A 91,593-nucleotide genomic window follows, 5' to 3' on the forward strand; every position below is an offset into this window, starting at 1 on the left:
GTACTGCAGGGGCGACCCTGTGGGAGAGTAGGACACCGCCGGACTTCCATTACCGAAATGGCCACCCAACGCAGGGTGGCCATTTCGCGTTAACGGCCATGCATTGCCCACGAGGCGGCCACGGGGAAGGATCGAAGAATGGCAGAACGACAGCCAGGCGACGACGAGCGCGCGCAGCGGCCGCGCACCGATCGCCGATCCCCCGAAGGCTCGCACTCGAAGGCCGCGGGCAAGAAGCCCTACGTGAAGGCCGACGGCCCGCGCAAGCCGTATCCCCAGCGCGACGGCGACGCGAAGCCGTATGCGAAGCGCGACGGAGAGCGCAAGCCCTATCCGAAGCGCGATGGCGAGCGGAAGCCTTACGCACCCCGCGACGGCGAGCGCAAGCCCTATCCGAAGCGCGACGGCGAGCGCAAGCCCTATCCGAAGCGCGACGGGGAGCGGAAGCCGTACGCAGCGCGTGACGGCGAGCGGAAGCCTTACGCACCGCGCGATGGTGAGCGGAAGCCGTACGCACCGCGTGACGGAGAGCGCAAGCCCTATCCGAAGCGTGATGGCGAGCGGAAGCCTTACGCAGCGCGTGATGGCGAGCGGAAGCCTTACGCAGCGCGTGATGGCGAGCGGAAGCCTTACGCAGCGCGTGATGGCGAGCGGAAGCCGTACGCGAAGCGCGACGGCGACGCCCGCCCCTACGGGCGACGCGACGGCGACGCCCCTCGTCCCTACGGCAGGCCCGACGGCGGAAAGAAGCCGTACGGGCGCTCGGGCGGTTCACCTCGTCCGACCCGCGGCGGTGCAGACCGTCCCGATCGCGCGATGCGTCCGGGGGAGATCCGTCCCGTCCGCGAGCGGCACGAAGAGCCCTTCATTCCTGAAGAGGTCACCGCGAAGGATCTGCACCCGAGCGCTCGCAACGAGCTCAAGACGCTGAGCAAGGAGAACGCAGACCAGGTCGCGCGTCACCTCGCGATGGCGTCGCAGCTCATCGATGAAGACCCGGAGCTCGCGCACCAGCACGCCCTGGCGGCATCCCGTCGCGCCGGCCGCATCGCCGTCGTCCGCGAATCGCTTGCCATCACGGCATATGCGACGGGCGACTACGCGCTCGCCCTCCGCGAGCTGCGCACCTACCGCCGCATCTCGGGGAGCGAAGACCAGATCGCGCTCATGGTCGACAGCGAGCGCGGCGTGGGCCGACCCGATCGAGCGCTCGAGGTCGGGCGCGCCGTCGACCGCGCGGCGCTGCCGGTTCCCGTGCGCGTCGAGCTCGCGATCGCGATGTCGGGCGCACGCCTCGATCTCGGTGAGCCCGAGCGGGCCCTCTCCGAGCTCGACATCCCGGAGTTCGATCCGGATCGGGCGTTCGACTGGAGCCCGGCCCTGTTCGCCGCGCGGGCCACTGTGCTCGAGGAGCTCGGTCGCGAAGACGAGGCGAACGAGTGGTATCGCCGCGCCGTCATCGCGGCGGAGGCTCTCGACGAGGCGTCCGGAATCGGCGACACCGAGACGATCATCGTCGAGGAGGTCTTCGAGGAGCACGGCGACGACGACAACGAGCAGGACGGCGACGACGAGCCTGACGAAGACGAGCAGGCCGGAGACGTCGCCGAGGCGGCGCAGGCAGAGCCTGAGGCCACGCCGGCGGAGCCCGAAGCGGAGCCCGACGAGGAAGACGACCTCACGGTCGAGGAGGAGGTCCGCGAGCTGCTCGAGGAAGCCGGGGTCGACGAGCATTCCGACGGGGACCGCGCCTGATGGCGCTGTTCGGCCGCCGCACGCCTGAGGCTGCGCCGCTCGACGGCGTCGACGTCGTGCTCGCCGACCTCGACGGGGTCGTCTACGCGGGCGCCGGGGCGCTGCCGCACGCCGTCGACAGCCTCAATCGGGCCCGCGAGGGCCGACGCCTCGGGTACATCACGAACAACGCGTCGCGGACGGATGCCTCCGTCGCGGCGCATCTCAGCGAGCTGGGGCTTCCGACCGCGCCGAACGACGTCGTGACGAGCCCGCAGGCCGCGATGCGGCTGCTCGCCGACCTCATCCCCGCCGGCGCGACCGTTCTCGTGGTCGGCGGCGAGGGTCTCGTCAGCGAGGTCGAAAAGGCCGGCTTCATCGTCACGCGCAGCGCCGACGACGCGCCCGCCGCCGTCGTACAGGGATTCGCGCCCGAAGTCGGCTGGCTGCAGCTCGCCGAGGCGGCGTACGCACTCAAGGTTCCCGAGGACGAGGGCGGCATCCCGTGGATCGCCACCAACACCGACTGGACGATCCCCCAGGCTCGCGGCATCGCGCCGGGCAACGGCACGCTCGTGTCCGCTGTGCACACGGCGGTCGGCCGTCTCGCGACGGTCGCAGGCAAGCCGGAGACGCCCATCTTCGATGAGGCCGTCGCCCGATTCGGCGCGGAGAGCCCGTTGTTCCTCGGCGACCGGCTCGACACCGACATCGTCGGGGCCAATCGGGCGGGGGTGCCTTCGGCGCTCGTCCTGACGGGGATCGATCGTCCGAAGCATGTGCTGGCGGCGGCATCCGATTCGCAGCCGACGTTCCTGCTCTCCGACCTGCGTGAGCTGCACGAGCCCTACCCTGAAGCGCGCGTGCGCGACGGCGCCGTGACGGTGCGCGGGGCGACCGTGCGGATCGAGGGCGCGGACATCCGGATCCTGTCCGAAGGCGACCGGCCGATCGACCTGCTGCGCGCCGGTGCGAAGGCGATCTGGGACTCGGGTCGCGCCATCTACGGCTTCCGCGTGCCCGAGCGGCTCTACGCGGATCCGTTCCACCGGCCGTGAGCGCTCCCCGGGGTTCGCCCCGGGGGACCGTATCCTGGGACCTATGGACCACCCGGAGCCGCAGTCCGACGCGCGCGCGGACCTCGTCTCGGCGCTCGAAGTCATCGAAGCCCAGCCGCTGCATACCCGCGCGGCCGCCTACGAGGCGCTGAACGAGTCGCTGGCCCGACAGCTCGACTCGGGGCCGACCCTCCCGCGGGCATGAGCCCTCGCCTCGACGCCGCCCTCGCCGGGCGCGGACTCGCTCGGTCGCGCACGCATGCGGCATCCCTCATCGCCGACGGCCTCGTGACGGTCGACGGACGGGTCGTCGTGAAGCCGTCGACGCCCGTCGGAGACGATGCTGCGCTCGAGGTCGCGGGTGCCGACCACTATGTGAGCCGCGCCGCGCACAAGCTCATCGCTGGGCTCGACGCGTTCGCCGTCGACCCGAGCGGTCGCGTCGCGCTCGACATGGGCGCGTCGACCGGCGGCTTCACGCAGGTGCTGCGCGAACGCGGTGCCGAACGCGTGATCGCCGTCGACGTGGGCCACGGCCAGCTTGCCGCCGACATCGCGGCGGATGCGGGCGTCGTCTCGGTCGAAGGCTTCAACGTGCGCCACATGACGCCCGCCTCGCTCGCCGAGGCGAGCGGCGTCGCGGAGGCCCCCTCGATCCTGACGGGCGACCTCTCGTTCATCTCACTCGGACTCGTGCTGCCAGCGGCTGCGGCGGTCGCCGCGCCCGACGCCGACCTGATCCTCCTCATCAAGCCACAGTTCGAGGTGGGCCGCACCGCCGTCAAGGGCGGACTCGTGACCGATCCACACCTCCGGGCCGACGCCGTCGCGGGCGTGCTGTGGTCGGCGTGGGACATCGGGCTGGGCACCCTCGGCGTCGTCTCCTCCCCGATCGCCGGCACGCACGGGAACTCCGAGTACGTCGCGCATCTCGCGCCGGGCCGCGGAACCAATCCGACAGAATGGTTGAGCACCGTGAACCGACTGGCGGGAGCCCGATGATCGACGCAGAGCGCAGCATCCTCGTCGTCGCGCATGCCCATCGCGACGAGACCGTCGATGCGGCGCGCCGTGTCATCACCGCCCTGCGCAGCGCCGGCGCGCGCGCCGTGCTCGCGCCCGAAGATCTCGATGAGCTGCGGCCCTCGATCGCCGACCTCGGCGACGTCGCGACGCTGGGCGTCGACGTGCCGGTCGACGACATCGAGCTCGCGATCGTGCTCGGCGGCGACGGCACGATCCTGCGCGCGGCCGAGCTCGTGCGCGAGGGCATGGCCCCCGTCCTCGGCATCAATATGGGCCACGTCGGATTCCTCGCCGAGATCGAGCGCGACGACATGGACGACGCGGTGCGGCGGGTCATCGATCGCGACTATCGCGTCGAGGAGCGCATGGCGCTGCACGTGCGGGTGAAGGACGACACCGACCACGTCGTCTACGAGACGTGGGCCCTCAACGAGGCGACCGTCGAGAAGGCGAGTCGCGAGCGGCTGCTCGAGGTCGTCATCGAGATCGACGGCCGCCCCCTGTCGTCGTTCGGCTGCGACGGCATGGTCGTGTCGACGCCGACGGGCTCGACGGCCTACAACTTCTCCGCCGGCGGCCCCGTCATCTGGCCCACGGTCGAGGCCATCGCGGTCGTGCCGCTGTCGGCGCACGCCCTCTTCGCCAAGCCTCTCGTCGTCGGCCCCGAGCACACGGTCGCGATCGAGGTGCTGCGGCGCAACCAGGGCACCGGCGTCCTGTGGTGCGACGGCCGGCGCTCGCACGATCTGCCCCCCGGCGCCCGCGTCGTCGTCCGCCGCTCGGAGCGACCCGTGCGCCTCGCCCGCCTGCATCCGGCCGCGTTCACGGACCGCCTCGTACGCAAGTTCCGCCTGCCCGTCGAGGGATGGCGCGGGCCCTCGGCGCTCACGGCGCCCGTGCGCACCGCGCCCGCGGGGGAGCACGCTCTGTGATCGAGGAGATGCGCCTGCGCGACCTCGGAGTCATCGCGGAGGCGACGCTGCCCATCGGTCCCGGCTTCACGGCCATCACGGGCGAGACAGGCGCCGGCAAGACGATGGTCGTGACGGGCCTCGGGCTGCTGCTCGGCCAGCGCGCCGACTCCGGCGCCGTCCGCGCCGGCGCTCCCCAGGCTTCCGTCGACGGCGTGTGGCTCGTGCCCGAGAACGGGCCGGTCGCGGAGCGCGTGCGCGAGGCAGGCGGCGACCTCGAGCCGCTCGGCGACGAGCGGGCAGAGCTGTTCCTCGGACGCACGATCTCCAGCGAAGGGCGAAGCCGCGCGACCGTCGGCGGGCGCGCGGCGCCGGCAGGCGTCCTGTCCGACCTCGCCGATGAGCTCGTCGTCGTGCACGGCCAGTCCGACCAGCTGCGGCTGCGCTCGACCGCCGCGCAACGCGACGCGCTCGACCGCTTCGGCGGCGCTCCCGTGCAGTCGGCGCTCGAGGCGTACGCCACTGCCTTCGAGCACTGGCGCGACGTCGATCGCGAGCTGCACTCGATCACGACGGACCGCGACGCACGGGCGCGCGAAGCCGCGGAGCTGCGTGCCGCGATCGACGAGATCGAGCAGGCCGCGCCCGTCGCGGGCGAGGACGCCGAGCTCGCCGTCCGCGCCGAACGGCTCGCCAACGCCGAGGAGCTGCGACTGGCGGCCGCGACGGCGCACGACGCGCTGTCGGGCGAGGGCGAGGCCCCCGACGTCGGTGCGCTCCTCGCCGAGGCGCGGCGCGCGCTCGAGCGTGCCTCCGGCCGCGACCCGCAGCTCGAGGACTTCGCGGGACAGGCGGCCGAGCTCGGCTATCGTGTCGCGGATCTCGCGGCGTCGCTCGCGGCCTACCTCGCCGACCTCGACGAGTCGGGGCCCCACGAGCTCGCCGCCGTCGAAGAGCGCCGCGCGGTGATCAACGGCCTCGCGCGGGCGCACGGATCGCTCGACGAGGCACTCGCGCTGCTCGAGACGGGCTCGGCGCGGCTCGCCGAGCTCGACGACGACGGCGACCGCATCGAACGGCTCACGGCGGAACGGGATGCCGCGGCATCCGCCCTCGACGAGACCGCGGCCCGGCTCACCGCCGCCCGCACGGCGGCCGCCGAGCGGCTCGGCGAGAAGGTGACGGCCGAGATGCGCGCGCTGGCGATGCCCGATGCGCGGGTCGTCGTCGCCGTCACGCCCGGTGCCGAATCCAGCCATGGACGCGACGAGGTGGCGATCCTCCTCGCGCCGCACCCGGGCTCGGAGCCGCGGCCTGTCTCGCGCAGCGCGTCGGGAGGTGAGCTCAGCCGTGTCATGCTCGCGATCGAGGTCGTCATCGCGAGCGTCGATCCCGTGCCGACGTTCGTGTTCGATGAGGTCGACGCGGGCATCGGCGGGGCCGCCGCGATCGAGGTGGGGCGACGGCTCGCGCGCCTGGCCGAGGCATCCCAGGTCATCGCCGTGACGCACCTCGCGCAGGTCGCCGCGTTCGCGACCAACCACCTGACGGTCGTGAAGGCGAGCGACGGTTCGGTGACGGCGTCGGATGTGCGGCGCCTCGAGGGCGCAGATCGCGAGGCCGAGATGGCGCGTCTGCTGTCGGGCATGCCCGACTCCGACGCGGCCCTCACCCATGCCCGCGAGTTGCTCAGCCTTCGCACGGCCGCGCGCTGATAGGGTAAAAGCCCGTGATGCAGACTTCAGGCGCTCCGGGATCCACGACTTCGAACGACACCACCAAGCACATCTTCGTGACCGGTGGTGTCGTTTCCTCGTTGGGCAAGGGTCTGACCGCCGCGAGCCTCGGCAATCTGCTCACGGCGCGCGGACTCCGGGTCGTCATGCAGAAGCTCGACCCCTACCTCAACGTCGACCCGGGCACGATGAACCCGTTCCAGCACGGCGAGGTCTTCGTGACCGACGACGGCGCCGAGACCGACCTCGACATCGGGCATTACGAGCGCTTCCTCGACATCGAGCTGAGCCAGGCGGCCAACGTCACGACGGGGCAGATCTACTCGGAGGTCATCGCGAAGGAGCGGCGCGGCGAGTACCTCGGCGACACGGTGCAGGTCATCCCGCACATCACCGACGAGATCAAGCGCCGCATGCGCCTGCAGGCCGACGAGACGCCCAAGCCCGACGTCATCATCACCGAGATCGGCGGCACGGTCGGCGACATCGAGTCGCAGCCGTTCATCGAGTCGGCCCGACAGATCCGCCACGAGCTCGGCCGCGCCAACGTGTTCTTCGTGCATGTCTCGCTCGTGCCGTTCATGGGCGCGTCGGGCGAGCAGAAGACGAAGCCGACGCAGCACTCCGTCGCAGCGCTCCGCTCGATCGGCATCCAGCCCGACGCGCTCGTGCTGCGCAGCGACCGCCCGGTGACCGAGGCCAACAAGCGCAAGATCGCGCTCATGTGCGACGTCGACGAGGATGCGGTCGTCAACGCCGTCGACGTGCCGAGCATCTACGACATCCCGACGATGCTCAACGAGCAGGGCCTCGACGAGTACATCGTGCGCACGCTCGGCCTCGCGAAGGCGGCCGACGTCGACTGGTCGCGCTGGCAGCGCGTGCTGAACGCCGTGCACAACCCGAAGCACGAGGTCACGATCGGCCTCGTCGGCAAATACATCGACCTGCCGGATGCCTACCTCAGCGTCACCGAGGCGCTCAAGGCGGGCGGGTTCGCCCAGGAGACGCACGTCAACGTCCGCTGGATCCCGTCCGACGAGTGCGAGACGCCGGAGGGCGCGGAGCGCGCGCTCGGTCCGCTCGACGGCATCGTGATCCCCGGCGGGTTCGGCATCCGCGGCATCGAGGGCAAGATCGGCGCGCTCAAGTTCGCGCGCGAACAGGGCATCCCGACGCTCGGCATCTGCCTCGGGCTGCAGTGCATCGTGATCGAGTACGCGCGCCACGTCGCCGGCATCGAGGGCGCCTCGTCGAGCGAGTTCGACCCCGACACGGAGCACCCCGTGATCGCGACGATGGAGGAGCAGATCGACATCCTCGAGGCGGGCGACATGGGCGGCACGATGCGGCTCGGGCTCTACCCGGCCGAGCTCGCCGAGGGCTCGATCGCGGCCGAGGTCTACGGCGCGGGCCGTGCCTCCGAGCGTCACCGCCACCGCTACGAGGTCAACAACCGCTACCGCGACCAGATCGCCGACGCGGGACTCCTCTTCTCGGGCATCAACCCCGACCTGAACCTCGTCGAGTACGTCGAGCTGCCGCGCGACGTGCACCCGTACTACATCGCCACGCAGGCGCACCCCGAGCTGCGCTCACGCCCGACGAACGCCAATCCGCTCTTCCGCGGGCTCGTGGGCGCCGCCCTCGAGCGCCACCGCTCGAGCGAGCTGTTCGAGGTCGAGAGTGACTGACGCGCTGCGCGACGAGCCGGTGCAGGTCGAGGTCACCGCGAGCGATCTCGTGTACGAGGGCCGCGTGTGGGACCTTCGCAGCGACACCTTCCGCTACAACGGCGACGAGCTCGTCCGCCAGTACGTCGACCATCCGGGGGCCGCGGCGATCGTGGCCGTCGACGACGAGGAACGTGTGCTGCTCATCCAGCAGTACCGGCATCCCGTGCGTCACCGCGATTGGGAGGTCCCCGCGGGTCTGCTCGACATCGCGGGGGAGACGCCGCTCGAGACGGCGCGGCGCGAGCTCGCCGAAGAAGCCGACCTCGAAGCGGCCGAATGGCAGCCCCTCGTCAGCATCTTCACGACGCCCGGCGGCAACGACGAGGTCGTGCACCTCTTCCTCGCCCGGGGGCTGACGCCACTCGCCGAAGCGCATGCGCGCGAGGCGGAGGAAGCCGACATCCGCGTCGAGTGGGTGCCCCTGGCCGACGCCGTGACCGCGGTGCTCGAGGGGCGCATGCGCAACGGCATCCTGTCGGTCGGCGTGCTGGCGGCGGCGGAGAAGCTCCGGCGAGGCTGAGGCGATGCGGCTGGATCGCGCGATCGACGCCTACCTGCGGCACATCTCGATCGAGCGCGGCCTGTCCGGCAACACCGTCGCGGCCTATCGTCGCGACCTCGCGGGCTACGCCCTGTGGCTGGGCGAGCGCGGCACGACGGAGTCGGATGCCGTGACCCCGGCCCTCGTCGCCGAGTTCATCGCCGATCGGTCGTCCGCGCAGCCGCAGCCGGCGGCATCCAGTCTCACCCGGCTCCAGTCCTCGGTACGCGGGCTGCATCGCTTCCTCGCGCGGGAGGGGATCGAGACCGCCGATCCGTCGGCGCGGCTGCGTCCGCCGAAGCTTCCGCAGCGGCTCCCGAAGGCGCTCACGATCGATCAGGTGGAGCGACTCCTGGATGCCTCGGGCCCGGCGCCCGGAGTCGACACCTCGACAGGCTCGGGGACCGGTGGTGCGGAACTTACCGGCATCCGGGATCGCGCTCTGCTCGAGCTGCTCTACGCGACAGGTGCGCGCGTCTCGGAGGCCGTGGACCTCGACGTCGACGACGTGTCGCACGGCGACGTGCTGCGCGTGCGCGGCAAGGGGGCGAAGGAGCGGATCGTGCCGGTGGGGTCGTACGCGCGCGCGGCGATCGACGCCTATCTCACGCGCGCGCGGCCGGAGCTCTCGAGGCGCGGGAAAGCGACGCCTCGGCTGTTCCTCGGGGCGCGCGGCGCGCCGCTGTCGCGGCAGAGCGCGTGGCTCGTCATCCAGCAGGCGGCAGAGCGGGCACAGCTCACGGTGCACGTGTCGCCGCACACGCTCCGGCATTCGTTCGCGACGCATCTGCTGCAGGGCGGCGCCGACGTGCGGGTCGTTCAGGAGCTTCTCGGACACGCGTCGGTCGCGACGACCCAGATCTACACCCACGTGTCGGTCGATGCGCTGCGCGATGTCTACGCGACGTCGCACCCCCGGGCGCGCTGATCGATTTTCCACGGCCGAACGTCCCGGCCCGCGCGGGGTCCGCCGTCGAGAATGAAGGCATGAGCGAAGTCGAAGGCGGTGGGACCCTTCGCCCTCCCGTCGGGTTGGCGGTCTTCTGGATCGTCGCGGGAGCGGCGGCGTGGATCGTGTCGTTCCTGCTGTATCTCGAGTACATCGGCCAGCTGACCGATGCCGCACCTCTCATCACGTGCTCGTTCAGCGCGATCGTGACGTGCGGTCCGAATCTGCTGTCGCCCGCGGGCAACCTGCTCGGGTTCACGAACGCGATCCTCGGGATCGTGCTGTTCCTCGGGCCCGCGTACGCCGGCATCAGCGCGCTCGCGGCGCCCGCGGGGCTGCGGCGCTGGTACTGGCGCGTCTTCGCGATCTTCGTGTTCGGCGGCTTCCTGCTCGTGCATTTCTTCGCGTACCGCAGCATCTTCGAGTTCGGCTCGCTCTGTCCGTGGTGCATGGTCGTCTGGCTCGTCACGATCCCGCTGTTCTGGTTCACGCTGTCGTGGACGATCCGCGACGGGGTGTGGGGACGCCCCTCGCGTGTCGGCGCCGTCATGCTCCGGTGGGCGCCGCTCATCACGGTGCTCGACTACGCCCTCATCGCAATCGCCGCGCAGGTGCGCCTCGACGTGCTGGGAAGCCTCTGAGCCCTCTGTCCGGGCAGCGCGTCGCGAGACTTCACGAGTGTCACGCGCCGCGAGCGATTCGCGGACATTCGTGAAGTCTCGCGGGCGGTGCGCGGCCGCGTGGATAGAATCGACCGGATAACCGTGAGAGCAGGAGATTCGGTGGCGGGCACAAAGACGGGCGCAGCGAAGGCCTCGGCAGAGGACACGCCCATCGGCCCCACCGGGCGTCCCTATCAGGGCTTCCCGACGCCTCCCAAGCTCGAGGGCCACGGACCCGCGCGCATCATCGCGCTCTGCAACCAGAAGGGCGGCGTCGGAAAGACGACGACGACCATCAACCTCGCGGCGGCGCTGGCCGGCTACGACCGCAAGGTGCTCGCCGTGGACTTCGACCCGCAGGGCGCGCTGTCGGCGGGGCTCGGCATCCAGCCGCACGACATCCCGACCGTCTACGACTTGCTGGTCGACGGCAAGCGCGACCCGCATGATGCGGTCGTGCGCTCGCACGTGCCGAACCTCGACGTCATCCCCGCGAACATCGACCTGTCGGCCGCGGAGGTGCAGCTGGTCAACGAGGTCGCACGCGAGACGATCCTGTCGCGCGTGCTGCGCAAGCTCGCGCCCGAGTACGACGTCATCCTGATCGACTGCCAGCCGTCGCTCGGCCTGCTCACCGTCAACGCCCTCACAGCCAGCCACGGCGTGCTCATCCCTCTCGAGTGCGAGTTCTTCGCCCTCCGTGGCGTCGCGCTGCTCATCGAGACGATCGACAAGGTGCGCGACCGCCTCAACCCCTCGATCGAGCTCGACGGCCTGCTCGCGACGATGTACGACCCGCGCACGCTGCACTCGCGCGAAGTGCTCGAGCGGGTCGTCGAGGCGTTCGGCGACGATGTGCTCGAGACCGTCATCGGGCGCACGGTGAAGTTCCCGGACGCCTCGGTCTCGGGCGTCCCCATCACGGAGTTCGCGCCCGAGCACGCTGCCGCCCAGGCCTACCTGCGGCTGGCGCGGGAGCTGGTCGCCCGTGGCGCCGTCGCCTGAGGACGCCACAGCGCCCGACCCCCAGCAGCCCGCTGTTCCCGAGTCGGGGTTCCGCGTATCGCTCGGCGTGTTCGACGGGCCGTTCGACCTGCTCCTGACGCTCATCTCGAAGCACGAGCTCGACATCACCGAAGTCGCCCTGTCGACGGTGACGGACGAGTTCATCTCGTACCTGCGCGAACTCGATCCCGAGGAAGAACTGGAGCAGGCATCCGAGTTCCTCGTCGTGGCGGCGACGCTCCTGGACATGAAGGTCGCGGGCCTGCTTCCGCAGGGCGAGCTCGTCGACGCCGAATCGGTCGCATTGCTCGAGGCGCGCGACCTGCTGTTCGCCCGCCTGCTGCAGTACCGGGCCTTCAAGGAGGTCTCGGCGTGGTTCGAACGGTGCATCCGCCGCGAGGACCGGCGGCATTCGCGGTCGGTGCGCCTCGATGCGAAGTACCGCAACGCCGTGCCCGAGCTCGTGTGGACGCTCAGCGTCGACGATTTCGCCGCCCTCGCGGTGCTCGCGATGACGCCGAAGGAGATTCCGCACGTCGGCCTCGACCATCTGCATGCGCCGCTCGTGAGCATCCGGGAACAGGCGGCCGTCGTCGTGACGCTGCTGCGGGCAGCGGGCAGCCTGAGCTTTCGCGAGCTCGTGTCGGGCGTCACGCAGCCCGGCATCGTCGTCGCGCGCTTCCTGTCCGTGCTGGAGCTCTACCGTCACGCCGCACTGTCGTTCGAACAGCTCGAACCGCTCGGCGAACTCACCCTGCGCTGGACCGCCGAGCGGTGGTCCGACGAGAATCTCGCGACCCTGGGGGCCGACTATGACCGATGATGTTTCGACCGGGGCGTCGCCCGGGATGGATGCCGCGGCGAGCGTCGCGCGCCGGCTGGAGGCGATCCTGCTCATCGTGGAGGAGCCGCAGAGCCTCGTGAGCCTCGCGGCGGCCGTCGGCTCGCCCGTGCCGGCCGTGCGGCAGGCGATCGAGTCGCTCGTCGAGGACTACGACGGCCTGGCCGGCGGCCCGCGCCGGGGCTTCGAGCTGCGCGAGGTCGGCGGCGGCTGGCGGCTCTACGCGCGCGAGGAGCACGACGACCTCGTCTCGGAGTTCGTAGGCGCGCAGGCGCCGTCCCGCCTTTCGCAGGCGGCGCTCGAGACGCTCGCCGTCATCGCCTACAAGCAGCCCGTGACGCGCGGGCAGGTGGCATCCATCCGCGCGGTGAATGTCGACTCCGTCGTGCGCACGCTTCTCGCGCGCGGTCTCATCACGGAGGTCTTCGCCGACGCCGAGACGGGCGCGATCCATTACGGCACGACCGACGCGCTTCTGGTGAATCTGGGCATCAACTCGCTCGACGAGCTGCCGCACATCTCGCCCCTCCTCGACGACGGGGCGAACGGCTTCGAGGAGGTCGTCCGATGACCGAGCCTGTCGAGGGGCCGGACGGCGTCCGGCTGCAGAAGGTGCTGGCGAACGCCGGCGTCGCCTCGCGACGGGTGGCCGAGCAGCTCATCGTCGAGGGACGGGTGCGGGTCAACGGGAAGGTCGTCACCGAGCTCGGCTCGCGCATCGACCCCGAGAACGACCTCGTCGACGTCGACGGCACGGCCGTGCAGCTCGATCAGTCGAAGCGATACGTGCTGCTCAACAAGCCGCGCGGCGTCGTGAGCTCGATGAAGGACGAGCGTGGCCGTCCCGACCTGCGACAGTTCACGAAGGAGTGGCCCGAGCGCCTGTACAACGTCGGGCGACTGGATGCCGACACCAGCGGCCTGCTCGTGCTCACGAACGACGGCGAGCTCGCCCACGTGCTTGCCCACCCATCGTTCGGTGTGACGAAGGTCTACATCGCCAAGGTCGAGGGCCGCGTGACGCCGCAGACGATCGCGCGCCTCACGAAGGGCGTCGACCTCGAGGATGGCCCGATCGCCGCCGACAAGGCGCGGCTGCTGTCGAGCTCGAAAGCAGAGGGGGCGTCGCTCGTCGAGTTGACGCTGCACTCGGGCCGCAACCGCATCGTGCGGCGCATGATGGCCGAGGTGGGGCATCCCGTCGTCGAACTCGTGCGCCGGCAGTTCGGGCCGCTGCACCTGGGAACCCTCCCAGTCGGGCGCGCACGCGAGTTGACTAAGGTGGAACGCGGCGCGCTGCTTACTCTCGCGCGCCGTGACAGCGGCGCGGTCGACCCATCCTCGCGCCAGGCGGCCGACGAGTCGCCGGAGGATCAGGAGACACGGTGAGCGATTCCACGAGCGCGCTCTCTGCCCGCGTGCAGGGGACGGTGCGCATCGTCGGCGCGGGCCTCCTCGGATCGAGCATCGGGCACGCCCTGTCGGCGAACGGCGTCGACGTGGCCCTCGACGACACCTCTCCCGCACAGCTCCGCCTCGCGATCGACTACGGCGCGGGGCGCGCGGCGCGCGACAACGACGAGCCGGCGCTCGTCGTCGTGGCAGTGCCGCCCGACGTCACAGCAGACGTCATCGAGCGTGAGCTGGCACGCTTCCCGCGCGCGGTCGTGACCGACGTCGCGAGCGTCAAGCTCGAGCCGCTCATGACCCTGCGCGAGCGCGGCGTCGATCTGCATCGGTACATCGGGTCGCACCCGCTCGCGGGGCGCGAGCGCGGTGGTGCGATCGCGGCGCGTGCCGACATCTTCATCGGGCGGCCCTGGGTCGTCTGCCGCGACGGCGAGACGTCGGCCTCCGATCTCGCCCTCGTGGAGGGCCTCGCGCTCGACCTCGGGGCGACGCCGATCGAGATGAGCCCCGAAGACCACGACCGCGCCGTCGCGCTCGTCTCGCACGTGCCGCAGCTCGTGGCGAGCCTGCTCGCGGGTCGCTTCGTCGGCGCGCCCGACGGGTCGCTGCGCCTCGCGGGGCAGGGCGTGCGCGACACGACACGCATCGCGGCATCCGCTCCCGAACTCTGGGTGCAGATCCTCGGCGCCAACTCGGCGCCCGTCGTCGACGTGCTCGACGCGCTCGCCGCGGACCTCTCCGCGGTCGCAGACGCACTGCGCGACCCCGACGTGCCTGGGGCACGACGGGCCGTGGCCGACACGATCCGCCGTGGCAACGACGGCGTCGAGCGTCTGCCGGGCAAGCACGGCCAGAACCGTCGTTTCGAGAGCCTCGTCGTCATGGTCGACGACCGGCCGGGCCAGCTCGGCCGCCTGTTCGGGGAGCTCGGCGAGCTGGGCGTCAACGTGGAGGACCTGCGCCTGGAGCATTCACCGGGTGCGCAGTTCGGCCTTGCCGAGATCTCGGTCGAGCCGAGCGCCGTGCGCGGCGCCATCGAAGGGCTCGAGGCCCGCGGCTGGAGGATTGCGAGTGTCAATGACTGAGATCTTCCGGCCGGCAGCCGACGCTCCCCCGGCGGAGCCCGTTGTCGTCGCGATCGACGGCCCCGCGGGCAGCGGCAAGTCGAGCGTCGCGAAGCAGGCCGCGCGCGAGCTCGGCTACGGCTACCTCGACACCGGTGCGGCGTACCGCGCCCTCGCCTGGCACGCGCTCGCCCACGGGGCGGACACATCCGACTCGACGGCGGTGCTCGATGTCTCGGGCGACTTCGACTACGCCATCTCGCTCGACCCCGACGCTTACTGGGTGCGGGTCGGCACGACGGACGTCACCGAGGCGATCCGGGAGCCGCGGGTGACGGATGCCGTCAGCGGCGTCGCACGCGTGCCTCCCGTGCGGGAGTCGGTCAACGCTCTGTTCCGCTCGCTCGTCGCGCACTCCGGCCGACCGGGAGTCGTCGTCGAGGGCCGCGACATCACCACCGTCGTCGCCCCTGAGGCGCCCGTGCGCATCCTGCTCACGGCCGCGCCCGAGGTACGGGCGGCGCGCCGGAGCGCCGAACTGACGTCGCACGACGCCGCCGCCATCGCGGAAGCGCTGCACCGGCGCGACGCCTCCGACTCGAAGGTCGTCGACTTTCTGACGGCCGCTCCCGGGGTGGCGGTCGTCGACTCGACCGACCTCGACTTCGACCAGACCGTGGCCGCCGTGCTCGACGTCGTGCGCGCGACCCTTCGGCAGGCTCAGCGACCGGTCGGAGCACGATCAGAGACCGATGGGGATGGAGGCGCCCGATGAGCGCTGACGAAGAGTACGAGGGCGCGCCCGACCACCTGGCCGCGAAGCTCGCGGACCTCGACGAGGAGCTCGCCGAACAGCGGGCCGAGACGCTGCGCGCGTCGCTGGGCGACTACGAGCTCGACGACGAGGATGCCGCGCTCCTCGCCGGCGTCACGCTCGGCGCGGACGGCATCGAGTTCCTGCCGGCGCTTCCGGTCGTCGCGATCGTCGGCCGCCCGAACGTCGGCAAGTCCGCGCTCGTCAACCGCATCCTCGGTCGCCGTGAGGCCGTCGTCGAGGACACCCCCGGCGTCACGCGCGACCGCGTAACCTACAAGGCCGAGTGGCTCGGACGCCGGTTCACGATCGTCGACACCGGCGGATGGGAGCCCGACGCACGCGGCATCGACCGCTCCGTCGCGGCGCAGGCCGAGGTCGCGATCGACCTCTCCGACGTCGTGCTGTTCGTCGTCGATGCGATGGTCGGCGCGACCTCGACCGACGAGCACGTCGTGAAGCTCCTCCGCAAGAGCGGCAAGCCGGTCTTCCTCGTCGCGAACAAGATCGACGACGCCCGCCAGGAGCCCGAGGCGGCCGCCCTGTGGAACCTCGGTCTCGACCAGCCGTGGCCCGTCTCGGCGATCCACGGCCGCGGCGTCGCGGATCTCCTCGACGAGATCATGAAGGTGCTTCCCGAGATCTCGGCCGTCGCGAAGCAGGAGATCGGCGGACCGCGCCGCGTCGCGATCCTCGGTCGCCCCAACGTCGGCAAGTCGTCGCTGCTCAACAAGGCCGCGGGCGAGGAGCGCGTCGTCGTCAACGAGCTCGCCGGCACGACCCGCGACCCCGTCGACGAGATCGTCGAGCTCGGCGGAAAGCTGTGGCGCTTCGTCGACACGGCCGGCATCCGCCGTCGCGTCCACCTGTCGCAGGGTGCCGACTTCTACGCGTCGCTGCGCACGTCGGCCGCGCTCGAAAAGGCCGAGGTCGCCGTCGTCGTGCTCGACGTGAGCGAGCCGGTGAGCGAGCAGGACGTGCGCATCATCGACCTCGTGCTCGAGTCGGGCCGCGCGCTCGTGCTCGCCTACAACAAGTGGGATCGCCTGGGCGACGACGACATGGAGAACATCGACCGTCGCCGCTACCTCGAGCGTGAGATCGAGCAGGACCTCGCGCACGTAGCGTGGGCGCCGCGCGTCAACATCTCCGCGCGCACCGGGCGTCACCTCGACAAGCTCGTTCCGGCGCTCGAGACGGCACTCGAGTCGTGGGACCAGCGGATCCCGACGGGCAAGTTCAACGCGTTCCTCGCCGAGCTCGTCGCCGAGCACCCGCATCCTGTGCGGGGCGGCAAGCAGCCGCGCATTCTGTTCGGCACGCAGGCATCCACGCGTCCGCCGACCTTCGTGCTGTTCACGACGGGGTTCCTCGACCCCGGCTACCGCCGGTTCATCCAGCGCCGCCTGCGCGAGCTGTACGGCTTCGAGGGTTCGCCGATCGTCATCAACATGCGGGTGCGCGAGCGCAAGCAGCGCTGAGTCGCGGGCTGACGGCCGCGGCGCGGCATCCGGTCGGGCGATTCAGGATGCCGCGGGCCGCACCATCGCGGTGCTGTCGGGCGCCTCGAAGCCGAACCGCTCGTAGAGCGTGTGCGCGTCGCGCGTGAACAGCACCCAGCGGAAGGCGGCTCCCGGGCCCTCGTCGATCATGAGCGAGAGCAGGTGCTGGGCGACTCCGCGTCCGTTGTGCTCGACGCGCACGTAGACGTCGGCGAGATACGCGAACGTCACGCCGTCGGAGACGGCGCGCGCGAACCCGATCTGCTCGCCGGTGTCGGTGCGGTAGACGCCCACCATGCGCCACGCCGAGTCGAACTGCGCCTCGACGTCGGCGCGAGTGCGCGTCGTGCCCCAGTACGCCTCGGTCGACAGCCACTGCCACACGACGTCGCGCTGGATGCGGGAAGGGTCGTCGTCGAACTCGTAGTCCATCCGACGATTCTCGCCGCCGGAGCGACGATGCGTCGTCGGGTGTCGCTCGGCGCGGCCTGCGCGAGCCTCGTATGACAGGCTGGACGGGTGACGATCGAGCCCCCCGCACCCGGTGAGCCTCGGCGCCCGTTCGGACCGCGCGACCCGGGTGACGCGTGGGTCGTCGCGCCCGACGGTGCGCGATACTGGGGCCGGTTCGGCGCCGCAGGTCTGCTCGCGCTCGACGCCGAGAAGGGCGTGCTGCTGCAGCATCGCGTCTCGTGGAGCCACTTCGGCGACACGTGGGCGCTGCCGGGCGGCGCCCGCCACGAGGGCGAGTCGGCGTGCGATGGCGCGCTGCGCGAAGCGCAGGAAGAGGCGGGCGTTCCGGATGCCGCGATCCGGCCTCGGCTGCTGAGCGTCTTCGACCTCGGTTACTGGAGCTATACGACGCTCGTCGGCGACGTGGTCGTGCCGTTCGACCCTGAGATCACCGATCCCGAGAGCCGCGAGCTCGCATGGGTCGCGCCCGAGGCCATCGTCGAGCGCCCGTTGCACCCCGGGTTCGCATCGTCGTGGCAGGCGCTCGAGCCTCTGCTCGGGCTGCGCCCCGCGGTCGTCGTGGATGCCGCGAACGTCGTCGGCTCGGTGCCCGACGGCTGGTGGCGCGATCGCGCAGGCGCCGCGTCGCGGCTGCTCGACCGGATCGCCGTGCTGGTGGCGACCGGCATACCTTCTGAAGCTGTCGAACTCCCGGCTCACACATGGTTTCCGGAGTGGGTCGTGGCCGTCGAGGGGCAGGCGCGGGGTGTCGAGGCGCCCGACGGGGTCGAGGTCGTCGAGGCGGAGGGCTCAGGCGACGACGCGATCGTGGCCGCGACGTCGCGGCTCGTCGCCGCGGGGCGCACCGTGACGGTTGTGACGAGCGACCGCGGATTGGCTGAACGGGTGACGGGTGCGGGCGCCGCCGTGCGCGGCACGCGCTGGCTGCTCGACCTGCTGCCCTAAGCTCCTCGCAGGTCCGACCTCGACAAGGTCGGGGACCGGGTTCGGGGTGGACCTCAGTCGTCGGTGTCGCGGCCGCGCAGGCGGTCGATCTCGCGGCGTTCGCGCTTGGTCGGCCGGCCGGCGCCGCGGTCGCGCATGGGGACGAACGCCGTGAGCTCGCGAGGCGGCGGGGGAGGCGTCTTGTCCTCGACGGCTTCGGCTGCTGCGGCGGCGCCGACGCGTTTCGTGATCGGCTGCTTCACGACGAGGATCCGGTCGAAGCCTGCGATCCGGACCCGAAGCTCGTCGCCGGGCCGCACGGGCTGAGCCGCCTTCGCGCGGTCGCCGTTGACGCGGACGTGACCGGCGCGGCACGCAGTGGTCGCCGCCGAGCGTGTCTTGTACACGCGGACAGCCCAGAGCCAGGCATCCACTCGTGCCGTGCCTGTCATCCCTGCGAGACCGTTTCCGTGCGGGCTCCGGTCGTGCGCAGGCGCGCGGCGACGACGACCCCGGCGGCGATGAGTCCCTGGCCCAGGCAGTACGTCGTCATGACGACCGGGTCGGTGAACGCCGGCACGACGTCGGGCATGAAGAGCTGGAACGCCAGCACCGAGTCGGAGGCGAGGAAGAACGCACCGCCCCATGCGATGAGCGGGTGGCAGCGGGATGCCGCGGCCGCGGTGCCGCCGAGGACGAGCCCGTACACCGCCACCGGGATGAGCAGCGCACCGAGGCTCGGCCAGAGGACGGCGAGGAGCACGATCCACCAGAGTGCGTAGACGGCCGCCCACGCGGGCGGGCGGCGCACCGAGAGGACGCGCCAGAACAGCCAGATATAGCAGAGGTGCGCGAGGCCGAACCAGAGGAGCATCATCGGCACTTCGGGTGCGAAGGGGAAGAACGTGCCGGCGCCGTCGCCGAGCCACGACAGGGCGAGCGCCAGGAACAGGAGCGTGTAGGGGAGACCCCACGAGGATCCGCGACCGGCGACGAAGACGGCGAGGACGAGGGCCGGCATGAGCAGGAGCTTCGTCGGGGCAGCGACAGCATCGGCGCCGAGCGCGAGGGCGGAGATGTGGACGAGCGCGACGGCGGCGTACAGCGCGAAGCCCCACCACCGCGAGCGGGGAAGGTGTGACACGGCCTCCATCGTAGGCGCGTGCGCGACGACGTCAGGCGACGGTGAGCGCGACGATGGGCCGGTCGGGTTTGGGACGCGCGACCTCGCGGAACCCCGCCGCCTGGAACGTGGAGAACACTCCGTGGTACAGGTCGTTCGGCGACTTCGCTCCCTCGGCGAGGTCGATCGGATATCCCTCGATGACCCGCGCGCCGCTGCTCTTGGCGTAGTCGACGGCCACCTCCAGCAGCTTCGCGTTCAAGCCCGTGTTGCGGTGCTCGCGTCGCACGACGAAGCAGCTCACGACCCAGACCGAATCGTCGTCGAAGGGTTCCTGGGTGCCCGCCTTGATGATGCGCGTGCGCCCGAGCCGCGGCTGCAGCGTGCGGGGCCCCACGCGCACCCAGCCCGCAGCCTCGCCGTCGACGTAGGCGACGAAGCCGGGCGGCGGCCCGGCTGCGATCTCCTTCTCGAACATCGCCGCCCGCTCGGGCTGACTGGTCTGGTTCCACTGCGCGTTCGTGAGCATGAACCACTGGCACTGGCATCCGCGTCCATCGCCGCCGCCGTCGAAGGCGTGCTGCACATCGCCGAAGCGGTCTGACGTCGCGGGTTCTATCGTGATCGTCGGCATGGGCGCGACGCTACGCGGGGCCACCGACACGGGCAAGAGCCGCACGCACGAGGGCCGGCCTCGCGGCCGGCCCTCTCCGATCGGTCAGACTCCGATCGGCAGGAGCAGCATCAGGAGGATGTCGACGCTGCTTCCGCGACGGGCGACCACGGCCGCGCGTCCCCCGCCTGTGCGACCTCGCCGCGGTGCGTGCGCACCTCGTCGAACGACGTGCCGTAATAGGCGGCCTCCATGATCGTGCGCATATCTGCGAGCATCGGCATCCGGGGGTTCGCGGGGGCGCACTGATCCTCGTAGGCCGCCATCGCGAGTTCGTCGAGCCGGCCGATGAACGATGTCTCCGACACACCCTGTGCGTGGAACGAGCGCTCGATCCCGACCCGATCGCGCAGCTGCTCGACCGCGCGGGCGTAGCTCTCGACGCCCTCCTCGGGAGTCGCAGGTGCCAGACCCAGATGCCTCGCGATCTCCTGGTAGCGCTCGGGCGCGATGTAGCGCTCGTACTTGGGCCAGCTCGTGAGCTTCGTGGGGATGCGGCCGTTGTAGCGGATGACGTGCGGCAGGTAGATCGCGTTGGTGCGGCCGTGCACGAGGTGGAACTTCGATCCGGTCACGTGGGCCATCGCGTGGACGATCCCGAGGAACGCGTTGCCGAACGCCATGCCCGAGATGGATGCCGCGTTGTGCATCTTCTCGCGGGCGAGGAGGTCCGCGGGGTCGGTGCTGCCCACAGGAGCCGTCGCGCTGCGCTCGATGTTCTCGAAGATGAGCTTGATGGCGTGGAGGGCGAGGCCGTCGGTGTAGTCGTTGGCGTAGACCGAGACGTAGGCCTCGGTCGCGTGCGTGAGCGCATCGAATCCGGCGTCGGCGACGAGGAACGAAGGCAGCGCCGCCGTGAGCACGGGGTCGATGATCGCGACCGACGGCGTCAAGGCGTAGTCGGCGAGCGGATACTTCATCCCCGTCTCGTCATCCGTGATCACCGCGAACGGTGTCATCTCGGAGCCCGTGCCCGAGGTCGTCGGAATGCAGACGAGCTTCGCCTGCTTGCCGAGCTCGGGGAACTTGAACGCGCGCTTGCGCACGTCGAAGAACTTCTCGCGCATGTCGGAGAACTGCACGTCGGGGTTCTCGTAGAGCAGCCACATGACCTTCGCGGCATCCATCGGCGAACCGCCGCCGAGCGCGATGATGGTGTCCGGCTTGAACTCGCGCATCTCGGCAGCGCCCTGTTGCACGCTCGAGACGGTCGGCTCCGGCTGCACCCGGTCGATGATCTGCAGGTGCACGCGTCCGGGACGACGGTTCAGGACGTCGATGACCTTGTCGACGAAGCCGAGCTTGGTCATCGTGGCATCCGTCACGATCGTGACCCGATCGACGTCCTTCATGTCGATGAGGTAGCGGATGGCGTTCGGCTCGAAGTAGGTCTTGGCCGGCACCTTGAACCACTGCAGGTTGTTGTTGCGCCGGCCGACGCGCTTGATGTTCAGGAGGTTCACCGCCGAGACGTTGTTGGAGACGGAGTTGCGGCCGTACGAGCCGCAGCCGAGCGTGAGCGACGGCATGAACGCGTTGTAGATGTCGCCGATGCCGCCGAGCGCCGAGGGCGCGTTCTCGATGATGCGGACCGCCTGCACGACCTCGGCGAAACGGGCGGCGACGGCCGGATCGGTGGTGTGAACGGCGCCCGAGTGTCCGAGGCCGTCGAAGGCGACCATCTGCCGCGAGAGCTCGATGCCCTCCTCGGCGTCTTCGGCCAGCAGCACCGCGAGGACGGGGGCGAGCTTCTCGCGCGTCAGGGGCTCGTGCGGTCCGACACCGGACACCTCCGCGAGGATGAGCGACGTGTCGTCGGGCACCGTGAAGCCGGCCTGCTCCGCGATCCAGACCGGGGACTGGCCGACGACCTTCGCGTTGAGCTTCGCGCCGCTGCAGCTGTCGCCGTCGGCGCAGACGCCGAAGATGAACTCCTCCAGCATGCGCTTCTCGTCGGGGGTGGCGATGTGGGCGTGCAGCCGCTGGAACTCGCGGAGCGCCTCGCCCGCGATCGGGTCTTCGAGGATGACGGCCTGCTCGGACGCGCACACCATGCCGTTGTCGAACGCCTTCGAGAGCACGATGTCGTTGACGGCGCGGCCGACCTTCGCCGTCTTCTCGATGAAGGCAGGCACGTTGCCCGCGCCGACGCCCAGCGCGGGCTTGCCGCACGAGTAGGCGGCGCGGACCATCGCGTTGCCGCCCGTCGCGAGGATGAGTGCGACGCCGGGGTGGTTCATGAGGGCACCGGATGCCTCGAGCGAGGGCTCCTCGATCCACTGGATGCAGTTCGCCGGGGCGCCCGCCGCGACGGCGGCCTCGCGCACGATCTTCGCGGCCTCGACCGAGCAGCGCTGGGCCGAGGGGTGGAAGGCGAAGACGATCGGGTTGCGCGTCTTGAGCGCGATGAGCGACTTGAAGATCGTCGTCGAGGTCGGGTTCGTGACGGGCGTGATGCCGCAGATCACCCCGACGGGATCGGCGATCTCGGTGATGCCCGTGATCTCGTCGGTGGAGATGACTCCTACCGTGCGCTGCTTGATGATCGAGTGGGTCACGTGCTCGCACGCGAACATGTTCTTGACGGCCTTGTCTTCGAACAGGCCGCGGCCTGTCTCTTCGACGGCCATGACGGCGAGGTCGCCGTGGCGGCTGAGCGCTGCGACCGACGCCTTGCGGACGATGCGGTCGACATGCTCCTGCGTGAACGATCCGTACTCGGCGAGCGCGGCCTGCGCCCTGGCGACGAGCGAATCGATCGAGGTGGACATCCTGTCTCCTACCCGGACGCGGACGCGGCGTCCGCGTCCTTGCTCCCGGGCCGGATCCTGTCGTCCGCGCCCTCTTTCTGTCATCTTCCTCCATGTGGTCTGACCACACAAGAGGCAGATTCGAACCGGGCTCGGTTCGCGAGCACGCCGGCGACCCGGTAGGATAGGGGAGTTGTCCGCGCGCGAGCGGGGGCACCGGGATGTGGCGCAGCTTGGTAGCGCACCTGACTGGGGGTCAGGGGGTCGCAGGTTCAAATCCTGTCATCCCGACAGAAAAAAGCCCCGGTGAGATGAGAAATCAACTCACCGGGGCTTTGTCGTGTGCCCCCTGCGTGTCTCCCAGGACTGGGAGTCGAGCCTCCGAGGCCCCGTTTCGGGCGGCGAGGACGGCGGCGATTCGGTCGGCGGCGCGGGCAACCTGGGCCGCGTCTCGGGCTCGTTCTCGGCACGGCTGGCACGTGTTCATGACGGGTGTGGCGCTGTCGGGCTCATCCGACGTTTCTCCGCCACCAGGACCGCAGACCGTCGGTCCGCTTCCGCCAGGACAGCACAGCGGACACCGTGAGCGGCAGGCGTGCGCCACAGACCGGGCATGCCTTCACCGCGTCGCACGCCGCGCACGCCGCGAGTGGGGAGCGGGTGCCGCCCTGGCCGCTGGCGTCGACGGCGATGCCGCACCGGGTGATGATCAACTCGCGACCGTCGTCCTGACAGCCGCTGAAGTGAACGCCGTGCAGGACGTCGTCGATGTCGTTGGGATTGCCGAGCCATGCCGGTGCGTTGAAGTACTCCTCGATCGCCTCGGCCTCATCCAGGTCCTGATGAGCCCAGCCGGGTGTGCCGAACAGCCGCTCGACGACGTCCTCAGCGGTTTCGGTTGACGCTCGGGCGGCGCTCCGGCGGGCCTCGGCCTGCTCCGACCAGGGCCGGTCGTCGTACAGCGACACGCCGTCCTCATCGAGCAGGTCGTCGAGTGCATACGGGTTCCCCATCATCCCGATCACCTCCACCCCATTTTACCGTGCGGGCATGTGCGCGGCCTGAGGTGGGGTGTCCATGCCGTAGCGTCAGGTTCGATGGACAACGCAGAGTTCGAACGCCTGTTAGCGGCTCGCTTGGGAGTCGTTCAGGAACTCTGCCTGACGGCCGAGGCGATCGTCGCGCTGCCGTCAGTCATGACCGACGTCTCGCAACCCTTGCTCGTGCGATACGCGAGCCTGCAGGCCTTCCTGATCGACGTTCGAGCCCTCACCGTGTTCCTCCTCGGGCCAGGGACGGGCCGAGTGTTCGCGGGGGACCTGTATGCGACCCACTTCGTCCCGGGCTGGCAAGCGGGTGAACCGCAGGCTGGTCGCCTCAACGAACTCGTGCCGCAGGTGAACAAGCAACTCGCCCACTTCACAATCACCCGGATGGGTGACGGCGAGACTCAACTCCCGGTTGATCTGCATTTCACCGACCAGCAGTTGCGTGACATTGCCGAGGATGTGCGCACCCTGTGGGACGATTTCGCCTCACGCCGCAACGATCTGTATCAGATCGGCGAACTGCCACCCTGGCACGTCCCAGGCACCGACCGCCTGAGGACCGAGGCTGACGGGCTGTCTGGTACGGCGTAGGCGCGACGGCGAGCCCGCTACCAGGCGCCCGTCTCGACGTCGTGCCGGATCGCCGTGAGGTCGACGTGTCCCCAAGGTGCGCGGGACGGTGCGCGGCCGGTGTCGGCCCACAGCCTCACGCCGGTGAACCGGGGCGCGTACGGGCGCTTGCGCCTCAGACTATGGTCGGCGTCGAGGAGGTCGAGCAGGCAGGCGTCGATGAGGGTCTGGCCGAGGACCTGGCCGCCGTAGTGCCGGTGACAGGTGGCGCAGAGGTACTGGCCGCGGTGCTTCCCGCTGTCGATCCGGTGCCAGGCTTCCCGCTCCCGGCGGCCGAGGTGTGCGCCGACGCCGCAGGCGACACAGCCGCCCTGACGGGGGTGGTCGATTGGGTGCGGCGGGCGCTGGTCGAGCAACCATTCGGCGTACCCGCGCCGGGCGTCGGCGAGGGTGTCGGTGTCGACGTACAGCCACCGCTCACTGGCGGCGGTGTCCTCGCGGGCGTCGGCCTGCCAGACCGGTGAGAACCGCGCCGCCCAGGTGAACCGGTGCCCGATCACCTCCAGCCTGTCGAGGGCGGATCGGAGCGTCGCGGGGGTCCAGTCATCGATCGTGGGGATGGGCCGGCCGAGGGCGGCGAACGTGACCAGCACGTAGTGGAACCGGGGCGCGATGATGATCATCGAGCCGTACGACAGTCGAGTCTTGGGGAATCGCTCCAGCACGGCGGTCGCGAGCCGCTGGCGGGTCGCGCAGTCGTCGCAGGTGCCGAACTCGATGATCATCACCGAGGGGATGTCGTCGAGGCCGCTGGGGCGCTGGCGGGCGTACACGTGGGCCGGTTCGGTGGGGCCGTCGACGGGCAGACCGCAGGTGCGGCAGGCGTGCAGGCCGGGCGGCAGGTCGCGGACGCCGATCGGGTGGGCGACGGTTTGGGGCATGGCTTCTCCGGCTTCAGAATCGGGTGAAGAACATCGGGTTGGCGTGGATGCGCTCGGCGAGCGGGGCCAGTAGGGGCGGCGGCGGTGTGGCGGCGGCCACCAGAACGGCGCGTGCTGAGCGCCGCTCAGCGGCGAGGGCGTCGACGCGCGCCCGCACCCGTTCGCGGCGTCGGCGGCGCGCGGCGGCGTGTGAGAGTCCCATCAGGTCCTCCGCTTCTTGCGGGCGCGGGGCTGGGGGCGGTCGTCCGGCTTCCCCGCTCGCTTGCGGGTGATCGGCAGGCCGGGCTTGCGCTTCTTGGTCATCGTGACATCTCCAGGTTGGTCAGGCGGTGGGTGGCCAGGGCGGCCTCAGCGCGGCGCACGCGCGGACCGCACATTCCGCCGCACGACGGGTAGCAGTACCGGCCCGCGACGGCGCTGCATAGCGGGCATGGCTCGGCGATGACGGCCGCGCCGATCCGGGAGCGCGCCAGCGCGTCGGCGATCGCCGCGGGGGTGTTGCGCTCCCACACCTCGCCGTCGGGGCGGGCGGGGTCGATCCTGTCCCTCTTGAAGTCGCCGCGGGTGATCGCCGCGAACGCGCGGACGGACTGGTCGATCCGGGCGTCGCCGATGTACTGGCGGGCCATTCTCAGTCGGTCCCGCTGGTCCTCGTCGGTTCTCTCGTGTCTGACCATCAGGTGCTCCAGATCATGTAGGCGTCGCCGTACTCATCGGCGCTGGCCATCGCGGTGTCGAGCCAGCCCGGCCAGGCGCGCATCGGCAGGCGGCGTGGGGTGTGCAGGACGGCCTGTACGGCCGCCTCGCGATGTTTCCGGGCGTCGACGACGGCCTGGGCGGCCTGGAGCCGGCGACTGGCGTCCTCGGCGCTCTGGGTGACACGCTGGGCGTGTTCTCGGGAGCGGCGGCGGCGGATCGCGGCACGTGCGACCGCCTCCGCTTCCGCGAGCGTGCGCATCACGACACCTCAAGCCCGCGCGCCCTCATTGCGTCGACGACGACGGGCCGGTACACCGCCCGGTCGCGGCGCAGTCCGAGCATGACGGCCAGCAGGGCGCGCAGATCGGGGTCGAGGCGCTGGGTGTGCTCCCAGAACTCAGGCGCCTCCTCGGGCTCGTCGCACAGCCAGGGTCGGTCGTGCATCAGGTTCGCGATGCCGTCGACCGCGCGGGCGGCGCGGCGGGCGTCGGTGTGCTCGGCGTCGATCGCGATGTCGACCAGCCGCCGCGTCGCCGAGGTGGGTTCGGGGTAGGCGCCGGGGCCGGACGGCGGGTACGAGCCGTAGCGCATCCAGTTCGCTACGAAGTCATCACCGTCGACAGGGTGACGCCGCAGGCCGAGGGCGTCCAGGATGCCGTCACGGTTCAGGCGGTTGTCGTCGCTCATCGGGTGCCGTCCTCCATCCCGAGCAGTAGGCGCCGCTCGTCAGGGCTCAGCGCGCTCTCACCGGCGGAGCGCAGCAGGGCAGCGATCTTCGCCGACCCGGCGGGCGACAGGCCGAGTTCGTCGCGGCCGCGGGCGGCGACCCGCTCACTGGCGGCGAGCATCACCAGCAGGCTGGTGCGCGGCGTGCCGCGGTTGTTGATGATCCCGTGCTGGGCGAGGTGCCGATGGATCAGCTCGGCGCGGGCTTCAGCGCGTGCCCAGGTGCGGAGCGACCAGGCGAACCGGTCCAGGGCGAGCACCGGCGAGGCGGTGATCACCTGGTCGGCGTACTCGGCGGCCAGGGCGTCGATGACAGCGTCGGAGTATGCGCCGTGAGTCACGGCGGCCGCGTTCCCGGGCGCGTAGGGCGCGTTCATCGGATCGGCCGGTTCATCGCCAGGACCAGATCGAGCCGGTTGACGCGCAGTTCCCGCGGGCCGACCCGATGCGCGGGCAGGATGCCGGACTTGATCCAGCGGCGGATCGTGGAGTGGTGCCGGTGGGCCTCCTCGGCGCACTCGACGATGTTTAGTTCGTCCCGGGTGGTGGGCATGGGCGTGCCTGATCCTCTCCGGCACGTCACCCACCCGGCGTCCCGGGGGATATCACTCGGGACGGTACCAGCGGCCCGCCGATCGCACCAGAGCGCGGATGCGCAGATGCGCGCATTAACTCCAGGCAGGCCGCAGGCGCCGCCCTCCCGCAGGATCATCGGCTAGACGGCGCCCTCGGGTCTCGGCGGCTTCCTGACGGCGCACAGCGGCCGCCATGCGCAGATGTGCCGAGGAGCGCCTGGGTTTCCGTGAAACGGGCTCAGCGACCCCGACGGAGGCAGACCGCGGCGATGTTCAGGTCACGGTTCAGCCTCCGCTAGAAGGGGCGTGCGTTACTGGGCAGGCTGAAGAATGCGAGATGCACGGTCGCCACGCGCTTGCGGAACGTATCCAGATCGGCGGCGGTCATCTCCTCTCCGCCGTACACGGCGGTCCCTGCCTGGCGATCGAGCCGGACGGCGAGCCGCCCGGCCCTCCACTCCGGGTCGTCGGCCGTTTGAAAATCAGCCATCGGGCTGTGCAGCAGGCGGTTGCGTTCCTTGCGCAGTTCACCAACCGAGCCGAGCCAGTGCCGGACTTGATCGCGATCGGATGTACTCAACCGCGCCGCCAGATCTTTGCAGGTCTGGTCGAGGTTGCCGTCGCGGATCTTGCGAACCAGCACCTCACGTACGAAATCGTCTTCGATGCCTGCCAGGTGTGCGAAGAGCGATTCGAGCAGCCAGGAGATGCGCGACCAAGCCACGACGACGCCTCCGATGCGCTCTGCGAGGGCGTCCATCTGAGGAGTGCTGAAGTAATCGTCGGCGGGGCGTGGGTCGGTCATAGCGTCACGGTAGGTGCGCGCATCCGCTCGCGCGCTATGCCACCCCGGGTGATCCGGTTCTCAGTCCTGGGAGGGCCCGGGCAATGGGCGCCCGCGCGTACTGGACTCACCTGTCGGGGTTAAGTTGGGCATGAGTGGGCTGGGAGTTCGGTAGATCGGCCACGGGCAACCGGAGCGAAGCGGAGGGCGGCAGTCGGCGCGAACAGCGCCACGCGCGCTTGCGCGCGTTCTTCACTCGGTGAGGCGACGCGCGTGCTGGAGAGTGGCTGATTGGCCCACGTGTGTACGTACGTAGGTACTTAACCGTGTCGGAACTCATTTCCGGGGTGGACCACAGAACTCACTGCCGGGGTATCCCGGAACTCACTTCCGGGGTCTAGCGGCTCTGACCCCGGAACTCACTTCCGGGGTGGGGGAGTGACCGTGAGACTGTAGACGACCGGGTAGCCCACCGGCTTGTCGACGACGGTGATGAGGTCGAGGCCGATGAGGATCAGCAGGGCGTCACGTACGCCGCGATCAGTGCACCCGACCTCAGCGGCAATCTGGGGTTGCGACCAGTTGGAGGTGCCGTTCCTCTCGACGTGATCCCACAGGCACAGCAGGACAGCGCGCGTGACGGGGCTCAGGTTGTAGCGCTGTGCAACGGTGCGACGAACCCAGGCGGGAGTCGGAATGCTGGGACGGGCCGACTGTCGTTTCATCGCGTCGCCCTGACGCAAGATAGGGCGCTGTCGCCAGGGCGGTGTAGCCTAACCCCAGGAAGCATTGGTTTGCGATTCCGACATGTCAGTCCCCCTGGTTGCCGCCGGGGGGCTGAGTCGTTTCTAGGCGGTGGCACCGCGACGGCCTGCCTCGAGATCGCGGCGACGCGGTGTCGCCCGGGTGACGGTGGGGACCCTCTGGGCGAGGGCGTCAAGGTCCTCCCGTCGGACCAGCAGCAGTCGGCGGCCGAACCGGTACGCGGGCAGGTCGCCGTCGGCGATGCGGCGGCGGATAGTTTTGACGCTGACCTTGCGGTCGGCGGCCGCATCAACAAGACTCAGCCACTCATCGGCGGGCGATCGGTGTCCAGATATGCTCACCTACTCAACAGTGAGCACTAACCGAAGTTAACTTCAAGCCCGGCGCCCGAGATTGTCACCCGGCGCGGCTGTTCACCCGATCCGCGAGGGCGGCGGCGAGAGCGGCATCCTCGCCGACGGGGTGCGAGTAGCGGCCGATCATCGACGACGTGTTCTGCCCCAGGCGAGCCAACTGTGCCGCGGGGGAGGCGCCGACCTCGTGGAGCCAGGACGCGTGGAAGTGCCGGAGCGAGTGTAGGGACACGTCGGGGCGGCCCGCCTTCTCGCGTGCAGGCTTCAGGACTTTCTGCACCGACGGCTGGCGGAGGTGTCCGCCTGTCGTGTTCGCGAACACCAGTGCGTCGGGGTTGATCGCGACGAACTCGGCGAGGTGTGCGACGACGGCCGTGTACAAGCCCTCCACGGGCGGCAGGGTGACGGTGCGCACGCCGCTGGAGGTCTTGGGCGGGCCGACGTGCGGGCCGGTCTCGGTCCAGGTGACGCCCTTGTCGACGTTGAGGGTGATCGCGGTGACGGCGCCCGCCTTCTTGGTGACGGTGATGTCGGCGCGGGTGAGCGCGGTCAGTTCGCCGATGCGGAGCCCGGACCAGGCCGCCATCAGGAAGAGGGCGCGGTACTTGTGCGGCAGGTTCGCGACGATGACGTCCAGTTCGCCGATCGTGGGCGGGGTGACCTTCTTGCCGGTGCGGGTGGTGGCGCCGTGCTCGATCGTGGCGGGGTTCTCCGGGATCATCTTGTGCACGGTGGCGGTCGCGAGGATCGAGCGCAGGAGGGCGTACGCGTGGCCGGTCGTGGTGAGGTGACCGGTGCGCAGTTGCGCCGCGCGCCACTCGTCGACGGTGGCGCGGTCGATGCTGGCTAGGGGGAGCGGACCGAGAGGGCCGAGGGGACCGGCGACCAGGCGGCGGTACTCGGATGCCGTGCGAGGGCGGAGCGGGTGCCCGTGCTTGTTGAAGCGGCCACTGATCCAGGTCTCGGCGTACGTCGCGAACGTGACGTTGCGGCGGCTCCGGTCCTTCGCGGCGACGGCCCGGTCGGCGGCGGACTGCCAGTCGCCCAGGGCGATCTTGGCGTGCTCGGCGCGGAGCCAGGCGCGGGCGTCGGTCTTGGTGCTGAAGGTGAGCGCGCGGGTGACCCCGTCGGCGTCGGGCTCGGTGCGGGCGGTGTGCCGGGCGCCGTCGGGGCCGACGTAGGACGCCTGCCAGCGCTTCGACGCCAGTTGCCGGACCTTGCCCCAGGATTCCCGTCGTGTCGCCATCGTGTTCGTGCCCCCTACGTGCCCTTGCGGTTGTCACCCTGTGTCCATCTGTGACCACTTACAAGTCTATCGTGATCGACTGTGGAGCCCCTGAAATACTGGAGTTAACGCCTATTAGGACGGTTCCCGGGCAGGCGGTCTCTGGGGTTGCTCGGAAGGGTGGTTGACTGGTTCAAATCCTGTCATCCCGACCAGCTGAAGGGACCGGCGAGAGCGCCGGTCCCTTCTTCGTCTGCGCGATGGCGCAAGGCAGCAAGGGATGTCGGTAGCTCCGTCTACGCTCGCCGCATGGCGAAGCAGCGAATCTACAGCGATGAGCAGCTTCGCGACGCCGTGGCTCGATCGAACTCGTGGCGCGGAGCCTTGCGCGCGCTCGGGCTCGTCGCCACATCGGCGGGTGCCATGCGATCGGTTCGTGCGCGTGCCGACCGCCTCGGCATCGCCTATGAACACTTCTCGACCCCTCGGGGATACAGCGACGACCGGCTTCGCTCAGCCGTGGCGGCCGCCAATGATTGGGACGGTGTCGCCGAGGAACTGCATTTGGAAGGCGCCTCTGCGCTTGTGACCGCGCGAGGTCACGCTTCACGGCTCCGTTTCGACGCGACGCACCTGAGCAACGCGCCTCCTGCCGAGGAGCAAGAGGCGACGCCGCGCCTGGTCAACCTCGCTCGTGCTGGATCGCTCCTCGCAGCGGGTTGGTACACCATGTGCGGCTGGGAGGTTTCATGGCCCCTCGAGCCATGTCGGTATGACCTCATTGCCTCGGGCGCCGCGGGAATACGCCGCGTACAGGTCAAGACGACCACCACGCGCGAGGGCCAGTCGTGGAAAGTGTATCTGTCGTCCGCCGGCCATGACCGAAGAACCTATGGCGCTGACGAGGTCGACGACTTCTTCGTCATCGATGGGGCGTTGCACTATTACTTGATCCCTCTCATCGATGTCGGCGGGCTTCATGCGATACATCTCTCCGCATATGAGAGATATCGTCTCAACACTCACGCTGACGAGTAGGTGGCCACATCATCCCTGGGTGGCCCGGAGGAAGGCGAGCACCGCGAGCACTCGACGGTCCGAGCGCTCCTCCGATTCGACGAGGAGTTCGAGCCGGAGGAAGATCTGGCGGACGTGCGACTCCACGGTGCGGACGGTGATCGACAAGCGGTGCGCGATCGCGGCGTTCGTGTGCCCCTCCGCGACGAGAGCGAGCACCTCGAGTTCGCGCGGACTGAGGCCGCTCAATGCGGCGCTGGGCCGCCGATGATCGACGAGCGCGCGAACGACTGCAGGATCGACCACGCATTCGCCCGCTGCCACGCGCTCGAGTGCGTCCACGAGCACGGTCCCCGTTGCGAGGTGGTCCTTGAGCAGATAGCCGGCGTGGCCCGGTGCCTCCCCGAGAAGCCGGACGGCGTACTCGGCGTCGAGGTACTGAGACAGCACGAGGATGCCGAGCGTCGGCATCTCCTGGCGAAGCAGGCCCGCGGCCTCGAGCCCCTCGGTCGTGCGAGTCGGAGGCATCCGGATGTCCATCACGACGGCGTCGGGGAGCGACAGGCGAACCTCCCGGAGGACCGTGCGGTAATCGTCCGCCGTCCCGACCACGTCATGTCCGGCCGAGGCCAGGAGGCGCACGAGTCCCTCCTTCACGAGAAGGGAGTCATCGGCCACGACGATCCTCACGGCTGATCACCCGTCGGCAGCCGGGCCGTGAGCACCGTGCCGCGGCCATCGATGCTGTGGACGCCGAACGATCCGCCGAGCGCCTCGATGCGATCCTGCAGCCCGCGCAGGCCCGTGCCGGCCTCAGGATCCGCACCGCCCCGACCATCGTCGCTCACGGTCGCAATGAGGCGCCCGTCTGCCGCGGTCACGGTCACGTCGGCATGGGATGCTGCGGCATGGCGCGCGATGTTCGTGAGGGCCTCCGCGCAGAAGAAGTACACGGCTGCCTCGACGCTGGCCGCATACCGATCGGCTGGCGCGTCGACGGTGACGTCGACCGGACAGCGCCCCGCGAGAAGCGCGAGGGCACCACCGAGCCCGCTCGCGGAGAGCTCCTGCGGGCTGAGTCCGTGGGCGAGCTCGAGAAGCGAGCTGCGCGCGGCATCCACCTCCCCGATCGCCTGCTCGATCGCGATAGAGACGTCAGCGGAACCGCTCGACTGCTCGACGAGGTCGAGCTGGGCACGGACATCGTCCAGCTTCTCGCCGATCGTCACGTCGAGCTCGCGAGCGAACCGGCTCCGGACGGCGTCCGATGCCTCGACGAGCGTCCGCCGCGCCGCGTCCACCTCGACCATCCGTGCACGCACCTCGGCGTCGAGACGCGCATTCGCCACTGCCAGCCGCACAACTGCCCGCACCCCGTCCACCAGCCGCGGGTCCTCGGCCGCGGCATTCCGGTCGTGGACGATGATCGCGACGGCGACGCCGTCCTCCTCGATCGGCGTCGTCCTGAGACTCGCGGGGAGATGTTCCGGGTCGACGGGGTCGCCGTGTCCGTCGCGGAAAGCGGACGACCTGGGATCCCATACGGCCAGGCGCGCCGTCGGGTCGCCGAGCGCTCGCCGCAGCTCTGCGTCCAGGGCGGTCGGCTCGCGCGCGTCGCCCGCGCGCGCAACGAGAAGGGCGAGGGTGTCGTCGGTCCAGGCGCCGCGCAGGAGGTCGGCGAGAAGCACGCCGACGAGGGAGGCGATCGCGACGTCGTACGTGATCGCGAGCGCGAGATCGGCCTGCCAGTGCAGGAACTGGTTCGCGGCGCTCGCAACGAGGACCGTCGCGAACCCGAGCGCCGCCCAGAGCGCAGGAAGCGCGGCGCGACGTGCCGGACCCGTCGTGTGCAGGTACTGATCGATGGCAGCTCCCGCGACGACAAAGGCGATCACGAGGAGGAACCACCGTCCGACGTCGGACGGGACGACGCCCTCGACCGCTGCACCAGCCCACGCGACGGCGACCGCATACCGCGCGGCACTTCTCCGCAACCGCCCGTCGGGATGCCCGAGATGAAGGTGAGCGAGCGCGCCCCGGTGCAGATAGAGCGCCGGAGGCCAGAAGCTTCCGAGGAACCAGACCGCGGCGGTGACGAGCATGAGCGCGCCGTCACGGGATGCTGGCCGGCGAGCCCAGGCGATCGCGCCGAAGATCCCGAGCACGACTCCCGTGGCGATGTCGAGGATGAGCAGGATCGTTGCGGCGGTCATGCGGGCCGTCCGATCAGGGCGTCGATCGCGTCCCCGGACAGCTCCGCTTTCGGGATGAAGCCGGCCGCACCGCTGGCCGCGACGCGATCCTCCAGGAGATCGACGTCGTAGGTGGACGTCAGGACGACCCGGAGGCCGGCCTGATCCCGCAGCAGCCTGGCGCACACGTCGAAGCCATCCGTCGTGGGGAGCACGATGTCGAGCAGGACGACGTCGGGCTCGAGGCGTGTCGCCAATGCGACGGCGGAGTCTCCGTCCGCGGACTCGCCGACGACGACGAACCCCTCGGCCTCGAGGAGGATCCGCGCGCTCCGGCGGAAGCCGGCGTGGTCGTCCACGATGAGGAGCCGTCGTCGTGGCGTCATGCTCAGTCCGTCCGGACCCACGGCGTCGGGACGGTCCCGAACGATACGGCATAGCCCGACGGCTTGCCGTTCCCGGCGTTCGTCGCGCAGTCGGAGCAGCCTTCGAAAGTGATGTTGTCGAACCGCAGCTCACCGTCCGCATACGTGTAGTCGGCGAGGATGGCGAAGCCCTTCGAGATCCGGATCCGCCCGTCGAGCGTCGTGTACGTGAAGTGCTCGGGCGACGTGTCGACGCAGCCGAAGCCGTCGATGCCGAGCATCGTCAGGCTGCCGTCATCGAAGACCAGCTCGAACGGATAGCCGGCGAAGCACTTCTTGAGAGCGGGGTCGAGGTCGTAGCGGTCGATGTCTTCGAGCGTGACGGTGCGCGTGTAGGTGCCGTTCGGGATGCCGCCTGCCGCATCGGCAGCGGGATCGTCGGCGGGCGGGCAGCTCAGGGGTGGCGCCGGGAGCGCGGCGGTTCCCTTCAGTTCTTCGAGCCGCGCCGACCACAGGGCTCCGCGGGCATCGGTGCGCACGGACTCCGACACCGGCTCAACCGCCGTGGTCAGTGCGGCGAGCTCTTGCTCCGTCACGGTATCGAGCACCATGCCGGACGCGCAGACGCCGCGCATCGAGTCCTCTTGGGAGTCCTTGAGAACCTGGGTCGATTGACTCAAGACCTGCGCGGCAGCTCCCGTGAGCGCATCCCGCTGCAACTCCGTCAGGCTCTCGAGGAGCTCGGGACGCGCCACGGGCACGGTCGGGCCTTGCCATACGGGTGCATTCGCCGTGACATGGGTGTACTCGTCGACGAGCGGGAGTCCCCAGACCGCCTCGGCCGTGGCCAGCACTCCGTCGAATCCGCGCATGGACTCGCCGTCGTTCGGCGCCCCCACCGTGACGATCGCACCCAGACTTTCCAGAGTCGCCTCGCCCATCGCGGAGGGGACGATGCCGAACCGTTGCCCCTCGAAATCTGCGGGAGCGGCGAGACGCCGATTCCCGACGAAATGGGCGATCGGGATCGGCAGGGCTCCGAGGCCGGTCAGCCCGATCTCCGCCAGTCCCTTGACCATCTCCGCGACCATGGGATCGGCGAGCACACGCTCTTGGAGCGCGAGGCTGTCGACGACGAACGGCGTGAGAAGCGGATCGAATCCGTTGTATCCAAGCTCCGAGAAGGCCCTCGCGCGCACGGGACCGAGGTCGATCACACCCTCGCGCACGTCCTTCGCGATCGTCGCCTCGCGATGCGTGTCTCCCTCGGCATAGTCGTTCTGGAACTCGATCTTCAGCGTTCCGTCGCTCAGTTCGGCTACCTTGTCGGCCCAGATCGTCTCGACCTTGTTGTGGTTCCCGTCGCCCGGATTCGCGTAGCTCAGTGTGCGCACCTCCGTGCCCGCGGAGCCCCCCGCACGATCGGCGCCGCCCGCCGTGCACGCCGCCAGGGCCAGGGTCAGGACGGCCGCACCTGCAATCGTCGACAGCAGTCTCTTCATCGGTCCCACCTCCGGATCTCATCGGACGCGGTCGAGGCTAGGCGGGTGTCCGACGAGATCCATCCGTGCCCACACTGACGCATGAAGGGCTCCGCGCGGAAGAATCATCGTGTGCTCCGCAGGGTGCTTCTCCTCGCGGGCGGCGGCCTCGCCGCTGCCCTCGCGGTGATCGCGGTGCTCCGATCGGGTGGGCTCACGGTCGTGCCCGTCGACGCTGTCGGGGTGACGATCCTCGTCGGGGCCGGTGGAGCAGCGGTGCTCGTCGGCGTCCTGCTGCCGGCTTCGGGTGATGCCGGGCGGGTCGGGTCGCTGCTCGCAGCGAGCGGCATGTTCTGGTTTCTCGGCGTCTGCGCGACTCCGGGCGCTCCGAACTCCTTCGTGTTCACGATCGGTTTGGTCGCGGCATCCGGATCCGCCGTCGTCATCGCCCATCTCGCCTTCGTGGCGCCCGCGGGCGGTGCCCGCATCGGTCTTCTCGCCCGAGCGACGGTTGTGGCCGGGTACCTCGCGGTGTTCGCGCTCGCAGGTGTCGCACCGGTCCTCTTCGCCGATCCTCGCCTGCACGGCTGCGCCGAGTGCCCCTCGAACCCGCTCCTGGTCCGTGACGATCCGTCGCTGGCCGGGGTCCTGGCGACCGTCGGCGCGTGGGTTGCGGTCGGCTGGTCGGTCCTTGCAAGCGCGGTCGTCATCTCGCGGATCGTCGGCGCGATCCGGCGCGGAGGGCGGGTGTCGGCGCTCGTGTCGGCGTTCGCGCTGGTGTTCCTCCTGGCTGCCGCGAGGCCGTTCCTCACCGATGTCGGCTTGGGAGCCGCCCTCGCCGGCGGAGCCGGGCGGACAACCTTCTGGGCGCTCTCAGGGGGCGCGCTCGCCGCGATGGCACTGACTCTCGCCCTTGCCCGGATGACCGCTCGACGGAGGGTGCGCGCGCTCGCACGTCTTCTGCTCGGCCCTGGGCCGGTGGAGCCGCCAGGCATGACGGCGTCGCTGCGGACGGCGCTTGGCGATCCCACGCTTCGGATCAGCTACCCGACGAGTGACGGCGGCTACGTCACGGACGAGGGTGAGTCCGTGGATGCCGCGCTCGGCGAGCCGCTGTCGTCGACGCCCCTTCGCTTCGGCAGCGTCGAGTCGGCGCTGATCCTGCATCGTCCGGCGTTGTTCGACCTCCCCGGATTGCGGGAGGACGTCGGCTCGACCGCGCGACTCGGTCTTGCGCACGAAAGACTCCTGGCGATCCGCCGCGCGCAGCTGCGCGCCCTGGAGGCGTCGCGCGACCGCCTCGAGGACGCGGCTGACGCCGAGCGTCGGCGGCTCGCGCGCGATCTGCACGACGGCGCCCAGCAGCAGCTCGTCGGTCTCGCTCTCCTGCTGCGCTTCGCGCGCAGCAGAGTCGATGAGCTGGGCGCGTCCGAGGCCTCGGCCGAGCACGTGACGCTCGCGCAGAACGGCGTCGATGCCGCGATCGAGACGTTGCGCTCGCTCACCCGGGGACTTCACACAGACGAGGCATCGCAGACGAAGATCCAGAGCTGACCACGGAGCCGGCGTGGTGTCCGCTGTAGGGCGTGTGAACGACGCTGATGGCGCGTAAGCGTGAGGGTAGGCCCGCAGCCGGCGCGGCGCATCCCCCGTGGCCGTGCCGGCTGCAGGCGGTCAGGTGAGCCTTGCGACGCCGTGCTCATCGGCACGCCGTTCTCATCGGCACGCCGGTGGAGATCTGCGTCGGTCAGCTCGAGGCTCGCGATCTCCGCGAGATAGAGGACGCGGCGTCCCGCCTCGAGCTGGCCGCCCACGCTTGGGGCTCGTCCGCGATCGTTGTGTGGATGTGCGGGACGCCCTCGATCACGCGACCGGCCGCGTCATCCCACCGCTTCATTCCGATTCCTCCACGCAGCCGCAGCTGTGTCGCACGACCAGTTCGTTTGCCAGCGCGTGATGGACGATGCCGGCGGGGTTGTCGATGATGTGAGCCACCGCTTGAGCCCCCATCGCGCCGATCGGCTGCGCGATCGACGTCAGCGGCGGCACGGCGTAGGCGCCGGCGATCGTGCCGTCGATCGAGACCACGCCGACGTCGTCAGGCACGGAGAGGCCCGCGCTGTCGAGCCCGCGAATGAGACCGAGTGCCTGGATGTCGGAGGAGACGAGGAATGCCGAGGTGCCCGCTTCGCGGGCGAGCACCGCGAGGGCCGCGTCGAATCCGCCTTCGAAGCTGAAAGGCGCGCGCTCGGATACCGACGACTCGAGTTCCGCCTCCTGCAGAGCACGCCGCCAACCGTCGTGGCGGGCATCGGAGACGCCGTGATCGGGGCCGCCGATGAATGCGATCTCGCGGAACCCGTGTCCGACGAGGTGGCGGGTGCCGAGATAGGCGCCGCGCTCGTTGTCGGCACGGATCGTCGAGACCGGCGCCTCGTCCGGGGAGCGGTCTAGGGCGACGACGGGGATCGAGAGGTCCGTCACGTCGGTGAGGTCCTGGTCGCTTGTCGCGGAAACGAGGATGAGCCCGTCGATGCGACGCTCGGCGAGGCTCGCGATGTATGTGCGTTCGCGTTGAAGGTCGTCGGCGCTGCTGCACACCATGACGGCGTAGCCGCGTTCGAAGGCGGCGTCTTCGATGGCGCGCGCCAGCTCTGCGAAGAAGGGGTTGGAGGCGTCGGGGACCACGAGGCCGATCGTCTTCGTGCGGCCCACCCGGAGCGAGCGGGCCAGTCCGTCCGGGCGATAGCCGAGCGTCTTCACGGCGTCGAGGACTCTCGTCCGCGCGGCGTTGGACACGGGCCGCGGACCGTCGTTCAGGACGTAGGAGACGACCGCCGGCGACACCCCCGCACGACGTGCGACATCATTACGTGTGACCGCCACGATCTTCCTCTCGCCGAAGAGCGGAGGCGGCCGTACGTCCACCCCCGCTCTGTTCGATCACTTGTCGCGGTCGAGGACCTTCGCGAGCGACTCGGCCGTCGGCGCGTAGGGGTGCGTCGGCACGTCGAAGTACGACTGCGTGCTGTCGTTCAGGGGGATGCCCAGACGCTCGAAGAGGTACTTGCGGGCGATCTTGTCCTGCTCGGACTCCTGGATCGCGTACTTCAGGACACCGTCGATGATGTCTTGCGGCACGACGATCGCGCCGTCGCCGTCGGCGACGATGAGGTCGCCGGGACGGATGAGCTGGCCGCCGATCTCGACGGGGACGCTGTGCCCGCCCCACTCGACCCGGCCCTGGTACATCGGCTGGACGACCCAGCGCGACCACACCGGGATGTGCTTGGACTCGAGCGTCTCGTCGGTGTCGCGCGCGCCGCCGTTGGTCAGCACGCCCTTCGCGCCGAGCGCGGCCCAGATCATCGAGTCCATCGACCCGACAGCGGGGGTGGCGGTGTTGCACGTGTCGATGACGAGGAACGTCGTGTCGTCGATGAGGTCGGCCATGTCGTTGGCGAAGACCTGTCCGTACCAGTACTCGTACGCCCACGTCGTGTACTCATCGGGCGACATCGTCGGGACGACCTGCTGCGTCGGGATGTGACGCATCGTGTGCGCGAACCCGGCCGCCTTCTGCCGCCACAAGGGACGGATCTCGGGCGAGACGGTGCCGAAATGGTGGTGGCCCATCCAGTCCATGCCGTCGCGGATGTCGGTGACGCGGAGGTGGGAGACCGTCTCGAGGATCTCGCGCTTGCGCTCGGGGGTGAGGGTGCTCTGCCCGGTGGCGGGCGCCTGGGGCTCGTTGATGAGCGTCATGATGTGTGACCTTTCATTTCTTGTGAGGTGGGGTGGTGACCGCGCCGGTCGACGCGGGCGTTTCGTGCGGGAAGGTGGGTGCTATCGCCCCCCTTCCGGTCGATCGCCGCTGACCGGGCGGATGCCGTGAGCGGCTGTCTCCATCTCGGCGAGCTGTGCGACGCGTCGCCGGAAGTCGGGGTCGGTGCTGAACTCGGCGTCGAGGTAGGCCGTGACGACGTCTTCGGCGATCTTCTTGCCGACGACCCAGGCGCCGAGGCATGCGACGTTGACGTCATCGTGTTCGACGCCCTGCCGCGCGACGTAGGTGTCATGGATGACGGCCGCGCGGATGCCGGGCACCTTGTTCGCCGCGATCGCGGCGCCGACGCCGGTTCCGCAGACGAGGATGCCGCGCTCGGCCTCACCGCTCGTGACGAGTCCCGTCACACGCTGCGTCATGAGCGGGAAGTCGACGGGGCTGTCGTCCTGCGTGCCGACGTCGATGACCTCGTGTCCGAGTCCCGCCAGGAGCTCGGCGACGAAGGGCTTCAGGGCGAAGCCGGCGTGGTCGTTGGAGAGTGCGATCCGCATGGCGGTCATCCCTTCAGTCCGGAAGTGGCGATGCCTTCGACCAGGAGCTTCTGGAAGGCGATGAAGATCCCGAGCACGGGCAGGAGCGAGACGACCGACATTGCGAACAGCGACCCGAACGCGGAGCTCGCCGTCGCGTCGATGAACGAGCGCAGCGCCAAGGGGACGGTGTACAGCTCGGTGTCGGTGAGGTAGATCAGCGGCGTGAAGAAGTCGTTCCAGCTGTAGATGAAGGTGAAGATCGCGGTGGTGGCGAGCGCCGGCTTCGACAGCGGAAGGATGATGCGCAGGAAGATCCGCACGTGTCCGCAGCCGTCGATCCGTGCGGCTTCGTCGAGCTGCCGGGGGATGGCGCGGAAGAACTGGACGAGCAGGAAGATGAAGAACGCGTCGGTCGCGAGGATCTTGGGAACGAAGAACGGCAGGTAGGTGTTCAGCCAGTCGAACTGGCGGAAGAGGATGTACTGCGGGATGAGGATCACGTGGTGCGGGAGCATCAGCGTGCCGAGCATGATCGCGAACCACACCTTCTTGAAGCGGAACTCGATCCGCGCGAAGGCGTAGGCGGTGATCGAGCACGCGATCAGGTTGCCGACGACGCACAGCGTCGCAACCAGGAGAGAGTTGAAGAGGAACCGGATGAACGGGACTCCTGCGATGCCCTCCCACCCCTCGGTGTAGCCGTCGAGCGTGAAGTACTGCCCAGGCCAGATGCCGGGATCGGAGATCTGGCTGTCGTCACGGAACGACGCGCCGATCATCCAGGCGAGCGGGTAGAACATCACGGATGCCATCGCGATGAGCATCAGGTGGCGGTAGAACTGCCGCTTGTTGATCGGCGCGTCCGGGCCGCCACGCCGGCGGGACCGCTTCTTCGAGACCGCCAGGGTCTCCTGCAGGGGCGGGGTTGAGGTGAGGGTCGACATCATTCGTCTCCGTAGAACACGACGCGGCGGCTGAGCCAGAACAGGAGCGCGGCGACGGCGGCACTCACGACGAGCAGCACCCAGCCGAGCGCGGACGCGTAGCCCATGTCGAAGTCGACGAAGCCGCGCTGGTAGAGGTAGAGCGTGTAGAACAGCGTCGAGTCGGCCGGGCCGCCCGTCCCGTTGCTCACGATGTAGGCGGAGTTGAACGCCTGGAACGCGGCCACGATGTTCATCAGCACGTTGAAGAAGATGATCGGGCTCAGCATCGGAAGCGTCACCGAGACGAACTTCCGCCAGATGCCGGCGCCGTCCATCGTCGCGGCCTCGTAGAGCTCGGTGGGAACCTGCCGGAGCCCGGCCAGGTAGATGATCATCGCGGCACCGAACTGCCAGACGTTGAGCAGGATGAGCGTGCTCAGTGCGGTGGTCGGGGTTCCGATCCACGAGTAGTCGGTGTCGATCCCGAAGATCGACAGGAAGTTGTTCAGCAGTCCGTCCGCCGAGAAGATGAACCGCCACAGGATCGCGATCGCCACGCTGCCGCCGATGAGCGAGGGCACGTAGAAGATCGCCCGGTAGATCGTGAGGCCACGGATGCCGCGGTTGAGGATCGTCGCGAGGAAGAGGGCGAAGATCTGCACGAGCGGCACGGATACGAGCAGGTACGTGAAGGTCACACGCAGCGCCGACCAGAATCGGGGGTCGCTCCTGAACATCCGCTGGTAGTTCTTCAGACCGATCCACTCGGGGTCGCCGAGGATGGAGTAGTCCGTGAACGAGAGGTACAGCGAGACGAGGACGGGGCCTCCGATGATCAGGACGAACCCGATCAGCCAGGGGGTCATGAATGCATATCCGGCGAGGTTCTCGCGGCGCAGGCGCGAATTGCGCTTGCCGCGGGGAAGCAGGATGCGTGCCGTCGCTTCCGCCGGTGTAGTCGTCGTTGTCATCGGAGGCTCCGGTCGTCTCAGTCGAGGGCGCTCTCGGCGGATGTGAAGAACTCGTCGACCGCGGCATCCACGCTGATCTCGCCGAATGCTGCGGACTGGTACAGGCGGAGCAATTCGGTGGTGAGCGTGCCGAGTCCCTCGGGGTACGTGGTCGTCGTCAGGTCGCCGGCGTCGGTGAGGCCCCGCAGCGTCGTGATGTTCCGCTTGACGCCTTGGGGCGTGCTCGCGTCGTCGAGCAGGGCGTCCTGGGCCTTCGTGTTCGTCACGATGCCGTTGTCGGACTGGAAGGCCAACGCGGCGTCGGTGTCGTTGGCGAAGAAGTCGGTATAGGCGGCGGCGGTCGGAACGTTGTCGCAGCTCTCGGGGATCGCGATGCCGTTCGATCCGAGCACGTTGGCCGACTTGTCGGATTCGCTGGGCATCGAGACGGACTTGACCGCCGAAGGATGCCCGTTGCCGGCGAGGGCCTGCTCCATGATGTACAGGTGCGGGATGTCGCGCGTGCCGGTGACCGCCTTGCCCAGCGCGATCGGCGTGAGCTCGAGCGTGCCGTTCTGGTCGGGAATCGATGCGGCGGGAACCGCGACGCCGTCGTCGGCGAGATCGATCCAGTACTGGAAGTACTCCTTCAGCAGATCTTTGTCGAAGGCGAGGCCGTCTTTGTCGAACATCTTCTGTCCGTGGCCGATCACCCATGAGGTGAGGGTGAACATCTGCCCGCCCTCGTTCTCACTGGCGTAGACGCCGTCCGGCAGCCCGCTCTGCAGGTCGTGCAGCCAATCCGCCCAGTCCTCCCAGCTCATGTCGTCGGTCGGAGCATCGACGCCGGCGGCCTTCACAAGCTCTTCGTTGTAGGCCTCGAGGCGGACGAATGTGCCGGTCGGGATCATGTACTGCTTCCCGTCGATCTGGCCTGCGGCCATGACGTCCTCGGGGATGTCCGACGTGTCGATCTGTCCCGACTTGATGAGGTCGTCGAGCGGGCGCAGCACTCCCTTGTCGGCGTACGGTGCGAAGAACGTGCTCTGCATGCCGGTGGTGCATGCGAGGTCGTCGCCCGCTGCGCGCACGGTGAGGCGTTCGACGTACGCGAGGTACTCCGCCACCTCCGGCTTCACCGTCACCCCTGAGTTCGCGTCCTCGAACTGGCCGATGACGGTGTTCACCTTGTCAGCGCGGGTGGGGCTGCCCCAGAACGAATAGGCGATGTCGCCTTCGATCGCCCCGGTCGGGGCGGTCTGAGCGCCTCCTCCGGAGCAGGAGGCGAGTGCGATGGCGCCGATCGCGAGCGCGCTCAGTGCGCCGATGGCGCGGAGTTTCTTGGACATGGGGTCCTCTCTTCGTTGAGTTCGAGGGTGTTGGTGGTGTTTCGGGAGGGTCAGCCGATGAGGTCGCCGGCCGATTCGGGCTGCCGGGATTGAGCTCCTCGGCCGAGTACGGATAGGGCGGCGGCGGAGGATGCGTCCTCCATCGCCGTTCTCACATCGGCGTCTCGAGCGAGTCGGGCGGCGAAGGTGCCGACGTAGACGTCTCCTGCGCCGGTCGTGTCGATGACGTTGTCGACGTGGCGCGCGGGTACCGAGATGGCCTGGGTGTCGGGGGCGGCATAGATCGATCCGTCGCCGCCCAGCGTCACGATGCAGGCTGTGCCGATGGCCTCGACCACGTCGTGGGCGAGACGATCGAGCGCTACGCCTTCGCCGACCAGCGCCCGGGCTTCGGACTCGTTGACGATGATGACGGCGGCGGCGGCCAAGGCATCGTCGGCCAGCGCCGTGTACGGAGCGAGGTTCAGGACGACGGATGCGCCGGCCTCGGTCGCAAGGCGGACGATCCGTTCGACGGCCGGGGCCGGGATCTCGCACTGCACGACGACGATGTCCCCGTGCCGCACCCTCTTGATGGCGGGGAGGATCGCCTCATCGGAGAAGAGCCTTCCCGCACCTGATGCCACGACGATCTGGTTGCCGCCGTCGTCGTCGACGATGACGACGGCGAGTCCCGTCGGTTCGCCGGACCGGTGGCCGACGAAGGTCGTGTCGATTCCGTTCGCGGCGAGATTGTCGACGATGCGTTCGGCCCACTCGTCGTCGCCGACAAGCCCCACGAACGTGACGTGGCCCCCGGCGCGCGCAGCAGCGATCGCCTGGTTCGCGCCCTTGCCGCCGAAGCCGTGAGCGATGGCGCCGGCGAGGACGGTCTCGCCTGGGCTCGGCAGCACGCCGACGGACAGCATCAGATCGTGGTGGGCGGACCCGAAAACGAAGACCGTGCGGGGGGCGGCTCCATCGACTGTCATGCTGTCTCTCCGTCATTCAACTCGTGTAGACCTATTATCTACACGTGTTGACTCACCGTGCAACCCCTAATTCGAAGGAATCTCCGGCGCCGGAAAATTCGGGTTGCGGACTGGGCGCCTAGGATCAGCGCATGGCCGTGACGCGCAATGATGTGGCGCGCGCCGCCGGAGTTTCGAGCGCGGTCGTGTCATACGTCCTCAATGACGGGCCCAGGCCGGTTTCGGCCGCAGCCCGCCAGCGGGTGCTCGAAGCGATCGATCAGCTCGGCTATCGGCGCGACATCGTCGCGCGATCGATGCGCACCCGGACCACGGATTCGATCGGGCTCGTCCTTCCCGATATCCGCATCCCCTACTTCGCGGTCATGACCCAGCGCATCACGGAGGTTGCGCGAAAGAGTGGGCTCAGCGTCGTGGTGGCGACCTCGAACGGCAGTGTCGCGATCGAGCGGGAGCATCTGGCCGAGCTCGCCGGTCGCCGCGTCGACGGTGTCATCCTCATGAGTGTCGAACCCTTGCAGGAGCTGTCCTGGGCGGGTGCGTTCGGTATGCCCGTGCTCGTCGTCGATCGTCCGATCGTCGCGGTGGAGAGCTCTGCCGCTGCGACCGAGCATCTCGTCTCCCACGGGGCCACCCGGCTCGCGCGGATCGCGGGGCACGAGGGCAGCTCGGTCACGGAGCGCCGCGATCTGGGTTGGTTCCGCGTCATCGAATCCCACGGGTTGAGCAAGGTCGCCGAGATCGTGCGGGCGGGTTATTCGCAGGACGAGGGGTACGCAGCCGCGCGACAGCTCTTGGACCGTGATGATCCCCCGCGGGGCGTCGTGGTGGACGGCCCCCTCCATGCTTCCGCTTTCCTCCGTGCCGCCGCCGACCTGGGCGTCCGCATCCCCGACGATGTCCTCGTGATCGGAAACGAGATCGGGGACGATGCGAGGTTCAGCGTTCCGCGGATCTCCTCGGTCGATTCGCCGATCGACGCGATCGCTGCCGAATCGGTGGACCGGCTGAAGGCGGCCTCGCCAGAGGACGGCCTGCTCAGCCTCGGCGGGAGCGTGTTCACGCTGCATGAACGCGAGTCCTGCGGGCATCCCGCCGGCGACTGAGGTGCGCCTCTGATCGAGACGGCTGCGGTGGGATGAGGAATCGCGGACGAAGATCCAGAGCTGATCCGGGAGCGCGCGCCTACCGCTGCCCGAACCGCGCGCGGAGGTCGGCCTTGCGCACTTTGCCGGATGCTGTGCGGGGCAGATCTTCGACGACCACGACGTTCTTGGGCAGCTTGTAGCGCGCCAGGAGGCCGTCGAGGCGGGTGCGGACGATCTCGGTGTCGACATCGGCGCCCTCGCGGAGCGTCACGACCGCCCACGGCACCTCACCCCAGCGCTCGTCGGGCACGCCCACCACCGCGACGCCCGAGATGCCCTCGATGTCGGCGATGAGGTTCTCCACCTCGGCCGGATAGATGTTCTCGCCGCCCGAGATGATCATGTCCTTGAGCCGATCCGAGATGTACAGGTAGCCGTCGGCGTCGAGGTAGCCGAGGTCGCCGGAGCGGAACCAGCCGTCCTCGGTGAACGCCGCGGCGGTGGCCTCGGGCAGTCCGTGGTAGCCGAGGAACACGTTGGGGCCGACGACCTGGATCTCGCCGACCGTCCCCTGCGGCACGACCTCGCCGTGCTCGTCGGCGATCCGCACCTCGGTGAAGAAGTGCGCCAGACCGACGCTGCCCTGCTTCTTGCGCGTCATCGCGGGGGAGAGCGATGTCGCGCCGGGGGAGGTCTCGGTCATGCCGTACCCCTGCGAGAAGTGGAGGCCGCGATCCTCGTAGGCGTTGAGGATGCGGGTGGGGACCGCCGACCCGCCGCAGGTCAGCTTGTGCAGCGTGGAGAGGTCGGTCGTCGCCCACGCCGGGTGGTCGGCCAGCAGTTGGTAGGTCGTGGGCACGCCGCTCAGCATCGTCACGCCGCGGTCCTGGATGAGCGCGAGCGCGCGGCCCGGTTCGAACCCCTTCTCGAGTACGAGCGTCGCGCCCTTCAGGAGCACGGGCAGTGCGCCCATGCCGAGCGAGGCGACGTGGAAGAGGGGCGAGATCATCAGCGACACGTCGGTCGAGACGACGTCGTAGTCCACGATGCAGTTGAGGGCGACCCACGTCAGGTTGCCGTGGCTGAGCACGGCGCCCTTCGGCCGCCCGGTGGTGCCGGAGGTGTAGATGATCGCGGCCGGGTCGCCCAGGACGACATCCGCGACCGTGTGCCCGCCGGGGGCCGCGGCGACCAGTCGTGCGAGGCCGGGATGCTCGGGCAGCCCCTCGCCGGTGACGATGACGTGCGCGATCCGCCCGGCCTCGACGCCCGGCATCGCGCGGTCGAGGAACTCCGCGTCGAGGACGACCGCCTGGGCGTTCGAGTCGACCAGCACGTGCTGCACCTCGGGGGCGGCGAGACGCGTGTTGACCGGCACGAACACGGCGCCCAGCTGGGCGGCGCCGAACATCACCTGCAGGAACTGCGGGCTGTTCTCGCCGATGTACGCCACGGAGTCGCCGCGACGGATGCCGCGGTGCCAGAGCACGGCGGCGACGCGGTCGGCGGCATCCGCCAGTTCCCGATACGTCAGCTCGTCGTCGCCGAAGATCACGGCGACCTTGTCGGGGTTCTTCAGGCGACGTTTTGCGAGCCAGAAGCCGATTCCCTTGTGCATCGCTGCGGCATCCTCTCCCTCGAGGCGACGGTCTGGAGAGACCGGTCAGGCGTAGAAGCGGTAGAGGCCGCGGGCGACGACGGCGGGCTTCGTGCCGCCCTCGATCTCGATGGTCTGGTCGACGGCGAACTGGTAGCCGCCGGCCACCTCGACGACGTCGGAGATGACGGCGTTCATGCGCACGCGCGCGCCGACCTTGACGGGCGACACGAACCGCACCTTGTCGAGCCCGTAGTTCACGCGAGTGCTCACGCCGGTGACATCGAACAGCTCCGACCAGAACTTCACGGTGAGCGAGAGCGACAGGTAGCCGTGCGCGATCGCGCCACCGAAGGGACCGTCGGCCGCGCGGCCAGGATCGACGTGGATCCACTGGTGGTCGTCGGTCGCGTCGGCGAAGAGGTTCACGCGGTCCTGCGTGACCTCGAGCCACTCGGTCCAGCCGAGGTCGGTGCCGGCGAGTCCGGCGGCGTCGGAATAGGCGACGGTGGTGGTCATGGGTTCTCCTCGGGTCGGGAAGTCGGTGATGGATGCTCCGCCCCGGCCTCAGCCGAGACCCAGCAGTCGTGCGGCGTTGGCCTTCAGGATGCCGGGCATCACCTCGGGCTTGAGGGCGGTCTGCGGGGCGTCGCGGATCCAGCGGTCGGGGGTGAGCAGGGGGAAGTCCGAGCCGAAGAGCACGCGGGTCTTGAGGTACGAGTTGGCGGCGCGCACGAGCGATTCGGGGAAGTACTTCGGGCTCCAGCCGGACAGATCGATCCACGTGTTGGGCTTGTGGGTCGCGACGGACAGCGCCTCGTCCTGCCACGGCACCGACGGGTGGGCCATGATGATCTGCAGCTCCGGGAAGTCCGCGGCGACGCCGTCGAGGAGCATCGGGTTGGACAATGCCAGGCGGAGCCCTCGCCCGCCGGGCATGCCGGCCCCGATACCGGTCTGACCCGTGTGGAAGAGGGCCGGGACGCCCGCCTCTTGGACCGCCGCATAGATCGGATACCACCGCTCGTCGCTGGGGTCGAAACCCTGCACCGTGGGGTGGAACTTGAATCCTCGGACGCCGTTCTCCTCGACGAGTCGGCGGATGCGGTCCACGGCGTCGGCGTGGTGCGGATCGACGGAGCCGAACGGGATGAGCACGTCGTTGTTGCGGGACGCGCCCTCGGCGATCTCGGCGCTCGAGATGGACGGATGGTCCAGGAGGATCTCCGCGTCGACGGTGAAGACGACGGCGGCCGTGCGGCGTTCGCGGTAGTACGCGGCGACGCTGTCGAGATCGGGGCGGGGGCCGTCCGACTTGAAGTAGGCGGCGGCCGCCGCGGCGAGGTCGTCGGGGAGCGATGAGTGCCCGTGGTCGTCGACCTCGATGTGCACGTGCACGTCGATCGCGGTGACCGCGTCGAGATCGATCGCGGGTTCGTAGCGGCTCATGCGCGCGACTGCGGTCCCTGAGCCTGTCGAAGGGCCTCCGGCAGTGGCGGGAACTTCTCGCCGACCGACTGGAGGGGCCCTGCGGCGTCGGCGAAGCCGGCCGCGAGGTCGTCGTACGACCAGCCGCCCTCGTGGAAGGCGGTCGCGACGGGCTCGGGGTGCGACCACAACTGGAGGCGGTCGCCGCCGACTCCGATCGCCTGGCCGGAGACGCCGGCTGCGGCATCCGATGCGAGATACGCGATGAGTCCCGCGACGTCGTCCGACGTGCCGAACCCGAGATCGTGGCGGAAGAAGGCGGGCATCGGCTCGCCCGCGGCGTCGGCCTCGACGGCGCTGGCGAAGTAGGGAACGGTCGCCGTCATGGCGGTCGCGGCGACCGGGATGACGGCGTTCGCGGTGATGCCGGCGCGCTTGAGCTCGAGCGCCCACGTGCGCACCATGCCGACGATGCCGGCCTTGGCGGCGGCGTAGTTCGTCTGGCCGAAGTTGCCGCGCTGCCCGGTCGGGGAGCCGATGCAGATGATGCGGCCGGCGACCTCGTTCTCGCGCATCCAGCTCGCGGCCTCGCGCGCGCACGTGAAGGTGCCGCGGAGGTGCACGGTGATGACGGTGTCGAAGTCGTCGTCGCTCATCTTCCACAGCACCGTGTCGCGCAGCACGCCCGCGTTGGTGACGAGGATGTCCAGGCGCCCGAAGGCGTCGACCGCGGTGCGCACGAGCTGCTGGGCCGTCTCGGCGGAGCCGACGGGTGCGACGACGGCGACCGCCCGCCCGCCTTCGGCGGCGATGGTGGCGACGGCCTCGGCGGCCGTGGCCTCGTCGACGTCGTTGATCACGACGGCGGCGCCCCGACGGGCGAGCTCCTGGGCGTAGGCGAGGCCGAGGCCGCGGCCTGAGCCGGTGACGATGGCGACCTTGCCGTCGAGGGGGAGATGCGGGGACATTCGTGACTCCTTCGTTCCGGGACCCATTGAAGACCAAACGATTGAGAAACACAATCATTTTGTTCGACTATGGAATCGGCTACCATCGGGTCATGCCGAAAGCCGCCGCGCCTGCCACCTCCGAGGTGCTGCGGTCGTCGACGCTCACCGACCATCTCAACTTCCTCCTCGCGCGGGCCAACGCGATCGCGCTCGCCGCGGGCAACGCCGCGCTCGCTCAGCACGGGCTCAAGGTGCGCTCCTACTCGGTGCTCGTGCTCGCGTCGGGCGATGCGCGACCGTCGCAGCGCGAGCTCGCCGAATTCCTCCAGCTCGACCCGAGCCAGGTCGTGAGTCTCGTGGACGGGCTGGAGTCCCGGGGCCTCGTCGAGCGCACGCCCGATCCGTCGGACCGGCGCGCGAACGTCGTCGTGGCCACGGACGCCGGCCGTGCGCTCGCCGCCGTCGCGGGGGAATCGGCCCAGGCAGCCGAGCAGCGCGTGCACGCGCGGTTGACGTCGGACGAGCGGGAAACGCTGGCGACCCTGCTGCGCAGCCTGGCATTCCCCGAGGACTGAGGAGGCAGCGCGTGCGGCTCGAACCCGCCTCGGGCCTCGTCGTCCGCCAGTCGGTCGCCGGCACCGCCGCAGAAGATCTGCAGTCGTCGGTCGATCTGCTGCGGGCCGTCGCATCCGGTCACATCCCCGAGCAGCGCGTCGTGCGCCTCTACACCCCTCGGCCGACGCTGGCCCTGAGTCGCCGCGAGAGCCGGATGCCGGGGTTCGAGCGAGCGTGCGCGAGCGCGGAGCGGCTGGGGTTCGAGCCGGCCGTGCGGCCGACCGGAGGGCGGGCCGTGGCCTACGACGAATCCTGCCTGATCGTCGACGTCGTCTGCCGTGACGACGGAATGGATCAGAACGAGTTCTTCGCGCGGGCGGGGCACACGATGGTCGACGCACTCCGCGCGCTCGGCGTCGACGCGAGGGTCGGTCCGGTCGCCGGCGAGTACTGCCCGGGGGAGTTCAGCATCAACTCCCGCGGGGTCGTGAAGCTGATGGGAACCTCCCAACGTGCCGTCCGCGGAGCACGACTGCTGAGCGGGATGCTCGCGCTCGGCGATGTCGGCCACCTCGTCGAGGTGCTGGTCGAGGCGAATCGCGCGCTCGAGCTGGAGTGGCGCCCGGAGACGTTCGGAACGCTCACGTCGGAGGCCCCGCACGTGCGACGTGCCGACCTCGAGGCATCCCTGATCCGTGCTCTGCTTCCGCTCGGGGCGACCCCGGCAACCGGCTCGCGCGAGGACGCCTGACGTCTCGCGGAATTGAGATGCGGAAGGGCCGACCGGACGGGTGAGGTCCGATCGGCCCCGCGCCCGTGCTCGTCAGGCGATCGCGGCGCGCAGCTCCGCCGCGGCCGCGCCCACGTCGGGGGCGCTGTAGATCGCGCTGCCGGCGACGGCGACCTGCGCGCCGGAGGCCTGCACGGACGGGATCGTGCCGGCCTTCACGCCACCCGCGATGGAGAAGGGGACGCCCGACGACTCGCCGTCGCGCAGGAGCTTCTCGAAGGTGAAGCCCTCCTCGGCCTGCTCGTCCAGGCCCGCGTGGACCTCGACGAAGTCGGCACCCAGGGCGACGGCCTCCTTGGCGCGGGCGGGCTTGTCCGTGACGCCGATGAGGTCGACGACGACGCCCTTGCCGTGCTTGCGGGCGGCCTTGACGGCGCCCGCGATGGTGCTGTCGCCCGCGGTGCCCAGCACCGTCACGAGGTCGGCGCCGGCCGCGAAGGCGATCTCGGCCTCGAGCTCTCCGGCATCCATCGTCTTCAGATCGGCGAAGACGATCTTGTCGGGGTGGGCCTCCTTGATCGCGGTGATCGCGGAGAGGCCCTCGCTCTTGATGAGCGGGGTGCCGAGCTCGAGGATGTCGACGTGCGGGGCCGCCGCGGCGGCGAGCTCGAGCGCCTTCTCGGTGGTCAGGGTGTCGATGGCGAACTGCAGCTTCATGGGTGTCCTTTCGTGTGCTGCGGTCATTCGAGGTTGGCGTGGCGTGGCCACAGGTCGTCGGCTGTCTCGCCCGACCGGATCCAGAGCGCGTGGAAGAGGGCATCCCCGAGCAGCACGACCGTCTGCTCGAAGAGGCTCCCCGCGTATTGGGCCGACGCGGCTCCGGAGCGGTCGAGCTTGTCGGCAGCGGGGACGAGCACGACGACGGTGGCGAGCCGGGCCAGAGGGGAGTCGGCGACGGTCGTGATCGCTGCGACTTCGGCCCCGACGTTGACGGCCGTCTCGGCCGCGCGGACGATTCCCCCGGTGGTGCCGGAGCCGCTCGCGGTGAGCAGCAGATCCGCCGAGGTGATCGCGGGGGTCGTCACCTCACCGACGACGTACGTCTCGATGCCGAGGTGCATGAGCCGCATGGCGGTCATCCGGAGGGCGAGACCCGAGCGGCCGGCCCCGAGCAGGAAGACCCGGCGTGCGCCGGCGATGAGGTCGGCGGTCGCTGCGAGCGCGTCGGAGTCGGCGGCGCCGATGCGCTCCGCCGTCGTCGCGAGCTCCTGGACGATGCGAGCGAGCGAGTCGTCGATCCGCGTGTCGAGCAGTTCCATGCGACCCATCCTGCGGTGGGTGCCCGGGCGATGTCGCCCGCCCAACGAACGGATAGACCTACCGGATAGTAGGGGTTCACCGGAATGGGTAGGATGATGCGGCATGAACGCCGACGCCCAGATCCCCTCACCCGCCGAGCGTCGCCTTCAGGCCGAGCGTTCGCGGACGATCGTCGAGGAGACGGATCGTCACGCCGTCGCGCTGGAGTCGATCCTCGCGATCCTCCGATCGGCACGGCTCGACGATCGGGCCGCGCGCACGCTCGCGATCGACACTGCCGCGTCCGCGCTCGTCGACCTTCGGACGGCCACAGATGAGCAGCGCACCGCCCTGATCGAACCCGTCGTCGGCGCGTTCGCCCGGCTGCGGTCCGACCTCAAGCCGCTGGTCCGCTTCGGCGACCTCGACGTGCAGTTCGTCGAACCGCCGGCCAACGGCCGAGCCCTCCCCGGCGACGTCGCCCACGCGGCGCGGGCCATCGTGCGGCACTCGGTGCTGGCGCTCGTGGATGCCGGCGACGCGCACCGCGTCCGCATCCAATGGGACTGCGACGGGCTCAATCTGCTGATCGCGATCCGCGATGACGGTCGCGGCGAGCTCGCGGCGCATGACGACAGCCTCCGTCCGATCGCCGAGCGGGTCACGGCTCTGGACGGGGAGCTGAAGGTCGACTCGACCCCGGGGTGGGGATCCGCGGTGGAGATCGTGCTCCCGCTCGACCCGCCGTCCGAGCCGGAGACCCTGTTCGCAGACCTCGAGCTCAGTCCGCGGGAGCAGGAGGTGCTCTCACTTCTCGCAACCGGCCTTCGCAATCGCGACATCGCCGATCGCCTGGCGATCAGCGAGAACACGGCCAAGTTCCACGTCTCGAACCTGCTGCGCAAGTCCGGCTCGCGAAGCCGTGCCGCGCTGATCGCGACCGTGCGCCAGACGACGGGGTGAACCACCGCATCATTCGCGGATTGCCCCAGGCATTCCCGACCGTTGTCAGCCCTTGTGCTGGGCGCGATAGCCGGTCGGGCTGACGCCGTGCACGCGGCGGAAATGCCGCGAGAAGTACAGCGGATCGGCATACCCGACGGCGGCGGCGATCTCGGTGACGGGAAGGGTCGTCGTGTCGAGCAGCGCGCGGGCGCGTGTCATCTTGAGCGCCGTGTGGAAGGCGGCCGGACCCGAACCCGTCGCCTCGCGGAACAGTGCGCTCAAGTGGGATGCCGACAGCCCGACCATGCCCGCGAGCTCGGCGACCGAGATGTCGCCGTCGACGCGGGATTCGAGGTAGCGCATCGCGCGCTCGAGGGGCGAGCCGTCGGCCGGCAGGACGCTGTCGGCGGCGATCCGGGTGAGCAGAAGCCACGCGAGGCCCGACGCCGTCAGCAGGTGCGCGGGCGAGAGCCGGCGCTCCATGATGCCGACGAGCTCGTCGAACAGCGCGACGACGTGTTCGAGCGACCGCAGCCGGGTCAGCGGACGCGTGACGCCGAGCAGCGGACCCGTCAGCTCCGCGACATCCGTCCCGCGCACGTGCATCCACCAGATCGTCCATGGATCGTCGGAGGACGCCTGATACTCGTGCGGTGCGCCGGCGGGGAGCGTGATGCAGGCCGAGGGGCTCAGCCCGTGCGTCTCGCCGCCGAGCCGCACCGTGCCCGAGCCCGCGACGCACAGCAGCACGACGGTCTCGCGGGCTCCGTTCCGGCGTTGGCGGCGGTGGCCGCTCGCTGCAGGGAAGAACCCGGCGTCGGTCACGGTCAGCCGCCGCGTGCCCGGCCGCTCGAGGGCCGCTTCGACCTGAGGACGCGGGACGACGCAGAGGCGCTGGTTCTCGAAGCCCTCGATCCGATAGTGGGGCGCGGCATCCATCGTCGTTTCATCCATGTTTCTCCCTCCTCTGACCATACCGCCGCGCTCATCCGCTCCTTAGCGTGGACGACGATCCGCCCGTGAACCCCGAAGGAGCTCAGCGATGGCCGCTGAACCGACAACCCTCGCCCCGGTCGACGCCCCGCTGACCCTGCCCGGTGCGCCCGCGCCGCTCATAGCATCCCTCGCACGCGGCGAGGCCGTCGCGTGGCGCGAGCCGCTGGCGATCCGCACCTACGAGACGGCGGCCCCGAGCCCGTACCCGATGTATCTGGATCAGCGCGTGTACCAGGGCTCGAGCGGCAAGGTCTATCCGATCCCGTTCACGGAGAGCATCGCCGACGAGGCGATGCTGCGGGAGTGGGATGCGGTCCACCTGGAGAACGAGTACGTGCGGCTCGTCGTGCTGCCCGAGCTGGGCGGCCGGATCCACGTGGGCTTCGACAAGACGACGGGCTACGACTTCTTCTACCGCAACAACGTCATCAAGCCCGCGCTCGTGGGCCTCGCGGGCCCCTGGATCAGCGGTGGCGTCGAGTTCAACTGGCCGCAGCACCATCGCCCCGCGACCTACCTCCCCGTCGAGACGTCGATCGAGCACGGCGACGACGGCTCGGTCACCGTCTGGTGCCACGACCACGATCCGTTCGCGAGGATGTCGGCGCAGCACGGCGTGCGGCTGCGGCCCGGCAGCTCCGTCGTCGAGCTTGCGGTGCGCCTGCACAACCGCACCGACGAGCGCCAGACGTTCCTGTGGTGGGCGAACGTCGCCGCACGCGTGCACGACGAGTACCAGTCCTTCTTCCCCGAGGACGTGCGCTACGTCGCCGACCACGCGCGCCGAGCCCTCACGGCGTTCCCGGCGGCGGATCGCCCGTACTACGGCGTCGACTATCCGGCGATCGCCCAGGGCCACCCGGGCGCGGACCGCATCGACTGGTACCGCAACATCCCCGTGCCGACGTCGTACATGATCGTCGACTCGCAGCAGGACTTCTTCGGTGGCTACGACCACGACGCCGCCGCGGGCTTCGTGCACTGGGCCGAGCGCCGTCTCTCGCCGGGCAAGAAGCAGTGGACGTGGGGTGATGCGCCGTTCGGCCACGCGTGGGACGACCAGCTCACCGACGGCGACGGCCCCTACGTCGAACTCATGGCCGGGGTCTACACCGACAACCAGCCCGACTTCAGCTGGATCCTCCCCGGCGAGACGAAGGTCTTCACCCAGTACTGGTACCCCATCCCCGCGGTGGGCGCGGCACACCAGGCGACACCGGATGCCGCCATCCACGTCGACCGGGAGGCGGGGCTCGCCGCGACCGTCGCCGTGACGAGCCCGCAGCCCGGGGCGGTCCTCCGCATCCGGCGCGACGGTGAGGTCGCGGCATCCACGACCCTCGATCTCGTCCCCGGCGTGCCCGCGCGCCTCGCCGCGGACGTGCCCGCGGAGGGCTCCGTCGTCGAGCTCGTCGACGCGAAGGGCCGACTGCTCGTGCGCTGGACGCCGACGACGGTCGCCGACGAGGAGCCGTGGGTCGCCGAGGAACCGCTCGCGCCCGACGGCCTCTCCTCGGTCGAAGAGCTCTACCTCACGGGCCTCCACCTGGCGCAGTACCGTCACCCGACGCGCTCGCCCCTCGACTACTGGAACGCCGCGCTGCGGATCGACCCCGGCGACGTACGCACGAATCTCGCGCTCGCCGACCGGGACTACCGCGCGGGTCGCTACGTGCGGGCGCTGGAGCGGGTCGATCTCGCGCTGAACCGGCTCACGCGGCGCAATGCGAACCCCGTCGACGCCGAGGCCTTCCACCTGCGCGGGCTCGTGCTGCGACGGCTCGGCCGCGTCGCCGAGGCGGAGGCCGCGTTCGGCAAGGCCGGGTGGGACGGCACGTGGGCCGCGGCGTCGGGATTCGCCCTCGCACAGTCCCTCGCGGGCCGGCAGCAGAACCGCGCCGCCCTGCGCGTGCTCGACACCCTCGACGGCATCGTCGGCCACGACACGCGTCGCATCGCGCTGCGCGCGATCATCCTGCGTCGCCTGGGCGACCCGGCGGCCGCCGAGACCCTCCTCGTCGACGCGCTCGCGGCCGATCCTCTCGACGGGACGCTGCGCGTCCTGGCCGGGCGCCCCGTCGCCGACGACGCGGGTCTGCTCGTCGACGTCGCGCTCGACCTGCGGAACGCCGGCGCGTTAGAGGATGCGCTGACCACGCTCGCCCGGGCGATCGGAGTCCCGGTCTCGGGGGCGGGCAACCTCCGGCCGGTCGCGCACTATATCGCGGCCGCGATCCTCGACCGACTCGGGCGGTGCCACGAGGCACGGCTGCAGCGGCTCGCGTCGCGCACCTCCGATCCCGCCTACGCGTTCCCCCACGGACTGGATGCGCTCGACGCGCTCGAGTCGGCGATCGCGAAGGACCCCGAGGATGCCGTCGCGCACTCGCTGCTCGGGATGCTGCTGTACGGGCACGGCCGCCGCGCGGCGGCGCTGCGCCACTGGCGGCAGGCGATCGACCTCGGTCTGGTCGACCCCGTGCTGCTGCGCAACGCCGGCCTGGCCGAATACAACGTCGCGCACGACGACGTCGAGGCGTGGAGCCTCTACGAATGGGCCGTCGAGGTCGCGCCGGAGGATGCGCGGCTGCGCTTCGAGCAGGATCAACTCGCCCGGCGGCTCGGGCACTCGGACGCAGACCGCCTCGCCCGGCTGCGACCGGCGGAAGCGCTCGTGCTGACCCGCGACGACCTCACGATCGAGTACGTCGGGCTCCTCGTCGCCGAGGGAGAGGCGGCGCGCGCCCTCGAGATCCTCGTGACACGCCCCTTCCATCCGTGGGAGGGGGGAGAAGGGCTCGCGATCGCCGCCTGGGATGCCGCTCACGAGGCGCTCGGAATGCCCGTCGCCGATCCGCCGGCGACTCTGGGCGAGGCGCGTGCGCACTACACGCCGCCGGTCGCACGCCGCGACGACGGAGTGACGGACTACTTCGCGACGAGCCTTCCCGCGCTGCTGCTCTTCGCACGCGACACCGGCGAATGACCAGGACTCCGGCCTCGGGCGCGCAGTTCGAGCTGCGCGCCGGCGGCTGGCATGCGGTCGTCGCGAGCGTGGGCGCGTCGCTGCGCATCCTGCGCCGGAACGGCCGCGACCTCGTCGCGCCGTTCGGCGCGGACGAGCTCAGACCCGCGATGCGCGGCGCCGTGCTCGCGCCGTGGCCGAACCGGACGGCCGACGGACGCTACGCATTCGGCGGCGCCGTGCATCAGCTGCCCGTCGACGACCTGGCCGCGGGCAACGCGTCGCACGGACTCGTGGCGTGGACGTCGTTCGACGTCGCCCGGCCCGATGCGGCCTCAGCACTCCTCACGACGACGATCGAGCCACGCCCCGGCTACCCGTGGCGCGTGCGGGTGGACGTCGCGTTCGCGCTGACGGACGACGGACTCCGGCAGGACGTCACGGCGACGAACCTCTCGGCCGCGGCGGCTCCGTTCGGCGTGGGCGGTCATCCCTACCTCCTCGCCGGGCCGGCGAGCGCGCGGGCGATCGGCGAATGGGTGCTCACCGTGCCCGCCGATCGCGTCCTGCTGACCTCACCCGACCGGCTCCTGCCCACCGACCTGGTTGACGTCGCCGCGTTCGAGGACGGCGCCTACGACTTCCGGTCGCCGCGCAGGCTGGGTGACAGCATCCTGAATCACGCCTTCACGGGGCTCGCACGCGATGCGGACGGGCGCACGCGGGTGCGTCTCGTCGACGGTGCGGGCGTCGGCGCCGAGGTCGAGCTCGATGAGAGCTGCCCGTGGGTTCAGCTCTACACGGCGGACGAGCTGCCCGGGACGGACCGTCGCCACGCCGTCGCGGTCGAGCCCATGACGTGCCCGCCCGATGCCCTCAACTCGGGGATCGACCTCCGCACGATCCCGCCGGGCGGATCGACGATCGCGAGCTGGAGCATCAAGGCCATCGGCTGAGCCTGCGGGGTCACCGGTACTGGAGCGACCACAGCTGCCGGTAGCGGCCCGCCCGCTCGAGGAGCTCGCCATGAGTGCCCTCCTCGACGATCCGGCCGCCGTCGAGCACGACGATGCGATCCGCGTTCATGATCGTGGAGAGCCGGTGCGCGACGACGAGCGTCGTGCGGCCGCGCATGAGCTGCTCGAGGGCCTGCTGCACCTGGCGCTCGGACTCGGAGTCCAGCGCGCTCGTGGCCTCGTCGAGCAGGAGCACCCGCGGGTCGCGGACGAGTGCGCGTGCGATCGACAGGCGCTGGCGCTGGCCCCCGGACAGCCGCGCGCCGCGCTCGCCGACGACGGTGTCCCAGCCCGCCGGGAGCCCGTCGACGAGCTCGAGCGCGTTCGCGCGGCGCAGCGCGTCGCGGACGACCTCGTCGGGCACGCCGCGCAGCCCGTAGGTGACGTTCTCGCGGATCGAGCCCTCGAACATGACGGACTCCTGCGGCACGACCGACACCCGCCGTCGCACGGAGCGCAGATCGAGTGCCTGCATGTCGAGGCCATCGAGCAGGATCGTCCCGGACGTGGGCCGGACGAACCCCAGCACGGTGTTCATGAGGGTCGACTTTCCCGAGCCGGACGCGCCGACGAAGGCCACCGTCTCGCCCGGCTCGATCGTCAGGTGGATCGCGTCGAGGGCGGGCCGTGCCGAGCCGGGGTAGGCGACGGTCACGGCGTGCAGCTCGAACCGCCCTGTGATGTCGTCGACGCGGCGCTTGCCCTCGTTGATCTCGAGGTCGGGCTCGTGCAGCACCTCGGCGAGCGAACGCGCCGACTCCCGCCCCTTCGCGACGATCGGCATGAAGCTCAGCACCGTCATGACCGTGCCTGTCAGCGTCGTGAAGTAGGTGCCCAGCAGCACGACCTGCCCGGGGGTGATCGGCATGATCTGCGACACCGACAGGGCTCCGGCGCCGAGCAGGCAGCCGATCGCGAGGAGCTGCATCGTCACCCAGCTCAGCGCGCCGAAGTGGCCGTTGACCATGTCGAGGTCGAGTCCCCGGTCGCGCACGCCTTCGGCATCCCGTGCGACGCGGTCGAACGAGACGTCCTCGAGACCGTGCGCCCGCGTCACCGGCATGAGGGTCGCCATCTCGCCGACGCGGCGCGAATACTGCTCCATCTGGAGGCGGAACTGCTCGTTGCGGCGGTGCGACCGGCGCCGCATCAGCAGCCACACGCCGATGCCGCACGGGATCGTCAAGGCGTAGACGGGGAGGAACTGCGGAACGGTGATGGCTGTCATGACGACGGTCCCGCAGAACACGACGATCGCCGAGCCGAGCGGGTTGCCGATCTGCCCGAACATGAGCTCGATGTTCTCGACGTCGCGCACGACCTTGCTCTGCATGACGGCAGCGCTCGTTCGCGCGTAGTAGCCGATCGACAGGGTCTGCAGCCGGGCTGTGACGGCGTTTCGCAGCGTCACGCCCAGGGTCCGGATCATCCCCATGTAGAGCCGTGTGAACAGGACGTGCATGGGGTACACCTGCATGAGCAGCACGGCGCTCACGATCGCCAGCACGCCGAGCGACTGCAGCGGCCCTCCGGCGACGACGATGTCGACCGCCATCGACGTGATGACCGGCAGCAGCCACAGGGGGCTGTCCTTGATGAGGAAGATCGAGGCGATCCCGACGATGCGTCCGCGATAGGGACGCAGTGTCCGGATCAGGGAGCCGATGGGATGCTGCGGATCCAGCGCGACCTCGGAGCGACGGTGCGGAGGGCTGTGCGGCGGAGCACTGTTGTTCATCGATGTCCCACGGAAAGACTGACTTTACGTGAAACTATATCGTGAAAGTATCACCGTGCCACGGCCGTGCTCCCGCGCACGATCAACGTTGTCGGCATGCGGATGTTCTCCACGGCCAGCGGGCGCCCCTCGATGAGCGAGAGCAGCGCGCGCGTGCCCGCCTGGCCCATGTCGTGAAGCGGCTGCCGCACCGTCGTGAGCGGCGGATAGGTGTGCGCGGCGCGCGGGAGGTCATCGAAGCCCACGATGGAGAGGTCGCGCGGCACGTCGAGGCCGCGGGCGCGCGCGGCATCCATCGCCCCGAACGCGATGAGGTCGGCGCCCGCGATGATCGCGGTCGGCTCGGCCCGTTCGAGCAGCTGCTGCCCGGCCCGGAATCCGGCCTCGTGACTGAAACCCGACTCGGCGAGGAGGTCGTCGTCGACGGGCAGGCCGGCGAGCTTCATGGCGTCGAGGTATCCGCGCTGGCGGGTGAGCGTGCTCTCGAGGTCCTCGTCGCCGCGGATATAGCCGATGCGGCGGTGGCCGAGGCCGATCAGATGCTCGGTGCCGGCGCGCACCCCCTCGTAGTTGTCGACGGTGACGCGCGGGAGCGGCACGTCGAGCCGGCGGGGATCGATCACGACGACGGGCACGTCGAGGGACTCGAGCATCGCGACGGTCGCGGGCTCGAGCACGGGAGCGATCAGCAGCACACCGTCGACGAGGTCGCGCGCGAAGAACTCGATGCGGTCGCGCTCGCGGACGGCGTCGACCGAGACGTTGAGGAGGAGCTCCCGCTCGTCGTCGACGACGGACTCGGCGACTCCGCGCATGATCTCGTGGCTGTACTCCGACACGAGGTCGAGCGAGATGATCCCGATGAGGCCCGTCCTGCCGGATCGCAGCGACCGCGCCGAGAGGTTCACCTGATAGCCGAGCCGTGCCGCGACCTCGAGCACCCGCTCGCGTGTGGCATCGGAGGCGCCCGGCCGCCCGTTGACGACGTTCGACACGGTCATCGACGAGACGCCCGCTTCTGCAGCGACCTGCGCGATCGTGACCCGCTCGACGGAACCCATGGAGCGACTATGCCAGACGGAATCCAGCGCGGCCGCCCGCCCGCGGCCGGGCCGTGCGTCGCGCGCGGCCGGGCGGGGCATGCGCGCGGGGGTCACGGCAGCACCGGCATCCCGACCGTCACGAACGAGTACGGCGGGAGCGTCACGCGGAGCCGACCGTCGATCAGGGCGGCGCCGTCGAACGGGCGGGGCGCGACCGTCGCGGGCTCCGCGGGGGTGTTGTGCGCGCCGAGCGCGTCGGCCGTGAGGATCCGCGCGGTCGGCGGCCCGACGACCGCGCCGCGCAGGTCGAGCTCGAGCTCGACGGACCGCGCCGTGTCGGCGTTCGTGGCGGAGATCAGGATGGCGTCGTCGCGCCGGCTCGCCGACGCGCTGACCGTTGCGACCTCCGTGCCGTCGACGTCGACCGTCGGCAGGGCCGCGCCGAACGCGATCGCGAGGGAGTCGGCATCCTGGTGCCCCTTGTTCATCTCGAACACGTGGTAGGTCGGCGTGAGCACCAACGCGTCGCCGTCGGTCAGGATCATCGCCTGCAGCACGTTGACGGTCTGCGCGATGTTCGCCATCGCGAGGCGGTCGGCGTGCCGGTGGAACGCGTCGAAGTGCACGCCCGCCACGACGGCGTCGCGCATGGTGTTCTGCTGGAAGAGGAACCCCGGGTCGGTGCCGGGCTCGACGTCGAACCACGTGCCCCACTCGTCGAGCACGAGGCCCACCGTCCTGCCGGGGTCGTACGCGTCCATGATCGCCGCGTGCCCCGCGAGGATCGACTCGATGCGCGTCGCCTCGCGGAGGGTGCGGTGGTACTCGTCGAGCGAGAACTCGGTCGCGCTGCCCTTCGCCGCCCAGGGGCCGGGAACGGTGTAGTGGTGGAATGAGATCGCCTCGAACGGCTTCTGCGCGTCGTTCCCCTCCGGGTGCCCGGCGCCGAGGGCGAAGCCGAGGGTGCGCATGAGGACGTCGGTCCAGACGTAGTCGTCGCTCGAGGCGCCCGCCGCGATGCGGTACACCTCGTTGCCGTTGTGCCGGCGCGTGTAGGTGCCGAACGTCTTCGCGAGCTGCCCGTACGCGTCGGGCGAGAACCGGCCTCCGCAGCCCCACGGCTCGTTGCCGAGCCCCCAGAACGGCACCGACCACGGCTCGTCCTGCCCGTTCTCGCGGCGCAGGCGCGCCATCGGGCTGTCGTCGGCGCGTGTCAGGTACTCGATCCACTCGCTCGCCTCGCGCACCGTGCCGCTGCCCACATTCGCGGAGATGTATGGTGCCGCGCCCAGCAGCTCGCACAGGGCCATGAACTCGTGCGTGCCGAAGCTGTTGTCCTCGACGACGTCGCCCCAGTGGCTGTTGACCATCGTGGGACGTGTCTCGACCGGTCCGACGCCGTCGGTCCAGTGGTACTCGTCGGCGAAGCAACCGCCCGGCCAGCGGAGGTTCGGGATGTCGAGGGCGCGGAGCGCCGCGACGACGTCGAGGCGGATCCCGCCCTCGTTCGGGATCGGCGAATCGGCGCCGACGTAGAAGCCGCCGTAGATGCACCGGCCCAGGTGCTCGGCGAAGTGGCCGTACACGTGCCGGCTGATGCGGGGCCCGCGGACGTCGACGTCGACGACCCCGCGGACCTGCACGGCGGCGTCGTTCTCTGTCACGGACGGGCTGGAGGCGGTGAGCGTCACAGGGATCCTCGCTCCTCGGGGCCCGATGACTCGAGCCAGGTGGCGCGTCGCGAGAGCACGACGCGGTCGACGGACATGAGAGGCGTGGCGGATGCCGCGAGGCGGCGAGCCGCGTCGTCGGGGAGGTGGACGCGCGAGGCCGGCGACAGCGGCACGATCTGCAGCCGAAGCGACTCTGTGGCGCCGAGGTCGGCCGTGGCGACGCGCCACGAGGAGCCGTCCCAGAAGCGGTCGGCGACGGGCGCGTCATCGACGAGGAAGCGGCCGACATCGCCGGCCCAGCCGATCTCGAGGACGGCGTCGGGGTCGCCCGCCCAGTGGGGGAGTGGCAGCTCGTACTCCGCGGCCAGCTTTGTGATCGTCGCGTCGTCGGGCGCGGAGGGGCGGCCCTCGAACGATCCGTACTCGGCGGGAACCGCCCCTGCCTCGCGTCCGGGCCGCGCATCGAGGGCCTCCGACTGCGCCGGCGCGCTCGTCCGGACGAGCGGGAGGGAGCGGAATCCGCCGTCGGCGTACTCCTCGACGATCGGCTCGGGCGAGGCGCTCTTGAGCGTCACGGCGCCGTCGGTCGTCCACGTGAGCTCGTCGGCCGACAGGAGCACGCGGCGCGCCGTGGACGAGGCATCCGTCACGATCCACAGCTCCTGCGCGCGGGCGGCGGGGATGACGACGACGTCGAGCGCGTCGCCCGCGGCCGTCGCGAGCCGGACCGGGGCGGAGTCGGGCCGCAGCCCGACGAGCCCATCGTGCGGGGCCACGCCGTCGACACTCGTGCCCGCCGGCACGGCGAGCTCGACCGGGATGCCGGCATCCTCCGTGACGACGAGCGTCGGGACGTCGCCCGCGAGCACCGTCACGGCCGTCGCCGTGAGCCATTCGATGGGCACGCCGCCGACCGTGAGGCCGACGGGCCAGCGGGCCATCGTTCCGGGCGGGATGTCGACGGGCCGCGAGGGGAGGCTGCGCGTGCCGGCGTCGAACGCGATGTCGAACGCGGCGCCTTCGTACGTGTCGAGCGGCACGTGCGGCTGGTGCCACGAGATGAAGAGGAAGCCTCCGTCGCCGTCGCCCCGGAACGCCCAGCGCAGCGTCGTCGCGTCGGTGACGTCGGCAGGGAGGTCGGGGAGGTGCGACGGCAGATCGCCGAGCCTCGCGCCGAACGCCTGGAGGAAGGCGTGCTGCCGGCGCAGCTCGGCGTGGCTCGGCGCGAGCCGCCCGGATTCGTCGATCGGCGCGTGGAAGTCGTACGACAGCACCGGCATGTCGTTGGGGTAGCCCGTCTCGTGCGACTCCTGCATCGCCGGGGCGGGGTTCGTGCCGCCGACGTACATGTAGTAGCCCTGCCACGCCGAGCCGTTGCCGATCTTGCAGTGCGCGATGGCGGCGACATCCGCCGGCGCGGGGAGCGGCCGCCGGTGGTACGCCGTAGCCATGCCCCCGCCGAGCTCGCAGGTCGCGGGCGGGAACGGGCTCGCGGCCCCCGCCTGCCCGGCTGTCGTCAGGGACGTCGTGCGGAGGTCGGCGCCGATGCCGGGATCGTCCCAGATGTCGGAGAAGAAGTAGTGCTGGCGGAAGGTCGCATCCCAGGGCTCGCCGGGGTCGACCCAGAACCCGTCGCCGTAGCCGCCGTAGAGCGGGAACACCTCGCCGTCGGGCAGCTGGGCGCCGCCCCATGCCGTCGCCGTCCAGAACGGTGCGCTCAGCCCGCACTCGCGGGCGAGGTCCTTGAGCCTCGCGATGTGCTCGGGGGCGTCGTAGAGCTCGTTCTCGAGCTGGATGCCGAGCACCGTGTTCGGCTCGCAGCGTCCGTCGAGTGCGCCGGCGAGCTGCATCCACCACTCGCGGACGAGCGCCAGGTAGGCGGGGTCGTTCGAGCGGTGCGCGACGGGTGCCCGCTGCACCCAGTCCGGGTAGCCGCCGTTGCGCATCTCGCCGTGCGCCCACGGGCCCATGCGCAGCACGACGTCGAGGCCCTCCGTGCGGACCAGGTCGACGAAGGCGGCGACGTCGTAGCGATCGTCGAAGCGCGGCCGCCCCTGCTCGGGCACGTGGTGCAGCCACGGCACGTAGCACGCGACGACCGAGATGCCTCCGGCGCGCATCTGCGCAACGCGGTCGGCCCACCGCTCGCGGGGGACCCGCGTGTAGTGGATCTCGCCGGAGACCGGGATCCACGGGATGCCGTCGCGTCGCAGGCCGTGCGACGAGAGCTCGAGCCCCGGTCGGGTGTCCTCGTCGTTCGCCATATGCGGGCGCAGTGCGGTCGCACCCCATCCCGTGCTGGTCACAGACAGGCGTGTCACGGCTGCGGCTCGCGTCATGGTCGAAGTCCCGGCTTCCCTCGTCGATCCGGGCTGCTCCGCCCGTTGCATCGACTCTACTTTACTTCTGACTTTAGAACTAACTTGACAGCACTTTACGACCGAAGTACTGTCACCGGTTACAGGCACTCGGACCCGACCGATCGCCGCCCAGTCAGGAGCATCGATGCGCGACACGAGGAAGGCGCCGGTCGAAACCGGGCACGCGGGTTCGTCGACGCTCGAGCGCCGGCCGACGATCCGGGACGTCGCGCGGACGGCCGGGGTCTCCTACGGAACCGTCTCGCGATACCTCAACGGCGGCAAGAACGTCGGCAAGGCGAGCGCACTGGCCATCACGGACGCCATCGACCGCACGGGGTTCCGTCGCAACCGGCATGCACGGAGCCTCGCGACCGGACGGGCGATGACCGTGGCCTTCCTCCTGACCGAGCCGCAGGATCGCCTCTTCGGCGACCCGAACTACCCCATCCTCCTCAGGGCGCTGACGGGAGCGCTCGCGGAGCGCGGCTACGCCCTCGTGCTCATGACGGCCGCCGCCGACGACGAGCGCGCACGCGCCGTCGAGTTCGCAGCCGGCGGCCACGTCGACGCCGTCATCCTCGTCTCCTCGCACAGCGGCGACCCGATCATCGCCGAGCTCATCGCGGCCGGCGTCCCCACGATCTCGTGCGGCCGCCCCGTCGGCTGGGAGTCGACGATCGCGAGCGTCTCGGCCGACGACCGCGGGGGAGCCCGAGCCGCCGTCGAGCACCTCGTCGCTCAGGGATGCCGCGCGATCGGCGTCATCACGGGCCCGCTCGACCTCGGCGGCGCCGTGGATCGCCTCAGCGGGTACCGCGACGCGCTCGAAGCCGCCGGCATCGCGTTCGACTCCACGCTGGTGGCGGAAGGCGACTGGACGCTCGACAGCGGTCGCACCGCCGCCGCTCGCCTCGCGCGCGGCGACCTCGACGGGCTCTTCGTCTCGAACGACATGATGGCGGCCGGTGCCGTCGCGGCCCTCCGCGCCGCCGGCCGGCGGGTGCCGCAGGACGTCCGGGTCGTCGGCTTCGACGACACGGGCCTCGCCGCGACCTGCGATCCGCCGCTCTCCTCCGTGCGCCAGCCGTTCGCGGCGATCAGCCGCGAGATGGCGCGACTGCTCTGCGACGGCGCCGAGCTGCGGCCCGGCGCCGTCCGGCTCGACACCGAGCTCGTCATCCGCGGATCCTCCGCCTAGGCCTCCCAGACTCACGACTCCTGCATCACAACACACAGAGAAAGGGGACAGAGATGTCCGCATCCACCTCGAAGGGCATGCGCTGGACGCGCGGCGCCCTCGCCATCCTCGGCGTCGGCGCCGTCGCGCTCACGGGCTGCACCGCGGGGGGAGGGGGCGGGAGCGCCAGCGCCGGCGAGACCACCGTCACCGTCATGTACCAGAGCAACGAGTTCAGCAAGGACGACATCGCGGCGTTCGAGAAGGCGAACCCCGGTATCAAGATCGACTTCATCGAGTACGACGAGACCCGCCTGAACGCGATGCTCACGGCGGGCGACCCGCCCGACTTCGTGCGCGGAAGCCCGTCCGCCAACCTGTTCGCGCGTGGCCTGGCCGCTCCGCTGGACGACTACCTCGCGGAGAGCGACGTGCTGAAGAAGGACGACCTCCTGCCGGTCAACGACGCGTGGCGATGGGACGGCAAGACGCGCGGCGAGGGCAAGCTGTACGGCGTCATCAAGGACTTCAGCCCGGACACCACAGTGTGGGTGAACACGGCACTGCTCGCGCAGGCGGGCGTGGAAGTGCCGAGCGCGACGGAGCCGATGAGCTGGGACGACCTGCTGGCGGATGCGGTCAAGCTCAAGGCGGCCGGCATCGCGTACCCCCTCGGCATCGAGTGGCAGTGGGGAGTCTCGTCGCTGTTCCAGACGATGATCCTGCAGCAGGGCGGCACGGTCTACAACGACGACATGACGAAGGTCGACCTCGCGACGCCGGAGGCCGAGCGGGCGCTGCAGTGGCTCACCGACTACGGCACGGCCGGCGTCGGCCCGACGTCGCTCAACCCGCTCGCCGACGGCTGGGATCTTCCGGTCTACTCGACGGGCCAGATGGCGATGACGCTCGACGGGTACTGGTTCGGCGGCGGCCTGCAGAGCCAGGATGCCGCGGCCGTGGCCGGCACGTCGACGCTGATCCCCGCACCGACCTTCGGTGAACGGCTCAGCCCCGTGTTCGGCGGCGTCGGCGCCTGGATCCCGGAGGCGTCGAAGAACAAGGACGCGGCGTGGAAGGTCATGGAGTTCTTCATGGGCGAGGACCCCGCCGTCGCCCGCTCGAAGAGCGGCTGGGGCCTGCCGGTCCTCGACTCGCTGTGGACCAACCTGCCCACGGCCGAGCCTTACCAGCAGACCGCGATGGACACGGCCAAGGGCGAGCTCGACCACGCGAAGCCGCTCGCGGACTCGCCGTATATCACGGCGACGGTCTGGAACGACGCCATCGACAAGGTGCTGCAGTCCACCATCAAGGGCGAGGCGAGCGTCGACGACGCGCTCAAGACGCTGCAGGGCGAGATCAACGACGCACTCGCGCAGGGCAAGGACCAGCTGGGATGACCTCCGGCACCCTGGAGTCGGTCGCGGTCGCGAGTGTCCCCACTCGCGGCCGCGGCTGGCGCCGCTACCGCTCCTCGACGTTCTACCTGTTCGCCTCGCCTTGGATCCTCGGCTTCCTGCTACTGACGCTCACCCCGATCGTCTACGCGTTCGTGCTGAGCCTCACCAACTACGACGGCGCCTCCCCGATCTGGCGGTTCATCGGGTTCCGCAACTACGTCGAGATCTTCACGTCCGACCCCGCGGCGTGGGCGAGCCTTGCCCGCACCGTGCTGTACACGATCATCGTCGTGCCGCTGTCCGTCGCGGGCGGCCTGTGGCTCGCGATCCTCGTCAACCGCCGCATCCGGGCTCGCGGTGTCGTGCGCGCGATCTTCTTCCTCCCGTCCGTCGTGCCCGTCGTCGCGACCGCCATCATGTGGCGCCTGATCTTCAACCGCGACTCGGGCCTGCTCAACGGCATCCTCGAGCTCTTCGGCCTCGCCAAAGTCACGTGGCTCGCAGACCCCTACGCGTTCTACGCGCTCATCATCATGACGTTGTGGGGCCTGGGCGGCGGGATGATCATCTCGCTGGCAGCTCTCCAGGACGTGCCGGCCGAGCTCGAGGAAGCCGCCCGCATCGACGGCGCAGGCACGTGGCGGACCATCTTCAGCATCACGGTACCGATGATCTCGCCGGTCCTGTACTTCCAGGTCATCACGGGAGTCATCGCGTCGCTGCAGATGCTCGTGCAGCCGCTGCTGCTCTCCGAGACGAACCGCATCTCCGGGGCGAGCACGATCCCGCAGTCCACGACCCTCTACATGGTCGAGGTCTACAAGGAGTTCTTCCTCAACAACCGCTTCGGCTACGGCTCGGCGATGCTCTGGGTCTTCTTCGTCTTCGTCCTGCTGCTCACGCTGCTGCTGCAGCGGCTGAGCCGCCGATTCGTCTTCTACCAGGTCGCCACCGACGGCGACTGACCGAAAGCCATCGACATGACTCAACTCGCAGCCCAGCAGACACCGCTCGCGACGCCCGCCCCCGCGTTCACCGCCGGGCCTCGGCGGCGCCGCCGCACCGACGCCGACGCCCAGCGCGCCTCGGCGTACATCTACATCGGCGTCGTCGTCGCGATCGCGCTGTTCGGCATCCCGTTCATCTGGATCGTGCTGACGTCTCTCGCGACCCCCGCGCAGCTGTCCCAGGGCGCTCTCGGCCTGTTGGACTTCCAGCCCTACTGGCAGAACTTCGTCGACGCCTTCACGATGATCGACTTCCCCGCCTACGCGATGAACTCCGTCATCCTGTCGCTCATCATCTCGGTGCTCACGACAGCGGTCAGCGCGACGGTCGGGTTCGGATTCGCCCGACTGCGCGGGCGCGGGCGGAACCTGCTGTTCGCCGTCGTCATCGCCACGATGATGATCCCCAGCATCGCGACGCTCATCCCCACCTACGTGCTGTTCTCCCGGCTCGGGATGGTGGGGACCTACTGGCCGTGGGTGCTGTGGGGGCTCGCGGGGACGCCGTACCTGATCTTCCTGTTCCGGCAGTTCTTCACGTCGATCCCGCTCGAGCTCGAGGACGCCGCGATCATCGACGGGTGCAACTGGTGGCGGATCTACTTCAGCGTCTTCCTGCCGCTGGCCAAGCCCGTGCTGCTGACGTCGTTCATCCTGTCGTTCACCTGGACCTGGGGCGACTACCTCGCTCCCGCGCTCCTGCTGAACTTCAACAACACGACGCTCGCCGTCGCGACCGCGGCGGGCTACCTCGACCCGCGCGGCAACGGTCTGCTGACGGTGCAGGCCGCCGGCGCGATCCTCTACCTCCTGCCCGTCGTCGTCATCTTCCTGTTCGCGCAGCGCTACTTCATGGGCTCGGCCGTCAGCTCGGGCGTCAAGGGCTGAGCAGGGTCATGACCGCGGAAGCGCTGCTCCGATCCGAGGGATTCCCGGGGCAGCGCCTCCGCGTGCTGCCCCGACCCGTCGTCGGGAGGGCGCTGCGATCGGGCGTCACGTCCCGCCTGCTCGTCACCGACGCGGGCTTCTTCCCGAGGGCGTCGCGGCACGGCCGGGTCCGACCCCGCGGCGCGGAGGAGCTCATCATCATCGTGTGCGCCGAGGGGCGCGGCGAGATCAGCGTCGGAGGAAGGGCGCTCGAGCTCGGTCGCGGCGAGGCCGTCGCGATCCGGCCGCACGCGCCGCACTCCTATCGAGCCGATGCCGCGGAGCCCTGGAGCATCTGGTGGCTGCACGTGCAGGGCGCGGAGGCCGACGGCTTCTGCAACGACATCTGCGATGCGGGGCGCGCCTACGCGCGCATCGCCCTGCGGGATCCGCTCTCGGCGACCGATGCGATCCGGGACGTGATCGCGCGCATGGAGGCGGACGCCACGACGGCCGGCCTCTACGAGGCCGCCGGTGCCGCCTGGCGGCTCCTCGCGGTGCTCGCCGCCGACCGGCTGCGCGGCCCCGCGGAGACGGGCGACCGCATCCAGCTGATCGTCGAGCACCTGCGACGGCATCCCGAGCAGCCCGTGCGCGTGGGCGAGCTCGCCCGCGCCGCGAACCTGAGCGTGTCGCACTTCTCCGCGCTCTTCAGCGCCGCGACCGGCTCATCCGTCGTCGACTTCGCGCGCGGCATCCGCATCGCCCGGGCCCGTGAGCTGCTGCGCACGACGGACCACCCCGTCGCCGCGATCGCGACGCAGGTGGGCTACCCCGATCCGTTCTACTTCGCCCGCCAGTTCAAGCGCGTCACGGGTGTCTCTCCGACCGAGTTCCGCCGGACCGCCTGACGTCGCGCGCCGGAGCCGGGACACCGGAGCGGGGGATACCGGTGCCCGGGCCTCCGGAGAATCGTCCAGGCACTGGCGTGATACGCCCATGGCCGCGCCGGGCGGCGCGCCGACAGACTCGCTGCGAGTCCGTCATCCCGGGCTCTTCGGACACTCGACGGGTCGGCGTCCGCACGACTGTCCGCGCTGACGCGGACGGTCCGCCCGACCCGAGGAAGGGAGCAGGGCACAGTGAGATCCGATAGGAGAGCGACCGCCAGGCGCTTCAGCATCATGGCGACGATCGCCCTCGTCGCGGCGCTGATGGTCCCGGCCATCGCCGCACCATCGGCCGTCGCGGCCGAGACGAGCGTGACAGTCGGCTACAAGGCGGTGACGACGCAGCGCGGCACCCCGAACCTCACGTACTACTCCTGCCCCGCAGGCTCGAAGTGGGACGTCTACAGCACCAACACGTGGGCTCCCGCGGGCTGCTGGTTCGAGATCGTGTTCTCGGGGCACACCGCCGAGCTCTACGGCACGACGCGCAGCGGCCACGGCACCGGCAACGTCTTCATCGACGACGTCAAGGTCGGGACGATCAACTACGGCACCGCGACCAACTCGACGGTGCGCCGCCTCTTCTCGTACGGCGGCATGACCGACGGCCCGCACACCCTCCGGCTCGAGGTCGCCGGCAACGGCGTCGACCACTCGTCGGGCCTGTTCAAGAGCGGCGTCCCCGACACGACCGACGCCCTCGACTGGCTCTACGGCGCCGTCAAGGACAAGGCCGCCGCCGATTACACGACCGGCTCGTGGCCCGCCTTCGCGGCGGCGCTCGCGACCTCGAAGCAGCTCGTCGACGCGAAGTCGGGCACGGCCGCCGAGCGCGAGGCGGCACGGGCCGCCCTGCAGTCCGCCTCGGACGCGCTCGTCATGGTGCGCGGGCTCCGCGACATCATCGAGGGCTACGCGTCGCGCGTCCCCGCCGACTTCACGCTCGACTCCTGGACCTCGTTCGCGGGCGCGCTCGCCGCGGCAGGCGATGTCGCCGCCGACCCGAACGCCGCGAAGGCGGCAGTCGTCGCAGCGAAGAACGCGCTGCAGGATGCGGCATCCGCACTCGTGACGACGTCGGAGGGCACCTTCCAGCCGATCTCGAACAACACCTTCTGGAAGGACACCGACGGCAACCCGATCTATTCGCAGGGCGGCGGCATCTTCCGCTTCGGCGACACGTACTACTGGTACGGCGTCCGCTACACCGGGGCTGCGCTCTACCAGGCCAACCCGACGAGGCTCTTCAACAACGACGTGACGTTCGTCTCGATCCCGGTCTACTCGTCGAAGGACCTCGTGAACTGGAGGTTCGAGAACGAGGTGGCCACAGCCAAGACGCCGCTGCACATCCCCGCCTCGAAGGGCGTGGGCTTCGCGCAGATGACGACGCTCGCGGACGCCTCGTGGCTCGGTCGCATCGGCGTCGCGTACAACGAGAACACGGGCAAGTACGTGCTCGTCATCCAGATGGCGCAGGACAAGTTCCCCGACCCCGACGGCCAGGCGGGCGTGCTGCTGCTGCAGGGCGATTCGCCGACCGACGACTTCGAGTTCGGCAACGTGCAGAAGCGCATCGTGAACTCGCCGACGGATGCGACGGGCGACCAGACGGTCTTCAGCGACGACGACGGCAACGACTACCTGATCTTCTCGAACAGCAGCGGCCGCGCTCGCGCGTTCGTGTCGAAGCTCGCAGAGTCGGACTCGCTCTCGATCGAGCCCGCCGTGCAGATCGGGTACAACCCGCAGGGTCGCGAGGGCAACGCGATGTTCGAGTTCGAGGACCGCTACTACATGGCGGCCTCGGCGCTGCACGGCTGGAACACGTCGCCCAACTACGTCATCCAGTCGCAGACAGACCAGATCCAGGGCGAGTACTCGGGCGAGTTCGTCCTGCCCGGCACCGAGATGGACTACAGCCACGTCACCCAGACGGGATTCTTCGTCACGGTCAAGGGCACCAAGAAGGAGACGGTCCTCTACGCGGGCGACCGCTGGGCGGACTTCGCGTGGAACGGCCTCGGCTACAACCAGTGGGTGCCGATCGACAAGGACGGCGACGGCCTGCGGTTCCACTCGGTGAGCGACTGGGAGTTCAACGCCGTCACGGGCGAGTGGCGCGTCGGGGCGAAGAACAACTACATCCTCAACCCCGAGTTCGCCGCCGACCGCATCATCGTGCCGCAGCTCACGGGCTGGACCAACCGGATCGACGCCGACTCGGCGAGCCAGGCCTTCATCACGAATGTCACCCCTGGCTCGCCCGGCACGCGCTTCGGGCTCAAGCTCGGCGCGACGACGGCCTTCTCGGGTGGCGTCTCGCAGACGGTCGACGTGCCCGACGGCGTGTACCGCTTCGCGCTCACGTCGAACACGACGGGCGGCTTCGAGTACGCACGCGCCGTCGTGACGGGTGCGGGCGGGGAGCGCTCCGTGCTCGACCTCAACCGCACGACGGCCGGCTGGCGGTCGTCCGAGCTGACCGACATCCCGATCTCGGGCGGCACGGCCACCGTCACGTTCGAGGCTCGCGGCAGCGGCGGGCAGTCCGTCACGCTCGACGGCCTGTCGCTCGTCCGCCAGACCGTCGACAAGGGGGCGCTCCACGCGGCCGTGGCGGCCGCGGCATCCCGAGCGCTCGGCGACTACTCGGCGCGCACCTGGCCGCGATTCGCCGCCGCTCTCGCGACTGCGCAGGCGGCCGACGGGTCGGCGACGGCGACGCAGTCGGCCGTCGACGCGGCCGCGGCAGGACTGACGGATGCCGCCGACGCGCTCGAGCCCGCTGTCACGGGTGTCACCCTCGCGCTGCCGAAGAGCCTGTACGCCGTGGGGGAGCAGGTCGGTTCCGTCACGGTCACGGCGAGGTTCGCGGACGGCTCTTCCGGGCTGCTGCCAGCTGACGCGTTCAGCCTGACCGGCTTCACATCGAGCGCGCCCGGATCGATCACGGTGACGGCGACCGTCGCTGCGGAGCGGCTCGCGACCGGGGCTCCTGTGCAGCAGGCGACGGCGACGGCGACCGTGGCGACGGCGTGGACCGCGACGGCCGTGTTCCTCGAGAACGCCCAGGTGGTGTTCGAGGGCACGCTCTGGAAGGCGTCGTGGTGGACGAAGAGCCAGAAGCCGGGCGACCCGTACGGACCGTGGCAGCAGCTCATCACCGCGCCGGACGGCACCGCGGTGTGGACGAAGTCGCGCATCTTCACCGCCGGCGAGGTCGTCGTGCACGAGGGCAGGCTGTACACGGCCAAGTGGTGGACGCGCAACCAGGCGCCCGGCGATCCGAACGGGCCCTGGCAGCCCCGCGGCTGATTGAAGGGGGTGGATGCCGCGGCATCCACCCCCGCTCGATTCGCCGACGGCGATCACGGACCGATCGACGGGGCGGATGGAGGATCCGCCGATCGTGTTGCGATCCGGCCGAGACTCGCGAGAGTGGTCGAGTGAGCAACTCTTCGCCCCGCGCCGCCACGCTCGTGCCTCAGCCCCTCTTCCGTGATCCGATCTTCGACGGGGCGGCCGATCCCACGATCGTCTGGAATCGCGGGGAAGGCACGTGGTGGATGCTGTACACGAACCGCCGCGCGTGGTCGCCGCCGTCGTCGGACGTCGCGTGGGTCCACGGCACGGACATCGGCATCGCGTCCTCCCGGGACGGCGGAGCCACGTGGGACTACCGCGGCATCGTGCCCGGTCTCGACCTGTCGCCTGGGCGGAACACCTACTGGGCGCCCGAGGTGTTCGACGACGGCGTGACCTACCACATGTATGTCACGGTTATCGAGGGCGTGCCCCGGCAGTGGGAGGGCACGCCGCGCACGATCAGCCACTACACGAGCCGCGACCTGTGGGAGTGGACGTTCGCGTCCCACCTCGAGCTGAGCTCGCCCCGCGTCATCGACGCGTGCGTCTCCCCGCTCCCATCGGGCGGCTGGCGCATGTGGTACAAGGACGAGGAGAACGGCTCGCACACCTACGCCGCCGACAGCGCCGACCTCTACGACTGGTGCTCGATCGGTGCGGCGGTCGTCTCGTCCGAGCACGAAGGGCCGAACGTGTTCCGCCTCGACGGCTGGTTCTGGATGATCGTCGACGAGTGGGCGGGCCTGCGCGTGCTGCGCTCGGACGACCTCGAGACGTGGGAGGTGCAGGACCGCATCCTCGACGAACCCGGCGCCGGAGCGGAGGACGGCACGATCGGTCAGCACGCCGACGTCGTCGTGGTCGGCGACGACGCCTACGTCTTCTACTTCACGCACCCCGGCCGCACCGGCTCGCCCTCGCCCGCCGACGAGGAGGGCCACGCAACGCGCCGCTCCTCGATCCAGGTGGCGCGCGCCCGCGTGGTGGACGGCCGGCTCGTGTGCGACCGGAATGAGCGGCTCGTGGCGCCGATCCTCCCGATCGGCGGTCCCTCCGACGCGAACTGAACCGCCGGGCGAGCATGAACACCGAAAACCGCGGTCGCGGCATCCCGTTACTGTTGAAGGGATGGGAAGTGCTCGGGCCGAAGCGGCGTATCTGCGTGCTCTGGCGGCGTTCCGGACTCCCACGCTCGATCTGCTCCACGGCCGCTACGCGCCCTTCGTGGTCGCGGCGCTGTCGATCGTCTTCACGGTCGACCGGCCCGCCGTCGAGATCTCCGACGCACACGCCGAGATCGCCGAGATCCTCGACGAGCTTCGGGCCACCGGGTACGACGACGGCGAGCGGGCGCTGCCCGTCGGCTCGGCCCGCGAGATCTGCCGCTACTGGGTGCGGGTGGGATGGCTCGTGCCGCAGATCGATGGCGACGTCGAGGTGTACCGCCTCACGGCGCACGCCGTCGGCGCGCTCGAGATCACCGGTCGCACGGCCGGCGGGCGCACCCGCGTCTCGAACTCCCGCGTCCGCACGCTGCTGGAGGCGGTCGAGCGGCTCTCCGACCATGCCGAGACCGATCCCGTGGAGCGGAGGGCGCGCCTTCTCCGCGAGCGCGCCGCACTGGATGCCGAGATCGCCCGGCTCGAGGACGGTCTGGCCGATCCGGTCGACGACGAGCAGCTGCTCGAGGAGGCCGAGAACGTCCTGCACCTGGCACGCGAGCTGCCGGCGGACTTCACACGCGTCGCCGAGTCGATCAAGGCGATGCAGCGCGACGTCGTCGCAGACCTGCGGCGCGACGTGCGACCGACGGGCGAAGTGCTCCGCGAGTACCTCCAGCGGGGTCAGCACGTCATGCAGTCCACCGTCGAGGGGCGGGCTTTCGCGGGCGCGCTGCGCCTGATCGGCGATCCCGAGCGCATCGACAGCCTCACCGAGCAGCTGCATAGCCTGCTCGCGAAGCCGTTCACGCGGCTCCTCGACGACGAGCAGCGTCGTGAGCTCGACGCGATCGGCCGCCGGGTCGAGCTCGGCGTCGAAGAGGTCCTCACTGCGCAGCGCCGCGCCTCCCGCGTCATCACGGGGCAGGTCCGCACGCACGATCCGATCCGCGACCGCCAGGTCGACGACCTGCTGCGCGACGTCATGTCGGGCCTGCAGGCCTGGACCCGCAGCTCGTCGCCCGATGCGCCCGTCGAGCCGCTGCGCAGCCTCCCCATGGCCGACATCGGCCACCTGCGGCAGTCGGTGAGCGACATCCGCCCGCCCGGCGCGCCCGCGCCGCTCACCGCCTCCGACGAGGAGGCGGAATTCGCGGATGCCGACACCCGCGCCTGGGGCGGGCCCCGATACGCCGAGCTCGAGGCCTACGTCGCCGGCCTCGGCGACCGCTTCGATCTCGGCGACGCGTTCCGGGCACAGGGCGGCGACACCCGCCGCCCTGTGGACCTCGTGGGCCTGCTCGAGATCGCACACCGCAACGGCATGAGTGAGGGCGACGAGGTCTCGGTCGTGGAAGCCCTCCGCCCCGACGGGACGACGCGCCGGTTCGCGTTCGCCGCCGTGACCGCCCGCACCGCGAAGGAGCACGACCATGACTGACACCGCGACCCTGAACGACGTCGAAGCGGGCGAGGTCGAGTCGGACGGCGTCGCGGCGGACGCCGTCGCGGTCGACGACGGCGAAGCGGGCGATGTCGCCGCCGGCGAGGCGTTCATCGCCCCCGCTGCGATGGAGGAAGACCTCGACGAGCTCTTCCCCGGCGACCGCGGCGTGCTCGATCCGGCGGTGCGGCGCGTCTTCGTTCACGTGCTGCAGCGGCGCTTCCTGCTCGCCGACCGCAGCCGCGACGAGTGGACGGTGCTACTGGACAACCAGCAGCTCATCGAGTCGCGGCTCAACGACCTCTTCGTGCGTCTCGTGGTCGACCACGAGCGGGGGGTCGCGTACAAGCAGCAGGTGCGCTCCGACGAGCTGGAGCTGCCGATCCTGCTCCGCGACGCGCCCTACACGCGCTCAGAGACGCTCGTGCTCGTGCACCTGCGCACCGTCTACCAGCGCGAATCCGCGGCGGGCGAGCCGGCCGCGCGCGTCGACATCGAGGACGTCGAGCAGACCGTCATGAGCTACTTCGTGGACGCCGACGGCGACACCGCGCGTCGCCAGCGGTCGATCCGCAAGGCGATGGACCGGCTAGCGCGCGACGGCATCGTCGACGAGGAGACGACGGGCCGCTTCCGCATCAGCGCGCTCGTCGAGATCGTGCTGAGCGCCGAGAAGCTGCGCGAGCTGCGCGACTGGCTGCGCACGCAGTCCGATCCGGCGAATGCGGGGGACGCGGCATCCATCCCCTCCGTCGACGTGTTCGACGACTCGGAAGAAGACGACGAAGACGCAGAAGAGGAGGCCGCCCTGTGACGATGCTCGACACGCTGTTCGGGCTCATTCCGGCGGCATCCCGCGGACAGCAGTGGCTCGCCGAAGACCTTCAGCTCGTCAACTGGGGTGGGTACGACGGCGCCCATCGCGTGCGGTTCTCGCCCGAGGCGACGCTCCTGTGCGGTGGGTCGGGCTCGGGCAAGTCGACGTTGATGGATGCCTACATCGCGCTCATGATGCCCCATACGACGCCGTTCAATGGGGCGTCGAACGGGGGAGTGACGGGTCGTCCGCGCGGCGACGAGCAGCGCAACATCCTGTCGTACGGACGCGGCAAGCTCGACGAGTCGCGCACCGAGGACGGCACGAAGATGCGCGTGCTCCGCGGTGACGGGGAGGACACCTGGACCGCCGTCGCGATGACGTGGCTCGACCACGACGGCTCCCGCTTCACGGCTGTGCGCGCGTGGTACATCCCCGCCGGTGCGCGCGTGCTCGAAGACACCGTCCGGGTGCGCGCGACCACGGACCGCGCCTTCGATCTGAGCTCGCTCGAGCAGGCGGCCGCGCTGCGCCTCTCCGACCTCGCCGTGAAGAACGCCGGACTCGACCCCGTCGGAACCGATCGCGAGTTCTCCGCTCGGCTGCACGCGGTGCTCGGCATCGGCGCCGCCGGGGCGGGCGCCAAGGCGATGAGCCTGCTCGCGCGCATCCAGGCGGGCCAGCAGATCACGACGGTCGACGACCTCTACAAGCGGCTCGTGCTCGAGGAGCCCGAGACGATGACGACGGCGGACGCCGTCGTCGCCCACTTCGACGGCCTCGAGAGCACCCGCACGCGCATGCTGACGGCGCGTCAACAGGTGGGCGCCCTCGAGCCGATCCGCGAGCTGCGCGGGAAGATCGCGGCCGCCGCCGAGCGCGTGCAGCTGATCGACGAGGTCGGCGGATTCTCCGACCCCGCCTCGGTCGCGACGCTCTGGCGCGCCGACCGCCGCCTCGGTCTGCTCCGCGAGGTCGAGACCGAGCTGCGCGACCGCAAGAACGCCGCCGACATCACGCTGCGCGAGAAGCGGGCGCTCGCCGACGCCGCCGAGGCCGAGCGCGACGGCCTCGTCGACGTGCTCCGTCTCTCCGGAGGCGACCGGCTCGAGACCGCGCAGCGGGAGCTGCGCGAGGTCGAGCGGCGCCTCACCGCCGTGCAGCGCAACCGCGACGTCCTCGACGGCGACCTGCGCGCGCTCGACGTCGAGATCGCGTCGCGCGACGAGTTCACCGAGCTCGTCGGCCGCGCCCGTGCCGAGCTCGCCGACGCCGACGCCAAGGCGCGCGCCCGCAGCGCGTTCGCCGACGCCGCGTCGGCCGAGAAGGGCATCGCGCGNACGGCGACCTGCGCGCGCTCGACGTCGAGATCGCGTCGCGCGACGAGTTCACCGAGCTCGTCGGCCGCGCCCGTGCCGAGCTCGCCGACGCCGACGCCAAGGCGCGCGCCCGCAGCGCGTTCGCCGACGCCGCGTCGGCCGAGAAGGGCATCGCGCGCGAGGTGTCGGAGCTCGAGGCCGAGGCCCGCCGCGCGGCCACCCGCGACAGCAACATCCCGCGTGCGCTCCAGGAGTCCCGTGAGCTGCTGGCGCGGGCCGCGGGGCTCGACGCCGACGACCTCCCGTTCGTCGGCGAGCTCGTCGAGGTGCGCACCGAGTTCGAGCCGTGGCGCGAGGCCTTCAACCTCGCCCTCGGCGGCTTCGCCACGACGCTGCTGATCGATGCGGCGCACGTGGACCGCTTCCGCGATGCCATCGAGTCGGTCCGCACGCCGGCCCGCCTGCGGTTCGAAGGCGTCCACACGGGTCTCGAGCCCGTCGGCGGCCTCGACGCGCGGACGCTCCCCGGCCGCCTGGACTACCAGGCCTCGCCGTTCACGGGCTGGCTGCAGGAGCGCCTCGAAGACCGTCACGGCTACGTCTGCGTCGACTCCGGCATGGAGCTCGCGCGCCACCGCACGGCGCTCACGATCACAGGCCAGGTCTCGCAGGGCAGTCGCGGCGCGCACGGCGGTCACGGCCGCGAGAACGTGCTCGGGTTCTCGAACGAGCGCCGTCTGAAGGACCTCGCGCGCCTGCTCGACGACGCCCGCGGGCGGCTCGCGCGCGCTGTCGCCGAGATGAACGCGGCCAGCGCCGCGCTCGACTCCGTCGACGCGCGCACCGCCGTGTACGCCAAGCTCGTCGACCTCACATGGGAGCAGGTCGACGTCGACGCGGTCACGGCGGAGCGCGACCGGTGGATCGCCGTGCAGGACGACGTGACGGCATCCAACCCCGAGATCGCCCGTGTGCAGGGCCAGATCGCCGTCGCGAAAGGCAAGGCGGCCCGCCTCCGCGAGGAGATCGCCCGCACGACGGTCGAGCGCGAGCAGATCGAGTCGCAGTGGAGCAACGTCATCGACGACGTCGACTCCGATCAGACGGTGGTCGACGCGGCCGAGGACGCGGAGCGGACGCTGACCCCCGAGCAGAGCGCGTTCCTCGACGACCGCTTCAGCCTGACCGAGCCGTCGAAGCCGGCGAGCGCTTCGGCAGCGCTGGACGGGTTCGCCGCTGCGCTCACGACCGCGGCGCAGCGCCTCGCCGAGGATCGCCGCGTTGCGGTCGACTCGCTGGAGCAGCAGCGCGACAGCGTGCGACGCATCATGGTGAGCTTCCTCGAGCGCTGGCCGAACCCGAACCTCCTGCCCGACCCGGACGCATCGATCGACGACTTCGAGCGCATCCTCGAGGCGCTCAAGACGAGCGGATTGCACGAGCTCGAAGCCGAGTGGCGCGACAGCCTCCTCAAGCTGTCGGGCAACGACCTCACGAACCTGGACTCGACACTCAGTCGCTCCATTCGCGAGATCCGCGACCGCATCGAGCCGATCAACGAGATCATGCAGGATCTGCCGTTCTACGACGACGACCATCGCCTCCAGATCACGACGCGCGAGAACCAGTCCGAAGCTCGCCGGCGCTTCCGGCGCGAGCTGCGCGACGTGCGCGCGCTGATCGAGGCGGCGTCCACCGACGACGAGCGCGAGCACGCGTACCGCCGCATGTCGCGTCTCATCAGCCACATGCGTCGCTCAGCACCCGACTTCGCCGATCTCATCGATGTGCGCAACCACGTGCGAGTGAGCGCCGAGCGTGTCGACGCGGCGACGAAGCAGCACGTCGCGCTGTACGACCACATCGGCGAGAAGTCCGGCGGCGAGTCCCAGGAGCTGATCGCGTTCATCGTCGGCGCGGCGCTGCGCTATCAGCTGGGGGATGCCGGAGCCGCGCGCCCGCGCTACGCGCCGGTCTTCATGGACGAAGCGCTCATCAAGGCCGACGCCCACTTCACGAAGCGGGCGATCGGCGCGTGGCGGGGGCTCGGCTTCCAGCTCGTCATCGGTGCTCCGAACGACAAGTACAGCGCCATCGAGCCGCACGTCGACGTCGAGTACGACATCCTCAAGGACACCCGCGGGCGCTCGTGGGCCAAGCCGAAGGTGGGGCTCCGGACGTGATCCCCAAGCCCGTGGTCGGGATCCTGGGTGCCGGCCGGTTCGGCATGGTGGTCGCGCGCCTCGCGACGAACGCCGGCTATCCCGTCCTCATCGCGGGCTCGGGCGATCCGAGGAGGATCGCGCTGCCGCACGACCTGACCGACGTGGTCGCCGCCACCGCGGCCGAGGTCGCCGAGCGGGCCGACGTGGTGGTGCTCGCCCTCCCGATCGGCAAGTACCGCACGATCCCGGCGGGGCCGCTGGAAGGCAAGCTCGTGATCGACGCGATGAACTACTGGTGGCAGACCGACGGGATCCTCCCCGATTTCACCGATCCGCTCACCTCGAGCAGCGAGGTCGTGCGGGACCACCTGCCGGGCTCACGGGTCGTCAAAGCCTTGAACCACATGGGCTACACCGACCTCCAAGACGAGGCCCGGCCGTCCGGGCAGGCCGACCGGAAGGCGATCGGCATCGCCGGAGACGACCCCGCCGACGTCGACGTCGTGGCGGACTTCGTCGACGGCCTCGGCTTCGACCCCGTCGTCGTCGGCAGGCTCTCCGACGGCGTGCGGCTCGAACCCGGCACGGATCCGTTCGGTGCCGACGTCGAGGCGGAAGAGCTCCGCCTCATGATCGACAGCTTCCCGACCTCGCAGCGAGGACGCCGGAGAGTCGCCGCGCAGCGTGCCACCCCGAGCGAGCGTGCAGACTCCGAATAATGGATCGCCCGCCTATCGTGAGTGCATGGACGTGCAATTCGTCGCGGGTTTCGGCCCCATCGTCACGGACGACGCCGCCTCCCAGGCGTTCTATCGAGAAGGCTTGGGCATCGCGCTCGACGAGCCGTCGCCCGGCTACCTGGACACGCACTCGCTCGGTGGCGTGAAGGTGTTCGCGCTCTGGCGGCTGGCGGATGCCGCGGCATCCACTTTCGGCACGGCGGAGTGGCCGAACCACCTGCCCGTGCCGCAGGCGTGGCTCGAGTTCGAACTCGCGTCACCCGAGGCCGTCGCCGCGGGGGAGCAGGAGCTGCGCGACGCGGGTCACGAGATCCTCACCCCGTCCCACGTCGAGCCGTGGGGGCAGACGACTGCTCGTCTGCTCAGTCCGGAGGGGATGCTCGTCGGGCTGTCGTACTTCGCGCAGCTGCACGAACACTGACCGGCCGGATGACAGTCGTGGTCGTCGAGGGCGAGAGCGATCGGATCGCGCTCGAAGTCCTCGGCGCGAGGATGCGCCGACGGCTCCCGCGAATCGCGATCGTCAATGGCGCGGGCGGCGCCCGCCGTGCCGTCGCCGAGCTGGGCGGGGAGAGGATCTTCGGACTGGTCGACGCGAACGAGCGCGCACAGTTCGAGAGCGTGATCGAACACGTGTTCGTGTGCGATCCCGATCTGGAGGGAGAGCTCGTCCGGGCGCTCGGCGTCGACGCCGTGGAAGCGCTGATCGCGGCGCAGGGCGAGCTCGAGTCGTTCCGGCGCCTGCAGAATCAGCCGGCGCAGCGCGGGAAGCCGAAAGGCGCCCAGCTGGCGCGGTTCTTCGGCGGACGCAGCGGCAACAAGCGTCGGTACGCGGGCCTGCTCGCCGCCGCCGTTCCCCTCGACCGAGTGCCCGAACCCCTCGCCGCGCTCATTCGAGCCGCCGCCGACGGGGGCGAGCCTCAGGACTCCGAGGGAACCAGCGGCAGCTCGAGTCCGTAGTTCCAGGAGAGGATCGCAGGCTGCTCGCGGTAGAAGCTGAGCACCGACACCGATCCGGCATCCAGGGTGATCTGGGCGCCGAAGCGCGGGGCCAATCGCAGGTAGACGGCGGTCAGGATGCGCAGGAAGTGGCCGTGCGCGACGACCGCGACGTCTCCCTCCACCATTGCGGGCAGCACTCGCGTGAGCACGCGCGATGCCCGGGCGGCGACCTCCTCCACCGTCTCGCCGGGCGTCTGACCGCGAATCACGCCGTGGGTGAAGGCGCTCCAGTTGTAGCCGAGCTCGCGGCGGATGTCGCGCGTCGTGCGCCCCTCGTAGCCGCCGTAGTCCCACTCGACGAGGAGCGGATCCACCTCCGCGCGCAGCCCCGCCAGCTCGGCGGTGCGACGTGCGCGCTGCAACGGCGAGGTCAGGATGAGAGAGAAGTCGTAGCCGGTCACGAGCTGCCCGGCTCCGCGCGCGAGGTCTTCCCCGCGAGGGGTCAGCGGAATGTCCGTGAGCCCGGTGTGCCGGCCCTGCTTGGACCATTCCGTCTCGCCGTGTCGCAGGAGGACGAGCTTCCCGGACGGGTTGTCGGGAGCGGGGTGATCGGGCAGCGGATCGTTGGTGGGCACAGGGCAACCGTAGTGTCGACGCCCGACGAGCGGGGAACGCGCTCCGGCATCCGACCCGCCGATCGTCGGTCCGAAATCGCTGTCCGCTCCCGGCGGACTCACGAGGATGCTTGACTGAATGACCGTGAGGCGCGTGACATCCGCCGACGCCGGCGATGCTGTGTTCGAGCGATGGGTCGCCCATTTCGTCGACAACCGGTCACGACACGAGGCGATCGAGGCCTTGGTCGACTGGGAGGTGCCTGCCGATCTTCCCGACCCTGTTCGTGCGGGCATGGTCAGGTCGTTCCAGAGGTTCGCGTTGGGCGAGGGCGGCGACGGCGAGCACCTGATGCGGAAGGCATCCGGGCGCAGCCGCGTCCAACGGGAGGCGCTCGGGATGCTCGTCGAGGAGGAGCAGCTGCATTCGGAGCTGTTCACCCGGGGCCTCCGGCACCTCGGCGCTGGGGAACTGGACGGCCATTGGTCCGACCGCGCCTTCACGTATCTGCGCCGATCGCTCGGACTCCGCACCGAGCTCGCCTTGTTCCTGGCGGCCGAGGCGGTGGCCATGCCGTACTTCGTGGTGCTCGCGCGTTCCGGACCCGACGAAGTGATCCGCGGCATCGGCACACGCATCGCCCTCGACGAGGAGCACCACCTGACGTTCCAGATCGACCAGCTGCGGCTCGGCTTCGCGGTGACACCGCGGGCGGTGCGAGCGCTCGTGTTCGCGGCATGGTGGTTCGTCGCAGTCGGCGCGGCGACGGTGGTCGCGATCGACCACGGCGCGGCGCTGCGGATCTGCGGGCTCCCCGTCCGCACGTACTGGGGCGCCGCGCTGCGCTCGTTCCGAAGGGCAGCGGCCGCCGCGCTGGCCTGAGCCCGGCGCATGCGCGTCCGCCTGGGTCACCAGGCGATGCGCACCTTCGAGCCGGATCGCCGCAGAGTCGCGGCGAGGTCCTCCACCCATTCGCGCGCGCCGGCAGCAGAGTCGGCTGCTTCGTAGATCGCCCACACGAGCGAGCCGACGTAGACGGTGTCGTCGGCGGCGCCGGCATCCCAAGCCTGAATGAGCGGCTCGAGAGACTGCGAGACGGTCTCGTCGTGGCGAACGAGCAGCCTTCGGATGAAGGCGTGCGCTGCCTCGCGGGTCAGTCCGCCGGGCCCCACGACGGGGAACAGCACGCCGTCGCTGATCTCCACCTGGAGGTAATTCCAGTCGGGCAAGGGACTCTCCAGACGCACGCAGGCCGCGTGTACGCCCCGGACTCTACACGGCGCCTCACCCGGCAGGGGTGAGCACCCAGCCTCCCGACACCGACGCTGGGGAGAATCGCACCGTCCTCAACCCAAGGAGACATCGATGGGCACGCAGAACCTCGCGCTGATCGTCGGATCGTACGACGACCCCACGGCGGCGTCGGATGACTACGAAGAGCTGCAGAGCGGGCAGGACGCCGGCGGCTATGAGATCGTCGGCGCCGTCGTACTGACCCGCGACAAGGACGGGAAGGTCCAGGTCACGGAGCACGGCGACAAGTCGGTCGCGCACGGTGCGGCCTGGGGTGCCGGCGCGGGCGTCGTCGTCGGACTGTTCGCGCCTCCGCTGCTCGCGGCGACGGCGGTCGGCGCCGGCATCGGCGCGATCCTCGGCAAGATCAAGAAGGGCCGCGAGGAGAAGAAGTTCGGCGACGACGTCGACGAGTATCTCGCTCCGGGCACCTCCGCGGTCGTCGCGGTCGTCGACGACCGCTGGGCCGACAAGGTCGAGAAGGCGCTCCTCCGTGCGGACAAGCGCATCAGCAGGGCGATCGACACCGATGACTACGAGAAGCTGCAGAAGGCGATCGAGGACTCGGCCGACGACATCGTGGAGCAGATCAACTCCTAGTCGCCGTCACAGCGTCCCGGCGTAGTGCGACACGTGGTACGTGTGCGACGTGCCGGGCGGATCCTGCAGCCACGTGCTGACCATGAGGTGCAGGTCGCCGACAGAGCCGGTGGAGTAGGGGTGGATGAACCCGCCGTACAGCCACGGCTCCTGGTCGCCGGTGACCTGCACCTTCGGTTCGCTCCATGGACCCTCGGGACGTTCGGCCCGCCGGGAGACGATCCGGCCCGGCAGCGAATACGTCATCGCCCACGCGCCGTCCTGCAGAAGGCGCACCGACGGCTCGCCGAACGGCTCCTCGGGGAGGACGGAGGTGCAGGGCTGTCCCCACCGCCAGCTCCTGGTCTTCTCGCTCCATCCGAAGGGCTCGTACGCCTCCCCGTCGAGGATGCGCTGCCACGGCACCCGCTGCAGCATCATCGGGCCCTTCTGCCGGCCTGCGCGCACAGAGTAGACGTACACGAACCTGCCGTCCCGCTGCATCGTCCACATCTGGAAGGGGTCGAGGTTGGCGGCGTCGTTGGCCCACGCCGCCTCGGGCACGTCATGGAAGTCGTTGCCGTTGTCCGAGTAGGCGAGCCCCGCCCTGCCCGTCTTCCACGGCGCGCTCCAGTCGTACACCGCCATGTAGGACAGCACCTGCCTGCCGGTCTCGGGGAACGAGACGGCGTCGTTGGGGATCCGCGTGATCTCGGCGTCGAGGTTCGCGAACGGCCTCGGGAAGTGCATGTAGTCCATCAGCTGCGGCGCCCGACCGTCGCCGAGCACCCGCGCGGCTGAATCGAACACGATCCCATCCGGCGCGGAAGGCTGCGCATTCGATCGCAGCATCACCGGCGATCGCCAGTCGTTCCCCTCTTCCGGCCATGCCGACGCGAACGTGTCTCCGAACAGGAAGCCCACCGACCCGTTCTCCAGCAGATACGGGATGCCGAGATCCGTGCCCGCCACGCGCCATCGACGCGCCGTGTCCAGGTCGGCGCCGGTCAGCCGCTTCACGAAGTGCGCGGGCTGCCGCGCCAGCTCCTCCCACTCCTGTCGAAGCGGCGGCGCCGGGTGCACGCGCTCCTGGCCGACGATGTTCTCGCGCCACTTCTTGTCCGGTTCCAGCCGACCCGCGCCCCCGCCCATCGCAACGTCCTCTTCGTCGTCCACGGATGGTCGCCACGAGACTGATCCCGGTCCGTGGCACCTCAAGTGTCGCGCGCGGCGCTGAGTCGCGTCCACCACGCGGGCTCAGCCGGCATCCCGACTCTCCGGATGGTCAGGCCGTCGAAGCCGCCCCCCGGGAACACGCCGGTCGTCATGGCGGTGGCCCGCACGCTGCGCGGCGCCAGCCGCTCAGCGGCTCTCGCGGCCCGCGACCCCACCTGGACCGCTCGCGGATGATCGACGTCTGCGCCATCATCGTCGACACCCACCCCGGAAGCCGACGCGCGGGGTCTGAGTCACCTCGCGCCCGCCAGTCGGGACGTCGACAGCCACGGCCGTCGCCGCTCGATCACCCGAACCAAATGCCCGTGTTCACGCCTTTGCGGTGGTTCACTGTTCCCCCGTCGATCGGGGCCGTCTCGTGGCCGGCGAGCTCGTGCACCCATGGCGGATGCTGATCTATCGACACCGAGCCCGTGCCGCTCGTGAAGTACGTGACGACCGGCGGGCTCGCGACGAACGCGGCAGCGAGGGCGGGGGCACCTGCGACGCGCACGAAGGCCTCCCGCGCGTACAGATCTCGCATGAACACGGCGAACGTCTCGGGATCGCTCGGTGCAGGTTGCTCCGATGCGCCCGGGATCTGTGAGAGCAGCTCGCCCACGATGGCCTCACGCTGCGCAGCCGATAGCCGATCGAAAGCCGCGGCGTACGCCCTGTCGGCGATGCTGCCCGGGACGTATCCGAGCACGTAGGCGTATCGCGACATCAGCTCCTCATCGCCGATCGGATGCGATGTGTGTCGCTTGTTCACGAGCCCTCCCGCTTGATGAGCGCCAGGGTACGCCTACCCGAAGCGCTCCGTCCATGGCGCAGTGGTCGGGCTTCAGAGACCGGGGCGTGAGAGTCGGAGCAGGGTGCGGGCGAGGGCGTAGCGGGTGCGGCCGGTGGCCGTGCGCGGGTCGTAGCCGAGGGTCTGGGCGAGGGTCGCGATCTTCTCCTGCACGCTCGAATGGTGTCTGCCGAGCCTCGTCGCGGCGGCGCGGGCACTGCCGGAGTCTGCGAACGCGTCGAGCAGGTCCAGGGCGCGCCGGTCGAGCGCCGCGAGGGCGGCGGCGTCGGGATGGAGCTCGAGGCGTCGGTCGGCGACATCGGCCAGCAGGAGGATCGCGCCGAGGGCCGCCGCGTCGATGACGGGATTCTCGTCTGAGCTGAGGCGGAGCGCGACGAGCGCTGAAGCCCACGATTCGGCTAGTCGAGCGGGTGGGAGAGGGATGCCGATGCCGGCTCTCCCGTCGCATCGCAGACCTTCGCGGTCACGGCAGAGCAGTGCACGGGCGAGCCCGCGTGAGGTTACGACGATCGCGGTGGGGCCGATTTCGGGCGCTGCCACGTCGGGAGGAAAGGCGACCGCGCTCAGAGCCGGCTCGGCGTCGAGATGCAGGCGTGCCAATGCGGTGCCGCGCTCCTGGTCGGTCGCGAGACTGCTGAGCACGATCTCGATCGCTCCCGCACTGTCCGTGGCACGCCGGGCCGTGGTGATCGCGAGGGCGATGGCGAGCCGTTCGAGGACCATCGCATCGTTGGCGTGTGCGGCGCCCTCGCGCTCGATCCACACCGTCGCGTCGTCGCCGGCGTCACGGGACGGCCAGTCGCGCGATGCCGGAGGCTGTCGCTCCAGGGGGCGGCCGTCCGGCCCCACGCGCACGATGCGCCCGGGCATCTGAAGACCGACAGGGACGCCGGTCAATGCGGCCGCGCTGCGAACGAGGCTCTCAGCCCCCACGCCCGACGCGACCAGCGCATCGAAGTACGAGACGACTTTGAGTGTCTCGCTTGCCTGGGGATCGAGCGCCGTGAGGCGCCCCAGAAGCTCCTGCATGGTCCGGGCTCCGTTGCACGTCTGCGGTCAACGATAGTCGCGACCGCACGAAGAGGGCCGGGGCCGCGGGCCAAACGGCTCCGCGACCCCGGGAGAGCTCAAGAGCCCAGGATGCGGTCGAGCCAGCTTTCTCGGGCCGCTGTCGCGGCGCGGGACACGGTCGCGTGCGGGACCATCTCGAACCCGTGGAATCCGCCTGCCCACACGTGCAGCTCGGCCTGCACGCCGGCCTCCCACAGTTTCGTCGCGTAGGCCACGTCCTCGTCGCGGAAGACTTCCGCGCTGCCGCAGTCGATGTAGGTCGAAGGGAGGCCGGACAGATCCGTCGCGCGTGCCGGGGCGGCGTAGATCGAGACGTCGTCGGATCCCCTGCGGTCGCCGAGCAGCGCCGTCCACCCCGTGACGTTGGATCCCCGATCCCAGACGCCGATGCCGTCGATCTGCTGCGTCGACACCGTCGCGTCGCGGTCGTCCAGCATGGGGCACATGAGGAGCTGGCCGAACAGGGCGGGTCCCTGACGGTCGCGCGCGAGCAGGGCCGTTCCGGCCGACAGTCCGCCGCCGGCGCTCCCGCCGCCGATGAGGATTCGGGCGGGATCGACGCCCAGCTCGTCGGCGTGCGCTGCCGTCCAGACCAGGCCCGCGTAGCAGTCTTCCACGGGATACGGGTCGGGGAACTCGGGAGCCAGACGGTACTCGACGCTCACAAGCACGGCGTCGTGGCGATCGATCGCGCTGAAGAAGCCCTCGACGCCGTCCATCCGGCCGCCGATGATCATGCCTCCGCCGTGCGTGTGATAGATGCCCGGACCGGTCCCCGTGTGGCGCTCCTTCGCGATGACGGTCACGACGATGTCGTCACCGAGGTATCCCGGGATGATGACGTCTCGGCGCGTGAGGCCGAGCGCCGCCATCCGAGCCTGGAGGGCTTCCGGGTCGGTGAGCGGATTCGCTCGGAGCACCGGGATCAGATCCGGGGTGAACGTCGCCGGCAGCTGTTCGCGCAGAACGGTCAGGGCGGCCTCCAGCTCGGGGTCGAACGGCGGGCGTACAAGGGTGTCGGTCATGGTGAACTCCATCGTCCAGTGCCACTCTTTCATGGCAGCTGTCGACCATGCTGACTGTGGGCGCATGAGCGCGGCACCCGCCGAATGGGGCCGATTCGCGGCATCCCACCCGCCGACCGGCGGCTCGGATTCAGCCCGGGTAGTGCGTCCGGTGATGCGGTGGAGCGCCGGTGCGACCGGTTATCGACCGACCTCGATCTCGTCGAGATCCTTGCCGACGACCAGCCGCCCGCTGAATCCTCGCCCTGCCTGCCGCCACCGAGAGATCGAGTTGTCGCCGGGCGCGAGGTGGTTGAGGACGAGCGTGCCGGCGCCCGCCGACTCCGCGACGCCGCCGACATCCTCGATCGTCGTGTGGGACTCGAGCAGATGGCGCAGCGTCGCCTCGGCGGCGGGCGTCCGCGGCTCGGGGAAGCGAGCCTCCGCCCACTGCCGGTCCATGACCTCATGCACCAGGACGTCGGTGCCCTGGGCCAGCTCGATCAGGTTCTCCGAGGGTGCCGTGTCGCCCGAGAACGTCACCGACCCCTGGTCCGTGTCGAATCGGAAGGCGAAGGACGGGAACACCGGGGAGTGCTCCACCAGCGTCGCCGTGACTCGCACTCGTGAGTCCTCATGCACCGCGAAGGGGCGGATGCGCGGCATCGGCGCGTGGTCGACAGGTGCCTCCACTCCGGCGGGGAGCGTGATGTCGTGTGGGGCGAAGGCCGCAAGTGGCGAGACGCCACCGCTGCCGCGGAGCCGCTCGTTCAGATCTGCCGCGAACGCCTCGCTGATGCGCTCGGTCATTCGGACGGTGCCCGCGGTGGGCTCGTCGGCGGCGATGACGACGGGGTCAGGGCGGTTGCCGAGCACGGGAGGCAGGCCTCCGCGGTCGCCGGGACCGTAGATGGGCACGGGGTGGGCGCCATCGGTGATCCCGTTCCACATGCCGTTGATGATGAGGGACGCGTACTCGGCGAGATGGTCGGAGTGCATGTGCGTGAGGAACACGCCTGCCAGCCCCGTGAGGGGGCGGGCGCTCGGTGCCGTCGAGGTGCTCAACCCGGCGTCGGCGGCTCGACCGAGCGCGCCGTGCCCCAGGTCGACGAGGTAGAACGCGTCGCCGACGACGACGGCGGATGCGACTCCGGCCCGACCGCTGTAGAGCGTGGGTCCACCGGCGGTGCCGAGCAGAACCAAGGTGGTGCCGCCGGTGCGTGGCCGACTCAGGGGTGCGCTGAAGGAGCCGGGGAGCGCTGCACCGGTCGTCGCAAGGCCCGCGATCCCGGCCAACGTCGACACGCCGGCCGCTTGGATCAGCCGTCGACGTGACAACGAGGACTGCTGCGCGACATCGTCCTGCACGGGTCTGTTCTTCCTCGACATCGAGCTCACCTTCGGTTCCCTTGCTTCGAACGGATTGACTCCCCGATTATCAGGTGAACTGAAACTCACGTCAACGGTCAGTCGCTCACGACGGCGACCCGCGGATTCTGGTTCACTGATGCCAGGACGCCTCGCCGGGGGCGAGAGACCGACCCCGCGTCAGCGAACCGGAGAGATCATGGTGCGAGCGACTCGAGACCGGACCGTCCAGCGCGCGCCCGAGGCCGCGCCGAGCGAGTGGCGGCGCCTGTTCTCACGGTCGACCATCGTCATCCTCGTGATCGCATGGGCCACGACGATCGTGTTCCTCACGATCGGACACGAGTGGGTGACGCATCCGGCGAACGCGGCAGTGGCAATCGGCTGCTTCGTCGTCATCCTGGGCGCGATCATGGTCGCCGCCTTCGGGGTGGTCAGCCATGCAGAGCATCTCGCGGAGAAGATCGGCGAGCCCTTCGGAACCCTGATCCTCACGCTGACGGTCGTAGTCGTCGAGGTCGTGCTGATCGCATCGATCATGCTCGGCCCGGGCGGGTCGGCGACGATCGGCCGCGACTCGCTGTTCGCGGTCATGATGATCATCGTCAACGGCGTCCTCGGCCTCACGATCCTCCTCGGCGCGCTGAAGTTCGGACCGCAGCGGTACAACATGGAGGGCGCGTCGATCTACATCGCGATGATCGCGGCGCTGTCGCTGGTCACGCTGGTGCTGCCGAGCTTCCTCAGCTCCACCAGCGACGGCAGCCTCGTCCCGCTCCAGTCGATCGGCATCGCCGTGCTCTCGGCGGCCTTGTACCTCTTCTTCCTCTTCATGCAGACTGGCAGCGACCGGGCGCTGTACCAGCAGCCGCTCCCGGCGGATTCGCCTCCCGCCCCGGCGCCTGCGCACAGCAAGCCCACCGCCAGGGAGGTGGTCGCTCGCTCGGTCCTTCTCGTTGCCACGGTGCTGCCCATCATCCTGCTCGCACATGATCTCGGCATCCTCGTGGACCGTGGTATCGAGCTCACGGGCGCGCCGGTCGCGCTTGGCGGCGTGATCATCGCGATCATCGTGTTCACGCCGGAAGCGATCACCGCTGTCCGTGCGGCGCTCGCCAACGAGAACCAGCGCGCGCTCAACCTGGGCCTCGGCGCGTTCGTCTCGACCGTCGGCCTGACGATTCCCGCGATCCTCGTGATCGGCTTGGTCACCGGCCAGCCCGTCATCCTGGGGGAATCGCCGGGCAACATGGTGCTCATCTGCATCACCCTCGTGATGACGGTGATCACCTACTTCGCGCCCAGAACCACCGCCGTCCACGGCGCCGTGCATCTCATGCTGTTCGGCGTCTACGGCGTCCTGCTCTTCGCACCCTGACGCCGGCCGGTCTGGTCGCGGACGACCGGCAGGGCGATAATCGCTCGCATGAGGCTCCGGATGCTGGTGCTCGCCATCGCCTCGCTCCTGCTGATCGCGGGCACCGTCCTGGTGTTCGGGGCGTTCGACGCCCACTCGCACTCCGTGAGCGACACGATTCGGCCTTTCCTCATCACGATGGCACCGATCTGGGCGGCCTTCGGGCTGGCCTGTTGGATGGCGATCAGAGCGGGAACCGCAGGGCGCGACCACCGTTAGGTCGCGCCTGGGAGTCGGCGCAGGCCTGCGCTCACGCGGGAGATGACCGTGGGGACGCCTCGTT

Annotated in this window: 90 protein-coding genes, 1 tRNA gene and 1 pseudogene; 46 read left to right on the top strand and 46 right to left on the bottom strand. The window is 70.1% G+C overall.

Going from position 1 to position 91,593, the window contains the following annotated elements; all coding sequences use genetic code 11:
- The first annotated feature begins 138 nt into the window (after positions 1-138).
- The 17 genes from ACH3VR_RS21290 (at position 139) to der (ending at position 16,968) form a co-directional block, all read left to right on the top strand.
- A complete protein-coding gene (locus tag ACH3VR_RS21290) occupies positions 139-1,755 on the top strand; it encodes a primosomal protein (protein WP_397558343.1) in 1,617 nt (538 codons plus the stop codon).
- The gene (locus tag ACH3VR_RS21295; RefSeq protein WP_397558344.1) at positions 1,755-2,792 is read left to right on the top strand and encodes an HAD-IIA family hydrolase; all 1,038 of its coding nucleotides are present in this window, start codon (positions 1,755-1,757) and stop codon (positions 2,790-2,792) included. Before ACH3VR_RS21290 ends, ACH3VR_RS21295 begins: the two co-directional genes overlap by 1 nt.
- A gap of 43 nt (positions 2,793-2,835) precedes the next feature.
- Positions 2,836-2,997: a hypothetical protein gene (locus ACH3VR_RS21300; protein WP_397558345.1), complete on the top strand. Its 162-nt coding sequence runs from the start codon at positions 2,836-2,838 to the stop codon at positions 2,995-2,997.
- The gene (locus tag ACH3VR_RS21305) at positions 2,994-3,794 is read left to right on the top strand and encodes a TlyA family RNA methyltransferase (RefSeq protein WP_397558346.1); all 801 of its coding nucleotides are present in this window, start codon (positions 2,994-2,996) and stop codon (positions 3,792-3,794) included. The genes ACH3VR_RS21300 and ACH3VR_RS21305 overlap by 4 nt, the downstream gene beginning before the upstream one ends.
- Positions 3,791-4,750, top strand: a complete 960-nt coding sequence (locus ACH3VR_RS21310; RefSeq protein WP_397558347.1) for an NAD kinase — start codon at positions 3,791-3,793, stop codon at positions 4,748-4,750. Before ACH3VR_RS21305 ends, ACH3VR_RS21310 begins: the two co-directional genes overlap by 4 nt.
- Positions 4,747-6,444 carry a DNA repair protein RecN gene (gene recN / locus ACH3VR_RS21315; RefSeq protein ID WP_397558348.1) on the top strand — a complete coding sequence of 566 codons (1,698 nt, stop codon included), beginning with the start codon at positions 4,747-4,749 and terminating at the stop codon, positions 6,442-6,444. The genes ACH3VR_RS21310 and recN overlap by 4 nt, the downstream gene beginning before the upstream one ends.
- Before the next feature lie 17 nt (positions 6,445-6,461).
- Positions 6,462-8,159 carry a CTP synthase gene (locus ACH3VR_RS21320; protein WP_397558431.1) on the top strand — a complete coding sequence of 566 codons (1,698 nt, stop codon included), beginning with the start codon at positions 6,462-6,464 and terminating at the stop codon, positions 8,157-8,159.
- Positions 8,152-8,721 (top strand): NUDIX domain-containing protein, encoded by a 570-nt coding sequence (locus ACH3VR_RS21325; RefSeq protein ID WP_397558349.1) that lies wholly within the window; start codon positions 8,152-8,154, stop codon positions 8,719-8,721. The genes ACH3VR_RS21320 and ACH3VR_RS21325 overlap by 8 nt, the downstream gene beginning before the upstream one ends.
- A gap of 4 nt (positions 8,722-8,725) precedes the next feature.
- The gene (gene xerD, locus ACH3VR_RS21330; protein ID WP_397558350.1) at positions 8,726-9,670 is read left to right on the top strand and encodes a site-specific tyrosine recombinase XerD; all 945 of its coding nucleotides are present in this window, start codon (positions 8,726-8,728) and stop codon (positions 9,668-9,670) included.
- A gap of 59 nt (positions 9,671-9,729) precedes the next feature.
- Positions 9,730-10,332: a vitamin K epoxide reductase family protein gene (locus tag ACH3VR_RS21335; protein WP_397558351.1), complete on the top strand. Its 603-nt coding sequence runs from the start codon at positions 9,730-9,732 to the stop codon at positions 10,330-10,332.
- Between the two features lie 141 nt (positions 10,333-10,473).
- Positions 10,474-11,358, top strand: coding sequence for a ParA family protein (locus ACH3VR_RS21340; protein ID WP_397558352.1), 885 nt, complete (start codon positions 10,474-10,476; stop codon positions 11,356-11,358).
- Complete coding sequence (locus ACH3VR_RS21345) at positions 11,342-12,181, top strand: segregation and condensation protein A (RefSeq protein WP_397558353.1); 840 nt, start codon at positions 11,342-11,344, stop codon at positions 12,179-12,181. The genes ACH3VR_RS21340 and ACH3VR_RS21345 overlap by 17 nt, the downstream gene beginning before the upstream one ends.
- A complete protein-coding gene (scpB, locus tag ACH3VR_RS21350) occupies positions 12,171-12,770 on the top strand; it encodes an SMC-Scp complex subunit ScpB (RefSeq protein ID WP_397558354.1) in 600 nt (199 codons plus the stop codon). Before ACH3VR_RS21345 ends, scpB begins: the two co-directional genes overlap by 11 nt.
- Positions 12,767-13,588, top strand: coding sequence for a pseudouridine synthase (locus ACH3VR_RS21355; RefSeq protein WP_397558355.1), 822 nt, complete (start codon positions 12,767-12,769; stop codon positions 13,586-13,588). Before scpB ends, ACH3VR_RS21355 begins: the two co-directional genes overlap by 4 nt.
- Positions 13,585-14,694 (top strand): prephenate dehydrogenase, encoded by a 1,110-nt coding sequence (locus ACH3VR_RS21360; RefSeq protein ID WP_397558356.1) that lies wholly within the window; start codon positions 13,585-13,587, stop codon positions 14,692-14,694. Before ACH3VR_RS21355 ends, ACH3VR_RS21360 begins: the two co-directional genes overlap by 4 nt.
- Positions 14,687-15,448: a (d)CMP kinase gene (gene cmk / locus ACH3VR_RS21365; RefSeq protein WP_397558357.1), complete on the top strand. Its 762-nt coding sequence runs from the start codon at positions 14,687-14,689 to the stop codon at positions 15,446-15,448. Before ACH3VR_RS21360 ends, cmk begins: the two co-directional genes overlap by 8 nt.
- Positions 15,445-16,968 (top strand): ribosome biogenesis GTPase Der, encoded by a 1,524-nt coding sequence (gene der / locus ACH3VR_RS21370; protein ID WP_397558358.1) that lies wholly within the window; start codon positions 15,445-15,447, stop codon positions 16,966-16,968. Before cmk ends, der begins: the two co-directional genes overlap by 4 nt.
- Positions 16,969-17,010: 42 nt before the next feature.
- Here the strand turns inward: der and ACH3VR_RS21375 are convergent, their stop codons facing one another.
- Entirely contained in the window at positions 17,011-17,421 is a 411-nt protein-coding gene (locus tag ACH3VR_RS21375) for a GNAT family N-acetyltransferase (protein WP_397558359.1), read from the bottom strand.
- Positions 17,422-17,508: 87 nt separating this feature from the next.
- On the opposite strand from ACH3VR_RS21375, the gene ACH3VR_RS21380 reads away from it, so the two are divergent.
- Complete coding sequence (locus tag ACH3VR_RS21380) at positions 17,509-18,408, top strand: NUDIX domain-containing protein (protein WP_397558360.1); 900 nt, start codon at positions 17,509-17,511, stop codon at positions 18,406-18,408.
- Between the two features lie 53 nt (positions 18,409-18,461).
- Here the strand turns inward: ACH3VR_RS21380 and ACH3VR_RS21385 are convergent, their stop codons facing one another.
- The 4 genes from ACH3VR_RS21385 to adhE all read right to left on the bottom strand — a co-directional run bounded on the left by ACH3VR_RS21385 (position 18,462) and on the right by adhE (position 22,954).
- Positions 18,462-18,839, bottom strand: a complete 378-nt coding sequence (locus ACH3VR_RS21385; RefSeq protein ID WP_397558361.1) for an RNA-binding S4 domain-containing protein — start codon at positions 18,837-18,839, stop codon at positions 18,462-18,464.
- Positions 18,836-19,531, bottom strand: a complete 696-nt coding sequence (locus ACH3VR_RS21390; protein ID WP_397558362.1) for a lysoplasmalogenase — start codon at positions 19,529-19,531, stop codon at positions 18,836-18,838. Before ACH3VR_RS21390 ends, ACH3VR_RS21385 begins: the two co-directional genes overlap by 4 nt.
- 31 nt (positions 19,532-19,562) lie before the next feature.
- The gene (locus ACH3VR_RS21395; RefSeq protein ID WP_397558363.1) at positions 19,563-20,144 is read right to left on the bottom strand and encodes a GNAT family N-acetyltransferase; all 582 of its coding nucleotides are present in this window, start codon (positions 20,142-20,144) and stop codon (positions 19,563-19,565) included.
- A gap of 110 nt (positions 20,145-20,254) precedes the next feature.
- Positions 20,255-22,954 (bottom strand): bifunctional acetaldehyde-CoA/alcohol dehydrogenase, encoded by a 2,700-nt coding sequence (gene adhE, locus ACH3VR_RS21400; RefSeq protein WP_397558364.1) that lies wholly within the window; start codon positions 22,952-22,954, stop codon positions 20,255-20,257.
- Positions 22,955-23,150: 196 nt separating this feature from the next.
- On the opposite strand from adhE, the gene ACH3VR_RS21405 reads away from it, so the two are divergent.
- Positions 23,151-23,224: transfer RNA gene (locus tag ACH3VR_RS21405), tRNA-Pro, on the top strand.
- A 218-nt stretch (positions 23,225-23,442) separates the two neighbouring features.
- Here the strand turns inward: ACH3VR_RS21405 and ACH3VR_RS21410 are convergent.
- Positions 23,443-23,964: a hypothetical protein gene (locus ACH3VR_RS21410; RefSeq protein WP_397558365.1), complete on the bottom strand. Its 522-nt coding sequence runs from the start codon at positions 23,962-23,964 to the stop codon at positions 23,443-23,445.
- Positions 23,965-24,030: 66 nt separating this feature from the next.
- On the opposite strand from ACH3VR_RS21410, the gene ACH3VR_RS21415 reads away from it, so the two are divergent.
- On the top strand, positions 24,031-24,573 hold the full coding sequence (locus ACH3VR_RS21415; protein WP_397558366.1) for a hypothetical protein: 543 nt from the start codon (positions 24,031-24,033) through the stop codon (positions 24,571-24,573).
- Between the two features lie 17 nt (positions 24,574-24,590).
- Here ACH3VR_RS21415 and ACH3VR_RS21420 read toward each other — a convergent pair whose 3' ends face one another.
- From ACH3VR_RS21420 to ACH3VR_RS21470, 11 genes are all read right to left on the bottom strand, one after another.
- Positions 24,591-25,493: a hypothetical protein gene (locus ACH3VR_RS21420; protein WP_397558367.1), complete on the bottom strand. Its 903-nt coding sequence runs from the start codon at positions 25,491-25,493 to the stop codon at positions 24,591-24,593.
- A 13-nt stretch (positions 25,494-25,506) separates the two neighbouring features.
- Complete coding sequence (locus tag ACH3VR_RS21425) at positions 25,507-25,695, bottom strand: hypothetical protein (protein ID WP_397558368.1); 189 nt, start codon at positions 25,693-25,695, stop codon at positions 25,507-25,509.
- A gap of 97 nt (positions 25,696-25,792) precedes the next feature.
- Complete coding sequence (locus tag ACH3VR_RS21430; protein WP_397558369.1) at positions 25,793-26,122, bottom strand: hypothetical protein; 330 nt, start codon at positions 26,120-26,122, stop codon at positions 25,793-25,795.
- Positions 26,123-26,169: 47 nt separating this feature from the next.
- A complete protein-coding gene (locus ACH3VR_RS21435; RefSeq protein ID WP_397558370.1) occupies positions 26,170-26,451 on the bottom strand; it encodes a hypothetical protein in 282 nt (93 codons plus the stop codon).
- A complete protein-coding gene (locus ACH3VR_RS21440; RefSeq protein WP_397558371.1) occupies positions 26,451-26,879 on the bottom strand; it encodes a hypothetical protein in 429 nt (142 codons plus the stop codon). The genes ACH3VR_RS21435 and ACH3VR_RS21440 overlap by 1 nt, the downstream gene beginning before the upstream one ends.
- Complete coding sequence (locus ACH3VR_RS21445) at positions 26,876-27,259, bottom strand: hypothetical protein (RefSeq protein ID WP_397558372.1); 384 nt, start codon at positions 27,257-27,259, stop codon at positions 26,876-26,878. The genes ACH3VR_RS21440 and ACH3VR_RS21445 overlap by 4 nt, the downstream gene beginning before the upstream one ends.
- 32 nt (positions 27,260-27,291) lie before the next feature.
- Positions 27,292-27,471, bottom strand: coding sequence for a helix-turn-helix domain-containing protein (locus ACH3VR_RS21450; protein WP_397558373.1), 180 nt, complete (start codon positions 27,469-27,471; stop codon positions 27,292-27,294).
- 317 nt (positions 27,472-27,788) lie between these two features.
- A complete protein-coding gene (locus ACH3VR_RS21455) occupies positions 27,789-28,298 on the bottom strand; it encodes a hypothetical protein (RefSeq protein ID WP_397558374.1) in 510 nt (169 codons plus the stop codon).
- 398 nt (positions 28,299-28,696) lie between these two features.
- Entirely contained in the window at positions 28,697-29,002 is a 306-nt protein-coding gene (locus ACH3VR_RS21460) for a helix-turn-helix domain-containing protein (protein WP_397558375.1), read from the bottom strand.
- 123 nt (positions 29,003-29,125) lie between these two features.
- Complete coding sequence (locus ACH3VR_RS21465) at positions 29,126-29,383, bottom strand: helix-turn-helix domain-containing protein (protein WP_397558376.1); 258 nt, start codon at positions 29,381-29,383, stop codon at positions 29,126-29,128.
- A gap of 55 nt (positions 29,384-29,438) precedes the next feature.
- Positions 29,439-30,641 carry a tyrosine-type recombinase/integrase gene (locus ACH3VR_RS21470; protein WP_397558377.1) on the bottom strand — a complete coding sequence of 401 codons (1,203 nt, stop codon included), beginning with the start codon at positions 30,639-30,641 and terminating at the stop codon, positions 29,439-29,441.
- A gap of 288 nt (positions 30,642-30,929) precedes the next feature.
- Here ACH3VR_RS21470 and ACH3VR_RS21475 point away from each other — a divergent pair, with 288 nt between their 5' ends.
- Complete coding sequence (locus ACH3VR_RS21475) at positions 30,930-31,658, top strand: group I intron-associated PD-(D/E)XK endonuclease (protein ID WP_397558378.1); 729 nt, start codon at positions 30,930-30,932, stop codon at positions 31,656-31,658.
- 9 nt (positions 31,659-31,667) lie between these two features.
- Here the strand turns inward: ACH3VR_RS21475 and ACH3VR_RS21480 are convergent, their stop codons facing one another.
- From ACH3VR_RS21480 to ACH3VR_RS21495, 4 genes are read right to left on the bottom strand one after another with little or no spacing between them, the layout of a single operon-like run.
- Complete coding sequence (locus tag ACH3VR_RS21480) at positions 31,668-32,315, bottom strand: response regulator (protein ID WP_397558379.1); 648 nt, start codon at positions 32,313-32,315, stop codon at positions 31,668-31,670.
- 8 nt (positions 32,316-32,323) lie between these two features.
- The gene (locus ACH3VR_RS21485) at positions 32,324-33,850 is read right to left on the bottom strand and encodes a sensor histidine kinase (protein ID WP_397558380.1); all 1,527 of its coding nucleotides are present in this window, start codon (positions 33,848-33,850) and stop codon (positions 32,324-32,326) included.
- Entirely contained in the window at positions 33,847-34,215 is a 369-nt protein-coding gene (locus ACH3VR_RS21490; RefSeq protein ID WP_397558381.1) for a response regulator, read from the bottom strand. Before ACH3VR_RS21490 ends, ACH3VR_RS21485 begins: the two co-directional genes overlap by 4 nt.
- A 2-nt stretch (positions 34,216-34,217) precedes the next feature.
- A complete protein-coding gene (locus ACH3VR_RS21495) occupies positions 34,218-35,696 on the bottom strand; it encodes a TRAP transporter substrate-binding protein (protein ID WP_397558382.1) in 1,479 nt (492 codons plus the stop codon).
- Between the two features lie 111 nt (positions 35,697-35,807).
- On the opposite strand from ACH3VR_RS21495, the gene ACH3VR_RS21500 reads away from it, so the two are divergent.
- Positions 35,808-37,229, top strand: a complete 1,422-nt coding sequence (locus ACH3VR_RS21500) for a histidine kinase (protein ID WP_397558383.1) — start codon at positions 35,808-35,810, stop codon at positions 37,227-37,229.
- Positions 37,230-37,568: 339 nt separating this feature from the next.
- Here ACH3VR_RS21500 and ACH3VR_RS21505 read toward each other — a convergent pair whose 3' ends face one another.
- The 7 genes from ACH3VR_RS21505 to ACH3VR_RS21535 all read right to left on the bottom strand — a co-directional run bounded on the left by ACH3VR_RS21505 (position 37,569) and on the right by ACH3VR_RS21535 (position 44,191).
- Positions 37,569-38,561: a LacI family DNA-binding transcriptional regulator gene (locus tag ACH3VR_RS21505; RefSeq protein ID WP_397558384.1), complete on the bottom strand. Its 993-nt coding sequence runs from the start codon at positions 38,559-38,561 to the stop codon at positions 37,569-37,571.
- Positions 38,562-38,618: 57 nt separating this feature from the next.
- On the bottom strand, positions 38,619-39,440 hold the full coding sequence (locus tag ACH3VR_RS21510; RefSeq protein WP_397558385.1) for an RraA family protein: 822 nt from the start codon (positions 39,438-39,440) through the stop codon (positions 38,619-38,621).
- Positions 39,441-39,521: 81 nt separating this feature from the next.
- A complete protein-coding gene (locus ACH3VR_RS21515; protein WP_397558386.1) occupies positions 39,522-40,013 on the bottom strand; it encodes an RpiB/LacA/LacB family sugar-phosphate isomerase in 492 nt (163 codons plus the stop codon).
- A gap of 5 nt (positions 40,014-40,018) precedes the next feature.
- Positions 40,019-40,939, bottom strand: coding sequence for a carbohydrate ABC transporter permease (locus ACH3VR_RS21520; RefSeq protein ID WP_397558387.1), 921 nt, complete (start codon positions 40,937-40,939; stop codon positions 40,019-40,021).
- Positions 40,939-41,892 (bottom strand): carbohydrate ABC transporter permease, encoded by a 954-nt coding sequence (locus ACH3VR_RS21525; RefSeq protein WP_397558388.1) that lies wholly within the window; start codon positions 41,890-41,892, stop codon positions 40,939-40,941. The genes ACH3VR_RS21520 and ACH3VR_RS21525 overlap by 1 nt, the downstream gene beginning before the upstream one ends.
- Before the next feature lie 17 nt (positions 41,893-41,909).
- Positions 41,910-43,220 (bottom strand): ABC transporter substrate-binding protein, encoded by a 1,311-nt coding sequence (locus ACH3VR_RS21530; RefSeq protein ID WP_397558389.1) that lies wholly within the window; start codon positions 43,218-43,220, stop codon positions 41,910-41,912.
- Between the two features lie 50 nt (positions 43,221-43,270).
- On the bottom strand, positions 43,271-44,191 hold the full coding sequence (locus tag ACH3VR_RS21535) for a ribokinase (RefSeq protein ID WP_397558390.1): 921 nt from the start codon (positions 44,189-44,191) through the stop codon (positions 43,271-43,273).
- 131 nt (positions 44,192-44,322) lie between these two features.
- Here ACH3VR_RS21535 and ACH3VR_RS21540 point away from each other — a divergent pair, with 131 nt between their 5' ends.
- Positions 44,323-45,297 carry a LacI family DNA-binding transcriptional regulator gene (locus ACH3VR_RS21540; RefSeq protein WP_397558391.1) on the top strand — a complete coding sequence of 325 codons (975 nt, stop codon included), beginning with the start codon at positions 44,323-44,325 and terminating at the stop codon, positions 45,295-45,297.
- A 79-nt stretch (positions 45,298-45,376) separates the two neighbouring features.
- On the opposite strand, the gene ACH3VR_RS21545 is transcribed toward ACH3VR_RS21540, so the two are convergent.
- From ACH3VR_RS21545 to ACH3VR_RS21560, 4 genes are read right to left on the bottom strand one after another with little or no spacing between them, the layout of a single operon-like run.
- Entirely contained in the window at positions 45,377-46,897 is a 1,521-nt protein-coding gene (locus tag ACH3VR_RS21545; RefSeq protein ID WP_397558392.1) for an acyl-CoA synthetase, read from the bottom strand.
- Between the two features lie 45 nt (positions 46,898-46,942).
- On the bottom strand, positions 46,943-47,395 hold the full coding sequence (locus ACH3VR_RS21550) for a MaoC family dehydratase (protein WP_397558393.1): 453 nt from the start codon (positions 47,393-47,395) through the stop codon (positions 46,943-46,945).
- 48 nt (positions 47,396-47,443) lie between these two features.
- Entirely contained in the window at positions 47,444-48,325 is an 882-nt protein-coding gene (locus ACH3VR_RS21555) for an amidohydrolase family protein (protein ID WP_397558394.1), read from the bottom strand.
- A complete protein-coding gene (locus tag ACH3VR_RS21560) occupies positions 48,322-49,272 on the bottom strand; it encodes an SDR family oxidoreductase (RefSeq protein ID WP_397558395.1) in 951 nt (316 codons plus the stop codon). The genes ACH3VR_RS21555 and ACH3VR_RS21560 overlap by 4 nt, the downstream gene beginning before the upstream one ends.
- 92 nt (positions 49,273-49,364) lie before the next feature.
- On the opposite strand from ACH3VR_RS21560, the gene ACH3VR_RS21565 reads away from it, so the two are divergent.
- Both ACH3VR_RS21565 and ACH3VR_RS21570 read left to right on the top strand, forming a co-directional pair.
- Positions 49,365-49,829: a MarR family winged helix-turn-helix transcriptional regulator gene (locus ACH3VR_RS21565; RefSeq protein WP_397558396.1), complete on the top strand. Its 465-nt coding sequence runs from the start codon at positions 49,365-49,367 to the stop codon at positions 49,827-49,829.
- Between the two features lie 11 nt (positions 49,830-49,840).
- The gene (locus ACH3VR_RS21570) at positions 49,841-50,560 is read left to right on the top strand and encodes a lipoate--protein ligase family protein (protein ID WP_397558397.1); all 720 of its coding nucleotides are present in this window, start codon (positions 49,841-49,843) and stop codon (positions 50,558-50,560) included.
- A 72-nt stretch (positions 50,561-50,632) separates the two neighbouring features.
- On the opposite strand, the gene hxlA is transcribed toward ACH3VR_RS21570, so the two are convergent.
- Both hxlA and hxlB read right to left on the bottom strand, forming a co-directional pair.
- Complete coding sequence (gene hxlA / locus ACH3VR_RS21575; RefSeq protein WP_397558398.1) at positions 50,633-51,256, bottom strand: 3-hexulose-6-phosphate synthase; 624 nt, start codon at positions 51,254-51,256, stop codon at positions 50,633-50,635.
- A 23-nt stretch (positions 51,257-51,279) separates the two neighbouring features.
- Positions 51,280-51,858, bottom strand: coding sequence for a 6-phospho-3-hexuloisomerase (gene hxlB / locus ACH3VR_RS21580; protein WP_397558399.1), 579 nt, complete (start codon positions 51,856-51,858; stop codon positions 51,280-51,282).
- 103 nt (positions 51,859-51,961) lie between these two features.
- Between hxlB and ACH3VR_RS21585 the strand changes: the two genes are divergently transcribed.
- Positions 51,962-52,801 carry a LuxR C-terminal-related transcriptional regulator gene (locus ACH3VR_RS21585; protein WP_397558400.1) on the top strand — a complete coding sequence of 280 codons (840 nt, stop codon included), beginning with the start codon at positions 51,962-51,964 and terminating at the stop codon, positions 52,799-52,801.
- Between the two features lie 45 nt (positions 52,802-52,846).
- On the opposite strand, the gene ACH3VR_RS21590 is transcribed toward ACH3VR_RS21585, so the two are convergent.
- Entirely contained in the window at positions 52,847-53,737 is an 891-nt protein-coding gene (locus ACH3VR_RS21590; RefSeq protein ID WP_397558401.1) for a helix-turn-helix domain-containing protein, read from the bottom strand.
- Positions 53,738-53,825: 88 nt separating this feature from the next.
- On the opposite strand from ACH3VR_RS21590, the gene ACH3VR_RS21595 reads away from it, so the two are divergent.
- Both ACH3VR_RS21595 and ACH3VR_RS21600 read left to right on the top strand, forming a co-directional pair.
- A complete protein-coding gene (locus ACH3VR_RS21595) occupies positions 53,826-56,765 on the top strand; it encodes a DUF5107 domain-containing protein (protein WP_397558402.1) in 2,940 nt (979 codons plus the stop codon).
- Positions 56,762-57,700 (top strand): aldose 1-epimerase family protein, encoded by a 939-nt coding sequence (locus ACH3VR_RS21600; protein WP_397558403.1) that lies wholly within the window; start codon positions 56,762-56,764, stop codon positions 57,698-57,700. Before ACH3VR_RS21595 ends, ACH3VR_RS21600 begins: the two co-directional genes overlap by 4 nt.
- Positions 57,701-57,710: 10 nt before the next feature.
- On the opposite strand, the gene ACH3VR_RS21605 is transcribed toward ACH3VR_RS21600, so the two are convergent.
- The 4 genes from ACH3VR_RS21605 to ACH3VR_RS21620 all read right to left on the bottom strand — a co-directional run bounded on the left by ACH3VR_RS21605 (position 57,711) and on the right by ACH3VR_RS21620 (position 64,520).
- The gene (locus ACH3VR_RS21605) at positions 57,711-59,498 is read right to left on the bottom strand and encodes an ABC transporter ATP-binding protein (RefSeq protein ID WP_397558404.1); all 1,788 of its coding nucleotides are present in this window, start codon (positions 59,496-59,498) and stop codon (positions 57,711-57,713) included.
- Between the two features lie 50 nt (positions 59,499-59,548).
- Positions 59,549-60,559, bottom strand: coding sequence for a LacI family DNA-binding transcriptional regulator (locus ACH3VR_RS21610; protein WP_397558405.1), 1,011 nt, complete (start codon positions 60,557-60,559; stop codon positions 59,549-59,551).
- Positions 60,560-60,651: 92 nt separating this feature from the next.
- Positions 60,652-62,232, bottom strand: a complete 1,581-nt coding sequence (locus ACH3VR_RS21615; RefSeq protein WP_397558406.1) for an alpha-N-arabinofuranosidase — start codon at positions 62,230-62,232, stop codon at positions 60,652-60,654.
- A complete protein-coding gene (locus ACH3VR_RS21620; protein WP_397558407.1) occupies positions 62,229-64,520 on the bottom strand; it encodes a beta-galactosidase in 2,292 nt (763 codons plus the stop codon). The genes ACH3VR_RS21615 and ACH3VR_RS21620 overlap by 4 nt, the downstream gene beginning before the upstream one ends.
- Positions 64,521-64,719: 199 nt before the next feature.
- Between ACH3VR_RS21620 and ACH3VR_RS21625 the strand changes: the two genes are divergently transcribed.
- From ACH3VR_RS21625 to ACH3VR_RS21690, 14 genes and pseudogenes are all read left to right on the top strand, one after another.
- Positions 64,720-65,775 (top strand): LacI family DNA-binding transcriptional regulator, encoded by a 1,056-nt coding sequence (locus tag ACH3VR_RS21625; RefSeq protein WP_397558408.1) that lies wholly within the window; start codon positions 64,720-64,722, stop codon positions 65,773-65,775.
- 53 nt (positions 65,776-65,828) lie between these two features.
- Positions 65,829-67,157 carry an ABC transporter substrate-binding protein gene (locus tag ACH3VR_RS21630; RefSeq protein WP_397558409.1) on the top strand — a complete coding sequence of 443 codons (1,329 nt, stop codon included), beginning with the start codon at positions 65,829-65,831 and terminating at the stop codon, positions 67,155-67,157.
- Positions 67,154-68,122: a carbohydrate ABC transporter permease gene (locus ACH3VR_RS21635; RefSeq protein ID WP_397558410.1), complete on the top strand. Its 969-nt coding sequence runs from the start codon at positions 67,154-67,156 to the stop codon at positions 68,120-68,122. The genes ACH3VR_RS21630 and ACH3VR_RS21635 overlap by 4 nt, the downstream gene beginning before the upstream one ends.
- Positions 68,123-68,137: 15 nt before the next feature.
- Positions 68,138-69,052: a carbohydrate ABC transporter permease gene (locus tag ACH3VR_RS21640; RefSeq protein ID WP_397558411.1), complete on the top strand. Its 915-nt coding sequence runs from the start codon at positions 68,138-68,140 to the stop codon at positions 69,050-69,052.
- Between the two features lie 8 nt (positions 69,053-69,060).
- Positions 69,061-69,942, top strand: coding sequence for a helix-turn-helix domain-containing protein (locus tag ACH3VR_RS21645; RefSeq protein ID WP_397558412.1), 882 nt, complete (start codon positions 69,061-69,063; stop codon positions 69,940-69,942).
- Positions 69,943-70,215: 273 nt separating this feature from the next.
- On the top strand, positions 70,216-73,299 hold the full coding sequence (locus ACH3VR_RS21650; protein ID WP_397558413.1) for a family 43 glycosylhydrolase: 3,084 nt from the start codon (positions 70,216-70,218) through the stop codon (positions 73,297-73,299).
- 131 nt (positions 73,300-73,430) lie between these two features.
- Positions 73,431-74,417, top strand: coding sequence for a glycoside hydrolase family protein (locus ACH3VR_RS21655; RefSeq protein WP_397558414.1), 987 nt, complete (start codon positions 73,431-73,433; stop codon positions 74,415-74,417).
- A gap of 61 nt (positions 74,418-74,478) precedes the next feature.
- Positions 74,479-75,951 (top strand): DUF3375 domain-containing protein, encoded by a 1,473-nt coding sequence (locus ACH3VR_RS21660; RefSeq protein WP_397558415.1) that lies wholly within the window; start codon positions 74,479-74,481, stop codon positions 75,949-75,951.
- Complete coding sequence (locus ACH3VR_RS21665) at positions 75,944-76,768, top strand: DUF4194 domain-containing protein (RefSeq protein WP_397558416.1); 825 nt, start codon at positions 75,944-75,946, stop codon at positions 76,766-76,768. The genes ACH3VR_RS21660 and ACH3VR_RS21665 overlap by 8 nt, the downstream gene beginning before the upstream one ends.
- Before the next feature lie 2 nt (positions 76,769-76,770).
- A pseudogene (locus ACH3VR_RS23360) lies at positions 76,771-76,944 on the top strand (ATP-binding protein); the annotation flags it as partial.
- Positions 76,945-78,272: 1,328 nt separating this feature from the next.
- Complete coding sequence (locus ACH3VR_RS23365; RefSeq protein ID WP_449566858.1) at positions 78,273-80,273, top strand: ATP-binding protein; 2,001 nt, start codon at positions 78,273-78,275, stop codon at positions 80,271-80,273.
- On the top strand, positions 80,270-80,974 hold the full coding sequence (locus ACH3VR_RS21680; RefSeq protein ID WP_397558417.1) for an NADPH-dependent F420 reductase: 705 nt from the start codon (positions 80,270-80,272) through the stop codon (positions 80,972-80,974). The genes ACH3VR_RS23365 and ACH3VR_RS21680 overlap by 4 nt, the downstream gene beginning before the upstream one ends.
- A 25-nt stretch (positions 80,975-80,999) precedes the next feature.
- On the top strand, positions 81,000-81,416 hold the full coding sequence (locus tag ACH3VR_RS21685) for a VOC family protein (protein ID WP_397558418.1): 417 nt from the start codon (positions 81,000-81,002) through the stop codon (positions 81,414-81,416).
- A gap of 8 nt (positions 81,417-81,424) precedes the next feature.
- A complete protein-coding gene (locus ACH3VR_RS21690; RefSeq protein ID WP_397558419.1) occupies positions 81,425-81,955 on the top strand; it encodes a toprim domain-containing protein in 531 nt (176 codons plus the stop codon).
- On the opposite strand, the gene ACH3VR_RS21695 is transcribed toward ACH3VR_RS21690, so the two are convergent.
- Positions 81,916-82,572, bottom strand: a complete 657-nt coding sequence (locus ACH3VR_RS21695; RefSeq protein ID WP_397558420.1) for a histidine phosphatase family protein — start codon at positions 82,570-82,572, stop codon at positions 81,916-81,918. The genes ACH3VR_RS21690 and ACH3VR_RS21695 overlap by 40 nt on opposite strands.
- Positions 82,573-82,705: 133 nt before the next feature.
- Here ACH3VR_RS21695 and ACH3VR_RS21700 point away from each other — a divergent pair, with 133 nt between their 5' ends.
- Complete coding sequence (locus ACH3VR_RS21700) at positions 82,706-83,434, top strand: ferritin-like domain-containing protein (RefSeq protein WP_397558421.1); 729 nt, start codon at positions 82,706-82,708, stop codon at positions 83,432-83,434.
- Positions 83,435-83,460: 26 nt separating this feature from the next.
- On the opposite strand, the gene ACH3VR_RS21705 is transcribed toward ACH3VR_RS21700, so the two are convergent.
- A complete protein-coding gene (locus tag ACH3VR_RS21705) occupies positions 83,461-83,781 on the bottom strand; it encodes a hypothetical protein (RefSeq protein ID WP_397558422.1) in 321 nt (106 codons plus the stop codon).
- A 136-nt stretch (positions 83,782-83,917) separates the two neighbouring features.
- Here ACH3VR_RS21705 and ACH3VR_RS21710 point away from each other — a divergent pair, with 136 nt between their 5' ends.
- Positions 83,918-84,445 (top strand): DUF1269 domain-containing protein, encoded by a 528-nt coding sequence (locus ACH3VR_RS21710; protein ID WP_397558423.1) that lies wholly within the window; start codon positions 83,918-83,920, stop codon positions 84,443-84,445.
- 6 nt (positions 84,446-84,451) lie between these two features.
- Here the strand turns inward: ACH3VR_RS21710 and ACH3VR_RS21715 are convergent, their stop codons facing one another.
- The 5 genes from ACH3VR_RS21715 to ACH3VR_RS21735 form a co-directional block, all read right to left on the bottom strand.
- A complete protein-coding gene (locus tag ACH3VR_RS21715; RefSeq protein ID WP_397558424.1) occupies positions 84,452-85,600 on the bottom strand; it encodes a DUF4185 domain-containing protein in 1,149 nt (382 codons plus the stop codon).
- 346 nt (positions 85,601-85,946) lie between these two features.
- Positions 85,947-86,366 (bottom strand): hypothetical protein, encoded by a 420-nt coding sequence (locus tag ACH3VR_RS21720; protein WP_397558425.1) that lies wholly within the window; start codon positions 86,364-86,366, stop codon positions 85,947-85,949.
- Positions 86,367-86,483: 117 nt separating this feature from the next.
- Complete coding sequence (locus ACH3VR_RS21725) at positions 86,484-87,479, bottom strand: hypothetical protein (protein ID WP_397558426.1); 996 nt, start codon at positions 87,477-87,479, stop codon at positions 86,484-86,486.
- 98 nt (positions 87,480-87,577) lie between these two features.
- Positions 87,578-88,546 carry an alpha/beta hydrolase gene (locus tag ACH3VR_RS21730; protein ID WP_397558427.1) on the bottom strand — a complete coding sequence of 323 codons (969 nt, stop codon included), beginning with the start codon at positions 88,544-88,546 and terminating at the stop codon, positions 87,578-87,580.
- Positions 88,547-88,726: 180 nt separating this feature from the next.
- A complete protein-coding gene (locus ACH3VR_RS21735; protein WP_397558428.1) occupies positions 88,727-89,914 on the bottom strand; it encodes an MBL fold metallo-hydrolase in 1,188 nt (395 codons plus the stop codon).
- A 178-nt stretch (positions 89,915-90,092) separates the two neighbouring features.
- On the opposite strand from ACH3VR_RS21735, the gene ACH3VR_RS21740 reads away from it, so the two are divergent.
- Together ACH3VR_RS21740 and ACH3VR_RS21745 are read left to right on the top strand one after the other, a co-directional pair.
- On the top strand, positions 90,093-91,271 hold the full coding sequence (locus tag ACH3VR_RS21740) for a calcium:proton antiporter (RefSeq protein WP_397558429.1): 1,179 nt from the start codon (positions 90,093-90,095) through the stop codon (positions 91,269-91,271).
- 48 nt (positions 91,272-91,319) lie between these two features.
- Positions 91,320-91,529 carry a hypothetical protein gene (locus tag ACH3VR_RS21745; RefSeq protein WP_397558430.1) on the top strand — a complete coding sequence of 70 codons (210 nt, stop codon included), beginning with the start codon at positions 91,320-91,322 and terminating at the stop codon, positions 91,527-91,529.
- Positions 91,530-91,593: the final 64 nt, after the last annotated feature.

Source organism: Microbacterium alkaliflavum (genome assembly GCF_044325405.1).
In the GTDB taxonomy this organism is placed as follows: domain Bacteria; phylum Actinomycetota; class Actinomycetes; order Actinomycetales; family Microbacteriaceae; genus Microbacterium; species Microbacterium alkaliflavum.

Coding starts and splice junctions, on each gene's coding strand:
- ACH3VR_RS21290 (WP_397558343.1), top strand. CDS start 139: ATGGCAGAACGACAGCCAGGCGACGACGAGCGCGCGCAGCGGCCGCGC.
- ACH3VR_RS21295 (WP_397558344.1), top strand. CDS start 1,755: ATGGCGCTGTTCGGCCGCCGCACGCCTGAGGCTGCGCCGCTCGACGGC.
- ACH3VR_RS21300 (WP_397558345.1), top strand. CDS start 2,836: ATGGACCACCCGGAGCCGCAGTCCGACGCGCGCGCGGACCTCGTCTCG.
- ACH3VR_RS21305 (WP_397558346.1), top strand. CDS start 2,994: ATGAGCCCTCGCCTCGACGCCGCCCTCGCCGGGCGCGGACTCGCTCGG.
- ACH3VR_RS21310 (WP_397558347.1), top strand. CDS start 3,791: ATGATCGACGCAGAGCGCAGCATCCTCGTCGTCGCGCATGCCCATCGC.
- ACH3VR_RS21320 (WP_397558431.1), top strand. CDS start 6,462: ATGCAGACTTCAGGCGCTCCGGGATCCACGACTTCGAACGACACCACC.
- xerD (WP_397558350.1), top strand. CDS start 8,726: ATGCGGCTGGATCGCGCGATCGACGCCTACCTGCGGCACATCTCGATC.
- ACH3VR_RS21335 (WP_397558351.1), top strand. CDS start 9,730: ATGAGCGAAGTCGAAGGCGGTGGGACCCTTCGCCCTCCCGTCGGGTTG.
- scpB (WP_397558354.1), top strand. CDS start 12,171: ATGACCGATGATGTTTCGACCGGGGCGTCGCCCGGGATGGATGCCGCG.
- ACH3VR_RS21355 (WP_397558355.1), top strand. CDS start 12,767: ATGACCGAGCCTGTCGAGGGGCCGGACGGCGTCCGGCTGCAGAAGGTG.
- cmk (WP_397558357.1), top strand. CDS start 14,687: ATGACTGAGATCTTCCGGCCGGCAGCCGACGCTCCCCCGGCGGAGCCC.
- der (WP_397558358.1), top strand. CDS start 15,445: ATGAGCGCTGACGAAGAGTACGAGGGCGCGCCCGACCACCTGGCCGCG.
- ACH3VR_RS21375 (WP_397558359.1), bottom strand. CDS start 17,421: ATGGACTACGAGTTCGACGACGACCCTTCCCGCATCCAGCGCGACGTC.
- ACH3VR_RS21385 (WP_397558361.1), bottom strand. CDS start 18,839: ATGACAGGCACGGCACGAGTGGATGCCTGGCTCTGGGCTGTCCGCGTG.
- ACH3VR_RS21395 (WP_397558363.1), bottom strand. CDS start 20,144: ATGCCGACGATCACGATAGAACCCGCGACGTCAGACCGCTTCGGCGAT.
- adhE (WP_397558364.1), bottom strand. CDS start 22,954: ATGTCCACCTCGATCGATTCGCTCGTCGCCAGGGCGCAGGCCGCGCTC.
- ACH3VR_RS21415 (WP_397558366.1), top strand. CDS start 24,031: ATGGACAACGCAGAGTTCGAACGCCTGTTAGCGGCTCGCTTGGGAGTC.
- ACH3VR_RS21420 (WP_397558367.1), bottom strand. CDS start 25,493: ATGCCCCAAACCGTCGCCCACCCGATCGGCGTCCGCGACCTGCCGCCC.
- ACH3VR_RS21425 (WP_397558368.1), bottom strand. CDS start 25,695: ATGGGACTCTCACACGCCGCCGCGCGCCGCCGACGCCGCGAACGGGTG.
- ACH3VR_RS21430 (WP_397558369.1), bottom strand. CDS start 26,122: ATGGCCCGCCAGTACATCGGCGACGCCCGGATCGACCAGTCCGTCCGC.
- ACH3VR_RS21435 (WP_397558370.1), bottom strand. CDS start 26,451: ATGCGCACGCTCGCGGAAGCGGAGGCGGTCGCACGTGCCGCGATCCGC.
- ACH3VR_RS21440 (WP_397558371.1), bottom strand. CDS start 26,879: ATGAGCGACGACAACCGCCTGAACCGTGACGGCATCCTGGACGCCCTC.
- ACH3VR_RS21450 (WP_397558373.1), bottom strand. CDS start 27,471: ATGCCCACCACCCGGGACGAACTAAACATCGTCGAGTGCGCCGAGGAG.
- ACH3VR_RS21455 (WP_397558374.1), bottom strand. CDS start 28,298: ATGACCGACCCACGCCCCGCCGACGATTACTTCAGCACTCCTCAGATG.
- ACH3VR_RS21460 (WP_397558375.1), bottom strand. CDS start 29,002: ATGAAACGACAGTCGGCCCGTCCCAGCATTCCGACTCCCGCCTGGGTT.
- ACH3VR_RS21470 (WP_397558377.1), bottom strand. CDS start 30,641: ATGGCGACACGACGGGAATCCTGGGGCAAGGTCCGGCAACTGGCGTCG.
- ACH3VR_RS21475 (WP_397558378.1), top strand. CDS start 30,930: ATGGCGAAGCAGCGAATCTACAGCGATGAGCAGCTTCGCGACGCCGTG.
- ACH3VR_RS21485 (WP_397558380.1), bottom strand. CDS start 33,850: ATGACCGCCGCAACGATCCTGCTCATCCTCGACATCGCCACGGGAGTC.
- ACH3VR_RS21490 (WP_397558381.1), bottom strand. CDS start 34,215: ATGACGCCACGACGACGGCTCCTCATCGTGGACGACCACGCCGGCTTC.
- ACH3VR_RS21495 (WP_397558382.1), bottom strand. CDS start 35,696: ATGAAGAGACTGCTGTCGACGATTGCAGGTGCGGCCGTCCTGACCCTG.
- ACH3VR_RS21510 (WP_397558385.1), bottom strand. CDS start 39,440: ATGACGCTCATCAACGAGCCCCAGGCGCCCGCCACCGGGCAGAGCACC.
- ACH3VR_RS21515 (WP_397558386.1), bottom strand. CDS start 40,013: ATGCGGATCGCACTCTCCAACGACCACGCCGGCTTCGCCCTGAAGCCC.
- ACH3VR_RS21520 (WP_397558387.1), bottom strand. CDS start 40,939: ATGTCGACCCTCACCTCAACCCCGCCCCTGCAGGAGACCCTGGCGGTC.
- ACH3VR_RS21525 (WP_397558388.1), bottom strand. CDS start 41,892: ATGACAACGACGACTACACCGGCGGAAGCGACGGCACGCATCCTGCTT.
- ACH3VR_RS21530 (WP_397558389.1), bottom strand. CDS start 43,220: ATGTCCAAGAAACTCCGCGCCATCGGCGCACTGAGCGCGCTCGCGATC.
- ACH3VR_RS21535 (WP_397558390.1), bottom strand. CDS start 44,191: ATGACAGTCGATGGAGCCGCCCCCCGCACGGTCTTCGTTTTCGGGTCC.
- ACH3VR_RS21540 (WP_397558391.1), top strand. CDS start 44,323: ATGGCCGTGACGCGCAATGATGTGGCGCGCGCCGCCGGAGTTTCGAGC.
- ACH3VR_RS21545 (WP_397558392.1), bottom strand. CDS start 46,897: ATGCACAAGGGAATCGGCTTCTGGCTCGCAAAACGTCGCCTGAAGAAC.
- ACH3VR_RS21550 (WP_397558393.1), bottom strand. CDS start 47,395: ATGACCACCACCGTCGCCTATTCCGACGCCGCCGGACTCGCCGGCACC.
- ACH3VR_RS21555 (WP_397558394.1), bottom strand. CDS start 48,325: ATGAGCCGCTACGAACCCGCGATCGATCTCGACGCGGTCACCGCGATC.
- ACH3VR_RS21560 (WP_397558395.1), bottom strand. CDS start 49,272: ATGTCCCCGCATCTCCCCCTCGACGGCAAGGTCGCCATCGTCACCGGC.
- ACH3VR_RS21565 (WP_397558396.1), top strand. CDS start 49,365: ATGCCGAAAGCCGCCGCGCCTGCCACCTCCGAGGTGCTGCGGTCGTCG.
- hxlA (WP_397558398.1), bottom strand. CDS start 51,256: ATGAAGCTGCAGTTCGCCATCGACACCCTGACCACCGAGAAGGCGCTC.
- hxlB (WP_397558399.1), bottom strand. CDS start 51,858: ATGGAACTGCTCGACACGCGGATCGACGACTCGCTCGCTCGCATCGTC.
- ACH3VR_RS21585 (WP_397558400.1), top strand. CDS start 51,962: ATGAACGCCGACGCCCAGATCCCCTCACCCGCCGAGCGTCGCCTTCAG.
- ACH3VR_RS21590 (WP_397558401.1), bottom strand. CDS start 53,737: ATGGATGAAACGACGATGGATGCCGCGCCCCACTATCGGATCGAGGGC.
- ACH3VR_RS21595 (WP_397558402.1), top strand. CDS start 53,826: ATGGCCGCTGAACCGACAACCCTCGCCCCGGTCGACGCCCCGCTGACC.
- ACH3VR_RS21600 (WP_397558403.1), top strand. CDS start 56,762: ATGACCAGGACTCCGGCCTCGGGCGCGCAGTTCGAGCTGCGCGCCGGC.
- ACH3VR_RS21605 (WP_397558404.1), bottom strand. CDS start 59,498: ATGAACAACAGTGCTCCGCCGCACAGCCCTCCGCACCGTCGCTCCGAG.
- ACH3VR_RS21610 (WP_397558405.1), bottom strand. CDS start 60,559: ATGGGTTCCGTCGAGCGGGTCACGATCGCGCAGGTCGCTGCAGAAGCG.
- ACH3VR_RS21625 (WP_397558408.1), top strand. CDS start 64,720: ATGCGCGACACGAGGAAGGCGCCGGTCGAAACCGGGCACGCGGGTTCG.
- ACH3VR_RS21630 (WP_397558409.1), top strand. CDS start 65,829: ATGTCCGCATCCACCTCGAAGGGCATGCGCTGGACGCGCGGCGCCCTC.
- ACH3VR_RS21635 (WP_397558410.1), top strand. CDS start 67,154: ATGACCTCCGGCACCCTGGAGTCGGTCGCGGTCGCGAGTGTCCCCACT.
- ACH3VR_RS21640 (WP_397558411.1), top strand. CDS start 68,138: ATGACTCAACTCGCAGCCCAGCAGACACCGCTCGCGACGCCCGCCCCC.
- ACH3VR_RS21645 (WP_397558412.1), top strand. CDS start 69,061: ATGACCGCGGAAGCGCTGCTCCGATCCGAGGGATTCCCGGGGCAGCGC.
- ACH3VR_RS21650 (WP_397558413.1), top strand. CDS start 70,216: ATGGCGACGATCGCCCTCGTCGCGGCGCTGATGGTCCCGGCCATCGCC.
- ACH3VR_RS21660 (WP_397558415.1), top strand. CDS start 74,479: ATGGGAAGTGCTCGGGCCGAAGCGGCGTATCTGCGTGCTCTGGCGGCG.
- ACH3VR_RS21665 (WP_397558416.1), top strand. CDS start 75,944: ATGACTGACACCGCGACCCTGAACGACGTCGAAGCGGGCGAGGTCGAG.
- ACH3VR_RS21685 (WP_397558418.1), top strand. CDS start 81,000: ATGGACGTGCAATTCGTCGCGGGTTTCGGCCCCATCGTCACGGACGAC.
- ACH3VR_RS21690 (WP_397558419.1), top strand. CDS start 81,425: ATGACAGTCGTGGTCGTCGAGGGCGAGAGCGATCGGATCGCGCTCGAA.
- ACH3VR_RS21710 (WP_397558423.1), top strand. CDS start 83,918: ATGGGCACGCAGAACCTCGCGCTGATCGTCGGATCGTACGACGACCCC.
- ACH3VR_RS21720 (WP_397558425.1), bottom strand. CDS start 86,366: ATGTCGCGATACGCCTACGTGCTCGGATACGTCCCGGGCAGCATCGCC.
- ACH3VR_RS21725 (WP_397558426.1), bottom strand. CDS start 87,479: ATGCAGGAGCTTCTGGGGCGCCTCACGGCGCTCGATCCCCAGGCAAGC.
- ACH3VR_RS21730 (WP_397558427.1), bottom strand. CDS start 88,546: ATGACCGACACCCTTGTACGCCCGCCGTTCGACCCCGAGCTGGAGGCC.
- ACH3VR_RS21735 (WP_397558428.1), bottom strand. CDS start 89,914: ATGTCGAGGAAGAACAGACCCGTGCAGGACGATGTCGCGCAGCAGTCC.
- ACH3VR_RS21740 (WP_397558429.1), top strand. CDS start 90,093: ATGGTGCGAGCGACTCGAGACCGGACCGTCCAGCGCGCGCCCGAGGCC.
- ACH3VR_RS21745 (WP_397558430.1), top strand. CDS start 91,320: ATGAGGCTCCGGATGCTGGTGCTCGCCATCGCCTCGCTCCTGCTGATC.